Origin of the sequence: Halomonas sp. ANAO-440, from assembly GCF_019915905.1 — a bacterium.
Classification (GTDB): domain Bacteria; phylum Pseudomonadota; class Gammaproteobacteria; order Pseudomonadales; family Halomonadaceae; genus Halomonas; species Halomonas chromatireducens.
In genome coordinates, this window is record NZ_JAHXBV010000004.1 from 1 (window position 1) to 115,343 (window position 115,343).

Here is a 115,343-nt window from a genome sequence, read left to right on the forward strand (position 1 = left end):
CTAGCAGAGGATAACTTCTATAGGCGATCCGATCATCCGGAACCCTACAGATACCCGGCAGTTCAGTAAGTTGCCCGCCAAAAATTCGATCGTGCAGCCACCATCCGGCAGGTTCATACCACGCCCTTCTCAGCGCTGAGCCTATTCCCGCGAAGCCATAAGCCGCGAATGCCGCCAGCAACAAGATACGCGTGCGAGGCAACTGCCAAACCAAGCGCCAGTGCCAGAGCAGTGTCAAGGCCGGCAGCAAGGCCAGCACCGCGAATATGGCATACTCCCCGAGCGCCGCGGCACGCATCCCAAACGCCAGGCTCGTGTAATCATGAACCGCCGTGCGCATGTTGCCTGCATCTTCGATCAGCATCAGCACCAGGGCCGTGCCCATCAACAGCCAAAAGGTGCTCAGCCTTGGGTGGCCGCCAAGCCCGCGCAGCCAACCGGCGGCATTCCAGGCCAACCCCGCGGCCAGCCCCAGCATCAACCATTGCAGCACCTCCGCTGGACCACCCTCAGCGAACAAGTCCCGCCAGAAGACCAGATCCGCATGCCATTGCCGTTGCTCAAGCCGCGCCACCAGCCCACTGTGATGGAACACATCCACCGCCAACACCAGCCCCAGCAGCACCGCCAGCACCGACAGCCCCAACGCCAGGATCAGCCAGTACCCGGTTGCACACCACCTGATGTTTCTCAAGGTCTTGCTCCTTTCGGTTCGATCAAAATTCATGGCTTGTAGCGAGCGAGCCTACTCCCGTCCTTCCCTCGCCGATTTCTCAGACAGTGCCATGGTGCAACGCCGGCGTGCCGGGCTCTTCCTGACCTGGCAAATCAACGTCACCAAGGTAACTGCCGCTGGCGGTGATTAGCGGGGTGACGGTCAGCAGGCCTTTCAGCAGCCGCCGAGAGCGCCCCCATCAGTGAGGTCGTCGGTGGCATCAGCGGAAAAATCAGGGAAATCGGTCATCGCGGGAGTCTAGCATTCGAAGTGCCCCGCGGGCCGCCTTTATGCCGTAAAGGCAGGGGAATGCGGGATATAGCGCCGCACAGCGCAGTGCCGGACGTTCTGAGGTGGCGCCGGGGGATCAGTGCTTGGTTTCCCCTCGCAGGGCATCTACTTCGGCCACCGTCACCCACGTGGCCCCAGCGATCTGTTCATCGATAAGCACGGCTATCGCTATCAATAACATCTTACGTCCAAAGGCCTTGCGGGGACTTGCAGAGTAAACGTCTGCCGAAGGATGCAAGGCCTTCTCGGCGGAGTCCCTTGGCCAATCACACGTCAATTACGCCTCTGCGCAGCCGGCGCTCAGCACGCTGGCCGCATGCGGCAGCTACAGTACCGGCACCAGCGGCACCCGGCCGCAGCCGGCGATCAACAGGGCAACGGTCAGCAGCCAGGACAAACAGACAGCCACAGGGCCACCAAGGGGCAATAGACGCCCCCGTGGAAGTAGCGGCATAATCTTTACAATGAATTCATAAAATTACATTGAGGGAATGATGGCAATTCTCGATGAGATCCGACCCACTAGACGCCAGCGGGTGTATGACCTGGTGCGCGACGCAGGAGTTGACGTAAGCCACTGGGAACGAACCAAGGGAGAGTCAAGCAGCGCAGCGTCCAACCCCAAGTATTGCTACAACTGGTCCTTCGTGGGCGAGAAGGTCGTCGTGGCGAATCTCTGGCACGAAGAGATGGTGGAGAAAGGTGGCATCGTTCGCTACATCTTGAATCCAAGAGAAATGGCAAAGAACGCCACTGGCGTTAGGGTGGCACGCGCCCAGCAGATGGATCTCGCCATTCGACAGGCCATGACGTTTCCCCTCCCCATTCGCGTCATCATCAATGCGGGTAGCAGAAAGCAGGACGGACACAAGACCACCAGCGTCAAGCAGCGTCTTCTCGATCCGGTTGTTTGGAACGTGGAAGCTTACGACGAACACACTGGCCGCTGCACACTCGCTCGTCGAAATCCTCAGCCCACGTTTATCGACCAGTTTACCGCTTGGAAAGAGGGCTCGGAGACTCCCAGGAAAAAGCTCGTAACGACTGAAGTGTCACAACGCTGCTCAAAGGTTCGGCGTGAGGTGTTAGCCAGGGCAAACGGTTACTGCGAGTATTGCAAAACCCCGGGCTTCACCACCCACGAGGGCATCTTCCTTGAGACCCACCATGTGATTCCGCTCTCGGAAGACGGTCCTGACACACCAAGCAACGTGGTGGCGTTATGCCCCAATCATCATCGCGAGGCCCATTATGGCGTGACGCAGCACTCAATCCGCCAGCAGCTATTGGCTTTTTTGAAGGCGAACGCCCGGCCCACCCAGGCGTAGCGCTTTGGCCCAAGAGCCCACGAAGGAAGCCCTCATGCCCTCAAGCTCCGGTCCGCTGATTCGCTTTTACCTAGGGGAAGCGACTGACCATTGCCAGCGCACCATTGACGATATCTGGGCGCTTCCGCCGTTCTGGTTGGAGCACACCCATGACTACATCCAATGGCTATTTCCCATTCCCGAGGCGGGACGATTCAATGGTTTCGCTCCCCTGCTGGACGAGAGGGAACGAGCCTGGTTTGCCGACTCGAACGAGCTGCGCGAGCGGCACCGACGGTCCCTAGACGTGATGCTGGAATTTTTCGGCCTAACGCACAATTCAGATGAAATCGTGCCACTGCCGAACCTCAACATGCGCGAGCATATTTGGTTGAAGCGCGGCGGGCATAACCACTTGCGGATCACACGCATCATCCGCAGCCTGAATCTTTGCCACCAAGGCGAGCTGGCCCGGGCCTTTCAGCAGGCGGTTATCGAAATCGGCACTCGGCATGGCGTGGTTTCCGAGCATTCCATCCACTACTGGCGAACTGCCACCCAGGATAGCGGAAACTGACCCCGCATCAGGCAAGACGTGGCGAGCCTCACGTCAGCGCGGCTGCTTGGGCCCGGTTCTGGGCCACCTGCCGTTGGACAAGATCACCAAGGCGGCGGTGGTCGAGGTGATCCATCAACAGCGTGCCAGCCACAAGCCAGCGAGCATCAAGCGGGTACTGGTTCTGGTGCGCTACCTCTACAACCTCGCCATGGAGTGGGATATTCCCGTATTGACCGGGGCGCGCCATGTGCCGCTCTCCGACCAGGCGCTGGGGCTTTTGGCATCGCGCCGCGAGGCCACCAACAGTGAGTGGGTCTTTACCAACCCCAAGACCGGCAAGCCATGTATTACTGTGTTTCACTCCTGGGATTCGGCGCGTCAGCGCGCGGGGCTGCCGGACCTGCGCATCCATGACCTGCGCCACAGCTTCGCCAGCTTTCTGATCAACGCCGGGCGCTCGCTGTATGAGGTGCAGAAGCTGCTCGGCCATACCCAGGTCAAGACCACGCAGCGCTACGCCCACCTGTCCAACGCCACGCTGCTGCACGCCAGCAACGAGGTGGGCGCCCTGCTGAGTCAGCAGATGACACCCGCCGCCATGACGCTGCACAAGACGCCCATTGCGGTGCCGATCACCGCCACACAGGTCCTGACCGGCTGACGACCGACGTTTCCGACACACTTCACTGTGTTGACACACGGGCCGCTCCCTCGAACGGCCCGTGTCTCTCTGGGTTGTTAACCAGAGTTGACACCTTCCTGATTATTAACTAGAGTTATCACATGATCGAACTCATAAAAACCGATGTCTTCGATCGGTGGCTGCGAGGGCTGCGGGATACACGCGCTCGCGCCAGGATCACGGCACGTATCCGACGCCTGAGCCTGGGCAACCCCGGCGATGTGAAACCGGTCGGGGAAGGCATCTCTGAGCTGCGCGTCCCTTATGGTCCCGGCTACCGCGTCTACTACATTACCCGAGGGCCCGTGATCGTGGTGCTGCTCTGCGGCGGTGACAAAGCCACCCAGGCTCGCGACATCGACCAGGCCAAAGCCATTGCCGCGCAATGGAAGGAGTGACCCATGGCAACTCAACACACCACTTTCAGTCATTACGATACCGCGGACTACTTGCAGAGCGAGGAGGACATTGCTGCCTACCTCGAGGCGGTGATGGAGGAAAACGACCCTGCGCTTCTCGCCGCCGCGCTGGGTGACGTCGCCCGCGCACGCAACATGAGTCAGCTGGCCAAAGAGGTGGGCATGAGCCGTGAGGGGCTCTACAAGGCACTGTCCGGCGAGGGCAACCCGGCATTTTCCACCATCAGCAAGGTGGCCAATGCCCTGGGGCTGCGCCTGACGATTGAGCCGCTCTCGCGGCCTGACGCCCACGTCTGAATCGCGATCGCCCTGTACCCTGTCAGCCCACGACCAGGCCGCTCCATCCGGGGCGGCGGCTGCTTGGTTAGCACCGCGCATTTCCCGCCGCCGCGTTCAATATTGCGCGTCTCGACGCTCAGATATGAGCGACCGCCCGCTCAACAACGCGCCACCGCTTGCCATCACGTCGTGACAACAGACTGGGACCTTCCCTATCACGTCGTGAGGAAAACCATATGGCAGCAAGCCACCAGCAGCGCTATCGCCAACGCCGTCGCAGGCAAGGATTCAAGGAAGTGACCGTGAGCCTCGAAGCGGGGAGCCACGAGCGACTGCGCCGACTGGGCCAAGCCCACGGCAAGACACGACAGGAGGTAATGAAGCTGGCGCTACTGGCGGCGGAGCGCTTGTTGGACGGCGAATTGATCGCCAAGGGTGGGGCGTGGCGGATCGAGCCGTGATCCGCCAGGGGGTCAGTGCTTGAACATCTCTTCCAGGCTAGTGGCGAACAGCACATCGCGCATCCAGCCTTTCAGCTGATCGTGGTCAGCTTGGGCGAGCTTCGCCTCTACCCAGTCGGGTACCTCGCCAAACTTGAAGGTGAGCTAAGTCCGCACGACCTCTCGTGCTTCTTCCAGACGACCTTCCTGACGACCTTCCAGCCGCTCTTTTTTCACCAGATTCTCTAGGTTCTCTGCCAACATATCTTTGTCCTCCACCAGGCTTTCGAGCCGTTCCAGGTTGACCCCGGCCCCCAGCCGATGCAAATGGCGCTTGAGCCAGCGGGTGATAATCCGGTCGGTGCGCTCCTTGTTGGGATCGGCCTGGATGATCGCCACCACGCGATCCACGGCACTCTGCAGGGCTTCCCAGCTCTCACCGGCGTTCTCGACGCTGAACACCCCGCTCAGTGGCGTCTGGCGTAAGCCCAACTCCGCGCCAGTATAGCGCCCTTCGTCGACCAGGAAGTAGCGCAGGTGCGGCTGATAGACCTGCAGGAAGCTCGGCGGTTCCGGCTGCACCATCTCATAGATATCCAGCGGCGCGGTCCAGGTCCGCGAGCCGTTGTAGAGCACCACCGGAAATACTGGCGGCAGGCCTTCGCCGGGGGTGATGACCTTTTGCTTGAGCAGCTCGCTGTAGAAGCAGGCAACGTAGTGCATCAGCCGGATCGGCATGGTGCGGTCCACCGCGGACTGAAACTCCAGCAGGATGTACAGGAATACCCGCTGGGTCATGCCCTGCCAGGTGATCTCCACCGACCACACCACGTCCTCGATCTTCTCCTCGAACAGCGGGGTAATGTAATGGCCGCTGTGGCTGTTGAGCGTCGAGAAGTCCATCAGCCCGGCAATATCGGGCGGCGCAAAGCCTTCGATCAGCTGCTGGAGGCCCTGTGCCATGGCGAATAGAGACCGCCCCCCTGAGCCGTTACCGCGGCTGCCTGCTCGCCGGGGCCTGCGGCGATGCCCTGGGCGCCCCGGTGAAGTTCTGGCGCCGGAGCCAGATCGTGCCCCGCTTCGGCGAGCCGAGCATTACCGACCATCTGGAGGCCTACGGCCGGATGGGCGCCATCACCGACGATACCCAGAAATAGTCAAAAAATCCCCCGACGAAGCGGGGGATCCTGTGGACCTTAACCTAGCCAGGACCAGGCACCTTCCTCAGGGGAGGAGTCAAGCGAAGTCGGCCAGATCCGCTGCCGTGATTTCAGTCACTCCTTGCAGCGTTACAATCAGCTCGAGATCGCCAGCATCGATCACCGTGTCACCATTCTGATCGTTGGCCAAGAAAATACCGGTGTCGGTTCCATCGCTGACAGCAACGTACAGGATGTTGTCGCTATTGCTGAACTCGAAGGCACTACCGCCTCCATCCACATCCGCCAGGAAGGCAGCCACATCTGCCTCGGACAAGGTTTCGGCCGTATTATTGCTGGCACTGGCATCGAAGACAAAGGCGAAACCACCGCCGGCGGTCTCTGCCCCTTCACTGACGCCAACCGCCTGGAAGGTATCGGCCGTGATACCCGTTCCATCAGAGGCCACGGTAGAGAAGTTGATAAGGTTAGCGCCGTTACCGAAGTCGGTTATGAGGTTGTCACGGTCGCCAGATCCTACCGCTCCATCAAAGATAAAAATATCATCACCGGTACCGCCTGTCAGCAGATCGCTGCCTGCGCCACCATTGATGGTATCGTTTCCCGCACCGCCGACCAGTACATCGTCCCCGGCCGTACCCGTCAGGTTGTAAGACAGGTCTGCTAAGTTGATACCTCCGGATATATCAAGAAGAATTGCTTCATTCCTACTGTCTTGGTGTCCGGTAGCGTCTTGGGTAAGGATGTATACATACTGCGTTGGATACTCCGTCCATCGATTGATTAAGACATTTCCCGCCTTAAGCGTTTCCCAGTTAAAGCCACCGGTGCCGTTGACGGATTGAATGTGCGAGCCATCGATGTGACTTCCGCTAAGCGCGACCTTGAGGGTATCCGTGCCGCGGCTAAAATCATTTATCATTCCGTTGACGGCTTTCCTGCCGCCTATCAACACCTCGCGATTGTAGACGTCGTCGCCAGTGAAGGAAAAGGCATTCTCGCCACCACCTCCGATGTAAGTATCTGCGCCTTCACCGCCAATAAAAACATCATTGCCCTCGCCGCCGTTGAGAATAAACCGGGCTTGCTGGCCGCTAGCGTCGATAACATTATCGTCGTCGGTACCGTTGACCGTAATCGTGTCTCCTGCTGTGGTGGCAACACCGGCACCGGGGGTGCCGAATACGGCATCGAAGTTGGCGATATCCAGCTCAGCGTTACCGCCAGCGAACTCAATGCTGTCGCCACTGCCCAACTGGTCAATGAAGGCACGCTCGACAAAGTCACCGTCCTGGGTGGTGACATCGGTAACGGCCAAGGCGTCGGCACCGTTGATTTCCAGCGCTTTTGCCTGGGCCTCGGTGAGGCGCAAGCTAGTACCATCCAGCACGAATGCGTTCGGAAGGTCGCCAATATCCACCCCGGTGATATCGAGCCTGTACTCGCCTCGGACGGTGATAACCTCATCCGCGGGAAAGGACCCGCTGAACACCACATCGCCGGTCAGCGATAGGGTCATCTCAGCCGTGCTATCCGAGAGATGGATGCTGGAAAGATCAGCGATAATGCTGTCGCTACCTATCACTACCACAATGTGGCTGGCATTGAGGGCCTCTATCGGGCGGGCATCTGCCTGCTCATCGGTGAGAGTGAGCTGCACGCGGGAACCGATCTCGAACTTGTTACCGTCCACACCATGAGCGGGCAGTGTTGCCTCCGTAATATCCAGCTCGACTAACTGCTCCGGCGACGTGAATGTGACGTTGGCATTGGCGTTGAAGCTACCGGTGAAGGCCAATTTTGCTGCCGGGTTCGCGCCTTCCATCTGGATCGTTGTAGACACCGCGATTCCACTCAGGTCGGCATCCGGCGTATCTGCCAGGTCGGTGATGATGGCTTCACCGTCAGTCGGGTGGGTATCCGGTACAATGACCAGGCCATTTGCCTGAGCTGCGGTCAGGTGTAACGTCTGACCTTCAGCGACAACGATATGGGTGTCATTCGTCATGTCCACCGTCGTTGTTGCAGTCACGCCACCACGGCTGAATGTCGCCCCCCCCTCTTCCAGCGTAAAGGTGATAGTACCCGTTGCCGTGCCACTGAACGTCACAGCGCCCGCCTCATCCTCGGCAACGCTGAAAGTTGGTGCGGGAGTGGGAGTGGGAGGCGGTGTCACACCATTGCCAGTGTCCTCGTCCTGGCCAGGATCGAAGAGGTCTTCAGCAGCAGGCTCCAGAGCGGGATCGGCGACGGCGTCGCGGGTCACGGCCGCAACCGCTGCCACAGCGGCTTCCTCGCTATAGGCGGCTTGCCCAGCATCCACATCGGCCAGATAGTCCGCTGCGGCCTGAGCGCGGGCATTGACCACGGCAGCATCATTGGGGTTACCGGTATCAGAGCGTGCGCCTGCCAGCAGTACGGCAAGCAGCGTACCCGGCTCGATATTTCCTTCGCTCAGTTGGGCCTGCCAGTAATCCATGCCTTCCACGTCGGGAACACGGTCGAATAGCTGCTGATAGGCGTTGAGCAAAAAATCAACATCGCTGTCTTGCGCCGGAAAACGTGCCTGGCCTTCATCGCTGTCCAGCAGCTCCGCGGCAAGCTGTGCATAGCTCAATGCATCTACTTCGATGCGTGCCAGCCAGCCTTCGACTTCGCTGGGTGAAGGTGCACGCCCTAGCGTCGCGACGGCAAGATCGATCAAATTGATGGGCATGGCCCGCACTCCGTAACAATTGGTATTTTATTGTGTACTAATTTCCCTGACATCACACTATCAAGGCGTTTCGCTTCGCGCCAGCCACCCTCACAGCGCCAGCAGAGAGTCTGCGCCTAGACGGTAGGTGGCCTCAGTGGGGCGAATCGAGCGGCTGATTAATCGTGAATTGACCTTCCCCCCCAGAAGCCGGTCCACCACCAATGTGAGTTTCCGCTACGTTTATCCTGATAGCAGGAGATCTCGCGATGTAGCGTAACCAACCTACCGAAGAGCAGATCATCAGCATCCTCAAAGCCAACGAGCGCGGCGTCTCGGTCGCCGAGCTGGCTCGGCAGAACCGCGTGACCGAGCAGTCCATCTACCGCTGGAAGGCCAAGTACAGCGGCATGGAATTCTCGGAGGCCAAGCGCCTGCGCGAGCTGGATACCGAGAACGCCCGGCTGAAGAAGCTCCTGGCGGAAAGCGCCCTCGACAATGCTGCGCTCAAGGAGATTGTCTCGGGAAAGTGGTGACGCCCGAAGCGAAGCGGCGTGCGGTGAAGCACCTGGTGGCAGGCGGCTGGCTCAGCCAGCGAGGTGCCTGCCGATTGCTGGGCTTGGCAAGGTCGGTAGCCCGGTACCAGGCGATGCCGCGTGACGATGCGCCGCTTCGGGCACGCCTACAAGCCTTGGCGACTTGCTATCCCCGCTATGGCTACTTGCTGCTGCATGCCTTGTTGCGTCAGGAGGGCCTGGTGACCAATCGCAAGCGGACCTACCGGCTGTACTGCGAGCCGGGTCTTCAGGCCCGAATCCGGCGGCGTAAGCGGCTGCTCCGGCCGAGAACACCGATGCCACTGCCGGCCTCGATTGTCTGCGATAACGGACCAGAGCTGACCAGCAAAGCGATGTTCTTCTGGGCACGTGAGCGGACAGTGACGCTGGCCTTCATCCAACCAGGCAAGCCGACGCAGAATGCATTCATCGAGAGCTTCAACGGCAAGTTCCGAGACAGCTGCCTCAATCAGCACTGGTTCCTTAGCCTGGCGGATGCACGACACGAAATCACCCAATGGAGGATCCACTACAACCATGTTAGACCGCACAGCTCGCTGGGTTATTTGCCACCCGTGGCCTATGCCCAGCAATGTGCCTGGAGGAGCGCCTTCAATCAGCGGCGGCACCCGTTCACCGGCCTGAACCATCCAGCGTGCCAGGGTATTGCGGGGGATCTCGGCACCGTAGCGGGGAAAGATCTGGCTCTGCCGGTAGAGCGGCAAAGCATCTTGGTACTTGGCGGGTGGCCACGTAGGCGAACAGCGTGGCGCTGGCATTGCTCTTGGGCAGCAACTTGGTCGGTGCCGGCGCGATCTGCACGCCCTCTTCGCAAACGGGGCAGGCGTACTTGTAGCGCACATGGCGGATCACCTCGATTCGCGCCAGCACCACATGGAGCTCCTCGCTGACCTCCTGGCCGATGACCTTGAGCTCGGTGCCATCGTCGTCGCAGTGACGGGTCGCTTCGTGCAACTCGTGGATGACCTCGACGCGCGGCAGTTCAGGCGGCAAGGGGACGCGCCCACCTCGGGTGCGGCGCAATGTCGCGCCGCCTCAAGGTCGCGCCACCTCCACGGCGACCAGGCGCCGCGGACAATGACGCGCTGGCACCGGCCCAGGGCGTTAAGCAATTTCGACAAAAGCAGAAGAAATATCATAATTTATCTCATTGCTGTCTGCCGTAATGACCAAACCGCCGCCCTCCACTTCCGCATTAAAAATAGTGGTGAATTCTGCCGAAGCATCCAGTTCCTCGGCCAGCGCTGAAGCGATATCAGTTTCCTGCTCTACCTCCAGTTCGAATTCATCCAGCGAAAAAGACACCACCTCACCAGCGCCTCCTTGCTCATTTATAGCCAACGTAAAGTTGTAAGACTCACCGACCTGAAAGCCGCCACTATTAGTTGCCTCACTATCGATATCGGAAAATTCTAAAACGACAAACCATGGGTTACCATCAACGCCAACCATACTGTCAGAACTCGTGACACTGATCTCTTGACCTACAACATCATGTGGCGGATAGTCGACAATTACCACACCCCCTAGATTAACTTCCTGACCCACAATGGCCGAATCAGACATGACAGTCAGACTATTACCATCAAGTACTGCACGATAGCCTGGCACATCATCCAGCGCCGTTTGAATTGACACTAGGTCAGCGTGCTCTGAATTCAGTGCTGCATTCAATTCCTCTATGGATTGACCATCCTCATTGGTCAGGTCGAAACCCGTAACTGAGACATCGGCGCTAGACGCAGTGAACCCATCATCAATTTCAGTCACATCTAAGGTGACGGATGCCAGCGCCTCAGTCGTCCCCACCACAGCCTCGGAAGACGCAACGGAAACCTCGCCATCGGCAATAGCATAATCGAGTATTACAGTTCCACCAGCGTTGATTTCTTGATCAGCAACAGCCTCGCTCGCAGTAATTTCCAGTTCACTGCCTGTCAGAGTCGCCGTAAAATCCGCCAAATCAACGACTGCTTTCTCAATCGATTCTAAATCATCATGCTCCGCATTAAGCGCTGTACTCAGCGCCGTGATGAGTGAGCCTGTCTCATCGGTTAATTGATAACCAGATACCGCAATTTCGCCATTAGACACCTCAAATGCGTCGGAGATATCCTGCAAATCAAGTGTAATTGCAGCCTCCTCTATCGTAGAGGATCCAATGACAGCATCGGAATCAGGGTATGCAATCTCTTCATGCAATACATCTTTTGGCGTATAGTCAACCACCACTGCACCACCGGCTCTAACTTCTTGGCCGCCACTCGCTTCAGATGCTGTAATTGTCAGATTATCATTAATTAGTTCGGCCTCAAAATCCGCCAAACCATCGATCATGGTTTGTATTGCGACCAAGTCTTCATGCTCAACATTTAGCGCCGAGTTTAGACTCTCGATAGCTTGACCAGTTTCATCGCTGAGGTCAAAGCCAGATACATTTACCGGGCCATTAGCTGCATCGAAGGCATCAGCAATTTCAGCCATATCCAATGTAAGAGACGCTTTTTCCTCTTCAGCACCCACAACTGCATCAGAATCTGCCACCGAAACTGCTTCGCCCTCAACATCGTTGGGCGTGTAGCTCACAGCGACATCAACGGAAAAGCCCCTGTTGATCTCCTGGCCCACCACGGCATTTTGTATGTACAGTGTCAACACATCATCATCAAGTGTTGCGACATAGCCATTAGCCTCTTCATTGACGGCTGTTTGTATGGCCTGCAAATCAGAAAACGTACTATTTAACACATTGTTAAGCTCGGGTATCAGGTCACGATTTTCGTCCTGCAGTCTAAAGCGACTCATGGTCACATCGCCATTGGCTGCTGCGAATGTATCGACTATTTCGCCCATGCCCAGCGGAAGGTTTCCGCTGCTGGAGATCCCTGTTTGGGGAACGGGCACGGTTTCGGAATTCACATCCTCAGGCGTATAGTCAACCGCTATATCGCCACTTACGGTGATCTCTTGATCCACAACCCCCGCTTCGGCCTTGACCGTCAAATTATTACCGTTGAAAGATGCGTCATAGCCCTCCACATCAGCAAGCGCAGCTTGTATCGCAGCGAGGTCGGCATGTTCTCTATTCAAAGCATCGCTCAACTCTGTGAGAGCATTACCATTTTCATCACGCAGATCAAACCCTGCTACTGTGACCGCCCCATTCGCTGCTACAAAGGCATCACTAATTTCAGTCAAGTCAATAGTGATGGAAGCCTCCACCTCAGCCGCACCAATGGTCGACTCGAAGCCAGAAACAGCCGCATCGTCAGTCACGTCCACCGGTGTGTAGTTAATCGTCGCGATGCCGCCTGCAATGATCTCCTGGCCGTCATCGGCAGAGGCGGAAGCAATAACCAATTCGTTCCCACCTAATGCTGCCGTAAAACTGTTCAAGTTATTGACCGCTGACGCTATCTCATTCAAAGCTGTATATTCGTCGTTCAACGCCTCATTCAACTTTTCAATGGATTCATTGTTCTCATTACTAAAGTCGAAACCATCAATTGACACTACGCCATTAGACGCTAAAAATGCATCCTCAAGTTCAGAAAGGTCCAGCGTAATAGCAGCTTCCACCGCCGTTACACCCACCTGGCGCGCAGATCCTTCGACAGTGGATCTTTCCTCTGTAAGACTATATTCTACCGCAACCGAGCCATCCTCATTGATCTCTTGACCTTCAATAGCCTCAGCCGCAGTGATAACCAAGTGATTGCCAGCTAAATCGGCGGTAAAATCTGACAAACGATTTACCGCTTCCTGCATCGATTTGAGATCAGCCTGTTTCGCATTCAACGCATCGTTCAGCTCATCAATCGAAGAACCATTTTCATCCTTAAGCTCGAAACCAGCAACCAGGACATCGCTATTCGAGGCCGAAAATGCGTCTACAATTTCCGCCATGTTAAGCGACACAGCGGCTTCCATATCAGTCTTCCCAATCACCGAACCTGTACCACTAACGGTCACTTCATCGGCCACATTTTGTGGTGAGTAGTCTACTGCTACAGCCCCACGATTGTTGATTTCTTGTCCATCAATTGCGTCCAGCGATTGAATAGTCAAATCTGCCCCTTCTAGCGTTGCCGAATAGTCAGGCAAGGAATTGACTTCTGACTCAATCGCACTCAAATCAGCATGCTCCGAATTCAATGCACTATTTATTACTTCGATGGCTTCTCCATCTTCATCATTAATATTGAAGCCTGTGATCGTGACTGTGCCATTGGCCTCAACAAACGCATCGGCGATTTCACTCACGCTCAGCGTGAGCGCGGCTGAAACATCAGCCAACGCCTCAATAGGCGAGTCCTCGGCAACACTGAACGTCGGTGGAGTAATCGGAGTAGGGGGGGGAGTCGGAGCAGGGGAGATAACGCCGCCGCCGTTATCGGTGTCCTCTCCTTGATCTGGGTCCACCAGCTCATCAGCTTCGGGTTCCAGGTCGGGCTCGGCAACCGCGTCACGCGGCACTGACTCCACCGCCGCGCTGGCGGCATCGGCGTTATATACAGTTTCACCAGCCTCCACGCGAGCCAGGTACGCCTCGGCCGCCTGAGTTCGGGCATCGGCCACAGCAGCATCATTGGGGTTGCCGGTGTCAGCGCGTGCACCTGCCAGCAGTACGGCAAGCAGCGTACCCGGCTCGATATTTCCTTCGCTCAGTTGGGCCTGCCAGTAATCCATGCCTTCCACGTCGGGAACACGGTCGAATAGCTGCTGATAGGCGTTGAGCAAAAAATCAACATCGCTGTCTTGCGCCTGAAAACGTGCCTGGCCTTCACCGCTGTCCAGCAGCTCCGCGGCAAGCTGTGCATAGCTCAGGGCATCTTCTTCGATGCGTGCCAGCCAGCCTTCGACTTCGCTGGGTGAAGGTGCACGCCCTAGCATCGCGACGGCAAGATCGATCAAGTTGATGGGCATGGCCCGCACTCCGTAACAATTGGTATTTTATTGTGTACTGATTTCCCTGACACCACACTATCAAGGCGTTGCGCTTCGCGCCAGCCACCCCCACAGCGCCGGCCGAGAGTCTGCGCCTAGGCGGTAGGGTGGCCTAAGTGGGGCGAATTCAGTGGCTGATTAATCGTGGATGATGCGTGCCAGAGCCCTCGAGACACTGTCACTCTGCGACGGCTTCCCGGCGGCATGCGCTAAGGGGTAGCTGCATTCCCGCCCTGGCACACCCTCGCCATGGTGGATACTCAGGCCCAGGCCGAAGCGAAGGGGCAGACCTGACTCAACGCCCCGGTGCGGTGATGCCTTACTCTCACAAAGAGTCCAACAGCCCACCCGGCAGACGATGGGGCACCCGGCGGAGCGAGCACCTGAAGAAGGAGGTCGTTGAGCTGCATGGTGTTGCTGTTACAGGATCGGCACCAACGGCACCCGTCCGCAGCCAGCGATCAACAGGGCGACGGCCAGCAGCCAGGGCAGCCGCAGGGCCGGCCTCGGGCTCAATGCGCTTCCTTGGGCAGCTCCTCGTTCAGGGCGCGGGCGTAGGCGCCGCGTGCGGTCTGGGTGATGGCCAATTGCTGCTTGAGGCGCTCGATCTCCTGGTCGGTGACGCGCAGGTTGGTCATCTGCGCCTTGGCTTCGTCGGAAATCGCATCCAACTGGTACTCGGTGCCATCGATGGTGACGGTCTGCTGGGTTTTCTCGGTCATGGGTCTATCTTTTGCCTCTCGGTTAACTGTCAAAATCGAAACGGAACTCGTCGTCGCCTTCGCCGAACAACTCATCAAGGTTATCGCTGGCAGGTGTGTCACCGAACTGGGCATGCAGGCGCTGAAGCTTGGCCAAGTGCTTCATCTGAGACTGGCTGAACAACTGGGCATGGGCGAGCTGAAGGGCATGCAGCGCATTGAGCTCAGCCAGCGCCTCGGCGGGTAGTTCCTGTAGTGCCTTGGCAGCGATACGATACAGCCCCGGCAGGCTTTTCTTCTCATCGTCCCTCTGAAGGGTCACCGGCCACGTCTCGATGAGGCCGTGACCTGCGAGAGCATCCACTGCCGCCTGAGTACGGCCCTGTCCTTCCTCCACCGCCTTGAGAAATGTGAGAGTATCCTTGAGGGGCTGGCCCGGCTGGCCTTGCTCATCGAAAAAGGGGATATCGTTTGGGCCAATTGGTTCGTGCATCAGGCCGCTGCTCGTATCAAAGCACAGCACAGCCTTGCCCGTATGCTCCTCTTTACGCAAGCCGAACGGATAGCCGCGATAGCAGGCCGGGGTGTAGCTCACCAGCCATTTATGGGTGGTGGGATGAACAAAGAGGTTCCGGTTCGCCTCCAGGCCCTGTACGGCTACCAGTTGAAACCCCTGATCGCCGAGGTGGAGAAAGCACAGCGGCATATAGGGAAGCACCTGTGCCAGCTCATCGACCAGAATGGGAGCAAAACGCTCGTGCGCGGCATGATACAAGTCCTCTGCCCGCTGAAATCCGGCATGGCGATGTACGGAGGGTTGAAGCGGCACATAGTGGGGCATCTTTAACCTCATGATTCATAAATGACGCTAGGATACGCCAGGAATTAGGGACATAAAACCCTTGGCCCAGGCCGTAGGCTCGCTGAGTACCTAGGATCACTAGGGTCGTGCCTTCGGGGCGGCTCGCCATCGGCGACTGAACGAGCTGTGTGTCAACAAAGATCTGGTGACGCCTGACAGCGTTGCACCTGGAAATCCCCTCCCCTATAACGTCGTTCTTGGAACATCGAAAGTCTCTGGCGGCTTCCCCGCCGCGGCGCGCTGAACCATGGCACGATAGGCGTATTCCAGGTGTCGGGTGAAGCGCACGGTGTCAAATAAGGGCGCCGAACCGCGGTTCTCCCTGACGCGATCTTTCAGCTGTTCCAGCGCGCCGGGCGTGATGGCCAGCGCCACCGCGTGACGGTGGAACGCTGCTTCGTCGCTCATCACCAGATCCGGTAGGGCCATGGCGCGCAGCAGGCTTTCCGAGACCCGCGAGGCGAAGTGCGTGCCCACGGTAGCCAGCACCGGCACACCGGCCCAGAGTGCATCCACCGTGGTGGTGTGGCCGGTGTATATGCGGGTATCCAGTGACAGATCAGCCAGGTCGATCCGTGCCAGGTGATCAGCATTGGCGCAGCGTTCGGCAAATATCAGACGTTCAGGCTCAACGCCCAGATGGCGGGCGTAGATTTGCAAGCGAGCGCGCACCGCCGCTCCAGTGTCGAGTAGCCAGAGCACGCTGCCCGGCACGTCGCGCAGAATGGCCATGAAGGTCTTCCACCGCACCGGTTCCAGCTTATAGGGCTGGTTGAAGCAACAAAATACCACGGCGTGCTCAGGCAGCCCCTGCTCGGCCCGGCTCGAAGGCGGGGCGGCAATGCGACGACGATTATCCGTGGACATGTAAACATCCGGTAAGCGACACACTGCCTCGTCAAACCCCGCCTCTGCGCCCCTGGGAATCACATAGGGATCGGCCAGAATATAGTCATGCACACCGCTGGCAATGGAACCGGCATAGCCGAGCCAGTTGACCTGCAGCGGCGCGGGCCGATAGGCAAGGATGCCGCTGCGACTGCCCTTGGTCAGCCCCTTGCGATCTACCAACACGTCGATACCGTCGGCATGAATGCGCCGGGCTGCCTCCTGGTCTGATAAACCGGCCAGGCTGACGAGGCGGGGCACGGCACGGCGGAGTCTGTCTCGCAGTTCGGAACCATCCTCGCGCGAGTAACAATAGATAGTGGGCTCGATGGCCGATGGGTCGTGCTGCTCGAAGACACCGATGCTCAACATCAAGTTAGGGTGTTGCCGCCAGTCACCAGACAAGTAGCCGACTCGCAGTGGACGATCGATTCGGCAGGCAGAGGAAGTCGCCAGCGGCGGCGTGCCTTTGACCCGGTGGCGACGCGCCCAGTAGTCGGCGGAGAGCTGTCGGTTCCAGTCATCACGTCCACACCAGCCCAGCGAGCGCCAGGGGTTCTCAGCGGGACGTCGGAAATCCCCGCGACGATAGCAGGCTGAGAGATACTGCTGGCACTGCCGAGCCGTCGTCCAGTCCGCCAGTTGCATGGCCGTGCTGTTGAGATGAGGTACCAGACGCGAGTCGCTGAGTTGCAGTGGTTGCGCGGCCAGCAAGCAGGCAAGGGCCTCTTCCAACTGCCCCTGCTCGATCAGGATTAGCCCCGCATGTCGTTTGGCCCTGGGTGCATAGCCGTGGGTGTACAGAACGCGGGCATGTGATAGCGCCTGTTCGCTGTCACCGCGAAGGTAGTGCAGGTGGCACAGGGCAGCCAGTGGCTCCTCGGCGCGAGGATCACGCTTATGTGCCTTGCGGTAGGCCTTCAGCGCCTCGTCCAGCGCCCCGTTGGCGAGCGCCTGGCGGCCGCGCTGGCGCCATTTAGCAGACGACATCACAACCTCCGTGGGTCACTTTACGGCATGGAATCGCTAAACAAAAAAAACCCGGCCTCCGCAGAGACCGGGTTTCGTTTCGTTTTGCCCCTTACCCGCGCAATGCGCTTCGAGGGGCCAGGTGACTCAACCGCAGTCTTTCACCTGTTCACCGATCACCAAGATCAGGCGAAGTTGGTCTCATTGAACGTCTGGGTCTCGCCGAAGTCGGCGGTGCCGACCAGTTGAGCGCCGGTGAAGGAATCACCAACAGATTCATTTCCATCTGATGTCACTTCAAACACCTTGTATTCACCCAGGTTATCCAGATTCTCAACGAACAGGATGGACTTCTGAACGTCACCAACAAGATTGGCCTGCGCAGTAGAGCTGAAGTTGGCGTTCAGCGCCGACAGCACATCCGCGCCAGACAGGCTTGCGAAGTCTGTGGCTGTCGAGTTAAGGGCAGTGAAGTCGGTTACGACAACGCTGTTAGCTGAGAACGTAGTACCACCGACATCATAGCTGGTGTCGAAACGCTCGCGTGATTCTGTGCTCGTACCCGCCAGCTGCTCTTCGTTGTCGAGCCAGGCGGTGAAGTCCAGAATGTCGCCAGAACCAGCACCGGTGTCACCTTCGTTGAAGTGAACGATGGTGTTATTACCGAAGCCGCCCGCGTCAAACTCGACGACGTCCTGAGTGTCATCATTGGAGCTCAGCACAATGACATCGTCACCAGTGCCTGCGTTAACAATGTTGACGCCATCGGTCACAGAGTCGGTGCCGTTAGAAACGCCGGTCACGCCGTCTGTGAAGGTACCAATTGCCGTGTCAGTACCGTCTGAGACAGTCAGAATCGGCGCTGCATCAAGCTCACCCAGGGTAGTCGACGTCAGCGTCAGCTCAGTGCCATCGACCTCGATGGTGTAATCCTCGCCATCGATGGTGACTGTTGTGCCATCCAGATCGATTAGATCGTTGAATGAAACGGCAGCACTGGGCACACCATCGATGTCGAAGACAAAGTCTTCAGTACCAGAGGTATCGAGACCGGCAGCGCTCACCACGAAGCTGTGCGGCTCAGCGGCAACGCCGGTCGCAGCAATTGTCTCGACACCCGCAGTCGCATCGTAGGCATTACCGACCTGAGTCGCGTCGATAGCGGAGTCGCTGTACTCGGCGCGCAGGGCATCGCGAACGTTGTTGCGCTGCGTGGAGGAGAGGTCTTCCCACTCGCCCAGCACTTCGATCTGCACCAGCTCGTCGCCATCTGCGGCCGCGCCGTCTACCAGGTAGCGAACGGAAAGATCGCCGCTGCTATTGATAGTCGCTACAGCCAGCTTGCTGAGTACCGGATCATCGTTGATGGCACGAGCCACGGCTTCATAGAGGTCGCGCTCGGTGGTCAGGAAACCGTTGCTGGCTTCGATGCTCGCCGTGGCCTCGAAACCGGAGGAGAAGCCGTCGGCATCGTCCATTCCCGGGATCGCCAGGGTGACCTGAACGTCACGTCCGAACAGCAGCTGGCTTTGCGGAACGGTATTGTCGTTGATCGTTGCAGTGCCGTCATAGTCGCCCCCGAACAGCACGACTTGCGCACGCTGGCCGGTGTTTTCGGCGTAGATCACGTCATCGCCGGCACCGCTATTGACGGTGACGGAGACACCGTTGCCGGTGATGGTGTCGTCACCCGCACCAGTGGTGATCACTGAGGTGTTCTCACCGCTTACGGTAATGGTGTTGTCACCGCCAGTCGCGCTGATCTCGGAGCGAGTCTGAGAAGCGTCGGAAGGGGAGGAAGCACCAAACTGTGCCAGGGTAATGTTGTCATCACCACCACCGGTATTCAGCACTGCCTGGGTGCCATTGGTGTTGGTGCCATTGAAGGTGACGTTGGCGGAGGTGCCGGCAGCATCCAGGAACGACAGGTTCTGAACACCAGTTTCTGTACCAAGACCCAGGCTCAGGTTCGCACCGGAGAAGGCGTTGGCATCGATCTCGCTCAGGTTGGCTTGAGTCGCACCGATGTACAGGCTTCCCTCAGCGCCGATGGAACTGATGTGGATTTCCTGCAGGGTACCGTTGGTAGTAAACAGCGAGGCAATGGAACTGTCACGATCCACTGCGACGTTGAACTGCTCAACACCGACGTTGGAGTTGGAGCCACCGCCAATCAGCACGTCGCCGGCGATGGAGCCGCGACCGGCGTTGTCCAGCACCAGGTTGGACTCGATCAGGTTGCTGGTAGCTGCCGGATCCACCGGCCGGGCGTTACCTGCAACGAGGAAGCCGTCAGAAACGGGCTCAATCGCACTCTGGGTGAAGTTGACGTTGCTGAAGGCGTTACCGGCCGGATCGGTGACCAGGATTTCCTGGGCGATGAACGGCAGGGTCACAGTGTTACCCGCAACGGTCACTTCTTCGTACGGGGTAGACAGCTCAACGTTCAGATCGCCATAGCCGGCTTCAGCCAGAGCGTTCTCGATAGCAGCGACCAGACCTGCGTAAGTACCGTCGGTAGACTGGATACCTTCAAGCTGAACAGTTTCCCCACCGAGGTCGAAGCTCAGGTTCAGGTCGACGTTGGCCAGCGGGGTCGTCGGAGTTTCAGTGCTGACGTCGGCGATGCGAATCAGCAGCTGGGAGTTGACCTGGCTGGCCGCTTCACGCAGGAGCGCCTGGGACTCGAACAGACCGGTCAGGCCAGCCTCGGACTCGACGTCACGCATACCGAAGGTGACGTCCTTGGTGATGCTGAGGTTGTCGCCACGCAGGTTGACGTTGTTGATGGTCAGATCGCCGCGACTGAAGTCGGACCAGTACTGCTCGACGTTCTCCATGCGAGTGGCATCGAGGGTCACGTTCTCCAGGGCCTCGATGTAGACTTCCTGGATATTCTTGGTGATCGGACGCGGCGCCTGAGTTGCACCAGAATCTACTTCATTGTCGTTGATCATGGTCGCGATCAGCTGATCGCGCCCTGCGCCGCCGTCAAGCATGTCACCAGTAGACAGCGCGTTGGAAATAGCGCCGTTCTGGTTCTGGCCGACATTGGCAATGAAGGTGTCGTCGTTCTCGGTACCGACGATGTTGTCGCGACCTTCTGTCAGTACGAAGGTTTCGCCCGGCACGCCCGGCTCGGGAATTTCAGCCTCATGATCGGCAACGCGCTGATCGAACGCAGCACGGTCTGCGGGGGAAGCGGCTGCAATGAAGAGCTGCTGGAGCTCGCTGGCCGGCACGGAAGCGCCGCCGCCAGTTGACCAGTATTCCAGGCCTTCGGCTTCCGGCTCGCGGCCGAACATGTTCTGGTAAATGGCGCTGATCAGCTCTTCGCGAGTGCGGTCGCCATAAAGCTCGACATATTCAGGCTGGTCGTCATTGGCCAGGTTGGCGCGGAGCTCACTGGCAGTGACCCCCACCTCTTGCCAGTATTCCAGACCTTCCCGATCAGCAGGGCGGCCGAGGTAGGCCGTGTAAAGCTGCTGAATTTCAGTGACTGTTAAAGCCATTGGTGTAACTCCTTGATATGATTTGTCGAATCGACGTGACAGCGCGCAGAACCTCTCACGCTGCCGTGAGCGAGGCCTCGCTCATGAGCTAAGATCGTCCACTCTTTTTATCCGGGTGGGCGCCTTCTCTCATCCCTTGCAAGTAACGAAGCCTGACTTCGCTTCATTACCGATAATACATGGTGACATGTTTTAACCGCATTTGCCGGAATGAGTCAACTCAAAACACCATGTTGCCACCATCCCAAGCCTGTGTTAGAGCCCTATCAAGCAGGACTTCTTATTGCACGCTTCTGCACAGTCCCGCACTTTTTCAGGGCAATCATCAGCCATCAAAAGCAATCTGTCACTCATGCCAGGCCAAATCTACCCGACCAGACACAGACCTAGCATGCCAGATTCCCGGCTACTCTTCCAAACAAAAAGAAACGCCGTTTTTCTACTCATCTTCAACACTTCCGTCTTGCGTCTCTGTGGCAGCGCAAAGCGCTTTCCGACAAAACCACCACACCACTCACCGGCGTGGGCCCTGTGCCTGGCCCCGGGCTTCCTAACCCTCAGCCCTGGTCGTGATGCAGCATGTCGCGCAGGGTGTCGGCCAGCGTGTAACTCGGCCTGCCGCGCCACCAGCGATGCAGGCGGGCCGGGTCGCCGCAAAGGCGAGGAATCTCGCTCTTGCGCACGAAGGCGGGGTTGACGCGCACCTCGATTTCGTAGCCGGCCAGGGCCTGGAGCTCTTCGATGAGCTGGCGCAGCGGGGTGGCCTCGCCGCCGCAGAGGTTGACCACGTCGCCACTGGCAGCTTGAACGGGCCACTGTTCCAGCAGGTCGGCATAGGCCGTGACCAGGTCGCGTACGTCGGAAAAGTCGCGGCTCACGTCCAGGTTGCCCAGCTCGATGCTGGCGTCACGGCGGCGAAAGTGCGCGACGATCTTGGGGATCAGGAACTGCTCCGCCTGCCCCGGCCCGGTGTAGTTGAAGGGCCGGGCAATGAGCATGGGCAGCCGCTCGGCATGGTTTCGCGCCATATGCTCCATGGCCAGCTTGGAGGCGGCGTAGTGATTCACCGGCGCGGGCACGACCGCCTCGTCGATCACCTCCCTGGCGTTGGCGCCGTATACGTTGGCACTGCTGCTGAGCAGCACCCGCGGCGGCGAATCGAGCTCGTCCAGCACCTCGAGCAGGGTTTCGGTACCGAGCACGTTGACGCGATAAAAGTCGAGCGGCCGGGGGTGGCCGACGAAGGAGAGCGCAGCCAGGTGGAAGACCCGCTCAGGGCGCTCGCGCTGCACCAGCGCTGCCAATGCTTCACGGTCGCCCAGGTCGAGCGCGGCGGTGACATCGGCGCCACAGGGTTGGCTGGCGGTGGCCACCACCCGATGGCCGCGCTGCTTGAGCAGGGCGATGAGATGGCGGCCAGTGAAGCCACTGCCGCCGGTAACGAGACAGGTAGGCATGGGCTGCTCCGATTGGTGGTGCCCGCCGCCCGGCGGCGGGCGAGTTCAGAAACTGCGGCCGCTGGCCACGCGCTGGAGGTCGGCTTCGACCATCATGCGACACAGCGCTTCCAGGCTGGTGGTGGGCTCCCAGCCTAGCTCACGCTGGGCCTTGGCGGGGTCGCCGATCAGCAGCTCGACCTCGGCGGGACGATAGAAGGCGGGGTTGACCGCCACTACGGTACGACCGCTGGCGGTATCGATGGCCACTTCCTGCTCGCCTTCGCCACGCCATTCAAGCGCGATATCGGCCGCCTGGAAGGCCAAGGTGACGAAGTCACGCACGGTTTCGGTGCGGTTGGTGGCCAGCACGAAGGTGTCGGGGGTCTCAGCCTGCAGCATACGCCACATGCCCTCGACGTACTCCTTGGCGTAGCCCCAGTCACGCTTGGCGTCCATGTTGCCCAGCTCCAGGCAGTCGAGCTTGCCGTGCTTGATGCGGGCCACGGCGTCGGTGATCTTGCGGGTGACGAATTCACGGCCGCGCAGGGGCGACTCGTGGTTGAAGAGGATGCCGCTGGTGGCGAACAGGTCATAGGATTCGCGGTAGTTGACGGTCATCCAGTGGGCATAGAGCTTGGCCACGCCGTAGGGGCTGCGCGGGTAGAACGGGGTAGCTTCGGTTTGTGGCACCTGCTGCACCTTGCCGAACATCTCCGAGGTGGATGCCTGGTAGAAGCGAATGGCGGGGTCGACGATACGGATCGCTTCAAGCAGGTTGACCACGCCGAGGCCGGTGATCTCGGCGGTGGTCAGCGGCTGGTCGAAGGAGACCCCGACGAAGCTCTGGGCGGCAAGGTTGTAGACCTCCTGGGGTTTGGCACGCTGCAGCAGGCGAACGCTGGCCGAAAGGTCGGTGAGGTCGTACTCGACCATGTGCAGCGAGGGGTGCCCGGCAATGCCTAGCTCTTCGATACGCCAGAAATTGACCGAGCTGGTGCGGCGATACGTGCCATAGACGGTATAGTCCTTCTCGAGCAGCAGTTCGGCGAGATAGGCACCATCCTGGCCGGTAATGCCGGTAACGACCGCAGTCTTGTTCATGCAACGTTCCTGTCAAATAAACATGGGTAAGGTTATCGGTACGCTTGGCGGCTGCAGGGCCGGGGTACCGAGACCAAGTGGCGGAATCTACCACGCCCGTCTCAGGGGGGCCAATCGGACCCTGACAACTTGCCTTGCCCCGGGGCGCCATAGCAGTCCTCGCCGAATCAGGTACAATTCTGACCCTCTTCACCGCGAGGTTCACGTTGATTTCAGTATTCATCAAAACTATGAGGCACCCTAACCCTTAAGGTTCAGAGACTCTCATGAATGGCTCTCTTGACAAGCGCAGCGCAGGCTACACTGCTCTTGCCACCGCGCTGGTGGCGCTACTTGGCACCTGGTATCTCTACGCAGGGTTGATGTGGCCAACGCAAGCCGAGTGGCTGCTGCCCAAGGGAGATTTCTTGCAGCATTTCCTGGGCTGGCACTTTTTCCGCCAGGAGCCTTGGGGCTGGCCACTAGGCGCCGTTCACGGCTATGGCACCGACCTGAGAAGCAGCATTGTCTTTACCGATTCCTGGCCCCTACTCGCCCTGCCGTTGAAGCTGCTGCACCCCTGGTTGCCCGAGACGTTTCAATACCAGGGCCTTGCCAGCGCACTGCATCTGGCGCTCAACGCCGCCACAGCCAGCTGGCTGCTGGCCCGCTTGAGGGTGCCGGCGCTGGCTGCGGCGGCCGGCGGGCTGTTGCTGGGTTTTCTGCCGGCGGCGGTGTTTCGCGGCCCCGGCGCGGCCGAACATGAGTCGCTGATGGCCCACTGGTTGATTCTGCTGGGTTTCTATCTGGTGCTGTTCCACCGCAGCACCAGCGGCAAGGCCATGCTCTACTGGGCGCTGCTGCTGGTGGCAGCGGTATTGACCCACTTCTATCTGTTCTTCATGGTCGGCGCGATGTGGAGCCTGTGGTGGCTGCTGCGCACGCTGGAACAGTGGCGCCTCTTCAATGCCACCAGCCGACTCGGCTGGGCAGCCTACAGTGTCGCTCAGCCACTCGGCATTCTAGGGGTGATGTGGGCGGCGGGATATTTCCACGCCGAAGCGGGCGCCCAGACTGAAGGCTTTGGCCTGTACGCTGCCGGTCTCTTCACCTACTTCAACCCGGCTCTCTATCTGGGCAGCCTGGAGTCGTTTTCGCGCTTCCTGGCCGGCTCGCCTCCGCAGCGCCTCGGCTTCTACGAAGGCCTGGCCTACGTGGGCCTGGGTGGCATCCTGCTGTGGCTCTCGGCGCTGGGGGTCCTGCTGTGGCACCATCGCCAGGGAGACAGCAAGGGGCCGAGCAAGCCTCGGCGGGATGCATGGTGGCTGGCAGCATTGGCCCTGCTGCTGTTCTTCTTTTCCTTGAGCCACCTGGTGGCATTGGGGAGCTGGTTCGTGGAGCTGCCGCTGATCTGGCCGGAATTCATCCAGACGCTGCTGCGGGCCAGTGGGCGCCTGGCGTGGGTGTTGATGTATCTGCTGCTGATCGCGGCGATCGTGGCGCTGGCACGGGGGCTCGGCCGGCGGTGGTGCAACGGCGTGGTCGTTCTGGCCCTGGCGCTGCAGCTCGTTGACCTTCACCCCTGGCATCGTTACGTACACGAGGCCAACCGTGACAGTGCGGCCTTTGCCGCGAGCGAGCATGAGACGTTCGCCTTCGTGGCAGAACCGCGGGTGCTGGCCGCCCTGGATGGTCGCGACCATGTTGCGGTGGTACCCAGTGAGGATGTGTTCCGCCTGATGCCGATTGCCTGGCTGGCGGGCCAGCACGGCATGTCGATCAACGCCGCCTACCTGGCCCGTGTATCGCCTCAGCGCATGGCCGCCGCTGCCGAGCCGGCGGCAGCGGAGCTGCGTGGAGGCGATCTGGCACCGACCACTCTTTATGCGCTGATGTCGGCCGACTGGGCTGCACTGGTGTGCGTGGAGGAAAACGTGCGTTGCGTGGAAACGCCCAGGGCGACCTTTGCCTGGCTTTCGGATCCTTTGGAGGAACTACCATGACACCTTGCACTCCGGTAGAGAGCTGGCGGATCTCCGTGGTCGTGCCCGTGTTCAATGAGCAGGAGGGGATCGCTACCCTTCTTGGGGCGGTTGTTCCTGTGCTCGAACGACACACCCCCGCATATGAGATCCTGTTCGTGGACGATGGCTCCACCGACGATACCTTGCAGATATTGCGGCAACGCCATGCGCAGGATTCCCGGGTTCGCTTCATTTCGTTAAGCCGCAACTTCGGCAAGGAGGCGGCGCTGACAGCCGGGCTGGAGCATGCCCAGGGGGATGCGGTCATTCCTATGGATGTGGACCTGCAGGACCCGCCGGAGCTGATTCCCGACTTCATTCGGCTGTGGCGCGAAGAGGGCTACGACATGGTGTATGGGGTGCGCGCTTCCCGCCCCGACGATACCATGATGAAGCGCTCTTCGGCGGGTGGTTTCTATCGGCTGTTCAACCGTATGAGCCATATCGAGATACCCGATAACGCCGGCGACTATCGGCTCATCGATCGGCGTGTGGTCGATGAGTTGCTGAAGCTGCCGGAGCGTACGCGCTTCATGAAAGGCCTGTACGCCTGGGTGGGTTTCCGTTCGATCGGGGTGCCCTACCAGCGGCCGGCCCGGACCATGGGCGACAGCAAGTTCAATTTCTGGAAACTGTGGAATTTCGCCATCGATGGTTTCGTCAGTTTCAGTACCGTGCCGCTGAGGGTCTGGAGCTATGTGGGCGGCATCATTGCGGCGCTGGCGCTACTGTATATCGTGGTGATCGTGGGCCAGGTCATCATTACCGGCCGAGACGTGCCGGGCTATGCGTCGCTGCTCAGTGTGGTGCTGTTCTTCGGTGCCATTCAACTGCTGTCGATCGGTATTCTCGGGGAGTACCTGGGTCGGCTGTTCATGGAGAGCAAGCAGCGGCCACTGTACGTGCTGAAGGAGTCGAGCCCCCTTGTGCCAGTGAGCCCGCCCAATGACCGGCCCTCGCCATGAGCCTGGCCCGACGCTGGGGCAAGGAGGGCTTCCAGGCCTTGCGCTTCATTGCTGTCGGGGCGGCAGCCACGCTGACACACATGGCGGTGGCTTCGGTGCTTTACCAGTGGTGGGACGGGCAGCTGATCTTCCTGGCCAATCTACTGGCCTGGCTGGTTGCGTTCTGCGTCTCTTTCTGGGGGCACCAGCACGTCACGTTTCGCCGTCGCACCACGTTCCGACGTTTTCTGGCCTTGTCGCTCAGCGGTCTCGCCGTCAACAACCTGCTGCTGTTCTTGCTGCTACGGACCCCTCTCGATGCACAGTTCGCCCTGATTGGCGCCGTGGGCCTGGCCGCGGTGGTGACTTACCTGCTGGCCCGCCTGTATACGTTTGCCTCCCCGCCGGCCAAGTGCCGGCGGAAGACGCCATGATTGCAGCAGGATGCGCCGACTAGGCGCCGGCGGTGAAGTCACGATCCACCAGAGCGGCCTCGAACAGGCCCTGGTAGTGGCCGGCGATAGCCTCCCAGCTCGAGGCATCGATCCATTCCTGACGCGCCTGATGCACCTCGTGGCGCTGCGCTTCGCTCGCATTCAGCGCTTCGGCCATGCCCTGGGCGATGTCGTCGGCACTGAAGCCGGGCAGCGGCCAGGTGATATCCCGCACCTCATCGAAAATCGGCGAGGCGGTGGTGGCCACATCACGACAGGCGGCAACAGCGGTACGCACGGCGGCACTACTGGATTCCAGGGTGAACTGATAGGGAAGTACCACGAGACGGCACTCCGCCAGCAGGCGCCGCACCTCTTCCATGGGCAAGTAGTCGGTGTGCCATTCGACACGTTCGGCGATACCCAGGGTTTGCGTGAGTTTGCGGCAACGCTCCAGCTCCTGCCGGGAGGCCACTTCATCGCGCACCGAGGTGACCAGCCGCAGGCAGGCGTCGGCGGGGATTTCGTTGCGCTTGAGCAGGCCGGCAAAGGCCTGGATCAGTGGGTACACGCCCTTGTGAGGGAGCAAGAAGCCGAAGCTGCCGATACGCATGCGCTCGGGCTCGGGCTCGGGAGCCGGCGTGGCGCCATCGGTGTCGATACCCTGGGGCATTAGGGTTGTGTTGTCGCTCACGCCAAGCCGCTTCAGGGTGTTGAGGTCGTCGAGGGTATGTACGAAGACTCGGTCGAAGGCGAGCAGGACATCGCGGGCGGCAAGCCGCCGCTCATGGTCGAAGTCGAGCATGGGGCGTGTGGTATGCAGGGTGATATAGAGCCGCCGGTTGCGTTGACGCCATTGACGCACCTGCTCTGCCAGCCTGCCCTGCAGCGGGAAGAAGGCGAAGTGGTGCTGCAGCCAGACGATGTCGCCCGCGGGGGCGGCGTGATTGAGGTCGGGCAGGTGCTTCATGCGCCAGGCCTCGCGCGCCATACTGTGGCGTGGCTGCGTCGAATCCATGCGCCCTTCCGGGGCCAGCACTTCCACCTGGGTGCCCCGGCGGCCCAGGGCTTCCAGCAGATGGCCGCTGTATTCGGCGATACCGCAGGGCTCGGCCCAACTGGTGAGCATGCTGATGCTGAGCGCGGGGGGCGGGGGCGCCTTGTGATGGGTGAGCAACCTGGCCAGCGCACTTCGAACCGAGTCACTGGCGGCCGGTGCAAGAAACCGCTCGCTTACCTGGCTGTGCAAGTGCCCCGCATGGTCGATAAGCGATTGGTCACCGTTCAATAGCTGCTGACACAACCCTTGCAGGCTACCTATCAGTGATTCGACGCCTGGCTCGACCCACACCGAGCGCGGCCCGGCGAAGTGCGACTGTGCCCGGTCGAAGCGATAGCCGACCCACCAGGCGTTGTCGCGGCCAGCGAAGTCGGTATGCGCGCCGTAGCCGGTCACCAGCAGGGGCCGGGAGAATTCGCCCGCTTCGATGGCAGGCATGTTGAGCCCTTCGCCACGGCTGGGCAGCACGACGAGATCTGCCTGCTGGTAGAGGCCTGCCATCTGCCCGGCATCGTAGTCTTCCATGATGATGTGCAGACGCGAGCGTTGACCATCGGCCACGTACTGCCCGGCCAGGGCTTGAACCTGGTTGTGGGGGTTGGGGAAGGTCTTGATGGTCAGCTCGACCTCGGGCACTTGCGCCGCCAGCCTATCGAAGGCTTCCAGCAGTACGTCGACCCCCTTGCGCGGGAAACAGGATGAGACGTGAAGCAGCCTGACACGGCGGTCACGGGCGGCGCGACGGAGGTCTTCCAGTCGGCTCTCGCTGGCCCGGGGGTTGGGCAGCAGCGGCAGGGTGACGACCTGGATAGGCAGCCGACAGCCGCTGTCCATAAGCGCTTTCTTGACGAACCAGGCAGTGACGAGCACGCCGGCATAGTGCCGATTGAGCGCTTCGATCATCTCCCGGGGCACTATCGACTCTTCCCAGAAGAAGAGTGCCACCGCCAGGCCGTGACTGGCATCCACGTCGGTAATGATGGGGTAATGATGGTACAGGCTCACCTTGGCATCGGCCGGGATGGTGTCCAGGTGCGTTTCACCCACCCAGCGATTGAGCCGTTCGACTTCCTGCACGCCCCCCGGTACCTGACGCACACGCTGCTGCCGCTCGCCTTCGCGAGGGGCGAGGGCGAACTGGGTGGCAGATGCGTCCTGGGCTAGGCGTTGCACGAGCTGGCGGTTCACCGCAGCGAGGCTATAGCTGCCATTGACGTGCCCTTCCACGCGCACACCCTGCAGCAGGGTATCGAGCTGACGCGCCGGCAGCAGTGCATCGCGCAGTAGAAGACTTTCACGGCGTACGGCGGCCATTTGGTGTGACTCGAGGTCGTGGAAGTCTTCCTCGCTATGGTTGCGCTGGCCCGGCGCCCCCGCCGAGGCCATGGCAATGCGCTGCATGAGCCGGACCTTGAGCGCGGGCATCCTGTCGAGCACCATCATGCCGGGGCGTTTGATCCAGCCGATGGCTGCCAGGCGCCGCAGCAGTATCCCGCCACGCGCGGAAGGCTGGTGCGAACCGGCCGAACGAACGTGAATGACGTGCAGTATGCGGCGAAGCGGCGCCGTCACCCGCCATGAGCGACTGGCGTAGACGTTGCTCAGTTCCTCAGCCAGGGCACGCTCGCGCTCGCGCAGCAGTGTCAGCGACTGTTCACACTGTGCCAGCGAGGATTCGCTTTTCTCCAGGCGCTGCTTGAGGTTGGCGTACTCGGCCTCGTGGGCCTGCAGGCGTGCGGAAAATTCTTCCAGACCGCCCTGATGCTCTCGGGTCAGCTGCTGCAGGTAGTCAAACCAGGGGGCTGACTCGGCGTCGGCGGCCTTGCGAGCGATGAGTGCGTAGTCGGGGTGGGCCGACAGCGCCCAGTCAAAGCGCTGCGCCAGGCTGGCCTCTGGTGACGGCGGCTCGGGCCCGTTGAGCCTGAGCACATCCGGTGAGGGAAAGCCACTGTCTTCGGCGACGAAGTGCAACAGGGGTGGCGGCAACGGGTGGCGGTGGGTGGGGTCCATGTAGAAGCTCCACAGGCCCACCGTCAGGTTCTCGGGGTTGGGTGTTTCGAGAATCAGCGCGCCGCCAGGCACGAGTGCCCGGTTGGCTTCCTTGACCAGTGCCAGCAGGTCGTCGAATGGTAGGTGCTCAGCGATATGAAAGCCGGTGATGGCCGCCAGTGAATCGTCAGGCTCACGCTGCAAGGCCTCAAGCGCGTCGAGCTCGTCAATGCGCAGGCCACGTTCGCGGCAGATTGCTGCCATGCTGGCGTTGGTATCTATGCCGCGACACGGCCACCCCTTCAAGCTTACCAGGTCCAGCCATTCCCCCCTGCCCGAGCCGAGGTCAAGCACCTCGACTTCGGGGTAGCGGGCCATGATCGGTTCGAGGATTGGCAGGTAAACCTCGAGGCGCTGCTGGATGCTTTCCTTGCTGCCTCGAAAACGGTCGGTGAAGCGGGTATAGAAATCCATGTGCGCTCACTTTGTCAGCGGTTGGCTCGGCAGCACATCCGGGCGCTCGCAGCGAATGCTGGGCATCATCCAGTTGGTGCCGATAAAGAAATCCTTTTCGACATTGATGACCTGAAACACCAGGGCGTAGTCGATCCATTGGTAGTTGCGAACCAGGTGGGTGTCTGTACTGTGCAGCGACAGTGAGAAAGCGTAGCTTCCAGGCCCCAGGTTGGCGGTAAAGCGAATGCGATATACCAGGGTGTCTCCCGCAGCCAGCCCATCCTCCACCTGGCCGGTATGCCAGGTGTTGGTACCGAATACGTCCTGCCCCAGGCGGTCCTTTATCATATAGCCCAGCACGAGCCGTGGGATATCGGCGTGTATGCCGACTCGAACCTGAAGCTCGACCTCCTGACCCACATCGACCACTTCCAGTGCCTTGCCGTTGCGGTCATGCAGGCTTACGCTTGCAATGTCGGCTTCACCGGTGCCGGAGCGGGTCTGCACCTTGCCGCCTTCCAGCGACGTGATTTCAACGCGATCATTCTCCTTCTGGGCAATGAGGGCGTTGTAGTAGTCCATGACTGCCTCGGGATCACCGTCCTTAACCACCCTGCCCTGCTCGATGAGAATGGCACGGTCGCAAAGACTCTGTATGGCAGCCTTGTCGTGGGAAACGAGCAGCAGAGAGGTTCCCTCACGCTGAAACTGGCGAATACGGTCGAAGCTCTTGTGCTGGAAGTAGGCGTCACCGACCGACAGCGCTTCATCGACGATGAGGATGTCAGGACGGAAGGCCGTTGCCACTGAAAATGCCACCCGCATCTGCATGCCGCTGGAGTAGACGCGCATGGGCCGGTCGAAGTATTCGCCAATCTCGGCAAAGGCTTCGATGTCGTCCATGATGGCGTGGATCTGCTCGCTGGTGAAACCCATCAGCCCCGCTGCATGGAGCACGTTCTGACGACCGCTCAGGTCTCCGTTGAAGCCCATGCCCAGCTCGAGAATGGCGGCCACGCGGCCATTCAGTACGATATGACCGTGAGTCGGCCTCAGCGTTCCGGTGATCATCTTGAGCAGCGTGCTCTTGCCGGCACCGTTCTGCCCGACAATGCCGACGGCTTCGCCCTGACCAAGATCGAAGCTGATATCGTCGAGCACCCAGGTTTCGTCACGAGGCGTGATGGGCATGAACCAGCTCACGACTCGATGCAGCTCGGTGCGGTAGCGACGGTAAGACTTGCCCAGCCCCCGAACTTCCATGAGGTTGCCGTCTTTCATAGTGCATCCACCATTTCCGGGCTGGCCTTGCGGAACAGGATGAAGCCGAAGGCGAGCAGGATAGCCCCCAGCAGGGCGACGATGGCCACCCCCTTGAGGGAAGGTGCCTGGCCGTAGACGAGAACGCTCTGGTAAGCGGTAATCAGGTGATAGAGCGGGTTGAAGGCAAGCCAGCCTTGCAACGCCGGCGGTACGATGCTGACCGGGTAGACGACCGGCGTGAACCAGAAGAGAAACTGCAACACGATGGGCATCACCTGACCGATATCACGCAGGAAAACGTTCAGGATGCCAAGGGTCAACCCCAGCCCAAGCGCAAACAGGACGCAGACGGCGGTAAGGATGGGCACCCAGATGAGTGCCAGGGGAACGAAGTGGCCCAATACGGCAAAGACGATCAGGATCACGGCAAACAGAATCACATTGTTGATCAGGCTCGAGCCGGTAATGATGATGGGTAGCGCGATTTTGGGAAAGACCATTTTCTTCATCAAGTTACCGTTCTCGATAAAGATGCCGAGGCAGCGGTTGAGCATTTCATGGAACAGGGTCCAGCCGAGCATGCCCGCGGTGAGATAAATGGCATAGGCGTATTGGTTGTCGATGCCGGGCAGCTTGGCCGACAGCACGGCAGACAGTATCAGGGCGTAGATCAAGACCATGGACAGGGGGTGAATGATGACCCAGGCACCACCGATACGGCTTCGTGCGAAGCGTGTGACGAACTCGTTGCGAATGGAGGATGTAATGAAGTGACGATAGCGCCACGCCCCCTGAAGTAAACCGAGCATGCGGTGCTCCTGCCGTCATGGCGTGGGAATGCGAAAAATCCGTGGCACATGGTAAGCGAACCCCCCGGAGCAAACCACCCCACCCCCGCCCAGGCCATGATATAGTGCGCGGCTTGCTCATCCCGAGCCTAACGCCGAAGCGTACAGGATCATAAAGGGTCGTTGCCTGGTATGGTTTTCAGCAGCCCCGAGTTTCTACTTCTATTTTTGCCGGTGACATGGCTGGGGTACTTGCTACTGGCCGGCAGCGGCCACAAGCATTCGCTCCTGTACTGGCTATGCCTGGCTTCGCTGGTGTTTTATGCCGCCTGGGACCCTGCCCTGCTGCCGTTGTTGCTGGGCAGCATCGCGGTTAACTACTGGATGGCCGGTCAGATAGGCAGGGAGCACAGCCGCAAATGGCTGGCCGCTGGCATTGCCTTCAACCTCGCTCTGCTTGGATGGTTCAAGTATCGGCTGTTCTTCATGACCATCTGGCAGGGCGAGGCGATTCAAGCCGCTCCGCTGATGTTGCCGCTGGGTATATCGTTCTTCACCTTCCAGCAGATCGCCTTTCTAGTCGACATACACCGCGGACTGACCCAACGACGCTCTCCGGCACGGTACTTACTGTTCGTTAGCTTCTTTCCCCAGCTGGTTGCCGGCCCCATCGTTCATCATCGCGAGTTGGCGCCACAGCTGGCGAAGCTCAATCGGCCTTCGCCGTATGCGGTCGCATGCGGATTGACACTTCTGGCCATCGGCTTGACCAAGAAGCTGCTGATTGCGGATAACCTGGCCCCGTACGTGGATGAGTTGTTCACCGCCGAAAGCAAGCAGGTGATCGGTGATGTGTTCCTGGCCGGCTGGGCCTATGGCATGCAGCTTTACTTCGACTTCTCTGGTTATGCCGATATGGCCATCGGCCTGGGGCTGCTGTTCGGCATTCGGCTACCGGACAACTTTTTCTCCCCCTATAAGGCGACCAGCATTCAAGCGTTCTGGCGCCGGTGGCATATGACGCTGTCACGCTTTCTTCGCGACTACCTTTATATCCCCTTGGGCGGGAACCGGCATGGCCTGACCCGGCATCTACTGGCGCTGTTCGCCACCATGCTGCTGGGTGGACTGTGGCATGGTGCGGGCTGGCAATTCCTGGTGTGGGGGGCCTTGCATGGTGGCATGCTGGGCATTTCGGTGCTGTGGGGCCGGTGGGTGCCTTGGCGCATGCCAAAGGTGCTGGGCTGGTTCCTGACGGTGAACACGGTCATGCTGGCATGGGTGCCTTTCCGCGCGGCTGACCTCGCCCAGACCTTGTCATTCTATCGTGCCTTGGCCAACCCGGGCTGGGGAGAGCTGAGGGTGACGGTGGGCTGGCTAGAAGCCGGAGTGATGGGCATGTTCCAGCCGGGATTCCTGCTGTGCATCGCCACACTGGTAGCGTTACTGCTGCCCAACAGCCAGCAGATTCTGGCTTGGCTGAAACGTGAAAGACGCTGGGTGGTACAGGGGGTTGTCACCGGGGTTCTGCTGACTCTGGCTAGCAAGACCTTGATGGGCATGCCCACCCAGGCCTTCCTGTATTTCAATTTCTGATGCTCGATACTGGCGATTCTATGAGCGCTAAACGCTTTGCCGGGGGCTTGTTTCTCGGTGCACTCGCTACGGTGGCGATCTGGCTGGCCCTCTGGGCAGGGCAACTTGGTCGCTCGCACCCCAACAATGCCTGGATCGAGGCCTCGATAGCCTACAAGCTCGCTATCGCCCAAGGGGCCGGCGGCCCCAAGATCGTGACTGTTGCCGGTTCCGGCGCGCTGTTCGGCATCGACAGCGCTCTTCTGGAGCAGCGTTATGGCGTTGCTGCCGTCAATCTGGGGGTAAACGCCGGCATCTCACTACCTGTCATCCTCGGCACCTCGCTGCCGGCCATTGGGCAGGACGACTTGGTGCTGCTCCCCCTGGAGTACCCGCTTTACAACCGGTTCGAGCCGGTTTCCGAGTCCCTGGTTCACTGGATGAACGGGCACCCAGAAATGCTGCTATGGCTGCCGCGACTCCGCGCACTCAAAGTCGTGGCTTCGACGTCGACCAGGAGGATTTTCGAGGGCTATCGTGGCATTCCCGAGGGCTTCACGGTAGCGGGAGATTACGGCCCGCAGCGGCAGGATTCACGCGGCGACCAGATTGATACGTCTCGGTCTCTACAGGAAGAGCGCCATCGTCGTTTTCTGGAAAGCCTGCCTGCAGAGCGATATGGGCATGAGATGCAATCGGGCAGGCTGGATCATGAGTCGCTGCAAGCCTTTCGCGATGCCGTTCTGGACCGTGGCGCATGCCCGGTGTTTCTCCCCCCACCCCTTCGATTCGAACCCTCCTACCTCAGCGACCCGGTCGAAGCCGAATATTATCGGACATTACCTGAACGCTTACGCAGCGCCGGCCTGAAATGGCTCGGAGATCCTTATGATGCGATGCGGCCTGGTGACGACTTCTTCGATACCAATTTCCATCTCATGGATGAGGCACGCCAAGCGTATACGGAAAAGGTCATAGCGTGGCTGGGCCCTTCACCGCTGGAGCGTTGCCGTGACTTCCATGAAGGCGGCCGATGATGGCCCTGGCGCTGACAGCGCCGGCTGTGTACCTGTCAGGCTCACGAAACCTCAGATGCGGCACCCAGATAACTGGCAAGGCTGTTCTCGAGATCGGCAAGGAAATGCTTGCGTTCGAATCTCATGGCATTTTCTCGACACCAGGATGCATCGAAGGCCGCAGAATCAACCCCCTGCCGCGCTTCGAATCCTGCAATTCCCTGGGCCAGGGCATCGGCGCTCTGCTCCACCAGGTGAAGGCCCGTGCGGCCGTTCTCTATGGTTTCAACCAGCCCACCCTTGCCGTAACCAATGACCGGGGCGCCAGCTGCCTGGGCCTCTACGGGGAGAATGCCGAAATCTTCCTCCGCCATGTAGAGAAAGGCGCGTGCACGCTCCAGGTGATCGATAAGGACGGGGTCGGGCTGAAACCCAAGAATCGTAACGTTAGGACCAGCCATTGCATTGAGTCGTGCCCGTTCGGGGCCGTCTCCAATGACGATCAGCTGTTTGTCGGGATGATGCCGAAACGCGTCAACAACGAGATCGAAGCGTTTGTAGGGCACCAGGCGACCGGCTGTCAGATAGAACGCTTCGCGCGGCCTGTCATGCCGAAAGCGGGCAACTTCGACGGGTGGGTATATCACGCTGGCCTCGCGACGATAACATCGTTCGATACGGCGCTTGATATAGCCTGAAATGGCAATGAAGTGATCCACCCGCTGTGCGCTTAGATAGTCCCACTGCCTCAGTTTGTGCAACTGCCAGCGCATCAGGGCTCCCGTGACCCCCTTTGCGTTGCCGGTTTCGCGCAAATATTGATGCTGCATGTCCCATGCATAGCGCATCGGGCTGTAGCAGTAGCAGACGTGCAGCGTTTCCGGGTCGGGGATGATGCCCTTGGCAACGGCGTGGCTGCTGGAGAGCACCAGGTCGAAACCCTTGAGGTCGAACTGCTCGACTGCCAGGGGCATCAACGGAAGGTAGCGACGGTAGTGCTTGCGCGCGCCTGGAAGACGCTGCACGAAGCTGGTGTGAATGGTACGTCCCTGAAGAGCGGGCGCACTTTCACCGTCGAGAAAATTGACGATGGTGAAGAGTTCGGCATCGGGAAAGGCTTCCAGCAGCACGTCGAGCACCTTCTCGGCGCCCCCCCAAGTGACCAGCCAGTCATGAACGATCGCTACCCGCATGCCTCTGATCACTATTACGACCGCCCGTAGTCGTCATTGAACCTTACGATGTCGTCTTCACCCAGGTAGGTGCCGGTCTGTACCTCGATCAGGCGCAGGGGTATGACGCCGGGATTTTCGAGCCGGTGTACGGTGCCCAGCGGAATGTATGTCGATTGGTCTTCCGAAAGCAGGAAACTCTTGACCTGACTGGGGTCTCCGGGATGCTCGCCTTGGGTGACCCTGGCCGTGCCTTCGACCACTACCCAGTGCTCGGCGCGATGATGATGCATTTGCAAGGACAGCTTCGCACCCGGGCTGACCACGATTTCCTTCACTTGAAAGCCGTCGGCAAGCACCATGGTGCGGTAGTGACCCCAAGGCCGGTAAACCTGCTGATGCGACTGGCACTCGCTGCGGCCGGCTGCCTTGAGTTGGGTGACGATATGCTTGGTGTCCTGTGCCCGGTCGCGGTGTGCCACGAGTACGGCATCATCGGTCTCGACGATGATGAGATCTTCAACACCTACCGCAGCGACCAGCCTCGACTCGCTCCGCACGAGACTGTTCTGCGTATCGTACAGCATGACATCGCCATGAACGGCGTTGCCCTGCTCTCCCGCCTTGGACTTCAGTGCATGGATGGCGTCCCATGCTCCGATATCACTCCAGCCCGGATCCATGGGCACTACTGCGGCATGACGCGTATGCTCCATGACGGCGTAATCGATCGACTCACTACGGCAACCGGCAAACGCATTGGCATCGACACGCAAGAAGTCGAAATCTTCGCTGCGGCCGGCGTAGGCTTGCCTGCAGGCTTCCAGTATGTCGGGTGCATGCTCGGCCAGTTCGGCCAGGTAACGCTCCGTATCGAACAGGAAAATACCGCTATTCCAGAGATAGTCGCCACTGGCGAGATACTGGCTGGCACGCCCCTCATCAGGCTTTTCCACGAATGCCGAGACGCTGAAGCCGCCATCCGGCAAGGGCTCGCCCTGCCGGATATAGCCATAACCGGTATGGGCCGAGCTGGGGCTAATGCCGAAGGTGACGAGAAAACCGTCCGTCACCAGGCCCGAGCCTTGCCTCACCGCTTCGGCAAAGTCTGCCGGACGCTCGATGACGTGGTCGGCCGGCATGACCAGCAACTGACTGCCTGGCTGGAGTTCCTGAGCGACGAGCGCGGCGTAGGCCAAGGCAGGTGCCGTGTTGCGTCCGCAAGGCTCCAGCAGAATACGCAAAGGGCTCGTGCCGATGGCCTGCATCTGCTCTGCAACAAGAAAGCGGTGCTCTTCATTGCATACGAGCAGAGGCCTGGCCACCCCTTCCACATTAGCCAAACGCAGCGCAGCTTCCTGCAGCAGACTATGCTCAGGGTGGTGCAAGTTCAGAAACTGCTTTGGATGGTGCTCTCGCGACACGGGCCACAGGCGAGAACCAGAGCCTCCAGAAAGAATGACGGGCAGGATCATGATGTCCTCCTTGAGTATGATTTGGCAGTTCCCTGGCACCCTCGAGGAGCGCTCGATCTCGATCCGATGCGCATGTTACCACTGACGCCAAGCGTTCGCAGTCCATGCTGAGCATGCCTGTGCGCGCCGGAAGGGGTCATCGACGAGTATCATGCCACTCAAGAATGAAAACCATCGCCTTGCCGCAGTGGCCTGGGAGTTCCTCACGGCTGATTGTTGATAAACCCTCTCGTCACCGTCATTGCCAGAATTTTCAAGTCGAAGCCAAGCGACCAGTGATCAATGTAAAACAGATCGTATTCGACGCGTTTACGCATCATATCGACGTCACCGGTAATTCCCCTGAGACCATGAACCTGTGCCCAACCAGTCATGCCGGGCTTTACCCGATGCCGCTGCATGTAGCTTTCGATCAAGTCATTGTAATAGGCATTATGATCCATGGCATGAGGGCGTGGCCCCACAAGCGACATGCGCCCCTGAAGCACGTTGTAGAGCTGCGGCAGTTCGTCGAGGCTGGTACGCCGCAACCAGGCACCGAGTTTCGTCGTGCGGGGATCATTATGTTGTGCCGGAGGGGTTCCCGTCTCCTCGTGCACGATCATCGTTCTGAACTTATAGATTCGGAATATCTTGCCATCGAGCCCATGCCGCTCCTGCTTGAATAGGACCGGGCTGCCCATTTTCCAGCGAATCACCCCTGCTATGGTCAGCATCAGCGGCAAAAACAAGATAAACAGTACCAAGCCCAGCACCCGATCTTCTATGGCCTTGACCAGCCTTCGCGGACCATCGAGCGGACTATAATTTAGAACAAGCGAATACATGCTCGCTACCTGTGCAGCTCTGTGATTCAGCAGGCGAACATCAGACAGGTCGGGGAAGTAACGCAGGCTGACAGGTACCGACATGAAAGCATTGGCGACCTCTCTTACGGTCTCGCCCTCGGCCAGCGGGTAACTTAGCCAGACCTCATCGAAATCGCGCTCGAAAATGCTCTGTCTAGCAAGCTGGCGGGTCTGGTCGAGAAATGCTGGATCACCACTGCCGATAAGCTGACGCGTGACACGGTAACCGACGTAGGGCATGGCAGAGAGCTTGCGCTCGATGCGCGCGGCATAGCACTCCGGCCCGATGAGCAAAACCCGTTTTATATTTCTGCCCCGGGAGCGTAGCCGGCGCAAAAACAGGTACAGGGCCGTGCGCAATACTATACCGCAGGCCAGCACTGCCAGTGCCGAGCTCCCCATCCATAACCGGGAGTAGATACCGGCACTCTGGGTAATCACCAGGAACAGGCTGAGCAATGCGATGGTGAGGAGCCAGCCAAGCACATAGGCACCCAGCATGGAAAAGAGACTACGCCCGCGCCAGGGCTGATAAAGCCCCAGCAACTCACCACAGGCCGGTAGAAGCAGGCTACCGGCCAGGATAAGCAACGGGTACTCGATCGAATCGGTGTGATCGAGTTCGGGCAACCACCACATCACGATGATCGAGACGAGAAAGGCAATCCCCGCATCGAAGGTGCGCAAGGCCCGCCGCATCCAGTCGCTGCTGGTACTGCTGCCATGGAGGCTCATCGGCGAGCGCGCCTCTTTATCATTCAGCCGTTGGACTATGACTGATACGGATCAGCAACGCCATGACCTGTTCGAGGTCCTCGCTCCCCAGCGCGCCCACAGCCGAGTGTAGGACAAGGCGATCTAGCACATATCTTCCCAGAGTATCGACGAACTGAATGCGCTGGTCGTAGAGGCTGGCTCGCGCATCCAGCACATCGACCAGGTCGCGCAGGCCCAGTTGCTCGCCGCGCTCGGCGGCTTGGAGGAAAAGCTCGCTGGATTCAATGGCTCGGTTGAGCGCATCAAGGCGGCGCACGCTGCCGTTAAGTGAGCGCAGACGATGACGCACTTCCTGCCGTGCCAGGTTGCGCTCATTATCCAGCGCTTCCTGGCTGGCCATCGTGCGCAGCTCACCCTGGCGTACGCTCGCCCGTGTGCGCCCACCCCGATAGATGGGCACGCTCAGCTCGAGTGAAGCACGGTAGTCTTCGCTGGTGCGCAGCTCGTCATGACTGTCGCGATCGGAGTAGCTAAGACTGAGATCAAGCTCGGGATAGTAACCACCACGGCGTACGCGGGTGTCGCTATCCGTTGCCTGTCTCTCTGCCAGGGCACGCAGCACTGAGAGATTATTGCCGATCCGCTCCATCCAGTCGGCTTCGTCGCCCCAGTCTTGCTGAACGTCGGCAGCCGACAGATCACCCAACTGGGTGCTGCCGAAATCGGGGGAAACACCGGTGAGACGCTCCAACTCATTCAGCGCGTCATCCAGTTCGTTTTCGGCAAGCACGGCATCAGCGATGGCCTGGTCCATCCTCGAACTGGCTTCCAACAGGTTGATGCGGTCGCCCACACCAAGGTCAAAGGCCCGCTGGGCCTGATGCGCCTGGAGCTCAAGGGCTTCCTGCTGGGCTTCAAGCAACCCTAGCTTGCGCGAAGAAAGGTAAGCATTGACGTAAGCTTCGCTAACCTGAAGTGCAAGCTCTCTTTCAGCCAGCGCCAAGTCCAGCTCTGCCACGCCGACCTGTGCCCTGGCACGCTCCATGCCCCGCCAGCGCTCCAGGCTGAAGAGTGGCTGGCGAAGCTGCACCTGCCAGAAGGTTTCATCAATTTCACCCGGGCGCTGAGCCGGCTGATCGAGGTCAAAGTCTTCTGGACTGGTCTGGATGTTGGTGGAATCCTGCCATAAATAGCTGGCAGAAGCCGACACGTCAGGCAGCAGGTGGGATCGCGCGATGGGCACTTCCTGCTCGGTGGCTTCCAGCTCGAAGCGCTGGCGTGAAAGCTGTGCATCATGTTCCAGGGCCCGCTGGAATAGATTCGGCAAGGAAGGCAGGCTGCTACCACCAGCGAAGGCGTCATCCGACTCGCCAAGGCTCGCCAGCTGAGACATGGCCTCGCTGCCGGCCGGAACGTCATCGGCCTGCTGAGCAAACGTCGATGCCGGGGCCAGCATGAGCACTGCCGCCAGCATCATGACGCCCGAAGGAACGATCGTCCGTGATATGCGATGCACTGGCGTTCTTTCTTCGCGGGGGCGCAGCTGGTTGCTCATCAATCCTCCCTGATCGCACGGGCCAACATGTCGGTAATCGGCTTGGCAATGTAGCTGGCAAAGGTCCGCTCACCGGTACGAATCATTACTTCAGCGGGCATGCCGGAAAGCAACTGCATTTGCTCGGTCATGTCTTCCTGTCCTTCTTCGGTGACCCTGACCCGCGCCCTGTAGTAGCGCTGGCCGGTAGCCTCATCCTCGAAACTGTCGGCACTGACGTAGATCACTTCGGCATCAATGACATTGGTCAGCCGCTGGTTGAAAGCCGAGAAGCGAATCTCGGCGTGCTGACCACGAAAGATGTGGTCGATATCGCGGCTGGGCACCCGCGCTTCAACGATGAAGCCGTCGCCACTGGGCACGACATCCATGATGGTATCCCCAGCTCGGATAACGGCTCCCACGGTGTGAACCTGGCGCCCGACCACGGTGCCGGACACCGGGGCAACGATGGTAGTACGTTGCACTTGATCGGAAAGTGAGGTGATCTTCTCTTCGGCTTCAGCGATCTGCGTCTGGGCATTGCGAAGCTGTTCACCCACTTCGGACTGGAATTCCTGACGCCGCACTTCCTTCTGCAGCTGGTTTTCGCTGATGCGTGACTTGAGGCTGGCAATTTCAGAGCGATGCTGTGCGATGCGTCCTTCATATTCCATCACTTGGCGCTCCAGCTCACGCAGGCGCTGGTTGTCGCCCAGCCCCTCACGGAACAGTGAGCGGAAGTCCTCGGCTTCGGAGCGAAGCGAGTTCACCCGACGCGTATTGACATTGATTTGCGCCTCCATGCCCTCGATCTGCTCACGCATCTGCACAACCTGCTCGTCGAGCGATTCCATGGCGCCCTGCAGCGATTCCCGCCGAGCCAGGAAGAGGCTTTGCTGCACGGCCAGCACCTGCTGGACACGGGGCAGTTCGCTTGTCAGCAGGTCGTCGGGGAAAGTGAGAACATCGGCGCCTTCCTGCTCGGCAAGCAGGCGGATCTCCATGGCTCGGTTGATCAGGTACTGAGAACGGGCGATTTCCAACTGGGAGCGCGCCTGGGTGTCGCTGAGCACGACCAGTGGATCGCCGGCTTCGACGTAATCGCCGTCGTTGACCAACAGCTCTTGGACGATACCGCCTTCCAAGTGCTGCACTGTGCGCTTGAAGGATTCCATTGAGACATTGCCCGGCGCCACGACCGCTACAGCCAGCGAAGCAGTCATCGCCCAGGTGCCGAAGCCGCCGAAGGCGATCAACAGAATCAGCATACCCAGGCGCTTGTAGCCCTTGTCATTCGTCGGCAGCTTTTCGGCATACTCGCCGTCCAGGGTTTGAGGTTCGGGTGTGATATCGATGGCAGGGCGTTCTGACACTGCCTGCTCATCCTGCTGCCGTGGAGTATCTTGCTTGTCTGACATTACTTCGTCTCCTCGGGGCTGCCGTTGCCCGTCGTCCCGCTATCAGAGCGGCCACCGGCCACCGCGGCCAGACGCGAACCAGTGGCGGGGCCCATCTGACGCTGAGGTTTCTTGGCAAACTGCGCCAACACCTGGTCACGGGGGCCGAACATGCTCACCTGGCCTTCTTTCATCACCAGCAATTGGTCCATGTTCTTGAGTACACTGGTGCGATGACTGATCACGAAGAGGGTAACGCCCTCTGCCTTGAGCTGCTGTATCGAGGCCGAGAGCGCCCGCTCGCCGGAATCATCGAGATTCGAGTTGGGCTCATCGAGCACCACCAGCACCGGATTGCCATACAGGGCACGGGCCAGGCCGATGCGCTGACGCTGGCCGCCAGACAGTACACCGCTGGAGGCCGATATCGTGGTGTCATAGCCGTTGGGAAGCTCCAGGATCATTTCATGAACTCCGGCTTTCCTGGCGGCTGCCACGACCTTCCGAGCATCGACTTCCCCGAAACGGGCAATGTTTTCGCTGATCGAGCCATCGAAAAGCTCGATGTCCTGGGGCAGATAACCGATATGGGGGCCCAGCTCATCACGGTTCCACTGTGCGATATCGGCGCCATCAAGGCGTACGTTGCCTACTTGGGAGGGCCAGATGCCCAGCAGCACCCGGGCCAGTGTCGACTTGCCGGCCGCACTGGGACCGATGATGCCGACGTGCTCGCCCTTGGGGACCTCGAAATTAATGCCCCGAATGGTGGCCATGCGTACACCGGGAGGTGCGGCAGCGACAGTCTCGACGGAGACATTACCCTTGGGGGCAGGCAACGACATGCGCTGCTGCTCTTCGGGAATTTGGGTCAGCAGCTCGTTTAGGCGATCGTAGGCGCCACGAGCGCCGACGAAGCTTTTCCAGCTGCCGATCATCTGGTCGATAGGCGCCAGGGCCCTGCCCATGATAATGGAGCCGGCGATCATCATGCCCGGGGTCATCTCGCCACGGAGTACGAGAAAGGCACCCAGACCAAGGATCATCGACTGAAACAGCAGCCGCAGCACCTTGGAGGTGTTGGTCAGAGCCCCAGCACGGTCACTGGCCTGCGACTGCTTGGCGAGAAACTCGTGGTGCTTGGCCGCCCAGCGCTTGCGAAGGCCGGGCAGCATGCCCATGGCATAGAGTACTTCGGAGTTCCTCAGGTTCGAGTTGGCCAGGCTCTGGGCCTGGATCTGGTCGCTGTTGGCTTCGGCCAACAGGCTCTTGGTGGCTTTTTCATTGGCAACCGCCAGGATGAGCAACACGATACCGGCAATAGTGGCAAACACACCGAGCCATGGGTGGAACAGGAACAGCACGCCAAGATAGAGCGGCACCCAAGGCGCATCGAAAAAAGCAAACAGGCCGTTGCCGGTCAGAAACTGGCGCACGTTGGTCAGGTCGCTTAGGGGCTGAGCGGTCTGCTGGCCTTGCGTCACTACGCTGCGCCGGAACATGGCGCCGTAGAGCCGTGCGTTAATGTTGGTGTCCAGACGATTGCCGACCCTGACCAGCATACGTGAACGGACCAGCTCCAACCCACCCATGACCATGAAAAGGAAAACAACGACCAACGTCAGCATCAGAAGGGTCTCGACACTCTGGGTGGTAAGCACCCGGTCGTAGACCTGCAGCATATACATCGGAGGCACCAGCATGAGGAAATTGACAAACATGCTGAAAAAGCCCACCGAAGCAAACGAGTGCCGGCACGTCTTGAGTGCACGCTGAAGGTCCGTAGCGTCCTGTTGCTTTGCCATTTGGCGAGTCACCATTAGAAAAAACTGTAAAGCGGGGGAGGGGGGTTAGCCATCGACCCAGGATGATATCAGATACCAAGCGCCTTCACCATGCGCAGCAAACGCCATGGCATGAGGTGGGAAGCAGTGTCTGCCAGCGGGAGTGGGAGGCCCAACGGCGCCCAGACCGGCCACATGCGGACAGAGAAGGCCTTGAGCATGAGAGATGCCACCCACAAGCTAGCCCCGAACCACTAGAGACGGGGAACGCCTAGGCTTAGGCTACTACTCATGGCTTAGGTAGATATTATTGAAATTTGCAAAATAATCGTACATGTTAATAAGGGACGTCAGTAAACCGCGTTCCGGCTTATGCTGGTCCGCCTGCAGTATACGTCTCATCGCAACACCCCGGCCAGCAACTGGCCGGGGTTCTCCCGCCTTTATATACGTCAGCCAACCACACCACCCTTTATTTTTCCTTTTCTTTCAAGTAATTGCTGTACCCGCCCCACAACACGGCAAGCCAGAAAGCGTACATCATTACCCCGCTATTATGGCCAAGAAAAACCTGAGACAAACCGAAATCGATATACGCCACGGGCAACAACACCCCCGCTACGGCCAGGGAGCGCAAGCGCAGATCCACCGCCGCGAGGTGGCGAGCGAAAAGCCGCATGGGGATGAGGTAAAGTGCCAGTAGCACTGCTAGCCCGAGCAGGCCTCGCTTGGCAAGGGCGTCGATAAACTCGTTATGAGCATGTCCGTAGATCAGCACGCCAGAGTGAATCACGCCTCGCTCCGCAAGCTGCCCCATGCCTTGTTGATAGCCATTATGGCCCCAGCCGAGAAGCGGCTTCTCGGCAACGAGGTAGGAAGCCCCCTTCCACATCTCGAAGCGCGCACCCACCGATGTGACCGGATTGTTCTGCGTAACGTACTGCGATACATCGCTGACGGCAGCCTCGATACGGTGCTTCACGCCAGTTTGCGGAATTGCCACGGCGGCCACCGAGCCGGCCATGACCACGGCAATGGCAACGAGTTTCAGCCGAGCCGACAGCTGCCTTCCGTAGCCCTTGTAAAGGACCAGCAATACTACCGGTATGCCGATCCACCCACCACGGCTACCGGAGAAGAGCGAGCCCATGACACCTGCAGCTGCCCCTAGCGCCAGAAGCAGTACCCATGCCCGCCGATGGGGCTGCACCACCGCCCAGCCCATGCCTGCCAAACAGAGTATGCCCAGCAACATGCTCAAGTTGCCGAACTGAATAACGAAGGTGTACCCACTGGCTCGGTCCACCCCCTCTGCAAGTTTTTGCCAGCCAGCCCAGCCCCCCGCACCGATCGCCCCAAGCGCTATGCCGCTCCACATCCAGGTCAGACGAGGCGGGTAAGCTAGTATCAGCAGCATGGCGGGTATTGCCAGCAAAAAGCGCACTGGCTTGTCGATACCACGAGCGCCTTGCTCGTCCCACCAGGCTTCGGCAATGCCGACCAATGCATAGGCAACCAAGGCACTGATTATCATCCAGTCCTGGCGTGATAGCGCAAGGGTTGAACGACGCACCAGCAACACCATAGAGCCCAGTAGCAGCATGGCGGACCCTATTGAATAGCCCGTTGGCACGATAAGTGACAGGCTACCAAGGAAAAACACCGAAAGGCTCGTGTAATGACGAAATGTTAACGAATCAATATTGGCAGCAAGGGGCATGGGGAGGGCATCGTTATACTCAGTGAAAGTGACCGATGGTCAATCGTGAAAATGACCTGCGGAAGCTTGCCAATATAGCATAATCAAATAACATCCCGAGCTCCCCACCTGTGCGTTGATGTAAACCAGCACCACTCTTGACCCAAACACCATAGGGGTCAAACACCATAGGGATCATTGAAAACGGCCGCCTGAATGGCGGCCGTCTCAAGCGCGAATTCACCCTAAGGCACTGATTTGATTAGTGCTTCACCGCAAAGAGAGAATCACTCAGCGATAGACAGGGAAGCGCGCGCAGACAACTTCGACTTTGCCCTTCACCTCGGCTTCCAGAGCGGCGGTATCGTCGCCCTTGGCCATGGTGTCGAGGATGTCGCAGATCCAGCCGGCCAGTTCGCTGCACTCTGCTTCACCGAAGCCGCGTGTGGTCACCGCCGGGGTGCCGATGCGCAGCCCGGAGGTGACAAAGGGGCTCTGGGGGTCGCCGGGTACGGCATTCTTGTTGACGGTGATGTGGGCGCGCCCCAGGGCGGCGTCCGCATCCTTGCCGGTCAGGCCCTGCTTGATCAGCGACAGCAGGAAGAGATGGTCTTCGGTACCGCCGGATACGATGTCGTAGCCGCGCTCGATGAACACGCCGGCCATGGCCTGGGCGTTCTTGACCACCTGCTGCTGGTAGGTCTTGAACTCCGGCTCCATGGCTTCCTTGAAGCAGATCGCCTTGGCAGCGATGACGTGCTCCAGCGGGCCACCCTGACCGCCGGGGAAGACCGCGGACTGCAGCTTCTTCTCGATCTCGGCGTCGCCCTCGCTGGAGAGAATCAAGCCGCCGCGGGGACCGCGCAAGGTCTTGTGGGTGGTGGTGGTGACCACGTGGGCGTGGGGCAGCGGAGTCGGGTAGACGCCAGCGGCCACCAGGCCGGCCACATGGGCCATGTCGACCAGCAGATAGGCCCCCACCTCGTCGGCGATCTCGCGGAACTTGGCCCAGTCGATGATCTGGGAGTAGGCGGAGAAGCCGGCGATGATCATCTTCGGCTGATGCTCGCGGGCAAGCTTGGCCACTTCCTCGTAGTCGATGCGACCACTCTCGTCGATGCCGTACTGCACGGCGTTGTAGTGCTTGCCGGAGAAGTTGGGCTTGGCGCCGTGAGTCAGGTGGCCGCCGGCATCGAGGCTCATGCCCAACACGGTATCACCCGGTTTGACCAGCGCCTGGAACACCGCGCTGTTGGCCTGGGATCCGGAGTGGGGCTGGACATTGGCGTAGCTGGCATCGAACAGCTGCTTGGCGTAGTCGATGGCCAACTGCTCGACGATGTCTACGTATTCGCAGCCGCCGTAGTAGCGCTTGCCGGGATAGCCTTCCGCGTACTTGTTGGTCAGCTGGCTGCCCTGGGCTTCGAGAACCCGGGGGCTGGCATAGTTCTCGGAGGCGATCAGCTCGATGTGCGCTTCCTGGCGAGCGACCTCTTTTTGCATCGCATCGAACAGGACATCATCGAAACCGGCAATCGTCATGTCACGGCTGAACATCGGCGGGGAACCTCGCATCACGGGAAGAATCAGGATGCGCCATGATACCCCAGCCCATGACGGCTTTCACATGAAAGGCCGTCATGGGCAGCACCACCATTTCTCATGCAGGCTTTAGCCCTGCTGCAGCTTCAACGTGTTTCCACCTTCATCGAAAGCTTATCCGGCAGCCCCAGCGGGTCAGCCATGTAGGTGGCCATGTTGCTTTCCGAGGGCAGGGTAATACTGATATCCAGCTCCTCGGCTGCCCCTTCCAGAAGCTCCACCAGCCCCATCAGAACCGACTGAACCTGAGGGCCGAACATCATGCCGAAACCCTGGGCCTGGGTTCGCGCCTGCTCGACATACTGCGCTTCGGTAACACCCTCCATCGCTGCACCCAGTGTGGCCAGGCGACCGAAGAGCCCTTGATTGGCGAGCGATAGACGGATGTCCCCCCCCAGCAGTGTCGCGGCTTGCAGCGAGCCGGCATCGGCAAAGACATCCGCGGGTTCCATCCCACCCGGCAACACGACGGGCAGATTGATATCGAGTATCAGGCGTAGTGCGTCGTGAAGCTCGATACGACTGTCGCTGACCAGGACACTGTGCTCGCTCCCCTCCTTCCAGCTTCCCAGGAAGGCGGCGTCAAGGCGCAGCTCACCGGTCCCGTCGGTCAGTACGTTACTGGCCATGCGCAGTTGGGTCCGCTCGTCTTCCGGGGCCATTTCGATCATGCGAGCCAGGTCCATATGAAAGCCTTCGATGCGCACCCCGCCCTGGCCGTCAGAAAAGTCGCCATCGACATCCAGCAGCTCCAAGCTGCCGACCAGTTGGTCAGACTCGATCGCGAGGTCGCGCAGGATCAGTGAGTCCAGCTGCTCCTCACCGTCCACATCCAGCCCGGTCAATCCTTCGAAGCGCAGGGAGGCGAGCGTAAAGGAGCCGGAACCGAACTCATCAAGGTCTTCCCCCGAGCCTGCCACTCCCGTGAGCTCCAGCATGCCGATGCCGTCATGGGCCAGCGACTGTCCGCGAACCTGTTCAATGGTCATGCGGCCCTGGCTGCTGGTGAAAGGGGTACCATAGAACATGTCCTCGGCAATCTCAGAGGCAAGGTCGATCACGATGCCATCGATCGCCAGGCTGCCAATGCGGACCTCGTCTGGCGCCAGGCTGTCGTCCAGGGGGAAGACCGCTCGCGAGGGCTTGCCGAGCACGATACGCTCCGCACTCATCAGCATCAGCTCGGTCAGGCTGTCCTCGATGCGCACCCCTTTCAGGGTGACCTCATCGGGACTGTCATAGTCACCGCTGACCTCATAGCTGTCGATGAGTAGCCGCTCACCCTCCTCGGACTCGAAGACAAAGTCCTTGGCTGTGACACGGGAACGCAGCATGGCACTGGAGACATCGCCGATCTCGACGTTGCCGTAGCCCCCGAACAGGGAGCGAAGCTCGGTCTCGAGCCGTTCTGCGTCGGCAAATGCCGCGCCGGACACTCCCGTCAGCGTGGCGAAAGCCAGGGCGGAACCAAGGCGCGAAGCACCTGGACGTGGTGCATTCATCGACGTCACCTCCTCTGTGAAAGAATAATAGCGCGCCGTACGGCCGCCTTTACATAGTGTAACCAGAAAAGTGCCCCTCGGCTTCCCTCGCCAACGGAGCCAGTCAATGTCAGGTCAACGCGGAGTCCGGCACACGACGCATTCATTCACGCTTCACCAAGCAGGCCAAGGCTCTCCATTGGCGTCTGCCGACGCACGCTGCGCGACAGTGCATGACCGATCACGCCGATGACCAGCGCACCACCCAGCGGAAGTATCAGCCATAGCCCCCAGTGGATACGCGGCGCCAGGTCGAACCAGGCAAGATAGATTCCCGCCGCGGCCAGCTCGGCAAGCAGCGCCCCCATCAGCCCGCTGGCGAAGCCGAGAATCGCGAACTCGGCCCCCTGCACTCGCGAGATCAGGCGGTCACCGGCACCGAATACGCGCAGCAACCCGCTCTCGTGGGCACGGGTCGGACGGCTGGCGGTAAGGGCAGCATAGAGCACGCTGATACCGGCCAGGAGTACGAAGCCGAGCACGAACTCCACCGCACGGGTCACCTGGGTCAGCAGCTCTCGGACCTGGCCGAGGATCGCCTCGACGTTGAGCAGCGAGACACCCGGGAACTCGCGAACCAGCGCCCTGCTGATGTCGTCGCGCTCACGGTCGAGGTGGAAGGCGGTGATATAGCTGTGACCGAAACCCTCCAGCACATCCGGCGGGAAGATGACGAAGAAGTTGGGGCGGAAGCTGTCCCAGTCCAGATCGCGCAGGCTGGTGATCTCGCCGACGATCTCCTCTCCACCGATGGTAAAGGTCATGGCATCACCCAGCCCCAGCCCCAGCCGCTCGGCCAGGCCATCTTCTATCGAGATTGGTACCCGGCCTTCGGCAAGCGTGGGTGACCGGTCGAACCACTGGCCGGCCACCAGGCGATTGCCCACCGGCAGCGTCTCGCGCCAGGTGAGATTGAGCTCACGGCGCAGCGAACCGTCGCCGCGGGCATCGGCCGGCACTGCATCGCGCGGAGCCTGGTCGTTGATCGCCGTGATGCGTCCGCGCACCATCGGATAGAGGGTGGTGCGCTCATCCACGGCATCGTCCAGGGTATCGATGAAGGCGTCGCGCTCACCGGGCTGGATATTGATGGCGAAGTAGTTGGGTGTGTCCTCAGGCAACTGGTCCTGCCAGGTACTCAACAGGTCGCCGCGCACCAGGGCAATCATCGCCATGGCGGCAAAGGTCACCGAGAAGGCCAGCAACTGACCGAGGCTGGCGCTGCGGCGGCGTGCCAGCTGGCGCGCCCCCAGGCGCAGCGCCTGACGCTTGCCACCACCGGCAGACGGCATCCGTGCCACCAGGCGCAGCACCAGTGACAGCAGCAGCCAACCCAGCCCCCACAGCAGCACCAACATCACCAGGCCGCCCACCAGCAGGCCGAAGGCCAGCTGCGGGTCGCCGGAATAGAGCCAGAGCAAGCCGCCGAACACCAGGCTGGCCACTCCTACCACCAGCCACGCCGAGGCGGGCAGCGGATCGAGTTCGCGACGCAGCACCTTGAGCGCACTGACACGCTTGAGGCGCAGCAGCGTCGGCCCGGCGAAGCCGACCAGCACCGCCAGCGCCGTCAATATGCCCAGCAGCAGCGGCAGCGGGCCGGGGGGCGGCAGCTCCATGGGCAGGAAGGCGGTGAGCAGCCACAGCAACCCGGCCTGGCCGATCAAGCCCAGCAGCGCCCCTACCATGGAGGCAGCCAGAGCGAGCCACAGTAGCTGCAGGGCAAACAGCTGGGTCAGCTGACGCTGGGTGGCACCGAAGCAGCGCAGCAGCGCCGCAGTATCAAGATGGCGCTCCACGTAGCGCCGCGTGGCCATGGCCACCGCCACACCGGCCAGCAGCACCGCGGCGAGTCCGGCCAGGCTCAGGTACTGTTCCGCCCGCGACAGCGCATTACCCAGTTGGGGACGATCGCGCCGGACGTCACGCACTTCGACGCCATCGGCGGTCAGCCCCCGCAAGCGTGGCAGCACCGCATCGACCTCACTCGGCGCCCCCCGGGCCAGCAGCGAGAACTCGATGCGGGAGCCGGGTTGCACCAGGTCGCTCGCCTCGACATCGGCCTGATGCATCATCAGGCGCGGATTGAAATTGGCAAAGCCCCCGGACTGGTCCGGCTCGCGCTCGACCAGGGCGGTAACCTCGAGACGCGTCCGACCAACCTGCACCCGATCGCCGAGGTCGACCTCCAGCAGCTGCGCCAGGCGTGGCGACAGCCAGGCCTCTCCCGGCGCAGGACCGCGTGCAAGCCGCTCGACACCCGCCCCGCGGTCGACATGGACCTCGCCGTAGAGGGGGTAATTGTCGTCGATGACCTTGAGGCTGGCCGGCTGGAAGGCGTCTTCGTGGCTGGCCATGGATACCATGCCGACCTGCTCGCTCAGGGTCAGTCCGGCCTCTTGCAGCGTCTGTCGCAGGGTATCCTCGAACGGCCGTGCCTGCTCGAGCACGAGGTCACCGCCCAGCATCTGCCCGGCCTGGCGTTCGAGGCCGCGCTCCAGACGGTCGAGAAAGAAGCCGATCATGGTCGAGGCGGCCACCGCCAGGGCCAGCGCCACGAACAATGCACGCACGTCGGCGGCGCGCAGGTCGCGGCGCATGCCACGCAGCGACAGGGCCAGGGCTCCCATCCCCCGGCGCGCCTCGGCAGGTTCAGGAACAGTACCGACGGCGTCGCTCATGCCCCCACCTCATCCAGCTCCAGTGGCATGAGCCGCCCCTCTTCCAGCTGAAGGCAGCGATCGCAGCGTCTCGCCAGGGCATAGTCGTGGGTCACCAGCACCAGGGTGGTGCCCGCCTCGCGGTTCAGGGCAAACAGCAGGTCGATGATGCGACCGCCCGTGGCATGGTCGAGGTTGCCGGTGGGCTCGTCGGCGAAGACCAGCTGCGGTTCGGTGACGAAGGCCCTGGCCAGGGCAACGCGCTGCTGCTCACCACCGGAGAGCTGCTTGGGCAGGTGGTCGAGCCGCTCGCCGAGGCCGACCCGAGCCAACCAGTCGCGGCCGCGCTGCTCACTATTGGTAAGCGGCGCCAATTCCAGCGGCAGCAGCACGTTTTCCAAGGCCGTTAGCGTCGGCAGCAGCTGGAAATTCTGGAACACGAAGCCGACCCGACCGGCACGCAGGCCGGCGCGTCCATCTTCATCGAGGCTCGCCAGCGCCTCGCCGAATAGCGTCAGTTCGCCACTGGTGGGCTGGTCGAGCCCGGCCAGGAGGCCGAGCAAGGTCGACTTGCCGGCACCACTGGCTCCGAGGATCGCCAACGTCTCTCCAGGGAACACTTCGAGGTCAAGGGCACTCAGAATGGTCAGCGGGCGTTCACCGCTGGTGACCTGCTTGCCCAGGCCGCGGGCGTGTAGAATCGTGGAAGAGCTGGTTCTCGAGGAGTCTGACATGACTAGAGGTATCCCTGTGCTGCTGTCTATTTCCGATCACCTGAGCCGGCGTTGGCGCCACTGCCTTGGCGTCTGCTTGTTGGGCCTGATGGCACTCGCTGCCTCACCGGCGGCGCTGGCCGCCGGCACCCCGACGCTGCTGGTCATGGGCGACAGCCTCAGCGCCGCATACGGCATCGAGCAGGATGAAGGCTGGGTCAGTTTGCTGGAAGCGCGTCTCGACGGAAAGGCGGAAGTGGTCAATGCCAGCATCAGCGGTGAGACGAGCAGCGGCGGCGCGAGCCGACTTCCCGACCTACTCGGACAGCATGAACCCCACATTGTTCTGCTCGGGCTGGGCGGCAACGACGGCCTGCGCGGCCTGCCACCCAACCAGTTGGAGGCCAACCTCGCCGCCATGATCGAGGCAAGCCGCCAGGCCGGCGCCGAGGTGCTGCTACTTGGAATCGATATTCCCCCGAACTACGGCCAGTCCTACCGCGACGCCTTTACCGGGGTCTTCTTCCAGCTCGCCGAGTCCTACGAGCTGGCCCTGCTGCCTTTCCTGCTCGAAGGAGTGGCACTGGAAGAGGGCATGATGCAGTCCGACGGTATTCATCCGACAAACACTGCTCAGCCCATCATCCTCGACAACGTCTGGCCCGAGCTGCTACCGCTGCTGGAGCGCAACGGCGTAGCTGCCCCCTTGTCCGACGGCTGACCTGACCCTATGCACAAGCAGCCTGTCACGACGTCGCCGGCACCGGACTCTTCTGCCACTGCTGGAGCCTCAGCCCACCGAGAATCAGCACCAGCCCCACCAGGGTGGAGGGCAGGATCGGCTCGCCGACCACCAGGAACAGCAGCAGCAGCGATACCGGCGGCGACAGGAAGATCAGGTTTGACACCCTGGCGGTACGCGACACCCGATGTACCGCCAGCTGCCACAGCACAAAGGCGACGCCCATCTCGAACAGCCCCACATAGATGCCCGCGGCAAGCCCCTTCCAGCCGAGCCAGGAGAAGCCGGGACCGAGCAGCATCAGCAGGGTGAGTACGGGCAGCGCAACGGTAAAGTTCTGCCATTGGGCGACCAGCGGCGGGCGATGATCGCGGGCATTGAGCAACCAGTAGAGCGCCCAGAGCAGCGTCGAGGCCAGGGCCATGCCCACCCCGAGGGGATCGGCGAAGGCCACGTCGAAGACCGCCCCCCGCGTCGCGATGACCCAGACACCGGCGTAGGCGATCAATCCGGCAAGGATGTCGATCCGGGTCAGGCGCTGGCCTAGAATCGGCACCGCCAGGAAGGCCATGGCCAGCGCCCAGGTATAGTTGAGCGCCATGGCCTCCTGGCCCGGCAGCCGGTCGTAGGCGCCGAATAGCAGGAGGTAGTAGGCCACCGGGTTCATCAACCCGGCCCAGGCGGCCGTGCGCCACCCCTGCGACAGTGCCTGGCCCACCTGGCCCTGGCGCACCATCAGCACGCCGATCAGCGCCCAGGAAACCAGCGAAGCAAGCCAGATCAGCTCCAGTGGCGACATGTATGCAAGTGCAATCTTGAACGCCGTGGCCACCGTGGACCATAGCGCCACGGCGCCAAGACCAAACAGTATCGCCTGGCGGTCGCGATCCGGTTCGGCTGCCCTCACCGGTCGACATGCCCAAGATCGCGCCCCGGATCAAGCCTGTCCCGGACCCGCTGCTTGAGCTGCTTGCTGTCGGGGAAGCCGCCGTCTCGCTTGCGTTCCCACAGCGAATCATCGTCGAAGAATATCTCGAAATAGCCGCCGTGGGACGGCACCAGCGCTACCTCATCGAGGTCCTCACCGAAGGTGGAAAGCAGCTCCTGGGCCAGCCAGGCGCTGCGCAGCAGCCACTGACACTGGGTGCAGTAGTGGATGCGAATACGTGACATGTCGGCCTCCCTGTCGCAACAATGATGGCTCCGATGATAACAGCCGAGGAGCCCGCATGGCTGAACGCGAGATCAGTCAGTCCCGCCTCTACGAATGGTTGACCGGTGACGAGGACAGCCGGATGTGTCGTGACATTCCCGACGAGGCATGTGACGAACAGCCGCACAACTTCTTCCTGCACCTGTTCGCATCCCTGGGCAACAAGCTGGCCGACGAGCTCTCCAGCGCCCGCCTGGTACTGCCCTGGCTGCTCGGTGTCATCGGCGCCCCCCTGTGGATGGTGGGCCTGCTGGTGCCGATCCGCGAATCAGGTGCCCTGTTGCCACAGCTATTCGTGGCGGGCTTCATTCGGCTCAAGCCGGAGCGCAAGTGGGCCTGGGCGGTCGGCGGTGCGCTGCAGGCTCTGGCCGCCGCTGCACTGGCACTGCTCGCCCTGTTCGGCAGCGGTGCCATTGGCGGCGCCCTGGTCCTGGTTGTGCTGGTGGCGCTGTCACTGGCCAGGGGACTCTCGTCGATCGCTACCAAGGACGTGCTGGGCAAGACCATTGCCAAGGGCCGTCGCGGTACTTTGCTGGGCTGGAGCGGCAGCGTGGCCGGCGCCGCAACCCTGGTTGCGGGCCTGGTGCTGATCCTGTTCGAAGATCGCCCCGGCGAGCTGGCGCTGGCCGTACTGCTCGGCGTGGCGGCGCTAGGCTGGGGGCTGAATGCCCTGTGCGCGGCGTGCATTCGGGAAACGCCGGGGGCCGTGGAGGGCGGCGAGAACGCCTGGGACAGCATCAAGCTGGGGCTACGCCTGCTGCGCGACGACCGGAACTTCCTGCACTTCAATCTCTCCCGGGCACTGCTCCTTGCCAGCGCCCTGGCCCTCCCCTATGTGGCGCTGCTGGGCCAGCAGCAGAGCGGCACCGAACTTGGCGGGCTGGGGATCCTCATCGTGGTGTCCGGCGTTGCCGGCATGGTGGCAAGCCCCGTCTGGGGCAAGCGCTCCGATGCGTCCAGCCGCACGGTGATGCGCGACACCGGCCTGGGCGCGGCGGCCTGCTGCCTGCTGGGCGCCAGCTTCGCCTGGCTGCCCGGCGCCTGGACGAGTACGGTCTGGCCCTATGCCATGGTCTATGCGTTGCTGGTGATCGTGCATGCCGGCGTCCGCCTGGGGCGCAAGACCTATATCGTCGACATGGCCGGGGAGGAGCGACGCGCACTCTATGTGGCCCTTTCCAATACCATCACCGGCGCGCTGATGCTGCTGGCAGGAGGCCTGGTGGGCGCTCTCGCCCAGTGGCTGGGCACTACCTGGCTGCTGGTATTTCTCGCCGCCATGGCATTTGCAGCAGCACTCAGCGCGAGCAAGCTGCCGGATGTCGAGCAGTAACCGCGGGTAAAGATTGTCAACGCGCCCCGGGCTGGCCATGATATATCATCGAAATGAGCCGTTGTCGGCTAGCCGATAGCCAGGACCCGAGACAGGAATGCCTTGTATGAAACGATCCCCAATGATCAGCCCGGAACTGCTTGAGCGCATTGTCGACGCTTCGGTGGACGGCATCGTCGTTGCCGAGCAGGAGGGCGACGAGAATATTCTGATCTACGTCAACAAGGGCTTCGAACGACTCACCGGCTACAGCGCAGACGAGATTCTCTATCGAGACTGCCGCTTTCTGCAGCAAGAGGACCGTGACCAGCCTGGCCTTGATAACATACGCAAGGCCCTCCAGGAGGGACGCCCCTGTCGCGAGGTACTGCGCAACTATCGCAAGGATGGCACGCTGTTCTGGAATGAGTTGTCGATAACGCCCCTGTACGATGAAGAGGACAAGCTCACCTACTACATCGGCGTACAGAAGGACGTCACCGAGCGTGTCGAGATCCAGATGGAGCTCGAACGACTGAAGGCCGAATACGGCCTCACCTGAGGCAACGCCCGAGCCAGGTCAAAAAAAGATCGATAAGGGCTTGCTCTGGACGCCTGAGGGATATATACAGCCGTCAGGTGCCGACGTATCGACACCATGGCGCTTCTGGTCCGTCGCTTCGGACGCGAAGCGAATGCTTGTGATGTTTCGACCGCCGCTTCGGTCGTCATCGGGCCATGGAGGATGTCACATGAGCCAAGAACCCCTGATCAGCGATTCTCATGAGGATGAGCAGGAATTCCTCGATGCCGTCAACGATGACGATTATTCCCGCCCTCGGGCTTCCAGCCGACACGAAACCCTGCGCGCCCGTCGCCGCGTAGAGGCACTGCTGGAGGATCGTCGTCTGCAACGCGCCATCGAGGACGACTGGATGCTGCTCGACGAAGAGGACGAGTAGCCCCACGACTGACCACCATCCCGCAGCAAAGGCCGGCGCAATGCTGGCCTTTACCCTGCCTGGCCACTATCATCGTGGCCACTGAAACCCTCAACCCAGTGGAATTCCATGGCGCAATACGTCTACACCATGAATCGGGTGGGCAAGGTCGTACCCCCCAAGAAACAGATTCTCAAGGACATCTCGCTCTCCTTCTTCCCGGGCGCCAAGATCGGTGTGCTGGGCCTCAATGGGTCCGGTAAATCGACGCTGCTGCGTATCATGGCCGGCGTCGACAAGGAGCATGAAGGCGAAGCGCGTCCCATGCCCGGCATCAACATCGGCTACCTGCCCCAGGAACCGCAGCTCGACGACGAAAAGAGCGTGCGCGAGACCGTGGAGGAAGCCCTGGGCGAGATCCAGGACGCACAGGCCAAGCTCGATGCCGTTTACGCCGCCTACGCCGAGCCGGATGCCGATTTCGACGCCCTGGCCAGCGAGCAGGCGCGGCTCGAGAACATCATCGAGGCCGCCGATGCCCACAACCTTGAGCGCAAGCTGGAAGTCGCCGCCGATGCGCTCCGCCTGCCGCCCTGGGACGCCAGGGTGGGCAATCTCTCCGGGGGCGAACGCCGCCGCGTAGCTCTGTGCCGCCTGCTGCTCTCCAATCCCGACATGCTGCTGCTCGACGAGCCCACCAACCACCTGGATGCGGAATCCGTGGCCTGGCTGGAGCGCTTCCTGCACGACTATTCGGGCACCGTGGTGGCCATCACCCACGACCGTTATTTCCTCGACAACGTGGCCGGCTGGATTCTCGAGCTCGACCGTGGCCAGGGCATCCCCTTCGAGGGCAACTACTCCCAGTGGCTGGAATCGAAGGAGAAGCGTCTCGAGCAGGAAGCCAAGCAGGAAGCCTCGCGCCAGAAGGCGATCAGGCATGAGCTGGAGTGGGTGCGTAGCAACGCCAAGGGCCGCCAGGCCAAGAGCAAGGCACGCCTCAATCGCTTCGAGGAGATGCAGTCGGGCGACTTCCAGAAACGCAATGAGACCAACGAGATCTATATTCCGCCCGGGCCGCGCCTGGGTGACAAGGTCATCGAATTCCACGGCGTCTCGAAGCGCTTCGACGACAAGCTCCTCTACGAGGACTTGAGCTTCACCGTTCCCAAGGGCGCCATCGTGGGCATCGTCGGTGGCAACGGTGCCGGCAAGTCGACGCTGTTCAAGCTCATCGACGGTAAGGAACAGCCGGATGGCGGCGAAGTCGTCGTCGGCGATACCGTCGAGATCGCCTACGTCGAACAGCTACGCGATGCGTTGGACGACAAGCAGACGGTATGGGAAGCGGTGTCCGACGGCCAGGACATGCTCAACATCAACGGCTATCAGGTCTCCTCGCGGGCCTACGTGGGTCGTTTCAACTTCAAGGGCAACGACCAGCAAAAGTTTCTCAAGGACCTCTCCGGCGGGGAGCGCGGCCGCCTGCAGCTGGCCCAGACCCTAAAGCAGGGGGCCAACGTGCTGCTGCTCGATGAACCGTCCAACGACCTGGATATCGAGACCCTGCGTGCCCTGGAAGAGGCCCTGCTCGCCTTCCCCGGCTGCGCCTTGGTGATCTCCCACGATCGCTGGTTCCTCGATCGGATCGCTACCCACGTACTCGCCTTCGAGGGCGACTCCCAGGTCGTCTTCTTCGAGGGCAACTACACCGACTACGAGCTGGATCACCGCAAGCGGGTCGGCAACGATACGCCCCATCGCATGAAGTACAAGCGTATCGACGCGTGATAGTGCGCTTGAGCTAATCTACGAGGCCTCGCCAAATGGCGAGGCCTCGTTTGTTTCATGGGGATTCGCTATCGCCCGTCATGGTCGTCTACCGGTGATCAGTGAGACGATGAACAACACCAGAAACAGAAAGAACAGTATCTGGGCAATGGTAGTGGCTGCACCGGCGATGCCGGTAAAACCAAGCACACCTGCGATAATGGCGATAATCAGGAACAACATTGCGTTGCCGAGCATAGTGACCTCCTTGGTCTTTTGATTCCTAGCGCAAAACGCTAAAAAATCCCTTTGTGTATCCCTAAGCCTTGCGTCAACTGATGGAATCGTCAAGTTACCGCCCGTCATCCCTTGTAACAGATGTCTGCTTTCCGTATCCCTCAAATGCTCAATAGAAACCCGGCTCCCCGACAGGACGGGTCTTGAAGCGACGGTGCAGCCATAGATACTGCTCGGGGTGCTTGCGAATGGCGCCTTCGATAAAGGCGTTAACCTGGGTTGCATCCTGCACTTCGTCGCCGCTGGGAAAGGCTTCCAGCGGGGGGTGGCACTCGATGGTATAGGTGCGGTCATCGGGGTTGCGATGGAACATCAATGGTACGACCGGTGCGCCGGTCATCCGTGCGATCTTGGCAGTCAACCGAATCGATGCCGTCTCGATTCCGAAAAAGGGCGCGAACACGCTGACATCACGGCCGAAGTCCTGATCCGGAGAGTACCAGACGATATGTCCCGCCTTGATGCGACGTACCACGCCACGCAGATCACGGCGATCGATGGCTTCGCCGAAAATATCGCGGCGTGCATCGGTCATGAAGCGATCGAACAAGGGATTGTTGTGGGGACGATAGACGACATCGGCCGGGAAGTAGAGCGAATGTAGCGCCCCGCCAAGGTCGAGGGTAGAGAAGTGAATGCCCACCACCAGCACCCCCTTGCCACGGGCCTGAGCGGCAGCAAGATGGTGCCGGTTCTTGTAGGTGACCCGGTGACGCAAGTGCCGGGGGTCGCGACACCAGGCGGTTGCCGTCTCGAGTATCCCTATTCCGTTGGCGATGAAGGTCTCGCGGACACGCTGACGACGCTGCTCATCGCTCCATTCAGGAAAACAGAGGCGCAGGTTGGTATCAACGATATGCCGGCGCCGTGGGACCAGGCGCCAGACCAGGAGGCCGATACCCTTGCCCAATGCCAGCTTCAGCCGCCACGGCAGCCAGGCCCCCATCCACATGAAGCCGATCGCCAGCCAGGCGGGCCAGAAGCGCGGGTGGGCAAAGGAGGAGGGCCAGTTACGCTTGGACATACAAGCTCCACTCGATCAAAAGCCGCATCATACCGCGCCCGCTGAAGCCGTGCAGGCGAGCCGTCACCAACGCGGTCATTGCCCCTTTATGTGCCGAGACCGAGATAGCGGCGCGGCACCCTCGGAAGCACGCCGGTAAGCAGGGTATAGCTGATGGTGTCGCAATGACGCGCCACCGAGTCCACCGACAGCACCCTGCCGTTGGATGCCTGCCCCCACAGCACCACCTCGGTGCCGATACCGGCCTCGGGGATGTCGGTCACATCCACGGTAAGCATGTCCATGGACACCTTGCCGGCTATGCCGGCAGGCTGCCCCGCCACCAGTACCGGCGTGCCATCCACGGCGTGGCGGTCGTAGCCGTCACCATAGCCGCAGGCCACCACCGCGATACGCGATGTCCGCGGCGCCTGCCAGCGGCCGGCATAGCCGACTGCCTCGCCCGCCTTCAGGTCGCGCATGGCAATGATCTCCGAGCGCAGCGTCATGACCGGTTTCAGGCGTCGCGTCGCGTCGCTGGCGACCTCCAGGGGATCGCTGCCGTACAGCATCACCCCTGGGCGCACCCAGGCACCATGCGCCTCGGGCCAGGCCAGGGTCGCCGGCGAGTTGGCCAGGCAGAGCGGCACGTCAAGACGCTGCGCCAGCTCTCGCATGCAGGCGAGCTGCTGGCGAAAATAGCCGTCATCGACGGCGTCGGCGGTGGCAAAGTGGCTCATCAGCTGCACCGCGGTGACATACTCTGGACTATCGATGAGGCGCTTCCAGACATCGATGGCCTCTTCTGGCGTGAATCCCAGGCGATGCATGCCGGAATCGACCTTGAGCCACACCGGGATCGGCCGGGCCGGGCGATGCAACAGCAAGGCCTTGACCTGCCACTCACTATGCACCGCCAGCCACAGGCCAAGCGCTTCGACACGGGCCAGCTCACCGGCCTCGAAGATACCCTCGAGCAGTACGATCGGCGCTTCGATATGGCCCTCTCTCAAGGCCTCGGCTTCCTCGATGCTGGCAACCGCAAAGGCAGGCGGCCTGACGCCGGCCGGCAGGGACTCCAGCGCCGCTGCACAGGCGACGCTGCCATGGCCGTAGGCGTCGGCCTTGATCACTGCCAGCGCCTGGCTGTGGGGTGCCAGCTCGCGAGCCAGGCAGTAATTGTGACGCAGGGCGTCAAGGTCGATATCGGCGACCAGGGGCCTTGCCATGAAAACCTCCTCACGAGAAGCAATGACGCCGAATTATCCTCTATATCATTACTATAATCACGAAAAGAACCACCGATTTATCGGTGGTTCTTTATAGTTAATTCTAAAATTCAACAAAATATCAGTTCATCTTAATGCTGATTAGCCATCATGCCAGTCAGCCTTCACGAAGGCGCCCGGGGACGCTCGCCAATATTCATGACCGGATTGTCATTGGCTTCGTCCGGCAGCTCCAGGGAGACACTCTCCTCATCGGAGAGCCAGGCATTGACGGCCTGGATCGAGTCCGCCCCGAGCAGCCCCGCCTGCAGCTGTAGCTGCAGCAGACCCAGCACATAGTCATAGCGGGCTTCGGCATGGTCGGCGATGGCATTGAACAGGCTCTGCTCGGCATTGAGCACGTCGACGATATTCCGCGTGCCCACCTCGTAACCCGTGCGCGTCGCCTCAAGGGCGCTCTGGTTGGACACGATCGCCTGGCGGCGCGCCTCGACGGTCTCCACATCGTTATTGACGCGGGTAAACAGCGAACGTACCTGCTGGATGGTGTCGCGGCGCTGTGCCTCGAAATCGTACTGGCTCACCTCCAGGGCAAAGCCGCTTTGGCGGATCTGTGCCTCGGTGGATCCGCCCGTATAGAGCGGTACGCTGGCACGGAGTCCGACCTGGCTCTCGGAGCTGTAATTCGTACCGGTACGGTCACTGTCCGACCAGCCATAGGTAGCGAAGGCGGAGACTACCGGACGCTGCCCCGCCCGGGAGATCTCGACCTGGCTCCTCGCCACGTCGATGCCCGCCTGTGCCATCAGCACCATGGGGCTGTTGTCCATGGCGAGCGTGACCCAGTCCTCGCGATCCCCCGGTTCGGGCGGCACGATGGGGATATCGTCGTCCAGGGCATCAATGCTGTCATAGCGGTGCCCGGTCAGCCGCTCCAGCGCCTCGAAGCTGACCTGCATGGCGCTTTCTGCCGCGATGCGCTGAGCGCGCGCCAGGTCGAAGGAGGCCTGGGCCTCATGCACGTCGGTAATGGCGATCAGCCCCACCTCGAAACGTTCACGGGCCTGCTCCAGTTGGCGACTGATGGCTGTCTCCTGCGCGCGACGAGCGCTCAGGATATCGTGGGCACGCAGGATCTCGAAGTAGGCATCAGCCACCGTGAAGAGCAACTGCTGTCGAGCAACATCCAGTGACACGGCATCGCGGTCGATCTCCCGCTCGGCCCGAGCGAGCTGGGCCTGTCGCGCTGGATCATAGAGCGCCTGCTCGGCGTCCAGGCTTACCCCGACGCTATTGATGGTGTCATCCTGGGGGGCGGATTCACCCGGCACATCGCCGCCAGGCTGGCCCTGCGGGGCCTGCTGGCCTTGGGTGGGGCTTGAATAGATACGTGAATGGCTGACGTTGCCCCCGACCGATATCTGCGGCAAGAGAGTGCCGCGCTGCACGTCCCGGGCGGCCTCGGTTGCAAGAAAACCGGCGCGAGCGGATGCGAGCTCGGCATCGTTTTCAAGGGCATCCTGGGCAATGGTCCAGAGGTCGGCGCCTTGCGCACTGCCGGCCATTGAAAGAGTGACAAACGTGGCAATCCAGCGCTTGCGAAAGCAACGTGATAAGGCTGGGCGAGACATGGTCGATGTTCCCTTAACGACAAGACGCGCCCGGAAAACCGCAAGGCGCGACGACGATGCGCCGTAGCGCACCCATGATACGAACTGGCCGGAACGGGCCGCCTGCCGGGCCAGCGGCCCATCCCGGAGCATAAGGGAAATGCTGAACAAATCGACGAGCGAGATGAAGCACAAGGCGCACGGAGCACAGGAACCGGAGCATATGGGTTATATGTGAGGATTCCGAGCACCGCGCAACGAAGTGATGCACTCGCACAGTCATTTGTGCAGTCTTTCCTAAGCGCTATTCGAAGATAGAGTCCATGGACAGGCCCTGCTTCTCCAGTACCCGACGCAGCTTCTTGAGCGCTTCAACCTGTATCTGGCGTACCCGCTCACGGGTCAGGCCGATTTCGTCCCCAACCTCTTCCAGCGTGGCGGCCTCATGCCCGCGCAGGCCGAAACGGCGGATCACCACCTCTGTCTGCTTTTCGGTCAGTTCCGCCAGCCAGTCGTCGACATGCTGCTTGACATCGACGTCCACCAGGGACGACTCGGGACCCTGCTCGTTGTCATCGGCAATGGTCTCGATCAGCGGCTTGTCGCTTTCGCCGCCCATCGGATAGTCCACTGACGAAACGCGCTCATTGAGCCCCATCATCTTCTTGACCGCCTCAACCGGCTTGTCGAGGTGTTCGGCGATCTCCTCGGCGGTGGCCTCGTGGTCGAGCTTCTGGGTCAGCTCGCGGGCCGCCCGAAGGTAGATATTGAGCTCCTTGACCACATGGATCGGCAGGCGAATGGTGCGCGTCTGGTTCATCAGCGCCCGCTCGATGGTCTGGCGAATCCACCATGTAGCATAAGTGGAGAAACGGAAGCCCCGCTCGGGATCGAATTTTTCAACGGCGCGAATGAGCCCAAGGTTCCCCTCCTCGATCAGGTCGAGCAGGGTCAGGCCTCGGTTGAGGTAGCGCCGGGCGATCTTGACCACCAGGCGAAGGTTGGACTCGATCATCCTCGATCGACCGGCGGGGTCGCCCTTCTGGGCAAGGCGGCCGTAATAGACCTCCTCTTCCGGTGTCAGCAGGGGGGAAAAACCAATTTCGTTGAGATAGATCTGAGTGGCATCGAGGCTGTGATGATAGTGCTTATCCTCACGGCTCAGCGCCTTTTCGAACGCCTCCTCTTCCCTGACTACACTCTCTTCACTGGCGCCAAGCTCCTGCTCGGCTTCAGCGACATCCTCTAGATTCACGTCCTGAAGGTCCCGTTCAAGCATGCTCATCGGTTGCTACCCCGTGGTTTCGTCCTGAGGTGCCGGTCTACACCTGACATCATCTTTCGGCACGCGTTGCGCTGTTATTATGTCATCACGCGGCGTCGCTGACGCCGCCATACTATCCGGCGGATGGCCCGAAGCGACGGTCTACCGCTCCGGCAGATAGTTCAGGGGGTCCTGAGGCTGGCCATCCTTGCGCACCTCAAAATGCAGCCTGACGCTCTCCGCATCACTATCACCCATGGTGGCGATGACCTCACCGGCCTCGACCACATCATTCTCGCGAACCCTGAGGCTGTCGTTGTGGGCGTAGGCGCTGAGGTATTGGTCATTATGCTTGAGCAGAATGAGGTTGCCATAGCCTCTCACTCCGCTGCCCGCGTAGACCACGATACCTGGGCCAGCTGCTCTGACAGGTTGCCCCTTTTGCCCGTCGATATCAATGCCTGCGGTGATACTTCCGCCTTCACCGAAACGCCCGATCAAGGCGCCATCGGCCGGCCATTGCCAGTCGACCTCTTGCACCGGCGTGTAGCTTCGACCTTCTCGCTCAGGCGGTTGTTCCGGTGCACCCGCCACCTCGGTTCCGGCATCCGGCTCGGCGGCTGGGGCTGGCTCGGGTTCCGGCGCCTCGACCACTTCCGGCTCTTGTGACGGCTCGGGTGTGGGCTCGGGCTGACGCTCCGGCTCAGGCTCGGGCTCGGCGGCCGGTGGTGCCGCGGCGATCTGGCCGGCGCTTTCCACCGCCGCCTGGCTCGGGCTCGGCTCTCCGCTTTCCAAAGGCTCGGCAGTCAGGCGCCGGCTGCGCTCGATGGCCTCGTCATCAGGCAGCAGCCAGTCGCTATCACCAACGTCGACAGTACCACCCAGGCCAGTGGCCGTGGCAACTTCCGTATCGCGCTGCTCGCGGGGTGCTTCGCTGGCAGGGCGCGCGGCTCCACTCTCGTCCAGCCGCAGCTGCTGGCCTGGCTCAATCCTGTAGGGCGGGCTGATCTGGTTGAGGCGCGCCAGATCGCGATAGTCCATGTCGTGTCGCCAGGCAATACCGTAGAGCGTATCGCCAGCCTCCACGGTGTATTGACTGACAGAAGCACGCTCGCGGCTCACGGAGAGATCGCGAACCTGGGGAGCGGAGTGCTCCTGCTGAGCGGCACAGCCGGTCATCGCCAGGGCGACGGCGGATACCAGTAATACCTTACGCATTGGAGCCATCCTCCTTGTCAGGCGAAGTTTGAGGGCCGGCCGCCACCTTCCCGGAGGCACTCACACGATGGTAGCCAGCCAGGGCCAGCACCAGCACGGCGCCGATCAGCATCGTGGCCAGCACCGGCAGCATCATCCCGGAGTCCCCGGTCAGGTTGGCGTAGTCACCGGGGGTCAGGTAGCGGTAGTCGAGGGGGATCATCTGGCCTTGCGGGCCGAGCTGGTAGCGCACCAGCTCACGCCAGGGCCAAAGCACCGGCAGCGAGCCGACGATGAAACCGATCAGCAGCTGCATCGTGGCGGTGCGATGGTGGTGCAGCAGCCACGACAGCAGGCGCGAAAAGCCGAACAGGCCGATCAGGCAGCCGACCGCGAAGATCGACAGCAACTCCAGGTCGAAACCGCGAATGCCTTCCATCACCGTGCCGTAGAGCCCCATGGTCAAGAGCAGGAAGCTGCCGGAGACCCCGGGCAGCAGCAGAGCGCTGATGGCGATGGCGCCACCCACTATCAGCATCAATGCCTCGCTGCCCAGCAGGGTGATGACCGGCATCAGCGAAGGCAGCGCATGGGCCAGCAACAGTCCAACGACGAGCGGCAGCAGATGCCACAGCTTCCAGTCGGCGGGGTGACGGCTGACCACGATGGCCGAGGCGGCAACCAGCCCGAAGAAGAAGCCATTGAGCAGCAGCGGGTGCTCTTCCATCAGCCACACCACCAGGTGGGCCACCGTGACCAGGCTGGCACCAATACCGAGCAGCAGCGGAATTGCAAACGCCAGGTTGAGGTGGGTGGCCAGGAGGGCAAGGCCGCCACGACGCCAGGCAGTGAAGGCACTGGGGCCAAACTGCTTGATGGTATGGATCAGCTCCTCGTAGATGCCGGTGACGAAGGCAATGGTGCCGCCGGATACCCCGGGAACCGCATCCGCGGCCCCCATGCCGGCGCCCTTGAGGAACACACTGAGTTGACGCTTCAACGAATCACTCCTTGCAGCAGCGGCACGAAACGAACTCTCTCGAGCCGCTTGACTTCTTGTCGGTTGCCGACGCGACGAACCCGGGTCAGCCATTGCTCTCCCCCGGCATCGGCCAGCGGCAGAATCATGACGCCGCCATCGGCGAGTTGGGACACCAGCACGTCCGGTAATTCCTGAGCACAGGCGGTCAGCAGTATGACATCGAAGGGCGCCGCTTCGGACCAGCCGTGCCCCCCGTCCGCCAGCCGCAATCGAACGTTGTATGCCTTGAGCAGACGTAGACGCTCCGCCGCTCGGTGATGCAAGGCATTGATTCGTTCGACGGACCAGAGTTCCGGTACCAGCCGTGCAAGAATCAACGTTTGGTAGCCGGAGCCGGTACCGATCTCCAGCACGCGCCGGGGCGACTCATTCAGCACCAGCTCGGTCATCCGCGCCACCATCCATGGCTGGGACAGCGTCTGGCCCAGACCGATGGGCAGCGAGGTGTCCTCGTAGGCCCGGTGTGACAGCGCCTCATCGAGAAACAGGTGGCGCGGCTCACTGGCCATGGCCGTGAGCACCCGCTCGTCCTCGATGCCCTGGTCGGCCAGACGTGCGACCATCCGGTCTCGGGTTCGCTGCGATGTCATGCCCACCCCGCGCAGCAGCTCGGGCAGTTGTTCAGGTGAATGCATCCAGCCAGCCTTGCACGTCTTCGATGGCCGCATGACGCGTCAGATCGGTCTGCAGCGGCGTGATCGACACATAGCCCGCCTCGACGGCGGCAAAGTCGGTATCCGGCCCATCATCGGCATTCCGGCCGACGGCTGCAATCCAGTAACGCAGCCGCCCACGTGGGTCGCGAACTTCCATGGGTCGCTCGGCGGGCCCGCGGTAGCCCATTCGGGTCACGCGAAAACCCTGAATTTCGTCCCAGGGAAGGTCCGGCACATTGACATTGAGCAGGCTGCGCGGCGGCAATGACAGCTGGTCCGCCGCCCCTACCAGGCTCGCCGCCACCCGGCCGGCGGTATTGAAGTGACGAGAGCCCACCAGCGACATGGCGATGGCCGGCATGCCCAGGTTGCGCCCCTCCATGGCCGCTGCCACGGTGCCGGAATAAAGCACGTCATCACCCAGGTTGCCACCATGATTGATCCCCGCGATCACCAGGTCGGGCTTCTCGTCCCACAGGGCGTTGACGCCTAGATAAACGCAGTCTGCCGGCGTCCCGTCCACGCAGTGAAAGCCGTTGTCCAGCGCCGTCAGCGACAGCGGCCGGTTCAACGTCAGGGAGTTGCTGGCACCGCTGCGGTCGCGGTCGGGCGCCACCACCCGCAGGCGGGCGTGTGCGTCCAGCGCGTCATACAGGGCACGCAGTCCCGGGGCATGTACCCCGTCGTCGTTGGATAGCAAGAGTCTGCGCATCGGTATGGTCTCTTCTCCCCCAGAGGGTTCAGTTTCCGTTCAGGTCAACGCCGGTGTCGCACCCAATGTCGGGTGCTCGATCAGCTCGCGCAGCACCGCCGTGGCAAAACTGCCACGGGGCAGGATGAAATCGAACCGCAGGCACGCCGGTTCGCGACCCAGGCGGGGCTCTCCCAGGCGCATGCGCAGGGGCCGTCGGGCCAGCTTCACCCCGGCGCGCTCCAGGCCATCGCAGAGCGGCCCATGGCGCTCGCGCAGGCGCTGCTCGTACCCCGCCGCGCTGCCCGCCGTGGCCGACGAGCCGACGCCCCAGAGCACCCCGCTTGGGTGCAGGTCGAGTCGGGCGGCTCGCTCGGCCAGCTCAGCATCGACGGTGTCGACAACGAACTGGCTGGCAGTACCATCGAGCATCGCCACCTCCCCCGGCAGCAACCGGTCCCAGTTGCCATCCCCCTGGCGCATGGCCAGCAGCTCGTTGAACAGATAGCTGCGAGCGGTGGAGAGCATCATGCCCTCCCGATCGTCCCGCTTGCGCCAGCCGCGGGCCAGCACCGCCCGCGCTCGCGCCAGGTTGCGGCCGTCGGGGCCGAAGCGCTGCGGGCCAAAGCCGTTGGGCACGCCATGGCGGCACAGCCACTCCCAGCGCGCCTCCAGCCCGGGCGCCTGAACCGCCTCCCCGGTGATGACCAGCGAGAAGCGGTTTCCGCGGTGAACGCCACGCTTGAGCTTGCGGGGATGGCGCACCTGCTCCAGCACCTGCACGCCGTGGCTCGCCAGGCGCTCGGCCAGGTCACCGGGGCCCTCGCGGCCCGGCAGATGCACCGACAGCCACTGCCGGGTCACGGCGATGCGATCCTTCATGCCGGAATAGCCCACGGCGCGCTGCGTCACCTCGCAGGCGCGAGCCAGATGGCGCACCACCTCCAGGGTGGTAAGCCCCCGCTTCTCTACCCAGAGCCAGAGGTGCTCACCCTGCCCCTCCGGGGCGAAGTCGAGGATCTCCTCGACGACGAAATCCTCCGGGGTGTCGCGATAGTCACCGGCCGGCGGCGGGCCAAATTCGGCATCCAGCACCCGCGGCCAGGGATCGGCCGTCCCGGTCGGGGTCATCGTGAGGCTCCCGCTGTCGCTGCCTGGTCATCACGGGCAAGCAATAGCACCACCGCCTCGGCGGCAATGCCCTCGCCACGACCCGTGAAGCCCAGCCGCTCCGAGGTAGTGGCCTTGACGTTGACCGAGCCCGGATCGAGGGCAAGGTCGGCGGCAATACAGGCCACCATGGCGGCGATGTGCGGCGCCAGCCTGGGCGCCTGGGCGATGACCGTGGCATCCACGTTGCCGACCCGGTAGCCGGCAGCAGAGACCAGGCCATGCACGTGTCGCAACAGGACACGGCTGTCGGCGCCCGCCCAGGCCTCATCGGTATCGGGAAAGTGGCGGCCGATATCACCCAGGGCGCAGGCGCCAAGCAGGGCATCGCAGACGGCATGCAGCAGCACGTCGCCGTCGGAGTGGGCGACGAAGCCCTGTCCAAAGGGAATGGCGGTGCCACCAATCATCAGGTGATCGCCTTCGCCAAAGCGATGCACATCGAATCCATGACCGATTCTGACCATCTAGCGCTTCTCCCTGCAAGACGCCGTAGCGTTTACCGAACCCTCGGCATGCTGGGCCGAAAGAATCCGTGCCGCCAGCCCCAGGTCTTCCGGATGGGTGATCTTGAGATTGTCCCGCCGACCGGCCACCAGGCGTGGCGCCAGACCCAGGGCCTCCACGGCGGAAGCCTCGTCGGTCACGGCCAGCCCCTGCCGCCGGGCCGTCGCCAGGGCCCGGCACAGCAGTCCGTAGCGAAAGCCCTGAGGGGTCATGGCATGCCACAGCCCCTGTCGCAACTCGGTGGCAGCCACCCGTCCTGCGCCATCGTCACGCTTCATGGTGTCGGCTACCGGGGCGGCAAGCAGTCCCCCTACGGCATCGTGACGCAGTTCTTCGTAGAGTCGCACCAGGTCATCGACGGAGACACATGGCCTGGCCACGTCATGCACCAGAACCATTTCGTTGTCGCCCGCCCTACCGGCCAGCGCTGCCAGGGCGTGGGCCACGGAGTCGGCCCGCTCGGCTCCGCCATCAACCCGCTGCCAGTCGGCGAAGGGTACCCAGGCCGGGTCGAACAGGGCATCGTCCGGGTCGAGGCAGAGACACAGCCGCGCCGTGGGAAAGGCCTGGTGCAGACGCGACAGGGTATGAGCCATCACCGGCTTGCCCGCCAGGGTCAGGTACTGCTTGGGCCGCTGGGCGCCCATCCGCCGCCCCTGCCCCGCGGCAGGCACCACCAGCCAGAGCGCTTCACTCATCGGCAGCGCCTCCGGAAGCGGAGGAGGGCTGGCGAACCAGGCCGGCGTTCGCCTCCAACAGGCTGCCCTCGATCACCACGCCCGGAACCCAGTAGAAGTGCTCGTCGGTACGCACCATGCCGATATCGCTGCGGGCCCGCTCCTCGATGGCGTCCAGCCCGGTCTTGAGGTCGACCACTTCGGCGCCGAGACGCGCATTGCGATCGCGCAACGGCTTGTTGTCGGCATCCAGCGCGGCGACCCGCTCGCGGATCTCGCGCAACTCCTGCACCCCGCTGTCGCCGAACCACAGCCGGTATTGCAGCAGCGCCAGCATCACTAGCAGGGCGATGGCGAGCCACCTGAGCATCGGGGTCCTTCCTCACTGATTCGAAACGGTCGCCATTATGCCACCTTCGTCCCGCCGGCTCACGCCCTGAACGGTAGTGCCTGCTCAGCGATCCGACTGTAGGCCGCCACATGGCGCTGCTCCTCGTCACAGAATCGCGCCACGGCCGCACGCAGCCCCGGATCGGCCAGATAGTGCAGCGAGCGCAACCGATGCGGTGCGAAGCCGCGGCTCAGCTTGTGCTCGCCCTGTGTGCCGGGGTCGAAGCGGGTCAGGCCCCGGGCCAGACAGTGCTCGATACCCTGGTAGTAGCAGGCCTCGAAATGCAGCGAGTCGGCCACCACCTCACTGCCCCAGTAGCGTCCGTAAAGTGTCCGGCTACCCTGCAGGCAGAGCGCCGCAGCCACCGGCCTGCCTTCCAGGCGCGCCTGAACCAGCACCAGCGCCTCGGGCAGCGTACGGTGAAGCCGCTGAAAGAAGTCGAGATTCAGATAGCCATGGCGGCCGCGCTCCAGATAGGTGATCTCGTAACAGCGGTAGAAGTGCGCCAGGTCCTCCGCGCCGATCGCCTCGCCCTGCAGGCGGTGCAGAGTCAGCCCCTGCTCGGCGACCAGGCGTCGCTCGCGGCGGATCGCCTTGCGCCGCTTCGAGGTCATGGCCGCCAGAAAGCCGGCAAAGTCCCCGTAGCCCCGGTCCTGCCACTGGAACTGGACCCCGTGGCGGACCACCAGCGCCGGCCTGGCCGCCAGCCAGCCGTCCACCTCGTCCCGCTCGGCAAACAGCAGGTGCCAGCTCGACAGCGAGCCGCCCTCCCAGGCGCTGGCGAGCAGGTTCCGAGCCGCCAGCGGGTCGACACCTTCCGCCAGCGCCAGCCGCGGGCCCGGCGCCGGCGTGAAGGGAATCGCCGTCAGCCCCTTGGGGTAGTAGCGTCCGCCGGCGCGTTCCCAGGCATCGGCCCAGTTCCAGTCGAAGACATACTCGCCGTAGGAGTGATACTTGTGGTAATACGGCATGGCCCCGACCAGTGCCTCGCCCTGCCACAGCGTCAGGTGGCGCGGCTCCCAGCCCGTGGCGGCTCCCACCGAGCCGCTGGCCTCCAGAGCATGGAGGAATTCATGGCGCAGGAAGGGATGGTCGTGGCCAACCAGGGCATTCCACGCATCGGCTGTCACTGCCTCGATGGCGGGGAGCTTTTTCAGGACGAGCTCGGACATGCGACTCCTGCTTTTTCGGTGAAGACCGATACCGCCGGCTGACAAGCGACCGGCAAACCGCCTACATTGTGCCCAGACCCACCCGCTCCTTCCATCACCCTCATACAGGGAGACGCGAATGGCCGACGCCAGCCAGCTGTCGGCGCACCTCGACGCGCAGCGCCAGGCCTTCGATGCCGAGCGCTACCCGACCCTCGCCGTGCGCCGCGACCGCCTGAGACGACTGGGCGACATGACCCGGGAGCATCGTCAGGACATCATCAAGGCGATTCGCCAGGACTTCGGCTATCGCCCCGAGGCCGAGACCCGGCTGCTGGACATCGCCCGGGTGCTTCAGGCCGTGCGCCATGCCCGCCGACACCTCAAACGCTGGATGCGGCCCAGCCGGGCGGCCGTGCCCTGGCGGCTGTGGCCGGCCCGCGTGCGCGTCCATCGGCAGCCTCTGGGCACGGTGGGCATCATCGCCCCCAGCCACTCGCCCTGGAGCCTGGCCCTGCTGCCCGCGGTGGATGCCCTGGCGGCCGGCAACCGGGTGCTGATCAAGCCCAGCGAAAGGTCGCCGACGACCAGTGCCCTGATGGCACGGCTGGCCGAACACTACTTCTCCCCACAGGAACTCAAGGTCATCACCGGCGACGCAGGCACGGGTCGGGCCTTCGCCGCCCTGCCCTTCGACCACCTGCTGTTCACCGGCGACGACCGGGCCGGGCGGGAGGTCGCCCTGGCCGCCGCCGCCAACCTCACCCCGGTCACGCTGGAGCTGGGCGGCAAGACCCCGGTCATCATCGGCGCCGATGCCGACCTGGAGCAGGCGGCCGAGCGCCTCGCCTTCGGCAAGTGGTTGAATGCCGGTCAGACCCGCCTCGCCCCAGACTATGTGCTGGTGCATGAGCCGCATCTGACCGCCTTCGTGGCGGCCCTGACCCAAGTGGTGAAGCGCTTTCACCCCAGCGGCCCGGCCGGCGACGACTACAGCGCCATCGTCGGTGAGTCGCACCGCGAGCGACTCGACGCCATGCTGGAAGAAGCACGGGATCACGGCTGCAGGGTGATCCCGCTGGGCGAGACGCTCGAACTCAGCCGGGGCGCCAAGCTGCCACCGACACTGGTGATCGACCCGCATGGCGAGTTGGCCATCATGCGTGAGGAGATTTTCGGCCCCTGGCTGCCGATCATCGGCATCGGCGACCTGGATCACGCCCTGGCCTTCGTTCACGAACGGCCTCGCCCCCTGGCGCTCTACGCCTTTACCAACGACCCCGAGCAGCGCAGACGCATTCTCGAGGAATCCCACTCCGGCGGCGTCGTCTTCAACGATACGCTCTGGCATAACGCCGTCCCCAACCTGCCGTTCGGCGGCGTGGGCGGGAGCGGCATGGGCGGGTACCAGGGGGAGGCCGGTTTCCTGCGCTTCAGCCACCAGCGCAGCGTCTTCCTTCAGGCCAGGCGCAGCAGCGTGAGGCTGCTCAACCCGCCCTACCGGCACTGGCTCTACCGGCTGATGGGGTTTTGAGAAAAAATACGTAATAAAACTACATAGCAGCCGAAAGGCACGTATCATGACGGGAAAAAGTGCGCGATAATTTGTAAACTTACCGCAAACACCACTCAACGATGCGAGGTACCCCATGGCTCGCCCATCCGCAGCTCTTCACTCAACCGTCCACCAGGTTACCGAGCGCATTCGCAAGCGCTCACAGGAGCGGCGCAAGCTCTACGAAGCCCACATGGCGGCCCAGCACAGCCAGGGCGTACATCGTGGCGAGCTCTCCTGCGGCAACCTGGCTCACGGCTTCGCCGGCTGCGATGTCGCCACCGACAAGGACCGGCTCAAGCTGACGAACAGCGCCAACCTGGGCATCGTTTCGTCTTACAACGACATGCTTTCCGCCCACCAGCCCTTCGAGGACTACCCCGCCGCCATCAAGGAGGCGGCACGCGGGATGGGGTCCACGGCGCAGTTTGCCGGCGGGGTACCGGCGATGTGCGATGGCGTGACCCAGGGGCAGCCGGGCATGGAGCTGTCGCTCTTCTCCCGCGACGTGATCGCCATGGCCACCGCCGTGGCGCTTTCCCACAACATGTTCGACGCCGTGCTCTATCTGGGGATCTGCGACAAGATCGTACCCGGCCTGTTCATCGGCGCGGCCCGCTTCGGCCACCTGCCGGCGGTGTTCGTGCCCGGTGGCCCCATGACCAGTGGCCTGCCCAATAACGAGAAGGCGCGCATCAGGCAGCTCTATGCCGAGGGCAAGGTGGGTCGTGACGAGCTGCTGGAGGCAGAGTCCCAGTCCTATCACAGCCCCGGCACCTGTACCTTCTACGGCACCGCCAACTCCAACCAGCTGATGATGGAGATGATGGGCCTGCACCTGCCCGGCGCCTCCTTCGTCAACCCCGGCACCCCGCTGCGTGACGCCCTGACCCGCTACGCCACGGAGCAGGCGATTCGCAACACCGAGCAGAGCGGCGACTACCGCCCGTTCTACCGCCAGATCGACGAACGCGCCATCGTCAATGCCATGGTCGGCCTGCTCGCCTCGGGGGGCTCCACCAACCACACCCTGCACCTGGTGGCCATGGCCGGCGCGGCGGGCATCACCATCGACTGGGACGACTTCACCGAGCTCTCGGCAGTAGTGCCCAGCATGACCCGCATCTATCCCAACGGCCAGGCCGACGTGAATCACTTCCAGGCCGCCGGCGGGATGAGCCTGCTGATTCGCGAGCTGCTCAATGCCGGCCTCATTCATGGCGACATTCCCACGGTGTTCGGCACCGACCTGCACGCCTATACCCAGGAACCCTTCCTCGAGGAGGGCAAGCTGGTGTGGCGCGAAGGCCCCACGGAGAGCCACGACCGCGATGTGCTGCGTCCGGTGGCAGCTCCCTTCTCCCCCACCGGCGGCCTCACGGTGCTCGACGGCAATCTCGGCCGCGGCGTGATCAAGATCTCGGCGGTCAAGCAGGAGCACCGCGTCATCGAGGCGCCGGTCAAGCTGTTCGACGACCAGAATCAGGTGAAGGCGGCGTTCGAGTCGGGGGAGCTCGACCGCGACGTGGTGGTGGTGGTTCGCTTCCAGGGTCCCAAGGCCAACGGCATGCCGGAGCTACACAAGCTCACCCCCTTCCTGGGCGTGCTCCAGGATCGCGGCTATCGGGTCGCACTGGTCACCGACGGCCGCATGTCGGGCGCGTCCGGCAAGGTGCCGGCTGCCATCCATGTGACCCCCGAGGCGGTCGATCGCGGTCCCCTGGCCAAGCTTCGCGACGGTGACGTGGTGCGCCTGGATGCCGACAGCGGCGAGCTGCGCGTGCTGGTCGATGCCGCCGAGTTCAACGGCCGCCCCTTCGCCGACATCAACCTGGAACATAGCCACTTCGGCATGGGCCGCGAGCTGTTCGGCGGTTTCCGCCACCTGGCCGCCAAGGCCGAAGAGGGAGCCGGTGTGTTCGGCGGCTTCGAGGCGGAGGTACTGGCACGGCAGCTCGAGACGATCCAGCAGGAGGATCAATGACCCGACCGGCGCTGATCGGAGACATCGGTGGCACCAACGCGCGCTTCGCGCTGGTGGCGCCGGGGGCCTTCGAGCCCTATGACATTCAGACCCTGCCCTGCGCCGACTATCCCGGCGTGGTGGAAGCCGTGCGCGACTACCTGGCGAAGGTCGAGCAGAACGGGACCCAGGCACCGGAAGAGGCCTGCCTTGCCTTCGCCTGCCCCATTGATGGCGACCGGGTCCGCATGACCAACAATCACTGGTCCTTTTCCCGGCGCGAGGCCCAGGCGTCACTCGGGCTGACGCGACTGAAGGTGATCAACGACTTCACCGCCCAGGCGTTGGGCGTGCCCCACCTGGGGCCCGAGGACCTGGTCGAAGTCCAGCCGGGAGAGGCCCGCGAGCACAGCGTCCAGCTGGTGATCGGCCCCGGCACCGGCCTGGGCGTGGCCGGCATCTTCCCGGGACGCCGCGCCTGGATACCGCTGCCCACCGAGGGCGGCCACTTCACCTTCGCTCCCACCGACGAACGCGAGCAGAACCTGCTGCGGCACTTTCGCAACCGCTATGGGCGGGTCTCGGTGGAACGCATCCTTTGCGGCCAGGGGCTGCTCGACCTCTACCTGGCCCACTGCTCGCTGAAGGGGGCGCCACCACGCCACGCCACGCCTGCCGAAGTGACCGAGGCCGCTTCGCACGGAGACGCCATCGCGCGTGATACGCTACTGCGTTTCCTGAAGATCCTCGGCGACATCAGTGGCGATGCGGCCCTGGTCATGGGCGCTCGCGGCGGGGTCTATCTCTGCGGCGGTATTCTGCCGAGGCTGCTCGACTGGCTGCCCCAGAGCCGTTTCGTGGAAGCCTTCACCGCCAAGGGACGCATGAGCGACTACACTCGCGCCATCCCGGTTCACGTGGTCACCGCCCCCTGGCCGGGACTGCTGGGCGCCGCCGAGGCCCTGCACAACGAAGAAGTGGAATGATCTGAAACAAGGAGAGCGAATGATCCCGTCACGCCTGCGAGCCCTGCTCGACGAGACCGATGGCCAGCGTCAGTGCGAATGGGCCGGCCGCCCCGTGTGGCTGGCTCGCGAAAGCTGGGGCGAACTTGCCGTCTGCCTGCAGGGCGCCCAGGTGCTTCACTTTCTGCCTTACGCGCCCGAAGCCGCGCGCACGTCCAGCGCGTCCGACGACACGCGAGCTGACACCGACGCTGCCAGCCCGGTCGAGCAGGAAGAGGCGCTGGTGCCCGGCGGCTGGCTGTGGGTGACGCCGAGGCCGCAGCCGCTGCCTGGCGCCATTCGCGGCGGCATCCCGCTGTGCTGGCCCTGGTTTGCCGATGACAGGGGCGCCGACGAGACACCGGACCGGTCGGGGCCCTTCCACGGCCCGGCGCGCAAGGCCAATTGGCGGCTGGACGCAGTGGATGAACATGAAGAGGGCATCGAGCTGCACCTCTCTCCCACCGAGCCCCTGCATACCCAATTGGCCCCCCGTGCGGTGATACAGGCCAACGCCCGCCGCCTGCACGTGGAGTTGATCACCGAGCATGTCGGCGAAACCCCGGTCAAGCTGAGCGGCGCCCTGCATACTTACCTCGCCGTGACCGACAGCTTCGCCTGTCGCCTGGAGGGGCTGGCCGGGGCCCGCTATCTGGACAAGCTGTCCGGCTTCGCCGAGCGCGATCAGCAGGGCGAACTCGCCGTGCGTGGCGGCCTCGACCGCATCTACCACACCAATGCCGAGCTGACTCTCGACGATGGCAACCGGCGCCTGCGGGTCGCCCGCCAGGGCAGCGACTCCGCTGTGGTCTGGCATCCGGGCGAGGCGCCACCCGACGATACCCCGGCCGGTGCCTCGTACCGCTTCCTCTGCGTGGAATCGGCCAATACCCGCCTGGACCCGGTGTGGCTGGTACCCGGTGCCCAGCACCTGCTGGGAACCACAATCTCTCTGGCGAAGCCGGATACGGCCTGAGGCTTTCGCTTGCTCCAACAGCCAACGAGGATACCTTCATGACCCCCGTGATCGCCTTCGGCGAGGCCCTCGTCGACATGCTCTCCAGCCGCCTCGGCGACGCCACCGAGGGCCCCGAGACCTTCACACCCTATGCCGGCGGCGCCCCGGCCAACGTAGCCGTGGCCTGCGCCCGACTGGGGGTTCCGAGCCGTTTTCTCGGCATGCTGGGTGATGACTACTTTGGCGATTTCATCGCCGCGGAGCTTGCGTCCCACGGTGTCGACCTCTCGGGCACGGCACGTACCCGCGAGGCGCGCACGGCACTGGCCTTCGTCTCCCGCGACGCGGCGGGCGAGCGCACCTTCGACTTCTACCGGCCGCCGGCCGCCGATCTGCTGTATCGGCTCGAACACCTGCCGGCAGGGATCTTCGCCCACCCCGCCATCGTGCACTTCTGTACCAACAGCCTGACCGAATCCGAGATTGGCGAGACCACCCTGGCCATGGCCGACATGGCCAATCGTGCCGGCTGCCTGGTCAGCGTGGACGCCAACCTCCGGCACAACCTCTGGGAGAGCGGTGTCGCCGACATCACCCTGACCACCCGCCTGCTCGACCAGGCCGGGCTGGTCAAGCTCTCAACCGATGAACTCGACTATCTGCGTGGCGACCACCCGGTGGAAGCCTGGCTGGCCGAGCGGCTTGCCACCGGCGTGAAGCTGATCGTGATCACCGATGGAGCGGGCCCGGTGCGAACACTGGGCGTTGGCAGAGACTTCCGGATCACGCCACCCAAAGTGCAGGCCGTGGATACCACCGCCGGCGGTGATGCCTTCATCGGCGGCCTGCTGGCGGAACTGGCCGAGCGGGGTATCGAAGGTGACTGGCACCAGGATGACGCCTTCCTCGAACGAGCCGTCAAGATTGCCTGTCACTGTGGCGCCCATGCGGTCACCCGCCCCGGCGCCTATGCCGCGCTGCCGACCCGTGAGGACCTGGCCATGCTGCGTGGCTGACGCTGTTTAAGCTATCGTCGTCATAGCAGAAAATAGCTATACAAAAATGATCATTAACGGTACAAAAGCTGTACATAACGTAAAATCGTTGCGCTTATGTACAACTTTACTGTGAGATCATGAATGCGACAGAACGGCCCGGTAACCCAGTCGGAGTATCTTCTTCAAGACGATGATGTCCTCATCTCCAAGACCGATACACGCAGCATCATCACTTATGCCAATCAGCGCTTCATCGACGTCAGCGGTTATGACTACGAGGAATTGCATGGAGCCCCACACAACCTGGTGCGTCATCCAGACATGCCACCCAGCGTCTTCGCCGACATGTGGCATGATCTTCAGACAGGAGAGTTCTGGTCCGGCCTGGTCAAGAACCGGCGCAAGAACGGAGATCACTACTGGGTCAGAGCCAACGTGGTTCCCATCCGCGAAAACGGTGAACTCAAGGGCTTTGCCTCCATACGTGTCAAGCCGAGTGCCGCAGAAACCACTCATGCCGAAGCGGTCTATCGTGACATCCGTGAAAACGGCGGACGCTACGCGGTCAAGCACGGACGCCCTTATCGGCGCGGTGCCCTGCATGCGGTGAAGCGCATCGATTGGCGCAGCCTCTCCACACGAAGCTTGTTCGCTAGCCTCGCCATCGCCGTGCTGCCTGCCGCCCTGGGTATGACCGCCTGGAGCGCCATGACACCTTCGGCATCACTAATTGACGAAGGGGTGCTCGCCTCAGGGGTTCTCGGCGGCATTCTGCTGGCTTGGCTGAACTGGAAAGGCAACGCCAGGATGCGCCGCTTGCTCCACCAGGCCCACGACTTTTCATTGCAGGTCGCGGCCGGCAACCTCAAGGCTGATCTGCCTGTCCAGCGCCATGATGAGCTGGGCCGCATGCTCGGCTCGCTGGCCTTCATGCGCCAGTCCCTGGGAGCACTGATCGGCGACCTGGAACGCCGCATCGGCGTGGTCGAGCCTGCGGTCACGGACCTTGTGCGAAACAACGACGCCATGGCCAGCCGGCTCGAGCAACAGGCATCGGCGGTACAGGAAACCGCCGCCAGCGCCGAGCAGATCACCGCCACGGTAAGCCAGAGTGCGGAGCATGCCCATCAAGCCGGTGAGGTGACTTTCGGCAGCGTAACAACGGTTGACCAAGCCGCCGAGGTGATGCAGAGACTGGCAACGTCGATGCAGGAGATCACTCGCCAGGCCGATAACATGGCCAGTATCGTCGGCACCATCGACAGCATCGCTTTTCAGACCAATATCCTGGCCCTCAACGCCTCGGTGGAAGCCGCCCGTGCCGGGGAACATGGGCGAGGCTTTGCCGTTGTCGCGCAAGAAGTCCGCAAGCTGGCCAGTGAATCAGCAGGCGCTGCTCATCGTGTGCAAGACTTGATCAACACGGCGCGAAAAGAAATCGAGGCGGGCCGGTCACATGCCGGAGAAGCGGAAGATACCATGACGGCGATCAAGGCAGCCAGCCACCGCGTCAACGGGTTGATGCAGGAAATCAGTGCCGCCGCCGCAGAGCAGAGCCAAGGTATCGAGCAGATCAGCCAGGCCATCGGCGAGATAGACCAGGCAACCCAGACCAGCGCCGACAGCATGCAAAGTTATCAGGCTGCAACGGCTTCCCTCGAGAGAGAAGTCAGCGCACTGGCCCACAGCGCCGGCGCCTTCAGCGGTAGCGATATCCGGCAAAATACTAAAATGACAGCCCATCCTGTACATGAACGCAGCGTGAGCCACCTGCCCCCCAAAGCGGTGGCCAGTCGCCCACCTATCGAAAGGGAGTGGGAAACTTTCTGAACAGGGCAAGTTGAGAGAAAAAAACCCGGCCCTCTTGGGCCGGGTATAAAGACAGCACCGCTGTCGAGAGAGCACTGCTGAGAGAGCACAACGAACCCGTTTCGGTGGATCAGTGGTGGAAGCGTTCGGCGGCTTCACGGGCCAGAGAGCGGATGGCATCCCAGTCCTCGGCATCGATCAGCGACTTGGGCGTCAGCCAGGAGCCGCCGACGCACATCACGTTCTTCAAGGCCAGGTAATCCTCGGCGTTGTTGACGCCGATCCCTCCCGTAGGACAGAACCGCGCTTCGGGAATCGGGCCGGCGAAGGACTTGAGCGCCTTGACACCCCCACTGGCTTCCGCGGGGAAGAACTTGAAACGGCGGTATCCGTACTGCCAGCCAGTCATCAGTTCGGACACGGTGGCAACGCCGGGCAGCATGGGAACCGGGCTGGTCACGCCGTAGCGGTAGAGCGCCTCGGTGGTCCCCGGGGTCACTACGAAATCTGCGCCAGCCTGCTCGGCCTGACGATATTGCGCCGGGGTCAGCACGGTACCGACACCGATACTTGCCTGGGGCAGCGCCTCGCGCAGACGCCGGATCGCCTCCAGAGCACAGTCGGTGCGCAGCGTCACCTCCAAGACGGTCAAGCCGCCCTCCACCAGGGCACGCCCGAGGGGAATAGCATCTTCCAGTCGCTCGATAGAGAGCACCGGAATGACCTCCGCCTTGAGGCATATGCTGTCGAGCTCGGTGGTTCGGGTGGAGGGAAGCTGTTTCTCGATGGTCATAAGCAAGACTCCAGAAGCATTCAGGGGGCCCAGTAAACGGCCAGCGGACAGGACAGAAAGGCACGAATGGGAAGTTCGCGAAGGTCGTCGCCGCCCAGCGCACGTGCCAAAACGCTGCGCTTGTCGCCCCCTGTAATGTGCAGGACATGACGGCGGGCCTGGTGCAGCCGATCGGCGCTGAGGGTAATGCGCGCCTGGGGCTGGCTCGGTGAGCGCACCGCGACAACGGGCTCCGCAGTAGAGAGTGCCAGCTCCAGCTCACGGCTATCGGGAAACAGCGATGCCGTATGGCCATCTCCGCCCATGCCTAGCACTACCAGGCTCGCCGGCCAGCTCAACGCTTCGATACGCCGGGCCACCGCCTCGACGCCTTGCTCCGGCGTCTCGTCATCGGTGGTCAGTGAAATGAAATTGGCCGCGGAGGCTGGCCCTACCAGTAGATATTCCCTTACCAGACGAGCATTGCTCGCTTCGGCGTCCACGGGAACCCAGCGTTCATCGGCCAGAGTCACGTCGATGCGCGCCCAGGGAAGGTCCCGCGAGGCCATGGCCTGGAAGAAAGGCACCGGCGTCGACCCGCCAGAGACTACCAGCAGGACACGCTCCTGCTGGGCCAGATCCTGCCTCAAGGCCTCAGCCGTTGCTTCGGCAAGCTGCTCGGCGAGTTGATCACGGGGTTTGGCATCCGAAATCGGCATGTCAGTAGTCCTCATACCAGCTGCGTCCATCCTGAGTGATCATGGCAATGGAAGCCACCGGCCCCCAGGAGCCTGCAGGGTAGCGCCTGGGGGGATCGCCCAGAGCCTTCCACGCCGCAATCAGGCTATCGCACCAGTGCCAGGCGTGCTCGACTTCATCACGCCGCACGAAGAGGTACTGTTGTCCCTTCATCACCTCGAGCAGCAGTCGCTCATAGGCATCAGGGATGCGCGTCTTGGGAAAGGCGCTGCCGAAATCCAGGTGCAGCGGCCCCCGACGCAGCCGCATACCCTTGTCCAGGCCGCTATCTTTGGTCAGCACTTCCAGGGCGATACCCTCGTCGGGCTGCAGCCGGATGACAAGCTTGTTGGCGGCCAGGTTGCGCTGGTCAGGATCGAAGATATAGTGCGGCTGCTGGCGAAAGTGTATGACGATCTGGGACAGCTTCTCCGGCATGCGCTTGCCGGTACGCAGGTAGAAGGGCACGCCGGCCCAGCGCCAGTTGGCGACGCCCGTCTTCATCGCCACGAATGTCTCGGTCTCACTCTCGCGGTTGGCACCCTCTTCCTCCAGATACCCGGGCAAACTCTGGCCCTCGATGGAACCCGCGATGTACTGGCCACGCACCACGTCGCGCCCCAGGGAATTCTCGCTAAAAGGCTCCAGCGCCTTGAGCACCTTGACCTTTTCATCGCGGATAGCATCGGCGTCCAGGTTGGCCGGTGGGTCCATGGCAATCAGGCAGACCAGTTGCAACAGGTGGTTCTGCACCATGTCGCGCAGTTGCCCCGCCTTGTCGAAATAGCCCCAGCGGCCTTCGATGCCGACTTGTTCAGCCACGGTTATCTCGACGTGCGAAACATGATTCTGATTCCACTGGGTGCCGAACAGGGGATTGGCGAAGCGCAGGGCAATCAGGTTCTGAACCGTCTCCTTGCCCAGGTAGTGATCGATGCGATAGATACGCGACTCGGGAAACACAGAACCGATGGCATCGTTGATCTCGCAGGAGGTCTCGTAGTCGTAGCCAATCGGCTTTTCAACCACCACCCGTGACAGCTCATCGAGGCTACCACTGCCCTGCAGGTGCTGGCAGATATCTCCATAGAGGCTGGCCGGCACCGCCAGATACACCACCAGTGGACATATCGTGGTCTCGTGACGCACGGCCGTTCGCCACTCGGCGATGGCCTGATAGCCTTCGGCAGTCCCGAAATCCAGGTGTAGATAGTCTAGTCGCGCCGTGAAGCGCTTGAGTGCGTCGCGATCCAGTTCGCTGCTCTTGACATGCTCCTGCAAGGCCTCGGTGACTCGCTTGCGGAAGTCGTCGATCTTGAGTTGCTGGCGTGCCAACCCGAGAATGCGAGTGTCCTCGTGCAGCAGGCCTTCCCGATCCAGATGGTAGAGCGCGGGGTAGAGCTTACGCAGCGACAGGTCGCCCAAGGCACCGAAGAGTGCCAGGTCGATAACCGCCCGGCTGTCTTCTTCCAGCCGCTTATGTGAGTTCATGCATGCCCCCATCTGGTTAACTTACTAAAAAAATACGTCATGGAAGCACCTTTCAGCAAGTTTATTCTGTAATATTACTATAAAAAAGAGTTCGGCAGCGCTTCCGTTCGCGCCCTAACGAGGGTTCGCGCTAGGATAGCAACTCGCATGTTGTAAAATCACCACATCACCACATCACCACAACTGCCTGGCGCACTGCGCCATGTCGTCACGGAGAGCCCGATCCATCATGGCAAATCACGACCTGCTCCAGCGTATTCGCCAACGCCTCGAAGAGTTGAATCGCTCCGAGCGCAAGGTCGCAGACGTCATTCTAGCGGACCCGACCCGGGCTACCGGCTTGAGTATCGCCAGCCTGGCGCAGGCGGCCTCGGTCAGCGAACCCACCGTCAACCGGTTCTGTCGCAGCTTCGATGCCAAGGGCTATCCGGACTTCAAGATCAAGCTAGCCCAGAGCCTGGCAGGGGGCACGCCCTATGTCAGCCAGGCGGTGGAGCCTGGCGACGCCGCAACTGAGTACACGAGCAAGATATTTGGCGCCACGATTGCCGCACTGGACGAAGCCAGCCGCGAACTGGACCCCGCACGCATCGAGCGGGTAGTGGATTATCTGATCCAGGCCAAGCAGATCCACTTCTTCGGCCTAGGCGCGTCGGGAGCGGTGGCACAGGATGCCCAGCACAAGTTCTTTCGCTTCAACCTGCCCGTCACGTCCTACGTGGACGTGCTGATGCAGCGCATGGTGGCCGCCGCCTGCCATACCGGCGATGTAGTCGTAGTGATTTCCTGGACCGGCCGCACCCGCGAACTGGTCGACATCGCCCGCCTGGCCCGAGAGAGTGGCGCCGTGGTATTGGGTATCACCGCACCCGGCTCGCCGCTGGCCAGGGAATGCACCGAAACACTTGAGGTCGCCACGCCCGAGGACACCGACGTCTACATGCCGATGACATCGCGGATGATCCAACTCACCCTCATCGATGTCCTGGCCACCGGTGTCACCCTGCGACGCGGCGAAGACTTCCTGCCACACCTGAAGAAGATAAAGGACAGCCTGCTGGAAACGCGCTACCCGGTCGGCTAATCAGACGTTGCTCAGGGGCTATCGGTAACGACCAGGGCGGTAACGGTGATCTCCACCTTCAACTCGTCGGCAGGCAGGGGAGCACAGACGCAGGTGCGGGCGGGGGCGTGACCGGTGGGCACCCAGGCATCCCATACCGCGTTCATGGCGGCGAAATCGTGGCCATCCTTTAGATAAATGGTGGCCGTCAGCAGGTGCTCCCGGTCGGAGTTGATCTCCTTGAGGAGCTCATCGACCCGGGCGAGCATGCTTTCGGTCTGGGCGGTGATATCCCCCTGGCGCGCCTCGGGCCCCGCGACCTGACCGCAGAGGTAGGCGATGCCGTTGTGGATCACGGCGCGGCTCATGCGAGCCTTGGTGTCATGGCGAACGATGGTCATGGTACCTCCAGTGAGCTGAGGCAGCGCAAACAACTGCCATCAAGAAAACAGAGCATAGATATTACCGCATCAGTCGGCACAGTCGATGCATTTAAGAACCAATGGATCCCAATCCAGGCGCTTCTTGCTGATCCACTCTCCACATTTGATACATTCGCCGTATTCACCTTTTTCGATTCGAGCCAATGCCCCGGTTATGCGCCGTAAAGCCAGCTGTCGGCGCTCCTCCTCAGCCTTGGCCATGGCCTGACTCTGCATGGCGTCCATGCGTGACAACCGCCCGACCGCGGTCTGGTCGAGCATTACGGTGTCGCGAGCACCGCTACTCGATTGGCTTTCCTCGATCAGCGCCACGCGTAATGCCTCGAGTCGCTCGACGACGGCTGATATATCGAGTTCAGGATGATTCATGCTTGCCTCCTCCCTTCACGTCGGACCACGTCGATAGAAAAGCAGGAACGGCAAACTGTTATCATACGGCGCCCCGCCAACACGCGGCGGCTTGTTCTGCTGACCTCATCATGCCAGCACCAACGGAGAGCGTCATGGGCTACCGGACCCTATTGAGAGACCATCGCGGCCTGCTCGGTATATCCTTCCTGGCGATGTTCACCTCGAGCCTGGGCCAGAGCTTCTTCATCGGCCTGTTCCAGGTACCGATCAGCCAGCAATTGGAGCTTACAGCGGGCCAGTTCGGCACCGCTTATGCCTTGGTGACCCTGGTCGCCGGCTTCGCCATGTTGCGTCTGGGTCCCAGTATCGACTGGGTCTCACCGCGGCGCTTCGCCGTGATCGTGCTGGTTACCCTGGCCAGCGGCGTGTTGCTGCTCACCCTGTCGCCCTGGTGGGGCCTGGGCGTGCTGGGGCTCGGCCTGGTCCGACTTTGCGGCCAGGGTATGATGACCCACCTCGGCAACACCCTGGCCGGGCGGGAATTCACCACGCTGCGTGGTCGCGCCCTGGGACTGGTGGGCATGGGCATGATGCTCGGGGAAACCCTGCTGCCCCCATTGATGGCGGCACTGCTGGTCTTCCTGGGCTGGCGGGAATTATGGTGGCTCTTCGCGCTGGTGCTGGCCGGGCTCTGGATACCTCTGCTGCTTCGCGGCCCCTGGCCGAAGGCGCCGGGCCAACGTCCGGTGGCCGGCCAGCCCAGCCGTGGACCCCGACCCTTTCGCGACCCTACCTTCTGGAAGCTGTTGCCTCTGTTGATGACACTGCCGGTCACCATGACCGGCATCTTCATCTACCAGGCGGTCATGACACACGAGCTAGGCAGCAGCCTTGGAGTCTATGCCCTGGCACTCGCGGGCATGGGGCTGGCCAAGCTGCCCGGCGCCCTGCTCGGCGGCCGCTGGGTCGACAGGCTGGGTCCGGTTCGCCTGGCTAGGCTCTATCTACTGCCCTTCGCCGTGGCGCTGCTCATTGCGATCATATTCGGTGGGCACCTCGGGGTGTGGGCGCTGATGGTCGGCGGCGGGCTTGCCATTGGCTCGCAGGAGTCTATCGCCACCAGCCTGCTGGTGCGGATCTGGGGAGCCGAACACCTGGGTACCGTTCGGGCAACGCTGAGTGCCTGCATGGTATTTGCTACCGGCCTGGCACCCGCTGTGCTCGGCTTCGCACTGGACCTGGGCGCCGATTTCACGTCGATTCTCGCCGGCATGCTGGCGTTTCTGGTCGGTGGGTGGTGGCTGGCCCAAGGCGTGTTGGCTAGCCAGGCCACACGGGCTGCCTGACGCCTTATGCTTAACACATTAACGCCGGCCCATGGCCGGCGTTGTGTCGTTTCGCTAGCGGTTCAGCGCAGCAGCAGTACCGGCACGCTGGCCCGTCGCAGCATCGCCGTGGTGGTACTGCCCACCAGCAGGTGGCGGATACGCGAGTGGCCGTAGGCGCCCATCACCAGCATGTCGATGGCATGCTCCTGTTTATAGGTGCGCAGGGTCTCCTCCACCTCGCCGGCACGAATCGCCCCTTCGGCCTGGTGACCGGCATCGCGCAGCGTCTTCAGTGCCCAGTCGAGCTGGGAGCGGTTGTCACCGGTCTCGGCGCCGACAATCACCACATGGCAGGGAGTGCCCTGGAACAGAGGACTCTTGGCGATCATTTCCACCCCCTTGCGGGTGGTCTTGCTGCCGTCGAAGGCGATCATTACCTGTTCTGGCTTCTTGAAGCCGTCCGGTACCATCAGGATGGGGCGGTGCAGGGTACGCACCACCCGCTCCAGGTTGGAACCCAGGTGCTCACTGGCTTGATGCGCGGTCTCACCACGCTTGCCTACCACAAGCAGGCGAATCTCGTTCTCAAGCTCAACCAGGGTCTCGACCAGGGTGCCGTTGCGCTGGCGCGTCATGGGTTCTGTCACGCCAGCCTCAAGGGCTCGCTCCTTTGCCGCATTTAGCATCAGCCGACCCTGCTCCTGGGCGACTTTGGCGCGACGCTCATCCAACTGAGATAACTCTTCGAGCAGGTGTTCGCGGGAACCCAGCCCGATGTTACCGGACAGATCCACCTCGGCGGTCTGGGGGTGATTATCCACCACGTGCAGGAAGGTCAGCGGCGCTTCAAGCGCCAGGCTGGCCCAGGCGGCGTAGTCACACACCCCCTCGGAGAACTGCGAGCCGTCGATGGCGGCCATTACCTGATCTGTCATCTTGTCATTTCCCAAGCTGGCGTGGGTTGGCAGGCTTTTCGCGTGCCTGCCGTTACATACGTTCTACCACCATCGGGCCACCACGTCACAGCACGGCCGCCCGAAGACCGGCTCAATGTCCGCCCATCAGTTTCTCGACGGCTGCCGGGTCGTCATGCACTGCGTAGCGGTCGACGATGGTGGCACTCGCCTCGTTGAGTCCAATGAGCTCCACCTCGGTACCTTCACGGCGGAACTTGATCACCACACGATCCAGCGTCTGCACGGCGGTGATGTCCCAGAAGTGCGCGCGGGAAAGATCGATGGTGACCTTCTGCACGGTTTCCTTGAAGTCGAAGGCGTTACCGAAGCGCTCGGAGGAGGCGAAGAATACCTGCCCTACCACCTTGTAGACCCGGCGGCTACCATCGTCAGCCTCATCGGAGCCGATGTAGAGGATATTGCCGACCTTGTTGGCGAAGTTCATGGCGGCGAGCAGCACGCCGACGAAGACCCCGATCGCCAGGTTATGGGTCAATACCGTGACGACGACGGTGGCCAGCATGACGATGTTGGTGCTCATCGGGTGCTGCTTGAGGTCGCGAATCGAAGCCCAGCTGAAGGTGCCGATAGAGACCATGATCATCACCGCCACCAGCGCCGCCATGGGAATCAGTGACACCCAGTCGGAAAGGAACACCACCATCATCAGCAGCACCACACCGGCAATCAGGGTTGAAAGACGGGTACGGCCGCCTGACTTGATGTTGATCACCGACTGGCCGATCATCGCACAGCCCGCCATGCCGCCGAGCAGGCCGGAGCCGATGTTGGCGATGCCCTGGCCCTTGCATTCGCGGTTCTTGTCGCTGGTGGTATCGGTCAGGTCATCGACGATGGTGGCGGTCATCATCGACTCCAGCAGACCCACCACGGTCAGCATCGCCGAATAGGGCAGGATGATCATCAAGGTCTCGAAGTTCAGCGGCACGTCGGGCCACAGGAACATCGGCAGGGTATCGGGCAGCTCGCCCATGTCACCCACGGTGCGGATCTCCATGCCGGAAAGCAGGTAGACCCCGGTCAGCACCACAATGCACACCAGCGGCGAGGGAATCGACTTGCCGATCTTCGGCACATAGGGAAAGAGATAGATGATGCCGAGCCCGGCCAGGGTCATGACGTAGACGTGCCAGGTGACATTGGTCAGCTCCGGCAGCTGCGCCATGAAGATCAGGATCGCCAGGGCATTGACGAAGCCCGTGACGACCGAGCGCGACACGAAGCGCATCAGCTCGGCCAGCTTGAGATAACCCGCGACGATCTGCAGCACACCGGTGAGCAGTGTGGCTGCCAGCAGGTACTCGAGGCCATGGTCGCGCACCAGGGTGACCATCAGCAGCGCCATGGCACCGGTGGCGGCAGAGATCATGCCCGGCCGGCCGCCGGTGAAGGCGATGACAACGGCGATACAGAAGGAGGCGTAGAGGCCGACCTTGGGGTCGACACCGGCGATGATCGAGAAGGCGATGGCCTCGGGAATCAACGCCAATGCGACGACGATACCGGCGAGGGTATCGCCCTTGATATTGGAGAACCAAGTCTGCTTGATGGATTCGTACATGCTATTGCCCAGTCGATGGTTATAGGCGTGCCGTCAGGCGCCAGGGTCTTGTCTCGAACGCCACGCCAAGGCCACACCGGTTCGGTGCAGTGCATAAGGGGTCGTCGCATTTCGGGTCGTGCAGATTGGGCGCAGGGCGCCCGTGGCGTCGCGGGCAGTGTGCCGAAAGGAACGGCCCACAGCCGGAAACCGGGGGGGGGGGGGAATTGCGCTAGGGCGGCGTGGCCAGCCCTGTCAGGAGGGTATGCACGTTGATATCGTTCCTTGCTCTTTTATTGCCGGGCCGGGCGTCGACTTCGATCGCACCTCGGCTTTCGTTTTATTACTTTGGTCTCAATAACGGCCCTGACATGAACGGCGAAGTCTATCAGAAAGGATGCTGCGCTGCACCTTGGGCACGAAGCCGCCGCTCGAGCTGTCGCTCGTATAGCCCCTTGGCCAGCAGGGTACCCAGCACCAGGCTGCCACCGACCAGCGCCACCGGCGCGGGCCGCTCGGCGAGCAGCCACCACACCCAAAGCGTGCCCGCCACCACTTCCAGCAGCATCAGCAGGCCCACTTCGGCGGCAGGCAGGTAGAGCGGCCCGCGCTGAATCAGGGTGAACCCCAGCGGCAGTAGAACCAGGCAGAGCAGAACCAGCAGCAGCAGGCTGTCGGCGGGGGGCAGCGACAGGCTGCCGGTGGCCATGCCGAACAGCCCCGCCACGGCGGCCACGATCAGTCCCGACAGGGTCAGCATCGGGCTCATGTCGACGCCGGGACGGGTGCGGCAAAGGGTAAAGTTGGCGGCCAAGGCGGTGGCGGCCAGTAGCGCGAAGCCGTTGCCGATCCACGAACCGGCACCGGCATCGTCGAGCACGATCAGTGAAGTCCCCAGCAGGCAGAGCCAGATCGCCAGCCAGGTCCGCCGCGGGAGGTGCTCCTTGAGAAAGAGCCGCGACAGCAGCGCCGCAATCAAGGGCGCACCGGCCAGGATCATCAATACGTTGCCGCCTTTGGTGTACTGATTGCCCAGCACGAAACCGAAGGTGGAGAAGCTGAACAGCACAGCAACCCCGATACCGGTCCAGCCGCAACGCCGATACGCCTCGACGAAGCCGCTTCCATGGCGCGCGGCGACGATGGCGATGAAGCCCAAGGCAGTCAGCAGGCCACGCCAGACCAGGATGTCTGCATCCGGCAAGCCGATCAGCTTGATAAGCAGCGCATCGGGGGAAATGATCAGCGCACCGCCACCGGTGAGCAACAGGCCCTGCTGGCGGTTCGATAGGGTGTGAATCAAGGCGACCTCGCTGTCGGTGGATCGCCTGGGAGTCTGTCGGATTTGACCGATCGTCGCGAGTGATTTGGATTTCGAGACAAGTTTATCGATCTTATAAGGCGAATAGCCCGCTATTTAACGCATTAGATCGAATGAAATTGGCCGAAAGACCGGATCTCGCAGCAGATCAATGTTAAGTCCGGCAGGCTCCGCGCATGCCATGTTAGGTGTGCCCATGGCAGTAAGGTCAGGTGGTATCGCCGCCCTCCTGGTCGTCCCGGGCGGCCCGCGCCTGAGCGGCCGGTGACGCCTTCAGGTGCCGAAATGCCTCCATGATATCCATGGGCAAGGGGAACACGATGGTGGAGGCATTCTTGTTGCTCATGTCGCTCATGGTCTGCAGGTAACGCAGCTGCAGCGCCGCCGAGTTCTCGGCCATGACGTTGGCCGCCTCGACCAGCTTCCGGGAAGCCTGCAGCTCACCCTCGGCGTGGATGACCTTGGCGCGGCGCTCACGCTCAGCCTCGGCCTGACGGGCGATGGCGCGAATCATGCTCTCATCGAGATCGACATGCTTGATCTCGACGTTGGCCACCTTGATACCCCACTCCTCGGTCTGGGTATCTATGATCTCCTGGATGTCGTCGTTGAGCTTGTCGCGCTCGGAGAGCATCTCGTCCAGGTCATGCTTGCCCAGCACCGAGCGCAGCGTGGTCTGGGCCAGTTGGCTGGTGGCGATGGTGAAATTCTCGACCTGAATGATCGCCTTCTCCGGATCGACCACCCGGAAATAGAGTACCGCGTTGACCTTGACGGTGACGTTGTCCTGGGAAATGACGTCCTGCTCCGGCACGTCCATGGTGATCACGCGCAGGTCCACCACGGTCATCTGCTGGATTCCGGGAATTACGATGATCAACCCCGGACCCTTGACCGCCTGGAAGCGGCCCAGGAAGAACACGACGCCCCGCTTGTACTCGGGCAGGATGCGGATCGATGCGGCGATCAGCATGAGAACCAGTACCACTGGCACGAGATAGGAAATCAGCATGGTCCATCTCCTTGGTGTCACTAAGGCTGTGTTGTATCGGTATGTTCAGCAGTCAAGTATCGCAACAGTTCAGGTATCGACAGGCTCCACGACCAGAGTCAACCCCTCGACCGCAACGACCCTGACGACCTGGTCCTTGTGCAGCGGGCTGGCACTCCGGGCGTTCCAGCGCTCCCCCATCACACGAACATGGCCACGGCCTTCGAAGCGCTCGAGTGCTCGCCCCTGGCTGCCGAGCAGTTGTTCATGACCGGTCCTGGCCGGTCGTCGGCGCAGCCCCATGAAGCGCGTCAGTGTCCAAAGCATGAAGACGGCTGCCACCAGCGCGATGCCGCCGATCAACGGCAGCGAGATTCTCAGGTTGTCTGCATCCATCAGCATCACCGATCCGATCACAAAGGCGACGATGCCGCCCATTCCCAGAATGCCGAAGCTGGGCATCAAAGCCTCGCCCACGATCAGCGCCAGCCCTACCAGTATCAATGCCAGCCCCGCATAGTTGATCGGCAGCAGCTGAAAAGCGAAGAGAGCCAGCAGTAGCGAAATGATGCCGATGGTGCCAGGCACCAGGCTGCCGGGATTGGACAGCTCGAAGATCAGCCCGTAGAAGCCGATGATCATCAGGAAGTAGGCCACGTTGGGGTTGGTGATCACCTGCAGCAGCTGGGTGCGCCAGTCGGGGTCGAAGCGTTCGATGGTCAGCTCGGCCGTATCCAGTGTCCGCTCGCCGTAGTCCATCACCACCTCGCGACCATCGATCTGGGCCAGCAGATCCTCGATATCGACGGCCACCACGTCGATCACGTTCTTCTCCAATGCCTCGCGGGAGGTCAGGTTGACCGCTTCGCGCACCGCCTCCTCGGCCCAGTCGGCGTTGCGGCCGTGGCGCTCGGCCAGCCCGCGAATATAGTAGACGGCATCCTCGAGTACCTTGCGCTCCATGGCGGTTTCGCCACGCCGGCGCGTATCGGCGTCTTCCTCCTCTTCGGAAGCGGCCTCGTCTCCATTCGACTCGCCGTTGGCGCCCGCTTCCTCGTCGGCGCTGCCGTTACCGTTGCCATTGGCCTCGCCGCCGGCCTCGCTGTTTTCCTCGCCAGCCCCGCTGCGGTCATTTTCGTCGTCCGGCTCATCCAGGCCGGGGAAGCCGCCACCCATCTGCACCGGCGTCGCCGAGCCGAGGTGGGTGGCGGGAGCCATGGCGGCAACGTGGCTGGCATACAGCAGGTAGGTGCCGGCGCTGGCGGCCCGGGAGCCACTGGGCGAGACATAGATGGCCACCGGTACCGGCGAAGAAAGCATGTTGCGGATCATGCTGCGCATGGAGGCATCCAGCCCACCCGGCGTGTCCATCTGCACGATCACCAGCTCTGCATCACGCTCGGCAGCAAGCGACAGGCCGCGCTGGAAATAGTCGCCGGTAGCCGGGCCGATGGCACCGTCGATGGTCATGACCAGGGCAACCCGCTCGCTCTCCTGTGCCTGCGTCTGCCAAGCCAGCAGCCCACCGCCGAGAACCAGGCACAGCAGGCTGGTCAGCAGGAGAAAGCGATGAACGAAGGCAACCCGACGTGTCCGCATGATGACCATCCCTTGCGTGGCGTCCTTGCGTAGCGAAAGCTGGCTCCCCCCAGGAAGCAGGTATTTTCTACTTCAGGTACTTCTGAATTCAGATTAGCAGTGCAGGGACGTTAACGCAGGGTCGAGCATTATCTCTACCGGTACGCAATGGCCCGATGCCGCTGAACGGCATCGGGCGAGCGTGGCACTTATCGCTGCGCAGCGTCAGAGATTATGGGGTTCGCCGGCATAGCGCCGCTGCACTTCGACAACGTAGGCCGAGAGTGCCGCCAGCTCCTCGCTGTCCCACCCCAGTGCCTCGGCGGCCATGGGGCTGACCATGCACATTTGGACCATTTCGTCGGCATGCACCATTTCCATGCCAAAGAGATTCTCTCCCATTGCCACCCGATGCGGATAGGGTTGCTCGAAGGTCTCCAGGTAGCCTGTATCTCCCGCATGACAGGAGGCGCACGATAGGCCTGTCGTACTCAAGCTGGGATCATTGAACAGCTCCTCGCCCAGTGCCAGCAGCGCCGGGTCGTTTTCACCCTCCTCGCTATATCCCGGGGTATAAGCCTCGGGGCGCTCTACCGCCGAGCGATCGCCAGCCTCTGCTTCAGCTTCCGCTTCTGCTTCTGCTTCTGCTTCACCCTCGGCTTCTGCCTCTGCCTCACCTTCCGCTTCTGCTTCACCCTCGGCCTCTGCTTCTCCTTCACCCTCCGCTTCGGCTTCACCCTCGGCTTCTGCCTCTGCCTCACCTTCCGCTTCTGCTTCGCCTTGGGCATGGTTGCTGGCCAGCAGCATCGTCTCTTCGGAAACAGGCCCGTAGCCTGAGTCGGTCGATGCATTGATCGTCGTGGCGTGCAGCGCGGCACCGCCAGCCATCAGCGCCAGTACCGGGGCCGTATAGGCGAGCTGTTGACTGAGACGCCCTAGCAGCCTGCGGCGCTTGTCGTCATGCTGTGACATGGTATCTACCTCCATGATGAAATTCCGATCAAGCCGTTGGTTGTTGTTTGCTTTGTCTGGACCCAAAGGGCCATGACACACCGCCTCTTGCCAGCGGTATCCTTTGGTAGGAGCCGAGGGCGATTACTTACAGACGCGCGGCAAGAATGCGTAAGAAGGTAAATCAGAAGGGAAAAATCAGGCCAATGCTGTAAGGAATCCAGGCTTCCTTCGACCATCAACTGACCGAACACCGCACCAGGAACCTGCCAATGCTGAACCGTATGCTCGCTGTCACTACGCCACTTGCCCTGCTTATCGCCGCCCCACTGCATGCCGACCCCGATCCCGGCGACTGGGAATCCGTACTCGATGAGGCACGTGGGCAAACCGTCTACTGGAATGCCTGGGCCGGTGACACGCGCACCAATCGCTACCTGGAGTGGGTCGACGGGAGGATGCAGGAGATCCATGGAGTGGAGGTGGTGCATGTGAAGCTCGACGACACCAGCACGGCGGTGTCGCGGGTACTGGCCGAGAAACAGGGTGGCAATCTCGAAGATGGCAGCATCGACCTGATCTGGATCAATGGCGAAAACTTCGCCGCCATGCGGGCCAACGACCTTCTGTTCGGTCCATTTGCAGATTCCCTGCCCCACTTCCCCCTAACCTTTCCCGAACACAACCCTGAAGTGGTAACGGATTTCACGCTGCCCACCGAGGGCTTCGAAGCCCCCTGGGGCAAGGCTCAGATCACCTTTTACTATGACAGTGCCGATATTGAGGGAGCCCCTCCCGGAAGCATCGGGGCGGTGCTGGACTGGGCAGAAGCCAATCCAGGGCGTTTCACCTACCCCAGGATTCCCGATTTCATCGGTAGCACCTTTCTCAAGCAGGCCTTGATCGAGCTGAGTGAGGATACCGACGCGCTCTACGCGCCCGTGTCGGAAAGTGACTTTAAGGCGGTCACCGCACCACTCTGGGACTACCTGGATACGCTGCACCCCCATCTTTGGCGAAGCGGAAGGCAGTTTCCTGCCAGCGGCCCCGACATGCAGAGGCTGGTGGGCGACGGAGAACTCTCGCTGGCCTTCACCTTCAACCCGACGGCACCCGCCGCAGCAGTAGCTGACTTCGAACTTCCGACGTCGATTCGCAGCTATGTGCTCGATGAAGGCACCCTTGGCAACGTGCATTTCGTTGCCATCCCGTTCAACTCCCCCAACAAGGCAGGCGCCATGGTCCTGGCCAATTTTCTGCTCTCACCCGAGGCACAGGCTCACAAGCATGATCTAACCGTGTGGGGCGATCCAACCGTCCTCGACCTGACCCGCGTCGACGATGAGATTCTCGCCCTGTTCCCCCAGGTGGATGAAAACCCGGCCTTGCTGCCCCCCGAAGCGCTGGAAACCATGCTGCCTGAACCCCACCCCAGTTGGATGACTGCCCTTCAGGAGGCATGGCAAGCACGCTATGTGGGCAACTGATGCCATGAAGCCTTTTTCCAGTACTGACATCCCGTGATACTGCGTCTCGCGCCGGCACTGATCGTCACGCTGCTGGTCGCGCCCATCCTGGCCGGGGTGGCCATGGCGGTGCTGCCCGCCTTCGGCTATCTGCCGGCCCTGGGCGGTAACGAGTTCAGCCTCGCACCCTGGCGCGACCTGTTCGCCCAGCCCGGGCTCGCCCGCTCGGTGACGGTCAGTTTCGTCAGCGGCCTTGCCACCACCGTCGTCTCGCTGACGGTCGTGTTGCTGTTTCTGGCAAGCGCGTCGGGCAGTCGGCTCGATCGCTGGATTCGGCGCATGGTCTCGCCGCTGCTGTCGATTCCCCATGCCGCCGCCGCCTTCGGGCTGGCCTTTCTGATCGCGCCGTCGGGCCTGATCTCGCGACTGATATCGCCGGGGCTGACCGGCTGGGAGCGGCCACCCGACGCACTGATCGTCCAGGATCCCTGGGGGCTGTCGCTGATGGCCGGGCTTGTCATCAAGGAAATACCCTTCCTGCTGTTGATGAGCCTTGCCGCCCTGCCGCAGTTGGACCCCGAAAGACGCGTGGCGATGGCTCGATCACTCGGCTACCGTCCGACCATCGCCTGGCTGAAGGTGGTGGCGCCGGCCCTCTACCAGCTGATCCGTCTTCCGGTCTACGCAGTGATCGCCTATGCCACCGCGGTGGTCGATGTGGCACTGATCCTCGGCCCCACCCTGCCGCCGACGCTCTCCGTGTCGATCCTCGCCTGGTTCAACGACCCCGACCTCTCCCGGCGTTTCATGGCCTCGGCCGGTGCCGTGTTGCAGCTGGGCATCACCGCCGCCGCCCTTGTGGTCTGGTGGTGCCTGGAGCGGGGTGTCGCCTGCCTCGGGCGTCGCTGGGTCGCCCGGGGCGGACGGCAGCGCGGAGAGCAGCCGCTGCGCCTGGCCGGGAAGGGATTGATCCTGTTCGCCACCCTCACCGCCTTCGTCGGTATCGGCAGCCTGGCGCTCAACTCCGTGGCCGGCTTCTGGCGCTTTCCCGAAGCCCTGCCCCAGGGCTTCACCGCGATGCACTGGATTCGCGCCCTGCCCTCGCTGACGGGCCCGGTGGCCTCGACGGTGATCATCGCCGCGGCCTCGACATTGATCGCCTTGACGCTCACCCTGGCGGCGCTGGAAAACGAGCAGCGCACCGGACGCCATCCGGCCCAGGGGCGACTGCTGTCAGCACTGACGCTGCTCTATCTGCCGCTGATCGTACCGCAGATCGCCTTCCTGTTCGGCCTGGTGGTGGTCATGGAAACCCTCGGCAGCCGCCCAAACCATGGCCTGGTCATCTTCGGCCACCTGCTCTTCGTACTGCCCTATGTGTTTCTCTCGCTGTCGGAATCCTACCGACGCCTCGACACACGCTGGTCGCAACTCGGGCGAACGCTTGGCAGCTCGCCAAATGCCGTCTTCTGGCGGGTACGCCTGCCCCTGTTGCTGGCGCCGATCCTCACCGCCTGTGCCGTTGGCATTGCCGTCAGTATCGGCCAGTATCTACCTACCCAGCTGCTGGGTGCCGGTCGCGTGCCCACCGTCACCACCGAGGCGGTGGCGCTCGCATCGGGAGGCAACCGCCGGACTATCGGGGTCTGGGCACTGGTCCAGGCCAGCCTGCCGCTGGTGGGCTTCATCATCGCCGTCGGTTTGCCGCGGCTGCTCTGGGCCAAACGCCGTGGAATGCGAGGGTCACCATGACGCACCATCATCTCGAAATCGACAGCCTGCGCATCGCCCTGGATGGCACCGTGCTGCTGGAGCTAGATGCCCATATCGGCCCCGGTGAGATTCTCACGGTGATGGGGCCTTCTGGTTCGGGAAAGTCGACCCTGTTGGCCTGGCTCGCCGGTTTCCTGGCAGGGGACTTCGAGGCCAGCGGCCACGCGCACCTGGACGGTCGCGATATCACCCACCTGCCGGCAGAGCGGCGCGGCATCGGCCTGCTGTTTCAGGATCCGCTGCTGTTCCCCCACCTGTCGGTCGCCGGCAACCTGCGGTTCGGCATGCCGCGCGCCACCCGCGACAAACCCCGGCAAGTCGAGACGGCACTGAAACAGATCGGCCTGGCCGGTTTCGGCGATCGCGACCCGGCCACCCTCTCCGGCGGCCAGAAGGCCCGAGTGGCCCTGATGCGCCTGCTGCTCTCCCGGCCCTGTGCCGTGCTCCTTGACGAGCCCTTCTCCAAGCTTGATACCCACCTGCGCCAGGAGATGCGTCAACTGGTTTTTACCCAGCTGCGCCAGGCCGGACTGCCGAGCCTGCTGGTTACCCACGACAGAGACGACGCGGCGGCCGCCGGCGGAGAAGTGATCGAACTCACCCATTGAGCCGCTCGTGGCCGCCATCGTGACGGGGCAATGCGAGACGGCCATTCTGCGTTTGTTCAACGTGGAGGGCTTGCCCTGCCCTGATAGGGCCTGCATGCTGACGACAAACAAGAACCCGAAAGGATCACCCCGTGAGCATCCCGCCGCTAGACGACCGCATGCAGCGCCTGACTGCCGTTCGGCCTCGGCTGCTCTCCTTCGCGCGCCTGCATCTACGCAATCACGCCCAGGCCGAAGATGCGGTCCAGGACACCCTCGAAGCCGCCATCGAGAAGCAGGATAGCTTTTCCGGACGATCCGGCTATGAAACCTGGGTCTTCGGCATCCTCAAGTTCAAGATTCTCGATACCATGCGGGCCCAGAAGCGCCAGGGCACCTGGCAACCGCTGGAAGATGAGGCCGATGACGAGGCCATCGACCGTCAGTTCCGCCGGAATGGCCGTTGGCTCAAGGAGGCGCGTCCCACCAGTTGGGGGGAGCCGGAGGCCGCCTTCGAGAGCGAGACATTCTGGCAGGTGTTCGATGCCTGCATGATCGCTCTGCCGGACAACGTGGCACGTGTCTTTTCGCTGCGTGAACTGATGGGGCTATCGACCGAGGAGATCTGCCGCGAGCTTGGCATCAGGGAGAACAACTGCTGGGTCATCCTGCACCGGGCCCGCCTGCGGCTGCGGGCCTGCATCGAACAGGGCTGGCTGACGGAGGGAACGCCATGATCATGTGCCGACGCGCCACCGAGCTGATGTCGCAACGCCTGGATCGCCCCCTGGTGTGGCAGGAACGGCTCTCGCTACGCTTCCACCTGGCGATGTGTGGCGCCTGCAGCCAGTGCAATCGGCAGTTCGACGTGCTGCACGAGGCCGGCAAGCGTTTCGAGCCTGCCGCCCGGGATGAGCAGGAGTAAGCCCGTCCCAACAGTTCTCATCCCGGCAGTTCTGCCTGCTCAGCCTTTCCTCTTGCAGAGGCTGCACGTTGTCCCAGCAGCGCGCTTACTCGCCGTTCCAGGGATTCGCTCAGCGACACGTCCGCTGGCTCTCCTGGCGTCTCTGTCCTCCGCCGGTCTGCCTGGCTGTCACTAGCCACATGGAGAGTGAGCCGCTCGCACCGGGACAACCATTCGGATAACGCCGTTACGGTGGCACCTGACAAGGGCTTGCCGCCGACCGTGAAGGTGGATGGCAACAGGGCACCCAGGGCATCGAGAGCCGTCAGCTCAGCGTCAGCGGCATCAAGAGCCGTCAGCTCAGCGTCAGCGCCATCGAGAGCCTCGGGGTGATGACGCATGAGGATCACCCCACGCACCTGGACACTCTCAGGCAGCGAGCCCCCTGGTTCACTGTCATCCAGACAGCCATTCCGGCCGTCCAGTGCGATGGGCAACCCCAGCGGCTCGCCATGGGAAAGGGTGAGGGCATCCAGCCGCAGTCCCCTCGTCACCCTGAACATCCTGGCAAACTGTCGTAGCATGACATGGGCGTCGCCGGTATCGGGAAAGAGACAGATCACGGCATCGCCGTGAGGCGTGGTCAGCAGGCCGGCATCGATGACAAGTTGTTCATTCGAAGGGGCCTGGCGAGCAAGATAGGCGAGCACCTGGGGCCCCAATTCGGCCAGGGTCAATCGTGAGGCCAGCACCCGCCCTTCGGCCGCCAGGGTGTAGCCGGGAGCGTCTCGCAGCACTTCCAGCCGGGGAGACCGGGCAGTATCGTCACCCTCCTGAAGCGGCGTGAGCTGCGGGTAGAGTAGCGCAGAGAGACGCGACAGTGCCGGCGCGCTGTCGGTGTGGAGAATCCACTGCCTGCCGCCACAAGTCAGGCGCATGGGCTGGCAGGATGGGGCCACGCTCGCGTCGCTGGCCACTTCGACAGGGGCCAGCGCCCCATCGTCCTGTGCGCCACGCTGCCTGAGCAACCCTTCGCGGCACCACTCCGACAGACAGTCCCAGACATGACGGCGCAGTTCCTGTCGATCGGGCCGCGGCTCGGCGTCGGTTCCTGAAGCCTCGCCGGCCCGTGACAGCTGATCGACAATGGCGTCCGGGTCGAATCCCTCGGTCGCCAGCAGCCAGATCAGGGCTGCGCTATCGTTCAGGCGGTAGTATCGTCCGGTGTGCGTGGCATAGAGGGCAAGCTGATCCTCATCGAGCACCTCCGACACCTGCCAGGCCGTCAGCACCGGCCTCGGGAGCGGTTGCCCCGCGAGACCATCGGCCAGATGCATGTCAGCGAGGCTAGGCAGGGTGAAGAAAGGCAGGTAGCGTTCCGGCTCGGCATTGGGGAAGAGGCGCAGAAAACCGCCGGCGCGAGCCTCCTCGTCCTGTGCGTCGCGGGCGAGTTCGGCCGCCACTCCCCTACGCGCCACCTCCGCCGACCTGGCCGCCACGGCCGGGTTGTCGATCCCCACCAGCGAGACCATGTCCTTCACCAGCCCCCCCTTGACCTCTGCCTCGACGAGGCCGCCATTCTCTGGCTCGGCACAGATACCCAGCGAAGGGCTGAGGTTGCATTCGAGTATCCAGGGCTTCAGGGCATCATCCACCATGCAGTCGAGCCCCAGCAGCTCATAGCACCCCTGCGGGTCGGCACCGACCTGCGCCGTGCGCCGGCGAATGGCATCCGTGGCGCCGATCACGGTCAGTGTCACCAGGTCGTGGATCTGGGCAAAAAGACGCTCATCGTCATGGCCCTGCTCACGCAGCCACTGCCGATAGCGGTGCAAATCGATGAACTCAACGGGAATCTCCGCCGAGGTATTGAGCGCATTGATGTCGGGATTGGTCAGTTGACTGAACGGGTTGTCCATGTCGTTGGGGTCGTAGGGCTCCGATGCCAGCTTGGCAAAACCCTGGTGGTAGAGATATAGCCGCAGCGGCTGGATGGAGGCCACCAGCACGTAGAGGCGCAGGACATACTTGTGCCCACGAATGGTGTGCGGATTGGCAAGATACTCCTGGACCATCCAATTGGCCTCCAGTGGCGTATCCGCCGCATCATGCAGCACACGAATGCCCTTGCCCTTGGAGGCATTCTTGGGCTTTAGAATCCAGCGTTTCTCGGGATGGGACAATGCCGTCTGCTGGAGGTCATGATAGTCCTCCGGCATGGAGTAGACCCGGGGAAAGAAAGCCAGCCGCGATGTGGCCGCCGTACCGAAGGAGTGGGCGACACGATCCCTCACCGCCACGAGCGTATCGTGGAGGCGACTCTTGACCGTGAGCGCATTGTTGCCGGGGTAGTGATTGAGCTTTCGCTCGGGGGATACCTTCTTGAACTGGGCGGGATCCGGCATCCCGGTGTACCAGCCGGCATCCCACTGCTCGTCGTCCCCGACGTCCCACCCCAGCGGATCGAGCGCGTCACGAAAGAACCGATCCTGCTCGGCGGCGCGCTTGCCACCCAACCAGTAGCGGCGTGAAGGAGTCGTTTGATCCGTCATCCCGGCAACCTCCTGAACCATTATCGGATAGTGAATCCATTGTTATGTGGGCCACGGCCTCTGGCCTGGCTGCTGTTCGCGTAGGAGTTCTGTCGATAGCGGGGACCGAACCTTACGCACCATCGGCAAATTTCCTTTGCCGATGGTGCTGGAGGAGGGTTCCTGCCCGGGGGAGCCCCGGGCGGTGTTCTGGGCGATGGTGGTCGAAGCGTGATGGAGCGGGTGGCGGAAGCGTGCCGGGCGAGTAGTGAAAGAGTGCTGAAAGAGTGCTGAGGGAGCCGCCGTCGCGTCAGCCCAGCCGCTCGCACAGCGAATCGAGATCGGGCACGGTCAGGTCGGGCTCGATGGCCCAGGGGTCGAAGGGGGCGTCAAGGCTGCGGCGCACCCAGGCGGCATGCAGCCCGGCGTGGCGCGCACCGATCACATCGAAGGGGTTACTGGAGATTAGCCAGGTATCGCCTGGATCGACTTCGAGGCGATTGCGCAGGTGAGCGTAGACCGCAGGGTCGGGCTTGAAGCGCTTGATCTCGTCGACGCTGATCACGGCTTCGAAACGATCGAGTATCTCAGCCTTGTCGAGCAGGCCGGAGACGTCCGCCCCCGTGCCATTGGAAAAGGCCACGCAGCGCACTCCGCTCTCAACCAGCCGTGTCAGCGCCTCGGGCACTTCGGGGAAGGCGGGGAGCTGGCCGTAGACCGCCATCAGGTGGTCCTTGTCGACATCGGAGAGACGGGTCTGCAGTGCCCGGTCGGTGAATTCGAGCGCCTCGAGCGTGCACTGCGAAAAGGGGACATAGGCCCCCATCAGGCCGCGGCGAAAGCTGTACTCCAGCTGCTTGTCACGCCAGCGGCGGGAGAACTCCGCGGCCTGCTCCGCCATGTCAGAGGCGCCCAGTCTCGCTTCCAGTTCGGTGACCACGCCATGGGTGTCGATCAAGGTGCCATAGACGTCGAACGCCAGTACCTGTGTCATCTGCTGCGCCTTTCGGTTGCCATGATCCCCTCAGCATGGGGGCTGCCGGGAAGCGATTCAATCGTTAACCATCCACCACCCTATCGGCCTGTCAGCATCCTTGCCCGGTCAAAGGTTTCAAGCGATACACCGTTACCGGAGAGGATCAGCGCCACCCGCTGTCCTTGCACTTCGATCCGATGCTCCGCCATGGCCGCCAGGCCGACCGCGGCGGCTCCTTCCACCAGCAGCTTCTCGTGCTCCAGGATATCGACCATGGCATGGGCGATGGCCGGCTCCGAGACCTGGTAGTGGTCATCCATGACTTCGCCCACCAGGGCCAGGGTGCAGCGATTGTCGAGACCGATGCCACCGCCCAGGGAGTCGCCCAGGCTCTCGACCTCCTCCACCTCGACGGGGCGACCCGCCTGCAGGCTTTCCCACATGGCCGCCCCGCGCGCCAGGCTGACACCGGTGATCAGGGTCCCGGGGCGTATGGCCTTCACCGCAGCACCAATGCCGCCCAGCAGGCCGCCACCGGAGAGCCCGACGATCACCCGGTCGAGATCCGGTGCGTCCTCCATCAGTTCCAGGCCGATGGTGCCCTGCCCGGCTGCTATCAACGGGTCGTCGAAGGGCGGGATCAGGGTCATGCCACGCTCGCGCACCAGGCGCTCGACCTCGCCGAAGGCCTCGTCCTGGCTCTCGCCCACCCGGACAACCTCGGCGCCCAGCGTCTCGATGGCGGCCACCTTGTTAGCCGGCACCAGGTGCGACAGGCAGATCGTCGCCGGCACGCCGAACCGCGCCGCGGCAAGGGCCATTGCCCGTCCATGATTGCCGGTGGAGGCCGTGGTCACACCCGCAGCCAGGCCATCGCGGCCGTGGCGCTCGATCAGCGCCGCGATCATGTTGGTGGCGCCGCGCAGCTTGAAGGCACCGCTCGGCTGGCAGGTTTCCAGCTTCAGGTAGATGTCGGCATCGAAGCGCGCGGAGAGCGCCGTCGAGTGGATCAGCGGCGAGCGTACCACCTGGTCGGCAATGCGTCGGCGCGCCTCGTAGATCAGGGCTGGCGTCACCCCATGGCGTGGCAGCATGGTCACCCCTTTCACTCTTCGCGGGACAAACGCGGAACCGGGCCACAAGGGCCCGGCTGATGTACTGACTGGGAGTATAGGAAATATAGCGATTCCTGCCGCGGAGACCCGCGGCAGGTACCGGTATTAGCCGACGGTCATGGTGGCCTTGACCACGCCCTCGCGGACCAGCTGGTCGGTGACCTTGTCCACAGCGCGCCGAGCACGGGCGACGATCTCGTCGACTTCGACGCGGGTGGTGGTCAGCGGCGGCGCGAAGCCCAGGATATCGCCCTGGGGCATGGCGCGAGCGATCAGGTTCTCGTCCAGCGCGGCGGCGGCGATACGCGGGCCGACCTTGTGCGCGGCATCGAAGTGCTGACGCCGGGCCGGGTCGACGGAGAACTCCAGGGCGGCCAGCATGCCCACGCCACGCACGTTGCCCACCACCGGATGATCGCCGAAGGCGGCCTGCATCTGCTGCTGCAGGTAGGCGCCGGTCTCGGCGGCGTTGGCGGTCAGCCCTTCGCGTTCGATGATCGCCAGGTTGGCCAGGCCCGCGGCACAGCCCAGGGCGTGGCCGGAGTAGGTCCAGCCGTGGCCGATGGGACCATATTCGCCGGTGCCCTGCTCGAGTACGCTCCACACGCGGTCGCCGACGATCACGCCGGAGAGCGGCTGGTAGGCGCTGGTCAGGCCCTTGGCCACGGTGATGAGGTCGGGCTTGATGCCGTAGTAGTGGCTGCCGAAGTCGGCGCCGATCCGCCCGAAGCCACAGACCACTTCGTCGGCGATCAGCAGGATGTCGTACTTGGCCAGCACTGCCTGGATCTCCGTCCAGTAACCTTCCGGCGGCGGCACGATACCGCCGGTCCCCAGCACCGGCTCGCCGATGAAGGCGGCCACGGTGTCGGGCCCTTCGGCCAGGATCATCTCCTCGAGCTTGCGCGCGCAGTGCTTCGAGAATTCTTGCTCGGACATCCCTTCCAGCTCCGCTGCGCGCTGGTAGTAGAACGGCGCCTCGGTATGACGAATGGTGTCGATGGGCAGATCGAAGTGGTCGTGGAACGCCTTGAGCCCGGTCAGCGAGCCTGAGGCGATGCCGGAGCCGTGGTAGCCGCGCATGCGCGAGATGACCTTCTTCTTCTGCGGCAGGCCACGCACGTTATTGTAGTAGCGCACGATCTTCAGCTGGGTCTCGTTGGCATCGCTGCCCGACATGCCGTAGTAGACCTTGGACATGCCGGGACCGGCCAGCGCGAGGATCTTCTCGGAGAGCGCAATTTGCGGCTCGTTGGAGTGGCCCACGTAGGTGTGATAGTAGGAGAGCTCCAGCGCCTGCTGGTAGATGGCCTCGGCCACCTCGGTGCGACCGTAGCCGATGTTGACGCAGTAGAGCCCGGCAAAACCGTCGATGAACTCGCGGCCATCCTTGTCGACGATGTGAATGCCCTTGCCGCCGGTGATCACCCGGCCCGGGGCGTCGCCGTGGGCGAAGTCACGCAGGTGAGTGGAGGCGTGGAAGGTCACCTTGCGGTCACGATCGATCAGATCCTTGTGCTGCTGGCTCATGCGGTTCTCTCTTCTAAGTTCTAAGCCCCGCCGCTGCGGGGTGATGTTCAATTCGTTAGTATCGCTGAATGCAACGCTACCCGGCATAGACCCTCTCGCGATGCCCAAGGACGAAACCCTGGAGCTACGCTTGCGGCTTGCGCGTCGGACTGGAACAAGGTCCCTCTTGCCAGTCCTCGATCGACATCCCTGTCGATCGCCGCGCGCCGCTTCGCTTGCTCCAGCGTCCTTTGGGTAGATATCGCTCGACGGCCCATCCCGGCCCCTTGCTCGGCTAGCTCCCAGAAACAGACCCCAGGCCGCCGAGGCAGTAATACTTGGTCTCCAGGTACTCGTCGATGCCGGTAATGCCGCCCTCGCGGCCGAGGCCGGACTGCTTGACGCCGCCGAAGGGTACGGGCGGGCCGGTCATCTTCACCGAGTTGACGCTGACCATGCCGAACTCCAGCGCCCGCAGCATCTTCCAGATGCGGCGAATGTCATGGGTGTAGACGTAGGCCGCCAGGCCATATTCGGTGTCGTTGGCCATTTCGATCACCTGGTCGTCGTCACTGTACGCGGTAACGCCGGCCACCGGTGCGAAGTTTTCCTCGCGCCATACCTGCATATCCCGGGTCACCCCGGTGAGCAGCACGGGCATGAAGAAGTTGGGCCCCGGCGCCTGGTTCTGGTCGCCGGCCACCAGCCTGGCGCCCCGGGAGATGGCATCGTCGACGATGGCGGCGGCCTTGTCCACCGCCTGGCGATGGATCAGCGGGCCCAGGTCGATCTCGCTCTCCAGGCCGTTGCCCACGGTCAGCGCCGCCATGCGCTCGACGAAGTGCTCGACGAACTCGTCGTGGATCGACTCATGCACCAGGATGCGGTTGGCCGCCAGGCAGTCCTGGCCGGCGGTCTGGAACTTGGCCGCCACGGCGGCGAAGGCCGCTTCCTTGGGGTCCATGTCCGGCGCGACGATAAAGGGCGCGTTGCCGCCGAGCTCCATGGAGAGCCGCTTGACGGTGCCGGCACTCTGATCGATCAGCAGCCGCCCGACCCGGGTGGAGCCGGTGAAGGAGAGCGCCTTGACGCGCTCCTCGGCACACAGAATCTTCGACACCTCGGGGGCATCGCCGAGCACGACGTTGAAGATACCCGCCGGGATACCGGCACGCTCGGCCAGTTCGGCCAGCGCCAGCGCCGAGAAAGGGGTCTCGCCGGCCGGCTTGACGATCACCGGGCAGCCCGCCGCCATGGCGGCGGCGGCCTTGCGGGTGATCATCGCCAGCGGGAAGTTCCAGGGCGTGATCAGCGCCGCGATGCCAACGGGTTCCTTGAGGGTGCCGAGCGCCGCGTTGGGGATGTGGCTGGGAATGGTCTCACCGAAGGTACGCTTGCCCTCCTCGGCGAACCAGCGCACGAAGCTGGCGCCGTACTCGACTTCGCCGCGGGCGTCGGGCAGCGGCTTGCCCTGCTCCAGGGTCATGATGGTGGCCAGGTCTTCGCGGTTGGCCTGAATCAGGTCGTACCAGGCCAGGAGACGCTCGCAGCGCTCGTCGGCACGCAGCGCCCGCCAGTGAACGAAGGCAGCCTCGGCGGCGTCCACGGCTTCACGAATCTGGTGGGCTTCCAGCCAGGGAATATGGCCGATCGCCTCGCCCGTGGCCGGGTCGAACACGGCCTCCTCGCGGCCCCCCTCGCCGTGGGTCCACTTGCCATTCACATAGGCATACTGGCGGAACAGGCGTGGATCTTCGATTCGAGCGGACAGCGTCTTGGACAGTTTCATGGGCACCTCCCCTGACACCGGCTGGTCCTGCCTGACGAATGGCCGGTGATGACAAAATATGGCGGGCAGCCAATGGCTGCCCGATGTCTACAGGGTAAGGGCTAAGCGGGATCAGGACTTTCCGATCATCGAGGCTCCCGATACGGTTTTTTTTGTCGTGACGGGCGGAAATGCCGTTTTTTCTGCTCAGCTGTCGGGAGGCTCGCTCAATGCTTCCTCGGTAAACACCAGCAGCCCCAGCTCCGGCCGGTAGCCGTGGATCTCGGTGACATCCAGCGCCTGCAGGAAGTGAAGAATCCCCTCGCTGACCACCTGCCCCGGCACCAGTACCGGGAAACCCGGGGGGTAGGGAATCACGAAGCTCGCCGAGACCACGTCGCGCCCCGACCGCATCTGGCCCTGCAGCTCGCCGTTGTCGAAGCGCAGGTACTCGGTATTCTCCTCGTCGTAGCTGAGGAAATAGGCCCGGCGGATGTCTCCTTCCGGCGTGGCGCTCTCGGCATCGGGGCGAAAAGCATCGTGAAAGCGGCTGAAATCTGGCAGCGGCGGCAGCTCCTGGGTCAGGGAGTGGACGCGGTTCTCGATGATCTTGCGCTCCGGCCGGCTGCTGTCCTCCCAGAGATTGTCGAACTCCTTGGCCAGCTTGATCAGCACATCCAGCAGATAGGCGATGGAGCCACGGGTGGTGCCGATGTTGGTCATGAACAGCACGGTGTTGCGCGAGGTCTTGTTGATCTGGATGCCGTACTTGTTCATCAGGAATTCGTTCTTGAAGGTATCGCCATCGACCCCGGTCGCACCGATGGCGATGGTGATGCGGCTGGGGTCGACGACGAATTCGTCCCGGGCCCAGGCCTCCTCCATCTTGTTCCAGCCCGTCACCGGGTCGTAGTAGGACTCGACGCCGGACTCGCGGTATTCCGCCGGCACCATGTCCTTGTTTTTCAATACGCGGAAGTATTTCTGCAGCAGCGGATGGCTGTAGAGCTGCTCGCGCAGCGACAGCGCCGCCTCGACCTGGGCGTGGACCAGCTCGAAGCCCTCCATTTCCGCCTGCATGCGCCCTACATCCAGCGACGCCACGATCTGGTAGTTGGGCGAGGTGGAGGTATGGGTCATGTAGGCCTCGTGGAACGGGGCCTCGACCTTCTGGCGATAGTCCTGGTCGAAGACGTGGATCATCGAGCCCTGGCGCAGCGAAGTCAGGGTCTTGTGGGTGGAGTGGGTGGCATAGGCGCGGATACGCACCTGATCCGGGTCGGGCATCAGCCGACGCTCCAGCCAGGTGGCGTCGTCGTCCGGATCGAGTTCGTCGAACTCGGCTTTCCAGGCCGCGTACTCCTCCCGGTACTTGTCACTGCGGTAGCGCTCTCTCAGGGTGCGTGCCGCATTCATGGCAGTGCGCGGCCGGTAGGTGGGGTTGAAGGAGGCGAAGGCGAACCACGCCTCGTCCCACAGGAACACCAGGTCCGGCTTGATCGCCAGGCACTCCTCCATCACCCGGCGCACGTTGTAGACCACGCCGTCGAAGGTGCAGTTGGTCAGCAGCAGCATCTTCACCTTGTGCAGCTGACCCGAGCGCTTGTAGCCCAGCAGGGTCTTCTTGATCTCGTGCAGCGGCACCGCGCCGTACATGGAGTAGTCATGCAGCGGATAGGAGTCGAGATAGCTGACGTGGGCACCCGCCAGCACCATGCCGTAGTGGTGCGACTTGTGGCAGTCCCGATCGACCAGCACGATGTCCCGCGGCTTGACCAGCGCCTGGACCACGATCTTGTTGGCCGTGGAGGTGCCGTTGGTGACGAAGAAGCTCTGCCGGGCACCGAAGGCCCGGGCCGCGTACTCCTGGGCCTTCTTGATCGGCCCGTAGGGCTGCAGCAGCGAATCGAGCCCGCCGGAGGTCGCCGACGTCTCGGCGAGGAAGATGTTGATGCCGTAGAAGTCGATCATCTGGCCGGCCCAATGGGAGCGGGTCACCGACTTCCCCCGAGAGATGGGCATGGCGTGGAAGACCCCGGTGGGCTTCTTGCTGTACTCGCGCAGGGCATCGAAGAACGGCGTGCGGTAGCGATTGTCGATGGCCCGCAGAATGGTGTGGTGCTGCTCGATGTAGTCGGTCTCGCGATAGAAGATACGGTTGAAGTAGCGGATGTCGCGGCTGGCCGTGGCCTCGACGTCGCCACTGGTGACCAGGAACTGGTCTATCTCCGGGCGCAGTTCGTGAATCATCGAGCTGAGCAGAATACTGCGCTCGGCCTCGGTCTGGTTCTCCAGCTCCTTCTCCGACAGCCCCTCCAGGTAGTTGCGCAGCGCGCTCAGGTTGTACTTCGACTTGTAGGGGAACTCGTAGCGGATCAGGCAGGCCTGGATGTTGGGGTTGACCAGCACCGCGATCAGCGCATCCTCGAAGCTGCGCACGGTGACCACGTCGTAGACGAACTTGTCCTCGGGGCGACGCATGTTGCGGAAAGCCTCGCGCACGACTTCCTCTTCCTGTGGGGAAAGGTTGTCGACGATCAACAGCTCGAAGTAGGGCTGAGCGGCACTGTTGGAGGCCGGATGGCCACGCCGCAGCTGGGCCAGGGCATCCAGGGTTTCCAGGTCTTCGGCATTGGCGTCGCTGTCGCTGAGATCGACATGGCGACGACGGTAGGATTCGCTGATCAGCGCACGAACCAGGCGCTTGACCACCTTCTCCAGCAATACGTATTCGTCGCGGTCGAAGAGCGACCAGAGATGACGAAAGTCCTCCTTGGAGGGGAAGGCGTGGTAGTCCTCGATGATCTCCAGCCGGGTGAGCTTGACGTCGATGGCCTTTATCAGGTTCTTCGCCCGGCTCTCATCGTTGAGCTTGACCAGAATGCCCAGGTCCCGCTTGAGGGCGTTCCAGGTATCGGCTCGCAGCTGTGAGATCTTGTGGTAGAAACCCAGCGCCGTATAGGCCGTTTCAGGCACCGTATAGGACGATTCGGATTGACTGGTCTCTTGCATGACGACACCCCATCCCGTTCGTTATTGATTGTTGTCGACCGCCTGGGCAGGTACCCGGCGAGACTCAGCCTGCATTGAGGCCGCGCGCGCCGTAGCGCACGGTCAGCTGTTGCTCCGGAAAGTGATCGAAGGAGAGTTTCAGCCACATTCCCGGCCAGTGATACTGAGCATGCCCGTCCCGGGGCCGGTAGACCGCGGTATAGACGGTCCCCAGCCCGCGCCGGTAGTCGTGGCGAAACAGCGGCGGCGAAAAGAAGGCCGAGACCAGGCGCTCCTCGGTCGTCGCCTCGTCGTCCACCAGGATCGACAGCTGGCGCTCGCGGATCAGGGTCTCGGAGGCCAGCGCATGGGCATACCATTCGATCTTCTTCTGGTGGTTGGTGGCCACCGGTACGCGGCGAATGCTGGCACGCTGGTCCGGGGCGATCATCGCCGTGACATAGCGACCGGCGGCATCGGCCACGGTGATGTTGTAGGCCATGTGCGTCGGCACCCGGGCCAGCACGGCGGCAGCCTCCGGCACCGTATCGCAGAACTCCAGAATGTAGCGCAGGATGATCGGCGCGCCGAAGCCCTCCCCCACCACCTTGCGGCCGCCGAAGGCCAGCGATACCGAAAGGCCTCTGTCGTTGATGCCATCGAGGACCCCCCAGAGGCAGTCGGACATGGCAATGACGCCACGCCCGTTCCAGTTGGTGTACAGGATGGTCCCTTCGCAGAGCTCTGGCGGGTAGTCGTAGTTGCGCGCCAGCACGGTGGTGTCGCTGCGCGCCAGCACCGCCTGGGAGCAGCCGGTGATATAGGGAGGCGGCCGATAGAGACTGAGCAGCCGCGCGGCCAGATCACCGCCGCCGGCCAGGTCGCAGAGGGCCCGGTAGGTATCCAGCAATTCCGGCATATGCTGTCGCAGGGCGTTGTAGCAGGCCAGATAGGCCGGACGCTCACGCTCGCCCTCGGCCAGGTACCACTGCTCATAGGCCGGCCAGTGGTAGTCGAACAGCGACTGCCACTTGGCGCCCGGGCTCTCCTCGCGGACGGTGCGAAAAATCAGCGTCTTCTCCATATCAGGCATCCGCGCCACCGCAGGGTGGCGCCGCTTCACTCCGCTCAGAGAATCTTGAAGTTGCCGCCACCGACAGCATGGCTGACGGCCACCTCCTCCACCACCGGGTCCTGCAGCGACTGGCCGGCATACTGGCCGCGAATGCCGTCGATCCAGGCACGGGCGCGCTCGGTGAGCTGGAAGTCATCGTCCATCAACCGGCCGCGGGTGATCAGGATACCGAGATCCGCCCCCTCGTAGCGGAAGTCGCCGGCGCCGCTGATGCGCAGGAAGAAACCTTCCTGGTCGTTCTCGGCGGCGTGGGGGTGGTAGCTGTAGTGGTCGTAGCCGATGCTGCCATCCTCGGCCATCTTCCACACGCCGGTACGCGGGGCCTGGGTAAGCAGGTCGACGCTCTCGTCGGTGTGCTTGATCACCAGTTGGCTCCAGCTATCGACGCTGTCGGGATGCGACCAGCGGTGGTTGATCTCCTCGATGTCCAGCTCGAAATCGAGATCCGAGAACTCCAGCAGGTGGAAGAGGAACAGCGGAATATCGGAGTGGGCGAAGGCGGCCACGTTGGTCAACGAGCTAGCGCCGGTGACCCGCGGGTTGAGCTCGCCCAGGTAGACTTCGCCGTTGTCCATGTCGATCAGGAAGTCGAGCTCGAAGTAGCCGCGGTAGCCCTCCTCGCGCAGGGCCTCGCCGAACAGAAAGGTGTACTCACGGGCCTTGTCGCGGATCTCCTGGGTAAAGGCGCCGGCGAACATCTCGTTGCCGCACCACCCCCCCTTGTAGGGCGTCAGCGTCTTGAAGCCGACCAGCTCGGTCATCAGCGGGCCTACCACGGTTCCGCAGCGGGTGGCACAGGCCTCGATCGCCGAGCCGCGGCAGTTGATGCGCTTCATGATCTTGACCTCGGGCTCGGCCTCGATCTCCTCGGCGTGCTTGTAGTAGTCCTCTTCGCTGGCGATGAAGAAGGTGGTGTGGCCGGAGTCGCCGAAGGCGGTCTGTACCACCAGATCATTGCCCAGCTCCTGGCTTACCTCGCACAGTTCCTGATAGCTGCCAACCTTGGCCAGGACATTGGGAACGCTGGGCACGCCGGCCTTGTTGCCAATGCGCACCGTCTCGATCTTGTTGTCCATGCGCTGCCGGAGTGCCGCGGGAGGGAAGGCGACCCGCAGCCCCAGCTGCTTGCAGACCTCCTCAGTATGTTCGTCGAACATCAGGAAGGCGGCCACACCGGCGCTCTCTCCATCAGCTCGGGAACCGATGAAGTCGATCACCTCCTTGTGCTCGAGCAGGTAGTTGTTGATGTCCTCGATGCTCTCGAAGTCCCGGGGGAATTTCTCCTTGGGCACAAAGACGTTGCGCTGCTGGCCATCGAAGCAGTCGATGTAGTTGATGTGACGGAAGCTGCCCACCCAATCGCCGATGCCAAGCAGATTGAAGTTGGTGGCGGAAATGAAGTAGATCGGCTCCTTGTTGCTGAGAAAATGGCGGCGAACGTCGGCAATGGTTGTTATCTTGCGCATTTTAGTCGCTCCATCAGTGGAGGAACCCTCCGTCGGGGTGGGTCCATTGGACGGCGGCGGGATAAAGCCCGCCGCCGGAGCCTGGCCAAATAAACGGCGCAGGGCACGAATCAAGGCCTCCAGCATGCTTTCTCCCCTGGCTCTTGGTGCCGTCAGTACTCCTCGATGTCGGCTCGCAGGGGCTTGGCCAACGGCCCCAGGGTGTCCAGGAACGCAGTGCCACCGTTCTCGCTACGGTACACCGAGAAGTCGACGCTACGGTCGCGGAAGCTCTTCAACGGCTGACCGAGACCACGCAGGCCGGTTTCGCGCTCGCGGCGCACCCGGTTCATGTCCACCTCGATGGGCATGATCTCCTCGCCGGTGCCCGCCTGGTGGATGACGTCACCGGAGGGGCCTACCACGATAGAACGCCCGTTACCGATGGCACCGGCGCCGTTGATATCAAAGAAATAGCACTGGTTGACCGCCGCATTGGTTCGCGCAATGGAGAGTTCGATATCGCGGTCGATGGTATCGGTCATGGTGGGATGAAGGATCACCTCCGCCCCCATGGCGGCCAGAGTGCGGGTGGTCTCGGGGAACCACATGTCGTAGCAGATCGACACCCCGAAGCGGCCCACGTTGGGCACATCGAAGGTCACGAACTCGCTGCCGCTCTCCACGCCCGCCTCGTAGGGAAGGAAGGGGAACTGCTTGCGATAGCGGGCCACGACATGGCCATGTGGATTGATCACCGACAGGGTGTTGTAGACGCTCTCGCCGACCCGTTCGAACATGGAGCCGGGAATCAACCAGATGCGGTGCTGCTCGGCCAGTTGGCAGAACATCGCCTCGGCGGCGCTGGGCATCGCCTGGGCATGGTGCGGTGACGCCCCCAGGGGCATCAGCTCACTGAACAGCACCATCTGGACCTGGGGAAAGCGACTCATCAACACGTCGACACGGTGTCGCATCGCTTCGGTATTGTCGCCGTGGTGCAGCGCATGCATCTGCACACCGGCAATGGTGAAATAGGACATTGTCGTTCGTCTCCGTAGGCGATCTCGGTACATCCGGGGCGCTGTCTTGTGCGGTCAACGTCATCAAGGAAGCGTCAGCGGGATCGCCCGGCACAGGTGAGCAAAGGCTCGCCTCAAGCTTAAGCCAAATCCATCAACATGTAATCAACGATGCTTTCTCAAGTGTCGCCGTAGCCCAGCCGATGATTCAGGCCAGGCCTTCGGGAAGCGTGTGGGCGCTCTTCTGCTTGACGCTCTTGGTGACGATGTAGGTGAAGTAGCGCTCGATGCCGGTCTCGGAGGTCAGCCAGGCATCGATCAGGCGCTGATAGGCATCGACGGAGTCGGCTTCCACCTTCATCAGGTAGTCCACCCCGCCTCCCACCGCCACGCATTCGGTCACCTCCGGTGTGGCGTGGACCAGTGCCTCGAAGCGGGCGAAGCTTGCCGCGTTGTGTTGCTTCAGCTCGATCTGTACCCAGACCGGCGTGCGTCGCACCAGGGCCTCGGGGTTGATACGCGCACTGTAGCCTTCGATGATGCCGGCCTTCTCCAGGCGACGCACACGCTCCCAGCAGGGACTGACCGAGAGGTTGATCGCCTCGGCCAGCTTCGACTTGGTAATGCGCCCGTCCCGGGAGAGGATCTCGAGGATCTTCAGATCATAGCGATCGAGCTTCATCACCCCAGCGACTCCACGACTTCGGCAATCACGGCAATGGTATCGCCCATGTTGACCTGGGCAGGAAAGCGTCGGGCCGCGAGCACGCCGCTGCGGCCGGCACGATACTCTACCGGTGGCGTGCCGCTGCGGGCCGGATCGTAGACCCGGGCGATCACATCGCCCTTCCGGACCACGTCGCCCAGCGTCAGGGTCAGCTCGAGCAGCCCCGAGTGCTCGCTCTGCACATAGCAGCTGGCATCGGGCATATCGAGATAGATCTGCGGCTCGGCGGGCATTTCCACCTCGCCCTCGATCAGCCCGAAATGAATCAGGAAGTTGCGGATGCCGCGCTCGGTGATGGCCAGGCTCTCCGGCGTCGAGGTGCCGCCGCCGCCCAGCTCGGTGGCCACGAATATCTTGCCCTGCTCCTCTACCACGGTGTCGAACAGCGAGGCGGCATCGAGCTCGAACATCATCATGGCGTAGGGCGCGCCGAAGGCCTTGGCACCCTCTAGGGCCTGGCGCTGCTGGTCGGGATTCTCCAGCACATGGGAAGCCCCGAAGGGGATGATGTCCAGGGTGCGCCCACCGGAGTGGAGATCGAGCACCACGTCGCACATCGGCACCATCACCCGGGTGAAGTAGTCGGCGATCTTCTCGGTCACGCTGCCGTTGGGGTCGCCGGGAAAGCTGCGATTGAGGTTGCCTCCGTCCAGCCCCGAGGTGCGCTTGCCGGCCATCACCGCCGGGGTGTTCATGCAGGGTACGATGATGACCCGGCCGCTGACGTCCTCGGCGCGCAGGGTGTTCGACAGCTTGAGCAGCGAGGTAATGCCCTCGTACTCATCGCCGTGGTTGCCGCCTGTCAGCAGGGCCGTGGGACCCTCACCGTTCCTGACCACGGTCACCGGGATCATCACCGCTCCCCAGGCGGACTCGTCCACGGAGATGGGCAGCTTGAGGAAGCCGTGCTGGACGCCGTCGGCATCGAAGTCGACGGTGGCACTGATCGGGCTTGGGCGCTTGGTCATTGTCTGGAACTCCTTGTTCTATCATAGCGGGCAGCCGCTCGGGGCTATTCCGGCGATAGGCCTTCAGGGAGGCGCTGTGAACCCTTCCATGGGCGCTACCTCGGCCATCCCTGGCCTCGGACCTCCCTTTCGGCCTATCCCCGGCGCCCCTCGCTGTGGCCGGTTGTCGCTGGCACTCAGCGCACAAACAGCTGGCGGGGGAAGTTCGCCAACGCTTCGCAGCCTGTCTCGGTGATCAGAATGCTCTCGGTGATCTCCAGGCCCCACTCGTCCTGCCACAGGCCAGGCATGAAGTGGAAGGTCATGCCCGGCTGCAGGATGGTCTCGTCGGAGGGGCGCAGGCTCATGGTGCGCTCACCCCAGTCGGGTGGATAGGAGATACCGATAGGATAGCCGCAGCGCGCCCCACCCCGGTCGAAGCCGTACTTGTCCATTGCCGAGCCCAGCGCCATGGCGATATCGGCGGTGCGATTGCCGGGCTTGGCCACGGCCAGGCCGCGCTCGATGCCCTCCAGCAGCGCCGATTCGGCACGAATGAAATCCTGGGGCGGCCGCCCCAGGAACACGGTGCGCGACAGCGGCGCATGGTAACGCTTGAACACACCGGCAATCTCGAAGAACGTGCCTTCGCCTTCGCGAAATGGCGTGTCGTCCCAGGTCAGGTGAGGCGCTGCCGCATCCTTGCCGGTGGGCAGCATGGGCACGATGGCGGGATAGTCGCCGCCAAAGACCTTACCGGTATCATCCACCCAGCCCTCGATACCGACCCGGTAGATCTCGGAAACCAGCTTGCTCTTGGGCAGGCCGGGCTCGATCACTTCGAGGATACGCGTATGCATGCCCTCAACGATCTTGCCGGCGATGCGCATGTAGGCGATTTCCTGGGGTGACTTGATCGCCCGACACCAGTTGACCAGCGCATTGGCATCCAGGAAGCGGGCATGGGGCAGTTCGCGCAGCAGGCACTGGTACGCCTTGGCCGAGAAGTAGTAATTGTCCATTTCCATGCCCACCACACCCTGGTGCCAGCCGCGATCGGGCATGATCGACTGGGCCAGGTAATCCATGGGATGCATGTCGGGATTCTGGACATAGTAATCGGGGTAGTAGGTGATGTTGTCCGGATCGATCCAGCAGGTCCGCAATGCGCCATTGGCGTCCATGCGGCGGCCATACCATACCGGCTCTCCTTCCAGCCCCACCAGCACGCACTGGTGCACATAGAAGGACCAGCCGTCATAGCCGGTCAGCCAGGCCATGTTGGACGGGTCGCTGATGATCAACACGTCGATGCCTCGGCTAGCCATCTCGGCCCGGACCTTCCACAGCCGGGTGGCATATTCCTGACGAGTGAAGGGCAGAGAGACCTGATTCATGAAGCGTTCGCCATAGCATCACCAATAACCGGCCGTCTCCATGGGGAGAGGGCCGGACCAGGGGTTGTCGACACCGGTCGAAGAGCGATTATTGTCATGATTATTCACGAGGAAAATCATGACAATTTCCGGTCAATGT

93 protein-coding genes and 3 pseudogenes are annotated in these 115,343 nt (G+C 62.2%); 31 read left to right on the plus strand and 65 right to left on the minus strand.

All coding sequences use genetic code 11. The features are described 5' to 3' along the window. Positions 1–694, minus strand: a 694-nt coding sequence (locus KZO25_RS03320; protein ID WP_223135868.1) for a hypothetical protein, incomplete at its 3' end; no start/stop codon positions are given. A gap of 806 nt (positions 695–1,500) precedes the next feature. On the opposite strand from KZO25_RS03320, the gene KZO25_RS03325 reads away from it, so the two are divergent. The 6 genes from KZO25_RS03325 (at position 1,501) to KZO25_RS03350 (ending at position 4,713) form a co-directional block, all read left to right on the plus strand. Then, the gene (locus KZO25_RS03325; protein ID WP_262488825.1) at positions 1,501–2,334 is read left to right on the plus strand and encodes an HNH endonuclease; all 834 of its coding nucleotides are present in this window, start codon (positions 1,501–1,503) and stop codon (positions 2,332–2,334) included. Positions 2,335–2,368: 34 nt separating this feature from the next. After that, positions 2,369–2,890, plus strand: coding sequence for an opioid growth factor receptor-related protein (locus KZO25_RS03330; protein WP_223135870.1), 522 nt, complete (start codon positions 2,369–2,371; stop codon positions 2,888–2,890). Positions 2,891–2,936: 46 nt separating this feature from the next. Further along, a complete protein-coding gene (locus tag KZO25_RS03335; RefSeq protein WP_223135871.1) occupies positions 2,937–3,533 on the plus strand; it encodes a site-specific integrase in 597 nt (198 codons plus the stop codon). 122 nt (positions 3,534–3,655) lie between these two features. Further along, the gene (locus tag KZO25_RS03340) at positions 3,656–3,952 is read left to right on the plus strand and encodes a type II toxin-antitoxin system RelE/ParE family toxin (protein WP_223135872.1); all 297 of its coding nucleotides are present in this window, start codon (positions 3,656–3,658) and stop codon (positions 3,950–3,952) included. Between the two features lie 3 nt (positions 3,953–3,955). Beyond that, positions 3,956–4,270, plus strand: coding sequence for an addiction module antidote protein (locus KZO25_RS03345; RefSeq protein ID WP_223135873.1), 315 nt, complete (start codon positions 3,956–3,958; stop codon positions 4,268–4,270). A 218-nt stretch (positions 4,271–4,488) separates the two neighbouring features. Beyond that, complete coding sequence (locus KZO25_RS03350) at positions 4,489–4,713, plus strand: hypothetical protein (protein ID WP_223135874.1); 225 nt, start codon at positions 4,489–4,491, stop codon at positions 4,711–4,713. Positions 4,714–4,857: 144 nt separating this feature from the next. Here KZO25_RS03350 and KZO25_RS03355 read toward each other — a convergent pair whose 3' ends face one another. Next, complete coding sequence (locus tag KZO25_RS03355; RefSeq protein ID WP_262488826.1) at positions 4,858–5,655, minus strand: Rpn family recombination-promoting nuclease/putative transposase; 798 nt, start codon at positions 5,653–5,655, stop codon at positions 4,858–4,860. On the opposite strand from KZO25_RS03355, the gene KZO25_RS20130 reads away from it, so the two are divergent. Beyond that, positions 5,649–5,849 (plus strand): ADP-ribosylglycohydrolase family protein, encoded by a 201-nt coding sequence (locus KZO25_RS20130; RefSeq protein WP_223135875.1) that lies wholly within the window; start codon positions 5,649–5,651, stop codon positions 5,847–5,849. The two genes, KZO25_RS03355 and KZO25_RS20130, sit on opposite strands and share 7 nt — an antisense overlap. Positions 5,850–5,928: 79 nt before the next feature. Here the strand turns inward: KZO25_RS20130 and KZO25_RS20135 are convergent, their stop codons facing one another. Next, positions 5,929–8,568, minus strand: coding sequence for a DUF4214 domain-containing protein (locus tag KZO25_RS20135; RefSeq protein WP_223135876.1), 2,640 nt, complete (start codon positions 8,566–8,568; stop codon positions 5,929–5,931). A gap of 287 nt (positions 8,569–8,855) precedes the next feature. Between KZO25_RS20135 and KZO25_RS03370 the strand changes: the two are divergent. Then, positions 8,856–9,691: pseudogene (locus KZO25_RS03370) on the plus strand (integrase core domain-containing protein); the annotation flags it as partial. 84 nt (positions 9,692–9,775) lie between these two features. Here KZO25_RS03370 and KZO25_RS20140 read toward each other — a convergent pair. The 9 genes and pseudogenes from KZO25_RS20140 to gmd all read right to left on the minus strand — a co-directional run. After that, positions 9,776–9,967 (minus strand): annotated as a pseudogene (locus KZO25_RS20140) (hypothetical protein); the annotation flags it as partial. Positions 9,968–9,992: 25 nt separating this feature from the next. Continuing rightward, positions 9,993–10,148, minus strand: a pseudogene (locus tag KZO25_RS20145) (hypothetical protein); the annotation flags it as partial. A gap of 81 nt (positions 10,149–10,229) precedes the next feature. Then, positions 10,230–14,051 (minus strand): DUF4214 domain-containing protein, encoded by a 3,822-nt coding sequence (locus KZO25_RS03380; RefSeq protein WP_223135877.1) that lies wholly within the window; start codon positions 14,049–14,051, stop codon positions 10,230–10,232. A gap of 533 nt (positions 14,052–14,584) precedes the next feature. Beyond that, positions 14,585–14,794, minus strand: coding sequence for a DUF6447 family protein (locus tag KZO25_RS03385; protein WP_223135878.1), 210 nt, complete (start codon positions 14,792–14,794; stop codon positions 14,585–14,587). Positions 14,795–14,816: 22 nt separating this feature from the next. Next, positions 14,817–15,614: a SapC family protein gene (locus tag KZO25_RS03390; RefSeq protein ID WP_223135879.1), complete on the minus strand. Its 798-nt coding sequence runs from the start codon at positions 15,612–15,614 to the stop codon at positions 14,817–14,819. Between the two features lie 204 nt (positions 15,615–15,818). Continuing rightward, a complete protein-coding gene (locus KZO25_RS03395) occupies positions 15,819–17,513 on the minus strand; it encodes a hypothetical protein (RefSeq protein WP_223135880.1) in 1,695 nt (564 codons plus the stop codon). Positions 17,514–17,677: 164 nt separating this feature from the next. Continuing rightward, positions 17,678–21,004, minus strand: a complete 3,327-nt coding sequence (locus KZO25_RS03400; RefSeq protein ID WP_223135881.1) for a DUF4214 domain-containing protein — start codon at positions 21,002–21,004, stop codon at positions 17,678–17,680. 557 nt (positions 21,005–21,561) lie between these two features. Next, complete coding sequence (locus tag KZO25_RS03405) at positions 21,562–22,461, minus strand: GDP-mannose 4,6-dehydratase (protein ID WP_223135882.1); 900 nt, start codon at positions 22,459–22,461, stop codon at positions 21,562–21,564. A 45-nt stretch (positions 22,462–22,506) separates the two neighbouring features. Continuing rightward, positions 22,507–23,544, minus strand: a complete 1,038-nt coding sequence (gene gmd / locus KZO25_RS03410) for a GDP-mannose 4,6-dehydratase (protein ID WP_223135883.1) — start codon at positions 23,542–23,544, stop codon at positions 22,507–22,509. A 266-nt stretch (positions 23,545–23,810) separates the two neighbouring features. Between gmd and KZO25_RS03415 the strand changes: the two genes are divergently transcribed. From KZO25_RS03415 to KZO25_RS03425, 3 genes are read left to right on the plus strand one after another with little or no spacing between them, the layout of a single operon-like run. Continuing rightward, complete coding sequence (locus KZO25_RS03415) at positions 23,811–25,526, plus strand: DUF6311 domain-containing protein (protein ID WP_223135884.1); 1,716 nt, start codon at positions 23,811–23,813, stop codon at positions 25,524–25,526. Then, positions 25,523–26,512, plus strand: a complete 990-nt coding sequence (locus KZO25_RS03420) for a glycosyltransferase family 2 protein (protein WP_223135885.1) — start codon at positions 25,523–25,525, stop codon at positions 26,510–26,512. Before KZO25_RS03415 ends, KZO25_RS03420 begins: the two co-directional genes overlap by 4 nt. Then, positions 26,509–26,925: a GtrA family protein gene (locus KZO25_RS03425; RefSeq protein ID WP_223135886.1), complete on the plus strand. Its 417-nt coding sequence runs from the start codon at positions 26,509–26,511 to the stop codon at positions 26,923–26,925. The genes KZO25_RS03420 and KZO25_RS03425 overlap by 4 nt, the downstream gene beginning before the upstream one ends. Positions 26,926–26,944: 19 nt before the next feature. Here the strand turns inward: KZO25_RS03425 and KZO25_RS03430 are convergent, their stop codons facing one another. The 3 genes from KZO25_RS03430 to KZO25_RS03440 are packed head-to-tail and all read right to left on the minus strand — an operon-like array spanning position 26,945 to position 32,502. Next, positions 26,945–30,448: a glycosyltransferase gene (locus tag KZO25_RS03430; protein WP_223135887.1), complete on the minus strand. Its 3,504-nt coding sequence runs from the start codon at positions 30,446–30,448 to the stop codon at positions 26,945–26,947. A 6-nt stretch (positions 30,449–30,454) separates the two neighbouring features. Continuing rightward, entirely contained in the window at positions 30,455–31,711 is a 1,257-nt protein-coding gene (locus KZO25_RS03435; RefSeq protein WP_262488827.1) for an ABC transporter ATP-binding protein, read from the minus strand. Continuing rightward, on the minus strand, positions 31,708–32,502 hold the full coding sequence (locus tag KZO25_RS03440) for an ABC transporter permease (RefSeq protein ID WP_223135888.1): 795 nt from the start codon (positions 32,500–32,502) through the stop codon (positions 31,708–31,710). Before KZO25_RS03440 ends, KZO25_RS03435 begins: the two co-directional genes overlap by 4 nt. 231 nt (positions 32,503–32,733) lie before the next feature. On the opposite strand from KZO25_RS03440, the gene KZO25_RS03445 reads away from it, so the two are divergent. After that, positions 32,734–34,077, plus strand: a complete 1,344-nt coding sequence (locus KZO25_RS03445; protein WP_223135889.1) for an MBOAT family O-acyltransferase — start codon at positions 32,734–32,736, stop codon at positions 34,075–34,077. Between the two features lie 20 nt (positions 34,078–34,097). Continuing rightward, positions 34,098–35,093, plus strand: coding sequence for a hypothetical protein (locus KZO25_RS03450; protein ID WP_223135890.1), 996 nt, complete (start codon positions 34,098–34,100; stop codon positions 35,091–35,093). A 41-nt stretch (positions 35,094–35,134) separates the two neighbouring features. Here the strand turns inward: KZO25_RS03450 and KZO25_RS03455 are convergent, their stop codons facing one another. The 11 genes from KZO25_RS03455 to KZO25_RS03505 all read right to left on the minus strand — a co-directional run bounded on the left by KZO25_RS03455 (position 35,135) and on the right by KZO25_RS03505 (position 52,238). After that, positions 35,135–36,265 carry a glycosyltransferase gene (locus tag KZO25_RS03455; RefSeq protein ID WP_223135891.1) on the minus strand — a complete coding sequence of 377 codons (1,131 nt, stop codon included), beginning with the start codon at positions 36,263–36,265 and terminating at the stop codon, positions 35,135–35,137. 14 nt (positions 36,266–36,279) lie between these two features. Then, the gene (locus tag KZO25_RS03460; RefSeq protein ID WP_223135892.1) at positions 36,280–37,719 is read right to left on the minus strand and encodes a mannose-1-phosphate guanylyltransferase/mannose-6-phosphate isomerase; all 1,440 of its coding nucleotides are present in this window, start codon (positions 37,717–37,719) and stop codon (positions 36,280–36,282) included. Between the two features lie 203 nt (positions 37,720–37,922). After that, a complete protein-coding gene (locus KZO25_RS03465; RefSeq protein ID WP_223135893.1) occupies positions 37,923–39,302 on the minus strand; it encodes an undecaprenyl-phosphate glucose phosphotransferase in 1,380 nt (459 codons plus the stop codon). Positions 39,303–39,321: 19 nt separating this feature from the next. Continuing rightward, on the minus strand, positions 39,322–40,839 hold the full coding sequence (locus KZO25_RS03470; protein WP_262488828.1) for a TolC family outer membrane protein: 1,518 nt from the start codon (positions 40,837–40,839) through the stop codon (positions 39,322–39,324). Continuing rightward, entirely contained in the window at positions 40,839–42,239 is a 1,401-nt protein-coding gene (locus KZO25_RS03475; protein WP_223135894.1) for an HlyD family type I secretion periplasmic adaptor subunit, read from the minus strand. Before KZO25_RS03475 ends, KZO25_RS03470 begins: the two co-directional genes overlap by 1 nt. After that, positions 42,239–44,023 carry a type I secretion system permease/ATPase gene (locus tag KZO25_RS03480; protein WP_223135895.1) on the minus strand — a complete coding sequence of 595 codons (1,785 nt, stop codon included), beginning with the start codon at positions 44,021–44,023 and terminating at the stop codon, positions 42,239–42,241. Before KZO25_RS03480 ends, KZO25_RS03475 begins: the two co-directional genes overlap by 1 nt. Positions 44,024–44,474: 451 nt before the next feature. Then, positions 44,475–45,722, minus strand: a complete 1,248-nt coding sequence (locus tag KZO25_RS03485; protein ID WP_262488829.1) for an O-antigen ligase family protein — start codon at positions 45,720–45,722, stop codon at positions 44,475–44,477. A 270-nt stretch (positions 45,723–45,992) separates the two neighbouring features. After that, positions 45,993–47,258: a serine hydroxymethyltransferase gene (gene glyA / locus KZO25_RS03490; protein WP_223135896.1), complete on the minus strand. Its 1,266-nt coding sequence runs from the start codon at positions 47,256–47,258 to the stop codon at positions 45,993–45,995. A gap of 131 nt (positions 47,259–47,389) precedes the next feature. Further along, entirely contained in the window at positions 47,390–48,805 is a 1,416-nt protein-coding gene (locus KZO25_RS03495; RefSeq protein WP_262488830.1) for a hypothetical protein, read from the minus strand. Positions 48,806–48,951: 146 nt separating this feature from the next. Further along, positions 48,952–51,474: an ABC transporter permease gene (locus KZO25_RS03500; protein WP_223136111.1), complete on the minus strand. Its 2,523-nt coding sequence runs from the start codon at positions 51,472–51,474 to the stop codon at positions 48,952–48,954. 47 nt (positions 51,475–51,521) lie between these two features. Continuing rightward, complete coding sequence (locus tag KZO25_RS03505; protein ID WP_066445166.1) at positions 51,522–52,238, minus strand: ABC transporter ATP-binding protein; 717 nt, start codon at positions 52,236–52,238, stop codon at positions 51,522–51,524. Between KZO25_RS03505 and KZO25_RS03510 the strand changes: the two genes are divergently transcribed. Then, positions 52,237–52,938, plus strand: a complete 702-nt coding sequence (locus KZO25_RS03510) for an arylesterase (RefSeq protein ID WP_223135897.1) — start codon at positions 52,237–52,239, stop codon at positions 52,936–52,938. The genes KZO25_RS03505 and KZO25_RS03510 overlap by 2 nt on opposite strands. Before the next feature lie 25 nt (positions 52,939–52,963). Here the strand turns inward: KZO25_RS03510 and KZO25_RS03515 are convergent, their stop codons facing one another. Next, entirely contained in the window at positions 52,964–53,866 is a 903-nt protein-coding gene (locus KZO25_RS03515; RefSeq protein WP_316935429.1) for a DMT family transporter, read from the minus strand. Then, the gene (locus KZO25_RS03520) at positions 53,863–54,132 is read right to left on the minus strand and encodes a SelT/SelW/SelH family protein (protein WP_066445161.1); all 270 of its coding nucleotides are present in this window, start codon (positions 54,130–54,132) and stop codon (positions 53,863–53,865) included. The genes KZO25_RS03515 and KZO25_RS03520 overlap by 4 nt, the downstream gene beginning before the upstream one ends. A gap of 56 nt (positions 54,133–54,188) precedes the next feature. On the opposite strand from KZO25_RS03520, the gene KZO25_RS03525 reads away from it, so the two are divergent. From KZO25_RS03525 to ettA, 4 genes are all read left to right on the plus strand, one after another. Further along, positions 54,189–55,505 carry an MFS transporter gene (locus KZO25_RS03525; protein ID WP_223135898.1) on the plus strand — a complete coding sequence of 439 codons (1,317 nt, stop codon included), beginning with the start codon at positions 54,189–54,191 and terminating at the stop codon, positions 55,503–55,505. A 106-nt stretch (positions 55,506–55,611) separates the two neighbouring features. Then, positions 55,612–56,046, plus strand: coding sequence for a PAS domain S-box protein (locus KZO25_RS03530; protein WP_066445154.1), 435 nt, complete (start codon positions 55,612–55,614; stop codon positions 56,044–56,046). A 190-nt stretch (positions 56,047–56,236) separates the two neighbouring features. Further along, entirely contained in the window at positions 56,237–56,446 is a 210-nt protein-coding gene (locus KZO25_RS03535; RefSeq protein WP_066445146.1) for a PA3496 family putative envelope integrity protein, read from the plus strand. 108 nt (positions 56,447–56,554) lie between these two features. After that, a complete protein-coding gene (gene ettA / locus KZO25_RS03540; protein WP_223135899.1) occupies positions 56,555–58,216 on the plus strand; it encodes an energy-dependent translational throttle protein EttA in 1,662 nt (553 codons plus the stop codon). Between the two features lie 78 nt (positions 58,217–58,294). On the opposite strand, the gene KZO25_RS03545 is transcribed toward ettA, so the two are convergent. The 14 genes from KZO25_RS03545 to KZO25_RS03610 form a co-directional block, all read right to left on the minus strand. Further along, positions 58,295–58,453, minus strand: coding sequence for a DUF1328 domain-containing protein (locus tag KZO25_RS03545; RefSeq protein WP_043516624.1), 159 nt, complete (start codon positions 58,451–58,453; stop codon positions 58,295–58,297). 148 nt (positions 58,454–58,601) lie between these two features. Beyond that, positions 58,602–59,516, minus strand: coding sequence for an LpxL/LpxP family Kdo(2)-lipid IV(A) lauroyl/palmitoleoyl acyltransferase (gene lpxL / locus KZO25_RS03550; RefSeq protein ID WP_223135900.1), 915 nt, complete (start codon positions 59,514–59,516; stop codon positions 58,602–58,604). 86 nt (positions 59,517–59,602) lie between these two features. Next, positions 59,603–60,724, minus strand: coding sequence for an alanine racemase (alr, locus tag KZO25_RS03555; RefSeq protein ID WP_223135901.1), 1,122 nt, complete (start codon positions 60,722–60,724; stop codon positions 59,603–59,605). 164 nt (positions 60,725–60,888) lie between these two features. Continuing rightward, a complete protein-coding gene (locus KZO25_RS03560; protein ID WP_223135902.1) occupies positions 60,889–62,355 on the minus strand; it encodes a TolC family outer membrane protein in 1,467 nt (488 codons plus the stop codon). Between the two features lie 283 nt (positions 62,356–62,638). After that, positions 62,639–63,613: an RNA polymerase sigma factor RpoS gene (gene rpoS / locus KZO25_RS03565; RefSeq protein ID WP_223136113.1), complete on the minus strand. Its 975-nt coding sequence runs from the start codon at positions 63,611–63,613 to the stop codon at positions 62,639–62,641. 147 nt (positions 63,614–63,760) lie between these two features. Beyond that, entirely contained in the window at positions 63,761–64,816 is a 1,056-nt protein-coding gene (locus KZO25_RS03570) for a peptidoglycan DD-metalloendopeptidase family protein (protein WP_223135903.1), read from the minus strand. Continuing rightward, the gene (locus KZO25_RS03575) at positions 64,809–65,795 is read right to left on the minus strand and encodes a DUF368 domain-containing protein (RefSeq protein WP_223135904.1); all 987 of its coding nucleotides are present in this window, start codon (positions 65,793–65,795) and stop codon (positions 64,809–64,811) included. The genes KZO25_RS03570 and KZO25_RS03575 overlap by 8 nt, the downstream gene beginning before the upstream one ends. Then, positions 65,792–66,472, minus strand: coding sequence for a protein-L-isoaspartate(D-aspartate) O-methyltransferase (locus KZO25_RS03580; RefSeq protein WP_066445093.1), 681 nt, complete (start codon positions 66,470–66,472; stop codon positions 65,792–65,794). Before KZO25_RS03580 ends, KZO25_RS03575 begins: the two co-directional genes overlap by 4 nt. Then, positions 66,459–67,205 (minus strand): 5'/3'-nucleotidase SurE, encoded by a 747-nt coding sequence (surE, locus tag KZO25_RS03585; protein WP_066451899.1) that lies wholly within the window; start codon positions 67,203–67,205, stop codon positions 66,459–66,461. The genes KZO25_RS03580 and surE overlap by 14 nt, the downstream gene beginning before the upstream one ends. Before the next feature lie 39 nt (positions 67,206–67,244). Further along, a complete protein-coding gene (gene truD, locus KZO25_RS03590) occupies positions 67,245–68,315 on the minus strand; it encodes a tRNA pseudouridine(13) synthase TruD (RefSeq protein ID WP_223135905.1) in 1,071 nt (356 codons plus the stop codon). After that, positions 68,312–68,821 (minus strand): 2-C-methyl-D-erythritol 2,4-cyclodiphosphate synthase, encoded by a 510-nt coding sequence (gene ispF, locus KZO25_RS03595; protein ID WP_223135906.1) that lies wholly within the window; start codon positions 68,819–68,821, stop codon positions 68,312–68,314. Before ispF ends, truD begins: the two co-directional genes overlap by 4 nt. Continuing rightward, positions 68,822–69,559 (minus strand): 2-C-methyl-D-erythritol 4-phosphate cytidylyltransferase, encoded by a 738-nt coding sequence (gene ispD / locus KZO25_RS03600; RefSeq protein WP_223135907.1) that lies wholly within the window; start codon positions 69,557–69,559, stop codon positions 68,822–68,824. Further along, a complete protein-coding gene (gene ftsB / locus KZO25_RS03605) occupies positions 69,552–69,908 on the minus strand; it encodes a cell division protein FtsB (protein ID WP_066451903.1) in 357 nt (118 codons plus the stop codon). Before ftsB ends, ispD begins: the two co-directional genes overlap by 8 nt. A gap of 59 nt (positions 69,909–69,967) precedes the next feature. Further along, positions 69,968–71,101, minus strand: a complete 1,134-nt coding sequence (locus tag KZO25_RS03610) for a GNAT family N-acetyltransferase (RefSeq protein WP_223135908.1) — start codon at positions 71,099–71,101, stop codon at positions 69,968–69,970. Between the two features lie 118 nt (positions 71,102–71,219). On the opposite strand from KZO25_RS03610, the gene KZO25_RS03615 reads away from it, so the two are divergent. The 6 genes from KZO25_RS03615 (at position 71,220) to KZO25_RS03640 (ending at position 79,388) form a co-directional block, all read left to right on the plus strand. Further along, positions 71,220–72,614, plus strand: coding sequence for an aldehyde dehydrogenase family protein (locus tag KZO25_RS03615; protein ID WP_223135909.1), 1,395 nt, complete (start codon positions 71,220–71,222; stop codon positions 72,612–72,614). Between the two features lie 115 nt (positions 72,615–72,729). Continuing rightward, positions 72,730–74,619, plus strand: coding sequence for a phosphogluconate dehydratase (gene edd / locus KZO25_RS03620; protein WP_223135910.1), 1,890 nt, complete (start codon positions 72,730–72,732; stop codon positions 74,617–74,619). Beyond that, positions 74,616–75,584: a glucokinase gene (gene glk / locus KZO25_RS03625; protein WP_223135911.1), complete on the plus strand. Its 969-nt coding sequence runs from the start codon at positions 74,616–74,618 to the stop codon at positions 75,582–75,584. Before edd ends, glk begins: the two co-directional genes overlap by 4 nt. Before the next feature lie 19 nt (positions 75,585–75,603). Further along, the gene (locus tag KZO25_RS03630) at positions 75,604–76,578 is read left to right on the plus strand and encodes a D-hexose-6-phosphate mutarotase (protein WP_223135912.1); all 975 of its coding nucleotides are present in this window, start codon (positions 75,604–75,606) and stop codon (positions 76,576–76,578) included. Between the two features lie 38 nt (positions 76,579–76,616). Then, positions 76,617–77,576, plus strand: a complete 960-nt coding sequence (locus tag KZO25_RS03635; RefSeq protein WP_223135913.1) for a carbohydrate kinase family protein — start codon at positions 76,617–76,619, stop codon at positions 77,574–77,576. Positions 77,577–77,699: 123 nt separating this feature from the next. Then, a complete protein-coding gene (locus KZO25_RS03640; RefSeq protein ID WP_223135914.1) occupies positions 77,700–79,388 on the plus strand; it encodes a methyl-accepting chemotaxis protein in 1,689 nt (562 codons plus the stop codon). 109 nt (positions 79,389–79,497) lie between these two features. Here KZO25_RS03640 and KZO25_RS03645 read toward each other — a convergent pair whose 3' ends face one another. The 3 genes from KZO25_RS03645 to zwf are packed head-to-tail and all read right to left on the minus strand — an operon-like array spanning position 79,498 to position 82,368. Next, positions 79,498–80,160, minus strand: coding sequence for a bifunctional 4-hydroxy-2-oxoglutarate aldolase/2-dehydro-3-deoxy-phosphogluconate aldolase (locus tag KZO25_RS03645; protein WP_223135915.1), 663 nt, complete (start codon positions 80,158–80,160; stop codon positions 79,498–79,500). A 20-nt stretch (positions 80,161–80,180) separates the two neighbouring features. After that, complete coding sequence (pgl, locus tag KZO25_RS03650) at positions 80,181–80,858, minus strand: 6-phosphogluconolactonase (protein ID WP_066449203.1); 678 nt, start codon at positions 80,856–80,858, stop codon at positions 80,181–80,183. A 1-nt stretch (position 80,859) separates the two neighbouring features. Next, complete coding sequence (zwf, locus tag KZO25_RS03655; RefSeq protein ID WP_066449207.1) at positions 80,860–82,368, minus strand: glucose-6-phosphate dehydrogenase; 1,509 nt, start codon at positions 82,366–82,368, stop codon at positions 80,860–80,862. A gap of 229 nt (positions 82,369–82,597) precedes the next feature. On the opposite strand from zwf, the gene KZO25_RS03660 reads away from it, so the two are divergent. Beyond that, complete coding sequence (locus KZO25_RS03660) at positions 82,598–83,452, plus strand: MurR/RpiR family transcriptional regulator (RefSeq protein WP_066449211.1); 855 nt, start codon at positions 82,598–82,600, stop codon at positions 83,450–83,452. 11 nt (positions 83,453–83,463) lie between these two features. Here the strand turns inward: KZO25_RS03660 and KZO25_RS03665 are convergent, their stop codons facing one another. Continuing rightward, positions 83,464–83,832, minus strand: coding sequence for a RidA family protein (locus KZO25_RS03665; protein ID WP_223135916.1), 369 nt, complete (start codon positions 83,830–83,832; stop codon positions 83,464–83,466). Between the two features lie 69 nt (positions 83,833–83,901). Then, positions 83,902–84,243: a TraR/DksA family transcriptional regulator gene (locus tag KZO25_RS03670; protein ID WP_223135917.1), complete on the minus strand. Its 342-nt coding sequence runs from the start codon at positions 84,241–84,243 to the stop codon at positions 83,902–83,904. Between the two features lie 134 nt (positions 84,244–84,377). Here KZO25_RS03670 and KZO25_RS03675 point away from each other — a divergent pair, with 134 nt between their 5' ends. Then, positions 84,378–85,571: an MFS transporter gene (locus KZO25_RS03675; RefSeq protein WP_223135918.1), complete on the plus strand. Its 1,194-nt coding sequence runs from the start codon at positions 84,378–84,380 to the stop codon at positions 85,569–85,571. A gap of 62 nt (positions 85,572–85,633) precedes the next feature. On the opposite strand, the gene KZO25_RS03680 is transcribed toward KZO25_RS03675, so the two are convergent. The 6 genes from KZO25_RS03680 to KZO25_RS03705 all read right to left on the minus strand — a co-directional run bounded on the left by KZO25_RS03680 (position 85,634) and on the right by KZO25_RS03705 (position 92,932). Beyond that, entirely contained in the window at positions 85,634–86,488 is an 855-nt protein-coding gene (locus KZO25_RS03680) for a universal stress protein (protein WP_066449224.1), read from the minus strand. Positions 86,489–86,600: 112 nt separating this feature from the next. Further along, a complete protein-coding gene (locus KZO25_RS03685) occupies positions 86,601–88,091 on the minus strand; it encodes a SulP family inorganic anion transporter (protein WP_066449231.1) in 1,491 nt (496 codons plus the stop codon). A 367-nt stretch (positions 88,092–88,458) separates the two neighbouring features. Then, the gene (locus KZO25_RS03690) at positions 88,459–89,373 is read right to left on the minus strand and encodes a DMT family transporter (protein ID WP_223135919.1); all 915 of its coding nucleotides are present in this window, start codon (positions 89,371–89,373) and stop codon (positions 88,459–88,461) included. A 226-nt stretch (positions 89,374–89,599) separates the two neighbouring features. Continuing rightward, on the minus strand, positions 89,600–90,403 hold the full coding sequence (locus tag KZO25_RS03695; RefSeq protein ID WP_066449369.1) for a slipin family protein: 804 nt from the start codon (positions 90,401–90,403) through the stop codon (positions 89,600–89,602). A gap of 69 nt (positions 90,404–90,472) precedes the next feature. Next, complete coding sequence (locus KZO25_RS03700; RefSeq protein WP_223135920.1) at positions 90,473–91,981, minus strand: NfeD family protein; 1,509 nt, start codon at positions 91,979–91,981, stop codon at positions 90,473–90,475. A gap of 204 nt (positions 91,982–92,185) precedes the next feature. Then, a complete protein-coding gene (locus KZO25_RS03705; RefSeq protein WP_223135921.1) occupies positions 92,186–92,932 on the minus strand; it encodes a cytochrome-c peroxidase in 747 nt (248 codons plus the stop codon). 251 nt (positions 92,933–93,183) lie between these two features. Between KZO25_RS03705 and KZO25_RS03710 the strand changes: the two genes are divergently transcribed. The 5 genes from KZO25_RS03710 (at position 93,184) to KZO25_RS03730 (ending at position 97,662) form a co-directional block, all read left to right on the plus strand. Then, entirely contained in the window at positions 93,184–94,398 is a 1,215-nt protein-coding gene (locus KZO25_RS03710; RefSeq protein ID WP_223135922.1) for an ABC transporter substrate-binding protein, read from the plus strand. Between the two features lie 33 nt (positions 94,399–94,431). Then, positions 94,432–96,129 (plus strand): ABC transporter permease, encoded by a 1,698-nt coding sequence (locus KZO25_RS03715; RefSeq protein WP_316935437.1) that lies wholly within the window; start codon positions 94,432–94,434, stop codon positions 96,127–96,129. Then, a complete protein-coding gene (locus KZO25_RS03720; protein WP_223135923.1) occupies positions 96,126–96,758 on the plus strand; it encodes an ATP-binding cassette domain-containing protein in 633 nt (210 codons plus the stop codon). The genes KZO25_RS03715 and KZO25_RS03720 overlap by 4 nt, the downstream gene beginning before the upstream one ends. A 131-nt stretch (positions 96,759–96,889) precedes the next feature. Further along, positions 96,890–97,474: a sigma-70 family RNA polymerase sigma factor gene (locus tag KZO25_RS03725; RefSeq protein ID WP_316935438.1), complete on the plus strand. Its 585-nt coding sequence runs from the start codon at positions 96,890–96,892 to the stop codon at positions 97,472–97,474. Next, positions 97,471–97,662 carry a zf-HC2 domain-containing protein gene (locus KZO25_RS03730; RefSeq protein WP_223135924.1) on the plus strand — a complete coding sequence of 64 codons (192 nt, stop codon included), beginning with the start codon at positions 97,471–97,473 and terminating at the stop codon, positions 97,660–97,662. Before KZO25_RS03725 ends, KZO25_RS03730 begins: the two co-directional genes overlap by 4 nt. A gap of 17 nt (positions 97,663–97,679) precedes the next feature. Here the strand turns inward: KZO25_RS03730 and KZO25_RS03735 are convergent, their stop codons facing one another. The 12 genes from KZO25_RS03735 to doeA form a co-directional block, all read right to left on the minus strand. Further along, positions 97,680–100,193, minus strand: a complete 2,514-nt coding sequence (locus KZO25_RS03735) for a PqqD family peptide modification chaperone (protein WP_223135925.1) — start codon at positions 100,191–100,193, stop codon at positions 97,680–97,682. Positions 100,194–100,482: 289 nt separating this feature from the next. Beyond that, the gene (locus tag KZO25_RS03740; protein WP_223135926.1) at positions 100,483–101,166 is read right to left on the minus strand and encodes a haloacid dehalogenase type II; all 684 of its coding nucleotides are present in this window, start codon (positions 101,164–101,166) and stop codon (positions 100,483–100,485) included. A gap of 80 nt (positions 101,167–101,246) precedes the next feature. Next, entirely contained in the window at positions 101,247–102,242 is a 996-nt protein-coding gene (gene eutB, locus KZO25_RS03745; RefSeq protein WP_223135927.1) for a hydroxyectoine utilization dehydratase EutB, read from the minus strand. 126 nt (positions 102,243–102,368) lie between these two features. Continuing rightward, complete coding sequence (locus KZO25_RS03750) at positions 102,369–103,793, minus strand: aminotransferase (protein ID WP_223135928.1); 1,425 nt, start codon at positions 103,791–103,793, stop codon at positions 102,369–102,371. A 274-nt stretch (positions 103,794–104,067) separates the two neighbouring features. Continuing rightward, positions 104,068–105,561: an NAD-dependent succinate-semialdehyde dehydrogenase gene (locus KZO25_RS03755; RefSeq protein ID WP_223135929.1), complete on the minus strand. Its 1,494-nt coding sequence runs from the start codon at positions 105,559–105,561 to the stop codon at positions 104,068–104,070. Positions 105,562–105,747: 186 nt separating this feature from the next. Continuing rightward, entirely contained in the window at positions 105,748–108,552 is a 2,805-nt protein-coding gene (locus tag KZO25_RS03760) for an aminotransferase class I/II-fold pyridoxal phosphate-dependent enzyme (RefSeq protein WP_223135930.1), read from the minus strand. Between the two features lie 64 nt (positions 108,553–108,616). Continuing rightward, positions 108,617–109,615 carry a C45 family autoproteolytic acyltransferase/hydolase gene (locus KZO25_RS03765; protein WP_262488831.1) on the minus strand — a complete coding sequence of 333 codons (999 nt, stop codon included), beginning with the start codon at positions 109,613–109,615 and terminating at the stop codon, positions 108,617–108,619. Between the two features lie 44 nt (positions 109,616–109,659). After that, the gene (locus tag KZO25_RS03770; protein WP_066449259.1) at positions 109,660–111,132 is read right to left on the minus strand and encodes a biotin carboxylase; all 1,473 of its coding nucleotides are present in this window, start codon (positions 111,130–111,132) and stop codon (positions 109,660–109,662) included. Positions 111,133–111,284: 152 nt separating this feature from the next. Then, positions 111,285–112,154, minus strand: a complete 870-nt coding sequence (locus KZO25_RS03775) for a carbon-nitrogen hydrolase family protein (protein WP_223135932.1) — start codon at positions 112,152–112,154, stop codon at positions 111,285–111,287. A 187-nt stretch (positions 112,155–112,341) separates the two neighbouring features. Beyond that, positions 112,342–112,815: an Lrp/AsnC family transcriptional regulator gene (locus tag KZO25_RS03780; protein ID WP_223136116.1), complete on the minus strand. Its 474-nt coding sequence runs from the start codon at positions 112,813–112,815 to the stop codon at positions 112,342–112,344. Continuing rightward, positions 112,815–113,828: a N(2)-acetyl-L-2,4-diaminobutanoate deacetylase DoeB gene (gene doeB, locus KZO25_RS03785; protein ID WP_223135933.1), complete on the minus strand. Its 1,014-nt coding sequence runs from the start codon at positions 113,826–113,828 to the stop codon at positions 112,815–112,817. Before doeB ends, KZO25_RS03780 begins: the two co-directional genes overlap by 1 nt. Positions 113,829–114,004: 176 nt before the next feature. Continuing rightward, positions 114,005–115,204: an ectoine hydrolase DoeA gene (gene doeA, locus KZO25_RS03790; RefSeq protein ID WP_066444567.1), complete on the minus strand. Its 1,200-nt coding sequence runs from the start codon at positions 115,202–115,204 to the stop codon at positions 114,005–114,007. Between the last annotated feature and the right edge of the window lie 139 nt (positions 115,205–115,343).

Excerpts from the sequence above, each read along its gene's own strand:
- glk (WP_223135911.1), top strand. The coding sequence starts at position 74,616 with ATGACCCGACCGGCGCTGATCGGAGACATCGGTGGCACCAACGCGCGC.
- ftsB (WP_066451903.1), bottom strand. The coding sequence starts at position 69,908 with ATGCTCAGGTGGCTCGCCATCGCCCTGCTAGTGATGCTGGCGCTGCTG.
- KZO25_RS03345 (WP_223135873.1), top strand. The coding sequence starts at position 3,956 with ATGGCAACTCAACACACCACTTTCAGTCATTACGATACCGCGGACTAC.
- KZO25_RS20135 (WP_223135876.1), bottom strand. The coding sequence starts at position 8,568 with ATGCCCATCAATTTGATCGATCTTGCCGTCGCGACGCTAGGGCGTGCA.
- KZO25_RS03500 (WP_223136111.1), bottom strand. The coding sequence starts at position 51,474 with ATGGGAGCCCTGGCCCTGTCGCTGCGTGGCATGCGCCGCGACCTGCGC.
- KZO25_RS03325 (WP_262488825.1), top strand. The coding sequence starts at position 1,501 with ATGGCAATTCTCGATGAGATCCGACCCACTAGACGCCAGCGGGTGTAT.
- KZO25_RS03535 (WP_066445146.1), top strand. The coding sequence starts at position 56,237 with ATGAGCCAAGAACCCCTGATCAGCGATTCTCATGAGGATGAGCAGGAA.
- surE (WP_066451899.1), bottom strand. The coding sequence starts at position 67,205 with ATGCGCAGACTCTTGCTATCCAACGACGACGGGGTACATGCCCCGGGA.
- KZO25_RS03665 (WP_223135916.1), bottom strand. The coding sequence starts at position 83,832 with ATGACCATCGTTCGCCATGACACCAAGGCTCGCATGAGCCGCGCCGTG.
- KZO25_RS03750 (WP_223135928.1), bottom strand. The coding sequence starts at position 103,793 with ATGAGCCAGCAGCACAAGGATCTGATCGATCGTGACCGCAAGGTGACC.
- KZO25_RS03685 (WP_066449231.1), bottom strand. The coding sequence starts at position 88,091 with ATGTACGAATCCATCAAGCAGACTTGGTTCTCCAATATCAAGGGCGAT.
- doeA (WP_066444567.1), bottom strand. The coding sequence starts at position 115,204 with ATGAATCAGGTCTCTCTGCCCTTCACTCGTCAGGAATATGCCACCCGG.
- KZO25_RS03405 (WP_223135882.1), bottom strand. The coding sequence starts at position 22,461 with ATGCCTACCTGTCTCGTTACCGGCGGCAGTGGCTTCACTGGCCGCCAT.
- KZO25_RS03735 (WP_223135925.1), bottom strand. The coding sequence starts at position 100,193 with ATGACGGATCAAACGACTCCTTCACGCCGCTACTGGTTGGGTGGCAAG.
- KZO25_RS03380 (WP_223135877.1), bottom strand. The coding sequence starts at position 14,051 with ATGCCCATCAACTTGATCGATCTTGCCGTCGCGATGCTAGGGCGTGCA.
- KZO25_RS03730 (WP_223135924.1), top strand. The coding sequence starts at position 97,471 with ATGATCATGTGCCGACGCGCCACCGAGCTGATGTCGCAACGCCTGGAT.
- KZO25_RS03560 (WP_223135902.1), bottom strand. The coding sequence starts at position 62,355 with ATGTCTCGCCCAGCCTTATCACGTTGCTTTCGCAAGCGCTGGATTGCC.
- KZO25_RS03680 (WP_066449224.1), bottom strand. The coding sequence starts at position 86,488 with ATGACAGATCAGGTAATGGCCGCCATCGACGGCTCGCAGTTCTCCGAG.
- glyA (WP_223135896.1), bottom strand. The coding sequence starts at position 47,258 with ATGTTCAGCCGTGACATGACGATTGCCGGTTTCGATGATGTCCTGTTC.
- KZO25_RS03675 (WP_223135918.1), top strand. The coding sequence starts at position 84,378 with ATGGGCTACCGGACCCTATTGAGAGACCATCGCGGCCTGCTCGGTATA.
- KZO25_RS03780 (WP_223136116.1), bottom strand. The coding sequence starts at position 112,815 with ATGAAGCTCGATCGCTATGATCTGAAGATCCTCGAGATCCTCTCCCGG.
- KZO25_RS03450 (WP_223135890.1), top strand. The coding sequence starts at position 34,098 with ATGAGCGCTAAACGCTTTGCCGGGGGCTTGTTTCTCGGTGCACTCGCT.
- gmd (WP_223135883.1), bottom strand. The coding sequence starts at position 23,544 with ATGAACAAGACTGCGGTCGTTACCGGCATTACCGGCCAGGATGGTGCC.
- KZO25_RS03660 (WP_066449211.1), top strand. The coding sequence starts at position 82,598 with ATGGCAAATCACGACCTGCTCCAGCGTATTCGCCAACGCCTCGAAGAG.
- zwf (WP_066449207.1), bottom strand. The coding sequence starts at position 82,368 with ATGAACTCACATAAGCGGCTGGAAGAAGACAGCCGGGCGGTTATCGAC.
- KZO25_RS03340 (WP_223135872.1), top strand. The coding sequence starts at position 3,656 with ATGATCGAACTCATAAAAACCGATGTCTTCGATCGGTGGCTGCGAGGG.
- alr (WP_223135901.1), bottom strand. The coding sequence starts at position 60,724 with ATGGCAAGGCCCCTGGTCGCCGATATCGACCTTGACGCCCTGCGTCAC.
- KZO25_RS03640 (WP_223135914.1), top strand. The coding sequence starts at position 77,700 with ATGCGACAGAACGGCCCGGTAACCCAGTCGGAGTATCTTCTTCAAGAC.
- rpoS (WP_223136113.1), bottom strand. The coding sequence starts at position 63,613 with ATGCTTGAACGGGACCTTCAGGACGTGAATCTAGAGGATGTCGCTGAA.
- KZO25_RS03610 (WP_223135908.1), bottom strand. The coding sequence starts at position 71,101 with ATGTCCGAGCTCGTCCTGAAAAAGCTCCCCGCCATCGAGGCAGTGACA.
- KZO25_RS03430 (WP_223135887.1), bottom strand. The coding sequence starts at position 30,448 with ATGGATTTCTATACCCGCTTCACCGACCGTTTTCGAGGCAGCAAGGAA.
- ettA (WP_223135899.1), top strand. The coding sequence starts at position 56,555 with ATGGCGCAATACGTCTACACCATGAATCGGGTGGGCAAGGTCGTACCC.
- KZO25_RS03670 (WP_223135917.1), bottom strand. The coding sequence starts at position 84,243 with ATGAATCATCCTGAACTCGATATATCAGCCGTCGTCGAGCGACTCGAG.
- truD (WP_223135905.1), bottom strand. The coding sequence starts at position 68,315 with ATGACCCCGACCGGGACGGCCGATCCCTGGCCGCGGGTGCTGGATGCC.
- KZO25_RS03495 (WP_262488830.1), bottom strand. The coding sequence starts at position 48,805 with ATGAATGCACCACGTCCAGGTGCTTCGCGCCTTGGTTCCGCCCTGGCT.
- KZO25_RS03760 (WP_223135930.1), bottom strand. The coding sequence starts at position 108,552 with ATGCAAGAGACCAGTCAATCCGAATCGTCCTATACGGTGCCTGAAACG.
- KZO25_RS03330 (WP_223135870.1), top strand. The coding sequence starts at position 2,369 with ATGCCCTCAAGCTCCGGTCCGCTGATTCGCTTTTACCTAGGGGAAGCG.
- KZO25_RS03415 (WP_223135884.1), top strand. The coding sequence starts at position 23,811 with ATGAATGGCTCTCTTGACAAGCGCAGCGCAGGCTACACTGCTCTTGCC.
- KZO25_RS03775 (WP_223135932.1), bottom strand. The coding sequence starts at position 112,154 with ATGTCCTATTTCACCATTGCCGGTGTGCAGATGCATGCGCTGCACCAC.
- KZO25_RS03645 (WP_223135915.1), bottom strand. The coding sequence starts at position 80,160 with ATGACCATCGAGAAACAGCTTCCCTCCACCCGAACCACCGAGCTCGAC.
- doeB (WP_223135933.1), bottom strand. The coding sequence starts at position 113,828 with ATGACCAAGCGCCCAAGCCCGATCAGTGCCACCGTCGACTTCGATGCC.
- KZO25_RS03460 (WP_223135892.1), bottom strand. The coding sequence starts at position 37,719 with ATGATCCTGCCCGTCATTCTTTCTGGAGGCTCTGGTTCTCGCCTGTGG.
- KZO25_RS03695 (WP_066449369.1), bottom strand. The coding sequence starts at position 90,403 with ATGCTGATTTCCTATCTCGTGCCAGTGGTACTGGTTCTCATGCTGATC.
- KZO25_RS03395 (WP_223135880.1), bottom strand. The coding sequence starts at position 17,513 with ATGTCGTCTGCTAAATGGCGCCAGCGCGGCCGCCAGGCGCTCGCCAAC.
- KZO25_RS03755 (WP_223135929.1), bottom strand. The coding sequence starts at position 105,561 with ATGAAACTGTCCAAGACGCTGTCCGCTCGAATCGAAGATCCACGCCTG.
- KZO25_RS03720 (WP_223135923.1), top strand. The coding sequence starts at position 96,126 with ATGACGCACCATCATCTCGAAATCGACAGCCTGCGCATCGCCCTGGAT.
- KZO25_RS03570 (WP_223135903.1), bottom strand. The coding sequence starts at position 64,816 with ATGCGTAAGGTATTACTGGTATCCGCCGTCGCCCTGGCGATGACCGGC.
- KZO25_RS03435 (WP_262488827.1), bottom strand. The coding sequence starts at position 31,711 with ATGAAAGACGGCAACCTCATGGAAGTTCGGGGGCTGGGCAAGTCTTAC.
- KZO25_RS03480 (WP_223135895.1), bottom strand. The coding sequence starts at position 44,023 with ATGGCAAAGCAACAGGACGCTACGGACCTTCAGCGTGCACTCAAGACG.
- KZO25_RS03530 (WP_066445154.1), top strand. The coding sequence starts at position 55,612 with ATGAAACGATCCCCAATGATCAGCCCGGAACTGCTTGAGCGCATTGTC.
- KZO25_RS03525 (WP_223135898.1), top strand. The coding sequence starts at position 54,189 with ATGGCTGAACGCGAGATCAGTCAGTCCCGCCTCTACGAATGGTTGACC.
- lpxL (WP_223135900.1), bottom strand. The coding sequence starts at position 59,516 with ATGTCCAAGCGTAACTGGCCCTCCTCCTTTGCCCACCCGCGCTTCTGG.
- KZO25_RS03765 (WP_262488831.1), bottom strand. The coding sequence starts at position 109,615 with ATGGAGAAGACGCTGATTTTTCGCACCGTCCGCGAGGAGAGCCCGGGC.
- KZO25_RS03420 (WP_223135885.1), top strand. The coding sequence starts at position 25,523 with ATGACACCTTGCACTCCGGTAGAGAGCTGGCGGATCTCCGTGGTCGTG.
- KZO25_RS03470 (WP_262488828.1), bottom strand. The coding sequence starts at position 40,839 with ATGAGCAACCAGCTGCGCCCCCGCGAAGAAAGAACGCCAGTGCATCGC.
- KZO25_RS03385 (WP_223135878.1), bottom strand. The coding sequence starts at position 14,794 with ATGACCGAGAAAACCCAGCAGACCGTCACCATCGATGGCACCGAGTAC.
- KZO25_RS03455 (WP_223135891.1), bottom strand. The coding sequence starts at position 36,265 with ATGCGGGTAGCGATCGTTCATGACTGGCTGGTCACTTGGGGGGGCGCC.
- KZO25_RS03475 (WP_223135894.1), bottom strand. The coding sequence starts at position 42,239 with ATGTCAGACAAGCAAGATACTCCACGGCAGCAGGATGAGCAGGCAGTG.
- KZO25_RS03710 (WP_223135922.1), top strand. The coding sequence starts at position 93,184 with ATGCTGAACCGTATGCTCGCTGTCACTACGCCACTTGCCCTGCTTATC.
- KZO25_RS03425 (WP_223135886.1), top strand. The coding sequence starts at position 26,509 with ATGAGCCTGGCCCGACGCTGGGGCAAGGAGGGCTTCCAGGCCTTGCGC.
- KZO25_RS03740 (WP_223135926.1), bottom strand. The coding sequence starts at position 101,166 with ATGACACAGGTACTGGCGTTCGACGTCTATGGCACCTTGATCGACACC.
- KZO25_RS03630 (WP_223135912.1), top strand. The coding sequence starts at position 75,604 with ATGATCCCGTCACGCCTGCGAGCCCTGCTCGACGAGACCGATGGCCAG.
- KZO25_RS03700 (WP_223135920.1), bottom strand. The coding sequence starts at position 91,981 with ATGCGGACACGTCGGGTTGCCTTCGTTCATCGCTTTCTCCTGCTGACC.
- KZO25_RS03580 (WP_066445093.1), bottom strand. The coding sequence starts at position 66,472 with ATGCATTCACCTGAACAACTGCCCGAGCTGCTGCGCGGGGTGGGCATG.
- KZO25_RS03400 (WP_223135881.1), bottom strand. The coding sequence starts at position 21,004 with ATGGCTTTAACAGTCACTGAAATTCAGCAGCTTTACACGGCCTACCTC.
- ispF (WP_223135906.1), bottom strand. The coding sequence starts at position 68,821 with ATGGTCAGAATCGGTCATGGATTCGATGTGCATCGCTTTGGCGAAGGC.
- pgl (WP_066449203.1), bottom strand. The coding sequence starts at position 80,858 with ATGCCGATTTCGGATGCCAAACCCCGTGATCAACTCGCCGAGCAGCTT.
- KZO25_RS03615 (WP_223135909.1), top strand. The coding sequence starts at position 71,220 with ATGGCCGACGCCAGCCAGCTGTCGGCGCACCTCGACGCGCAGCGCCAG.
- KZO25_RS03505 (WP_066445166.1), bottom strand. The coding sequence starts at position 52,238 with ATGTCAGACTCCTCGAGAACCAGCTCTTCCACGATTCTACACGCCCGC.
- eutB (WP_223135927.1), bottom strand. The coding sequence starts at position 102,242 with ATGCTGCCACGCCATGGGGTGACGCCAGCCCTGATCTACGAGGCGCGC.
- KZO25_RS03545 (WP_043516624.1), bottom strand. The coding sequence starts at position 58,453 with ATGCTCGGCAACGCAATGTTGTTCCTGATTATCGCCATTATCGCAGGT.
- KZO25_RS03355 (WP_262488826.1), bottom strand. The coding sequence starts at position 5,655 with ATGGCACAGGGCCTCCAGCAGCTGATCGAAGGCTTTGCGCCGCCCGAT.
- KZO25_RS03520 (WP_066445161.1), bottom strand. The coding sequence starts at position 54,132 with ATGTCACGTATTCGCATCCACTACTGCACCCAGTGTCAGTGGCTGCTG.
- KZO25_RS03390 (WP_223135879.1), bottom strand. The coding sequence starts at position 15,614 with ATGCCCCACTATGTGCCGCTTCAACCCTCCGTACATCGCCATGCCGGA.
- KZO25_RS03510 (WP_223135897.1), top strand. The coding sequence starts at position 52,237 with ATGACTAGAGGTATCCCTGTGCTGCTGTCTATTTCCGATCACCTGAGC.
- KZO25_RS03350 (WP_223135874.1), top strand. The coding sequence starts at position 4,489 with ATGGCAGCAAGCCACCAGCAGCGCTATCGCCAACGCCGTCGCAGGCAA.
- edd (WP_223135910.1), top strand. The coding sequence starts at position 72,730 with ATGGCTCGCCCATCCGCAGCTCTTCACTCAACCGTCCACCAGGTTACC.
- KZO25_RS03485 (WP_262488829.1), bottom strand. The coding sequence starts at position 45,722 with ATGCCCCTTGCTGCCAATATTGATTCGTTAACATTTCGTCATTACACG.
- KZO25_RS03635 (WP_223135913.1), top strand. The coding sequence starts at position 76,617 with ATGACCCCCGTGATCGCCTTCGGCGAGGCCCTCGTCGACATGCTCTCC.
- KZO25_RS03465 (WP_223135893.1), bottom strand. The coding sequence starts at position 39,302 with ATGAGCCTCCATGGCAGCAGTACCAGCAGCGACTGGATGCGGCGGGCC.
- ispD (WP_223135907.1), bottom strand. The coding sequence starts at position 69,559 with ATGAGTGAAGCGCTCTGGCTGGTGGTGCCTGCCGCGGGGCAGGGGCGG.
- KZO25_RS03770 (WP_066449259.1), bottom strand. The coding sequence starts at position 111,132 with ATGCGCAAGATAACAACCATTGCCGACGTTCGCCGCCATTTTCTCAGC.
- KZO25_RS03440 (WP_223135888.1), bottom strand. The coding sequence starts at position 32,502 with ATGCTCGGTTTACTTCAGGGGGCGTGGCGCTATCGTCACTTCATTACA.
- KZO25_RS03705 (WP_223135921.1), bottom strand. The coding sequence starts at position 92,932 with ATGTCACAGCATGACGACAAGCGCCGCAGGCTGCTAGGGCGTCTCAGT.